The organism is Bacillus sp. FH, assembly GCF_052216825.1.
Taxonomy (GTDB): Bacteria; Bacillota; Bacilli; order Bacillales; family Bacillaceae_G; genus Bacillus_A; species Bacillus_A paranthracis.
In genome coordinates, this window is record NZ_JBQOUU010000001.1 from 1,095,060 (window position 1) to 1,210,402 (window position 115,343).

Here is a 115,343-nt window from a genome sequence, read left to right on the forward strand (position 1 = left end):
TTGCACTTCTTTTTCTTGAATCTCTTGTTTTACTGCTTTAACAAAGTTTTCTAACTTCGTTGTTTTTTCTTCCATATCAGTTAACTTACTCGTCCACTCTTCTAGTTCACGTTGACGTCCTAATAAAGATGATTTCGCCTGTTTTACCGCTCCACCCGTCATAGAACCGCCAGGGTTTACTACATCACCTTCGATTGTTACAATGCGATAACGGTATTGCAATTGTTTCGCCAACTCATTCGCTCCGCGTAAATCTTTTGCAACAATAACAGTACCTAATAAATTTGAAACTACATTTTCATATTTATTGTTATATTGCACGAGTTCTGCTGCCACACCTACAAACGATGGGTGCTGATTTACAATACGTAATTGCTCAAATGATAACGATCTACCTTTAATAACAGCTTGCGGTAAAAACGTTGCTCGTCCATGTTTATTTTGTTTTAAAAACGCAATTGCATTACGAGCATGTTCTTCTTTTTGTACAACTATATGCTGCATCGCTGCACCTAGAGCAATTTCCATTGCAATTTCATATTCTTTCGGTACCGTTAGCAGTTCTGCAACAGCACCCTCAATACCTTGCAACCTATTTTCTCTAGCTTTCAATACTTCACGTACCCCTTGATAGAAACCAGAGTAGTCCTCTTGCATCTCTTCTAGCATTTCTTTTCGAGAACGTGCCTGTTGTACAAATTGATATGCTTGATACAGTTTTGTTTCGTTTTCACTATACTGCGCCTTGCATTTCCCAAGTGCCGCTTCTGTCTTTTGTATATTCGAAAGGATTCCAGCTACTTTTTCTTTTACTTGTTCATAACTTTCCACAAGTTTTGTCTTTTTCGCTGTAATTTCCATACGCATTTCTACATATTTCGCATTTTCTTCATCAAGGCGTTCATTTTTTGAGTTTTGTTGTTTAGATTGTTCTTCAATCATAGATAACTCATTACGATGACTAGCTTGTTGATTTAAAAGTTCAATATAGTCACCTTTTAAATTCTCAATTTGCTCTTCTAAATTGTCAGCAAACGTTGCAAGTAATTGCTCATTATCATGCAATTTCGTCTCCAACTCTTTTACATGATTTACAAATTGCATCAATACTTCTGTACTCGATTCAATTTCACCATCATAACTTGTAGCTTTCTCTGTTAATTCAACAATTAACTGTTCGAGTTGTGCACAATGCGTCGTTGCATTTTGCTTTCTCTCTTTTAATAGCTCACGCTGTCCTTCTAACTTTTCTAGTTCTTTACTAGAAAGCAAAAGTACTTCTTGCAGGGAATCTACAGACTCATCTACTGCTTGTAATTGGCCTCGTAATTCCTCTAGCTCTTCTTCACCTTTTTGTAAATGCGTTGACATTTTCGCTTCTTCGTTTTTATTATGCCCAAACTGATTTCGAAGCGCTTCCCATTTCTCATGTAATTCTTCAATTTCATGTACAATAAGCGCCGCTTCTACTTTCTCTAATTCTTCTTTTTTCTCGAGATAATCCTTTGCAATAGAAGCTTGTCTTTCTAAAGGTTCTACTTGACTACTTAATTCGTGAATTATATCTTGTACACGATTTAAGTTTTCTTGTGTGTCTGCTAATTTACCTTCAGCTTTCTTTTTACGAAGTTTGTATTTCAGCACTCCCGCCGCTTCTTCAAATACACCACGACGTTCTTCTGATTTACTACTTAAAATTTCTTCAACTTTCCCCTGGCTAATAATCGAAAAAGCTTCTCTTCCCATACCAGAGTCCATAAATAAATCGATAATATCTTTCAACCTGCATGATTGTTTATTAATATAAAAATCACTATCACCAGAACGAGATACACGACGCGTTACACACACCTCATTATATTCAATCGGTAAACGTTGATCTTCATTATTTAAAGTTAATGTTACTTCAGCAACATTAACCGCTCTTCTCGTATCACTACCTGCAAAAATAATATCTTCCATCTTTGCACCACGTAATGATTTTGCCGATTGTTCACCAAGTACCCAACGAATGGCATCAGTAATATTACTTTTCCCGCTTCCATTAGGTCCTACTACAGACGTTACACCTGGGACAAAATCGACAGATACACGCTCAGCAAAAGACTTAAATCCTGCTATTTCTAATCTTTTTAAAAACACGAAAGGCCTTCCTCCTATTCTCCGTTGCTATAAATGTTGTTTATACAAAAACAAACGATTATACGGATTTCATTTCCTTACATTTATAAACGAAAGGAAAGTTTCATTCTATGCACAAGGAATCCCCCTCATTCAAAGGGGGATTCCTTATAGTTGTTCTTTTAACTTTTTCAACGCTTCTGCAGCAGCTTGTTGCTCTGCTTCTTTTTTCGACTTGCCACTACCAAGACCTAAGGCCACGTTATTTAACGTAACACGTGACACAAATTCTCGATTGTGAGCCGGTCCTTTTTCTTGCAAAATTTGATACTCAATATTGCCACTACCATCACGCTGAATCAACTCTTGTAATTGACTCTTATAATCCATCACATGAGAAAAAGCACCTTCATTAATTTTAGGGTATACAATTTCTTTTAAGAAGCCCCATACTGTTTCTAACCCTTGATCAAGATAAAGGGCACCAATAAACGCTTCAAAGACATCCGCTAATAAAGCTGGTCGTTCACGTCCGCCTGTCATTTCCTCACCTTTTCCTAATAAAACTAGGCTACCAAATGACAACTCGTTTGCAAAACGAACAAGAGATGGTTCACATACAATAGCTGCACGTAGTTTTGTTAACTCTCCTTCGCTCATTGTCGGATATTTTTGAAACAGATACTGCGATACAGTAAGTTCCAATACTGCATCTCCAAGAAATTCGAGACGCTCATTGTCTTCATGCGGTTTTTTTCGATGCTCATTCACATACGATGAATGCGTAAATGCTTGAATCAATAATTTTTCATCTGTAAACGTAATACCTATTTTTTCTTGAAATACTTTAAACGCTTCACGATATTTTGTTTCGTATTTTTTTTCTCTATATTTACGGTACGGCATAGGTCCCTCCAGATATAAGCCGAGAAGCCCCGCTAAAAAACGGGACTTCATTCAAGCATTATAGATGACTCTCTATGTAAGTCACAGCATCGCCAACAGTAGCAATCTTTTCAGCATCTTCATCAGAAATTTCCATTTCGAATTCGTCTTCTAATTGCATTACAAGTTCTACTACATCTAGGGAGTCTGCTCCTAAATCTTCCTTGAAGCTTGCAGCTGGTACTACTTCTGTTTCTTCTACTCCTAAACGATCAACGATAATTTTTGTTACACGCTCTAAAACATCTGCCATTCCATTCACCTCCCCTCAAATATTATATTAAATATTGTCCAAAAAAACTAGCTGAAATCGATTCTTTTATTACATTACCATACCGCCATCAACATTTAACGTTTGACCTGTAATATATTTGCTTTGATCAGAAGCAAAAAACGTTACAGCATTTGCGATATCTTGCGCTTCACCAAACTGAGCTGCAGGAATTAATTTTAACATTTCAGCTTTTATATTTTCATCTAATACGTCTGTCATATCTGTCGCAATAAATCCAGGAGCAATTGCATTTACAGTAATATTGCGGCTTGCTAACTCTTTTGCTGATGTTTTTGTTAATCCGATTACACCTGCTTTAGCAGCAACATAGTTTGCTTGTCCTGGGTTTCCCGTTACTCCGACAACAGAAGCGATATTTACAATACGTCCATGACGTTGACGCATCATATATCGAGATACTGCCTTTGTACATAAGAATACACCTTTTAGGTTTGTATTAATAACTGTATCCCATTCTTCTTCTTTCATACGCATTAATAAATTATCTTTTGTTACACCTGCATTATTTACAAGAATATCAACTTGTCCAAATACATCTACAGTTTGTTTCACCATATTTGTAACGTCTTCAGCATTTGCAACATCTGCTCTTACTGCAATTGCATCCGAACCTAATTTCTTTATTTCATCAACTACTTCATTTGCCTTTTGCTCGTTACCAGCATAATTTACTACAACATTTGCCCCTTGTTTTGCTAAATCAATCGCAATTGCGCGACCAATTCCACGTGAAGCACCCGTTACTAATGCTACTTTCCCTTTTAACATCAGTTTTCTCCTCTCAAATTCGAAATGGTATCTTGTAATGTCTCTTCATCGTATATCGCGTATGCTTTCACTGATGAATCAATTGACTTCATAAGTCCAGCAAGTACTTTCCCAGGTCCAATCTCAATAAATGTATCTACCCCTTGACTCACCATATATTCAATGGATGGATACCATAAGACAGGCGAATAGAGCTGCTCGATTAGCTTTTCTTGAATATGCGCACCACTTGTAATAACGTCTGCTGTTACATTTGCGATTACCGGAATATTCGTATCTTGAATTGTAATTTCATTTAAGACACTTTGGAATTTCTCCGCCGCTGGCTTCATAAGCGCAGAGTGGAACGGTCCACTTACTTTAAGCGGAATTGCTCTCTTTGCACCATGTTCTTTCGCTCTTTGAGAAGCAATCTCGACTCCTTGCTTTGTTCCAGAAATCACAATTTGCTTCGTACTATTCATATTAGCAATTTGTACTGCATACCCTTCACTTGTTACTTCTTCTGTAACTTGTTTCAGCATATGTGGATCAGCACCTAAAATAGCCGCCATTGCACCTTCTCCGCCAGGAACAGCTTCTTCCATATATTCCCCACGTTTCCTTACAGCATATACTGCATCCTCAAAAGTTAATGCACCTGCTGCTACAAGAGCGCTATACTCACCTAAACTATGCCCTGCGACAAAGTCTGGTGTAATATCATACTCTTTTAAAGCTGTCAAAATAGCAAAACTCGTTGTTAATAAAGCAGGTTGCGCATTTGTTGTTAACGTAAGCTTTTCCTGCGGCCCTTCAAAAATCACTTCTGAAAGTGAGTCTTGCAACACCTCATCTGCTTTTGCAAATACATTTGCAACCTCTTTATTATTCTCTGCTAACTGTTTACCCATTCCAACTGCCTGTGAACCTTGGCCCGGAAAAAGAAATGCTAGTTTTCCCATTTCAAATCCTCCTCTTATTGGAGTGGCTCTTTCTCCATTACGCTTGAAATAGTAGGAATAACTTCTTTCGCTACCATTTCTCTCGTTTGACGAATCGCACTAAATATTGATTGGTCATTGGAAGAACCGTGAGCCTTAATGACAGGAGCTTTCAATCCAAATAACGCGGCTCCTCCATACTCCGAATAATCCATTTTATCTTTTAATACCATAAGTTTTGGTTTTAATACCGCCGCTGCTAATTTGCTCGTAAACGAACTCATTAACTGCTCTTTTAACATAGAGAATAATGCAAGTGCTGTTCCTTCTAAAGATTTTAGCGCTACATTCCCTGTAAAACCGTCACATACAACAACATCTGCTACACCTTGTAACAAGTCTCTTGATTCAACGTTTCCAACAAAATTAATTGGCGCATCTTTAAGCATTGCAAAGACTTGTTTTGAAAGCTCGTTCCCTTTGCCATCCTCTGTTCCAACATTTAAAAGTCCAACGCGAGGATTTTTAATCCCTCTTACTTTCTCAGCGTATACAGATCCCATTACTGCATATTGATATAAATGAATTGGTTTTGCATCAACGTTTGCTCCAACATCTAACATAACAAAACCTTCTCCATCAACAGTTGGCATTGTAGGGGATAAAGCTGGTCGCTCAATTCCTTCCATTCGACCTACAACAAACAATCCGGCCGCCATTAAAGCACCTGTACTACCAGCTGATATACAAGCATCTGCTACACCGTCTTTCACTTGCTGCGCCGCAAGTACCATTGAAGCTTGTTTTTTTCGACGAACCGCTCTTACTGGTTCATCTGTCGATTCGATTTTTTCGTCTGTATGGAGTATAGTAATTCGCTCTTCACTCGTTAAGTATTGACGAATTTCCTCTTCTTTCCCTACTAACGTAATATGTAAATCAGAATATTCCTTAATAGCTTTCATTGCTCCTAGTACGACAGCCTTTGGAGCATGATCGCCGCCCATTGCATCTATTGCGATTTTCATAAGTTGTTACCTTCCTCACTATAATTACTAGATCGATACATTTCAAAAGTGCCTGTAAAAACAAGTTCTTCTCCAACGAAGCTACGCACTTTGACAACCGTCCGCCCTTTATCATTCTCTACATCTTCCACGCGCGCTTTTGCAACAACACGCTCTCCTAATTTTACAGGACGAATGTATCGAATGGTAGACTTTGCAGTTAAAGCTAATTCTTCATCAATAACCGCAACAGCTAGTGAGTTTGCTTGTGCAAACAAATGATGCCCACGGGCAATTTGATTTCTTTTAAATACGTGTTCTACCTTCACTTCAAAAATAGAAATCGCATGTCTATCTAATTCTATATCAATAATTTCTCCGACAACCTCTTCTAACGGTAAAGATTTCACATCTTCTTCATGTTGCTTTGTAGCTACATGTTTAATTCTTTCTCTTAATTCAGGAATAGATAATTCCATACGATCAAGACGTACAGTTTGTATACTCACTTGAAATTTCTCTGCTAAATCTTCATCCGTAATAAAAGGATTCGTTTCTATCGTTTGTTGTAATAATTCTTGTCTTTCTTTTTTACTTCTTCTTTTTTTCATACCGCACCATCCATTTTTATGACTAGGTACTAACAGTAGTATATAATCATTAAAAGTAGAATGCAACAAAAACTTTTGTTGCCTCCCTTTAATCGAGCTTCTCTCCCTGGAACACACCTGTCCCGTCAAGATACGTACGCAACGACGCATATTGATCATTATGCCAAAACGCTTCTGAATCTACTAGTAACGCCGCATCTTGTCTAGCTGTTTCTAGCGCCCGATAATCATGTACCATATCAGCAACCTTGAATTCTGGTAAACCACTTTGCTTACTCCCAAAGAAATCTCCAGGACCTCGTAATTCTAAATCTTTTTCTGACAATACAAATCCATCATTCGTTTCGGTCATAATACGCATTCGTTCTTTTCCCGTTTCCGATTTTGGATCCGCGATTAATAAACAATACGATTGTTCACTACCACGCCCAACACGGCCTCTTAGCTGATGAAGCTGTGATAAACCGAAACGCTCTGCATCATAAATAACCATTACAGTCGCATTCGGTACGTTCACACCCACCTCAACAACTGTTGTCGACACAAGAATTTGCACTTTATTTTCACTAAATTGCCCCATTATCTCTTCTTTTTCTTGAGATGATAATCTTCCATGCATTAATCCGACTTGACATTTCCCCTGATAATGATGAGTCAGCATACTATGTAAGTCGATTGCATTTTGTACATCAAGTTTCTCAGATTCTTCAATTAGAGGACAAATAACATATGCTTGTCTTCCTTTTTTTATCTCTTTCTCTACAAAACCGAGAACACGATCTAACATGTCATGTTTTGCCCAGTATGTTTCAATTACCTTTCTACCAGCCGGCATCTCATCGATTATAGAAACATCCATCTCTCCAAATGCAGTAATTGCTAACGTACGTGGAATTGGTGTTGCTGTCATAAATAATACATCTGGACTTTCACCTTTCTCACGTAAAACTCGTCGCTGCGCTACACCAAATCGATGTTGTTCATCAGTAATCACGAGACCTAACCTATGAAAAATAACTTCATCTTGAATTAAAGCATGCGTTCCAACAAGGATATCTATTTCTCCTTGTTCTAATTTTGCCAAAATCTCTCGGCGTTTCACACCTTTAACTGAACTTGTTAACAATTCAACCTTCATACCAAAGTGCGAGAACGTCTCTGCGAGCGATTGATAATGTTGTTCTGCTAAAATTTCTGTTGGAACCATTAAAGCACCTTGATAATGCGCTAATTTCGCTGCATAAAGACCAATTGCAGCGACCACCGTTTTACCAGAACCTACATCACCTTGCAACAGACGATTCATTCGATAAGGAGATGTCATATCTTTCATAATTTCATCTACAACTCGGCGTTGCGCACCAGTTAATGGAAACGGAAGTGCATCGATAAACTCTTGCAATTCTTCTGAAGGAATTTCTTTTTTCGTCCCTTTCGAATTTTCCCTCTCCATTTTTCGTAACGTTTGCATTTTTAACTGAAATAAGAAAAACTCCTCATATACAAAACGGCGACGCGCTTGCTTCAAATCTTCCTGACCTGTTGGAAAATGCAACGCCCGAAGCGCTTCATAACGCGGCAATAATTTATATCGACTTAGCAATCCATCAGGTAACACTTCAACTATAGAATCTCCATACTCTTTTAACGCTTGTGCAATAAAACGGCGCATCTGTTTTACTGTAAGTTTCCCTTTCACTGAGTACACAGGCTCTACTTCTTGTTGACGTACAACCGGTCCAAAATGAAGTTCTGATACCGCAATCGTTTGACGATGCTGATCCCATTTACCAGTAATCGTTACCGTTTCATCTAAATTTAACTTCTGCTTATAGTACGGCCTATTAAAACATACAGCTGTAATTAAATAACGACCTACGAGGACACGAACCGTAAGACGCGACTTCTTCTTCCCATAATATTGCAGTAAAGGAGCACTATGAACTTTTCCCTCTACTGTTACACGTTCATCATGCTTTACTTCAGCAAGATCTTTCATCGCATAGTCTTCATAACGGTACGGAAAATGTTCTAATAGATGAGAAACTGTATAAATTCCCATCTCGTGTAGTAATTCAGATGTTTCTCCTCCGATTCCCTTTACATCCGTAACAGGAACTTGTACAACTTCATTCAAGGTTCTCACGCTCCGTCACATTATTTTTTGATTCATTATCCATTAACATGATTGACATCTGTAATCGCTCTCTTTCACCCTATATATTCTATCATAGGCATTCTAAGAGAAACTACTCAAATCCCTCATAAACAACACGAAAGAAAAGAGCCTCACTATTAGCAGCAAGGCTCTTTTTTATCTTCAATATGCTAGCCTTTTGAATAAAAACTAGTAATAAACTTCATATTACTACTTATTATCCATTAGCAAGTAAGTAATCCATTTATTTTCAAAACGAATTTTTTCTTATTCTACAGAGAAGATGAAAGAATACACCGGTTGGTTTCCAGCATGTACTTCTACTTCTGCATCTTCAAAATTCTCTTCTACAAATTCAACTAATTCAGCTACCTCTTCATCAGTTGCATCTTCACCTTGTAGAATCGTTACGATTTCAGAATCTTCATCAATTAGTGCTTCTAGTAATTGCTTCGCAGCCCCTACTTTTTCAGCATTTGTTGATACGATTTTTCCATCTGCGATACACATGAAATCATCTTTTTGAATTGCCACACCATCAATTTCCGTATCACGTACAGCATACGTAATTTGACCTGTTTTCACATGAGATAAAGCTTCTTTCATGTTTTCTTCATTTTCCTCTAGCGTTCCAACTGGATTAAATGCTAACATTGCAGCCATACCTTGAGGAACTGTTTTTGAACGAACTACAATCACTTCTTGATCCACAACTGACGCTGCTTGTTCTGCTGCCATTACGATATTCCCGTTGTTCGGTAAAATAATGATTTTTTCAGCGTTTGCTTCTTCAATCGCCTTCACGATATCCTCAGTACTTGGATTCATCGTTTGGCCACCTTCGATAACTTTCGTCGCGCCAATGCTTTCAAATAAAGTTTTAATACCAGATCCCATAGCTACAGTTACGATACCGTACGGTTGTTTCTCTTTAGGCTGGCTAGTTGGCTCAGGCATCATGGCAGGCTCATCTAATAAAGCGGTATGCTGTTCACGCATATTCTCTACTTTAATCTTGATTAAACTACCGTAACGTTGTCCGTAGTTCATAGCGTCTCCAGGATGTTCTGCATGAATATGAACTTTTACAATTTCATCATCAGATACAACTAGTAGTGAATCACCATACACACTAATATCTTCACGGAATTTTTGTTCAGAGAAATTATGTTCTTTCACTTTATCAGCTTCTAATTTCACCATGAACTCCGTACAATATCCATACTTAATATCTTCTGTACTCAATTGGCTTTGTACACTACGGTGATGTTCTGCGCGCACCATTTCATTCATAGATGGTTGGGCAGGTGCATCAGAAGAAATCGTTTCTCCTTTTAAGTCAGCTAAAAACCCTTCGTAAACTACTACAAGACCTTTACCACCGCTATCTACAACGCCAACTTGTTTTAATACAGGTAATAAATCTGGCGTACGATTTAACGATGCATTTGCTTCTTTCACAACGTCTTCCATAAACAAAACAAAGTCGCGCTGTTTTTTCGCAACTGTTACTGCATATTTACCCGTTTCTCTTGCAACCGTTAAAATCGTTCCTTCAATCGGTTTCATAACCGCTTTGTAAGCCGCCTCTACTCCAGCTTCTAAAGCTGCAGCAAAATCAACTGTTGTTAATTCTTCTTTTTGTTCAATGGATTTCGAGAAACCACGGAACAACTGAGATAAAATAACTCCAGAGTTACCACGAGCTCCCATTAATAATCCTTTGGCTAAACTTACGCCGACTTTACCAGCATGTTGTGAAGGATTTGCTTTCACTTCACGTGCGCCTGAAGTCATAGATAAGTTCATGTTTGTACCGGTATCGCCATCTGGAACTGGAAATACGTTTAATGCATCAACAAGCTGAACATTATTCGTTAAATTATTCGCTCCTTGAATGATCATTTGTGATAAACGTTTTCCATCAATTTTTTGAATTGACACAGATTTTCCTCCTTAATGCACATTACAAGTTTATTACTTTAACTCCTTGTACGTAGATGTTTACAGAATCTACTGCTAGTCCTACAGTTTGATCTAATGTATATTTCACTTTCGTCTGCACGTTATGTGCTACTTCTGAAATTTTCGTACCATAGCTCACAATAATATACATATCAATATGTACTTCATCTTCATCTTTACGAACAATAACACCTCTAGTGAAATTTTCTTTTCGTAAAATGTCTGTTAATCCATCTTTTAACTGATTTTTTGATGCCATACCTACGATACCGTAGCAATCTACCGCGGCACCTCCAGCAATTGTTGCAATTACATCTGTACTAATATCAATTTGACCGTACTTCGTTTTAATTTCAATTGACATCTCGTTTTCCCCCTTCATAAATGGTGAAAGTGAGTTAGACTACTTTAGTTACTATCATATAATCTTTTTAAAGAAAATTCCATCGTTCTTTCTTTTTCACTCTCATATTTTATGTTGAAAACTACACTTTTTTATGATGAGCAAAATAGTCCATTGTTATTATACAACATGTATCACTATAATATGTCAAGCAATTTTTCTTGATTTCAACTTTTCTTCATTGACATATAGTGTCAAGTAATTTTTCTTGATTTCTTTTTTCTACAGTGTTGCATTCTCTTTTTAGTTGTGTTAAATTATAGTAGTGTTTTTAGCATCGCATAAAAGACTAACATTGAAAAATTACGTATGGTAAGGTATCAAGGGAGGGAAATATAAATGGCTCGTGTTTGTGCTATTACTGGAAGAAAAGCTCGTTCTGGTAACTCTCGTTCTCACGCAATGAACGCTACAAAACGTAAGTGGGGCGCTAACCTTCAAAAAGTTCGCGTACGCATCGACGGAAAAGTTCAACGTGTTTACGTTTCTGCTAGAGCATTAAAATCTGGCAAAATCGAACGTGTTTAATAATAAAAAAAAGAGCCGCTAGGCTCTTTTTTTACTATACCAATGGAAAAAGCACCGGTAATAGGTGCTTTTTTTAATCTTTTTTGAAGGTATTTAACATGGCACGAACAATTCCACCAAGAAATTTAGGTAACTTAATTGTATAAAATCTCATGGTTTCCCTCCTAATCCCCATTACTCCACTTGGTCACTATATGATGTAAGGAGCAAAATTGTTTCTTTAATCAGTGCTTCTTATCACCATTAATATGCCAGAAGTAAATGAAAAAGTACCTTTTTCCTCAACGAGTTCATTACTAATACAAAGTGTGGATCCCCACTCTATTTTTTTATTCGTTAGAGGATATTTAAAACCAAGTAATGTAATCCCTTCCACTATTTCAGTAACAGGCACAAAAGATACATAAGGGAAATTTTTATTTTCTTCAATTATATGTGTACCTACTCTTTTTACACTTATTTCATTTTGATTGTCTACAATACACATCTCTATTCCTACTTCTAATCCTTTTAAAAGCATTTGTATATTCGCTAAACCGTGATCAAGTCTTCCGCCAGTAGCACCAAAAATACGAATGAGTGCCGGCTTTTGTTCTAACGCCCAGTTAATCGCAATTTCTAAATCAGTTTGATCTTTTTCACGAGGAACAATATGTAAATCATTTGTTTGTTGCCCCATCCATGCTAATTCTTCTTCCGTAACCGAGTCATAATCTCCAAACGCAACAGCAGGAGTAATACCTCTTTTTAATAAACGATATACTCCTCTATCAACTGCCGCCCACACTACTTTCTCATTTTCATATGAAGAAAAATCTGCACAATATTCCGCGGGTCCTCCCGCTAAAATATGAATAATCATGTTTCCTTCCCCTTCTATTGTAAAAAGGCAATCTGCCATTCGGTAGATTGCCTTTTTATATATTTTTTCTCTACCCTTTATAAATAGTGAAAACTTACTACACTAGAAGATTCACTGGGATAAAGACTCGTTCATTCATTATCCACGAATGACACGAATTGCTTCACCGCGGTCTTTTTGATTGTATACTGCTGACCCAGCTACAAGTACATTTGCTCCTGCTTCTACACAAAGTCTTGCTGTTTCAGCGTTTACACCACCATCAACTTCAATTTCTACTTCTAGATTGCGCTCTTTAACCATTTCTGCAACTTGTTTAATTTTCGGTAATACAGAATGGATAAATTTCTGCCCACCAAATCCAGGGTTTACTGTCATAAGTAATACCATATCAATATCTTCTAATACATGCTCAATCACTGAAACTGGCGTATGCGGATTTAATACAACTCCTGCTTTAATGCCATGAGATTTAATTAACTGAATTGTACGATGCAAATGAGGGCACGCCTCTACATGAACAGTAATAATATCCGCTCCCGCTTTTGCGAAAGTCGGGATATAGTTATCAGGATTTTCAATCATTAAATGTACATCTAACGGTAACGATGTGATCGGACGAATTGCTTCTACAATTAATGGTCCAATCGTAATATTTGGTACGAAATGTCCATCCATTACATCGACGTGAATGTAATCCGCCCCGCCTTTTTCTACATCTTTAATCTCTTCCCCTAATTTTGAAAAATCTGCTGATAAGATCGATGGTGCAATTTTAATCATAACTAATACCTCGGCTTTCTCTCTCTAATTTCTTCTACAAATTGTTTGTAATTCTTATAACGATATTCTGTAATCTTCCCCTCTTCAACCGCAGCCTTCACAGCGCATTTCGGTTCAGAAAGATGTGTACACCCTCTAAATTTACAGTATTGGCTCGCTTCTTTCAACTCTGGAAAACAATATGTAAGATCTTCTACCTCTATATCTATGAAATCGAGTGAACTAAAACCAGGTGTATCTGCAACTAGTCCGCTTCCAATCGCAATTAATTCTACGTGTCTTGTCGTATGTTTCCCGCGTCCTAAATGTGAGGAAATATCATTCGTTTTCAGTTCTAATTCTGGACGTAAGACGTTAAGCATAGAAGATTTTCCAACACCAGATTGCCCCGCAACGACGGAAACACAACCTTCTAAGAATGGTTTTAAAATGTCAATACTTTCCGATGTATTTATAGAAGTAAATAATACATCATATCCCATCTCACGATAGTCATTTGCATAAGATTCAACAGTCTCTCTCATTTTTTCATCTACTAAATCCATCTTACTAATGCAAATAATCGGCTTAATGTTATGATATTCAATCAGCACTAAAAATCGATCTAACAGTCCCGGATTAAAATCTGGTTCTACTGCAGAAAATACGAGTATCGCTTGATCAACATTAGCAATAGGAGGCCTAACAAGTTCATTTTTTCGATCAAATACTTCAAGCACGTATCCTTCACTTGGATTATCAGCCTGAAAAACAACTTGGTCTCCTACCAATGGTGTAATTTTATTTTTTCTAAACACACCACGCCCGCGACATTGTGTAATCCCTTCTTCATGCTGCACATAATAAAATCCACTTAGAGCTTTTACAATTTTTCCTTCTGGCATATAATTCTCCTTTATTCTGTATAAAGTGAAGCTGTAATTCCTATTGAATGGATTATCATTCTTTAAATAAAGATTTCAAAACCCGTCATATATACAAGTTAATACGTTTAATCTACCATTAAATTTAAAATATTATTTATAACAGTATCACTTTTATAGCTTTTTGAACCATATATTTTTGCCTGTTATACGGTCCACTATATGTAGACAGCATAACAGGCAGGAGTAATACATTCCATTCCCTCTAGAAAGAAAATGGAATTCATTATTATTGAGTTGGATATGGTACTTCTTTGTCAATAATCGTTACACCATCTCGTACAATTTTATAGTGTCCTTTTGTACCTTCTTGAATTACAAATTCTAATGAAATAGTTGCCGACTCTGAAATTGTTCTAGTTTCAATTGGTCTATCCATTTTTTGTTGCATATCTTCTTTATAAATTTCTATCGTTTGCGGTTTTTTCTCACCTATTATAGAAGATTCATACGGAATAGAAATATTATCCACTTTCACTGTTTTCGTTACTTTCGGCTTAGGACCATCTGAAATAACAATCGTCACTTTATCTCCTTCTTTTAACGGCGTTCCTGGTTTTGGAGATTGCGAAATTACAAGTCCTTTATCAACAGTATCGGAATACTCTCGTTTTATATCTGGAGTTAGTTTCCTCTCATTCAAATAACCATTGACACTATTTTCAGTCCATCCTGAAAAGTCACCTGGTCTAATTTGATAAGGACCTTTACTTACCCAAATTTTCAGGTCTTGTTCCGCCTCTACTACCATTTGATCTGGCGTCGGAATTTGCTCAACGATTTCACCTTTTGGTCTATCATTTTCAATATAATTTATTGTAACTTGTTTATATTTTTCTTCTAATTCAGACCTTATGCTCTCAAAATCTTTCCCTGTAAGATCACTCATCTTACTTTTCTTTTTTCCACCTGATTGATAGATAGTAATTTTAGAGTTTTCTTTCACGACTCTTCCTGCCACAGGGTCTGTTTTTATGACATCACCAGTTTCAACATCATCTGTATATACAATATTAGGTTCCGTAACCTCAAAACCTTTTTCAACTAATGTATTTACTGCTGTCGTATATTTCATACCAGACACATCAGGGACTTTTACATCTTTTGGAATAAAGAATCCTGGAATAACAGTAAGCGCTAACGTTATTCCGATTGCTAAAAGTAAAAATATTGTAATTAAAATTTTGAGCCATTTATTACTTCGTTTTTTCTTCTTATTTAAATCCGTTTCTTCTTTTCTTGTCTGTTCATCCACTTTACTTCCTTTTAAAACAATTGTTTCATCAGTAACGTTTTCAAATAATTGTTCTTGTTGAATAATCGGAATCGCTTTTGTCGCTTCCATATCTTCCGGTATGTAAAATGGCTGCTCATTTATCCTCTCTGGATATAGCGCCGTTTCAATATCTCGTTTCATCGCATTGGCAGATTGATATCGATGAAACGGATCTTTCGCAGTTGCCTTTAATATAATATTTTCGACACTTTGCGGAATATTTTCATTCCATCTTTTTGGAGACGGAATTTCACTTTGTAAATGTTTTAAAGCTATAGCAACAGCAGATTCACCAGAAAACGGTTGTCTTCCTGTTAACAACTCAAACATAACAATCCCTAGGGAATAAATATCTGATTGTTTATTTGCTATCCCGCCACGTGCTTGTTCTGGTGATAAGTAATGCACCGAACCGAGTACTGAATTTGTATGTGTAATTGTTGTTGCACTTGTAGCTGTCGCAATTCCAAAATCTGTTACTTTTATTACTCCATCAGCTCGAATTAAAATATTGTGCGGTTTAATATCACGATGCACAATTTCAAAATGATGGGCGTGTGCCATGGCGGATGTTAACTGCTCCATAATATCAAGAGCTTCTCCTATCGATAACATCCCTCGCTCAATTATGTATTGCTTCAATGTTTGTCCTGGTACATACTCCATTACAAGATAATATATACCATCTTCTTCTCCGACATCATACATATTCACAATATTTGGATGCGACAACGTTGTAACAGACTGCGCTTCTCGATGGAAACGTTTAATAAACTCTTCGTTATTTGAATAGTCGAGTCGTAATATTTTTACCGCTACATCCCGGCCCAGTATATCATCATGAGCTAAATATACATTGGCCATTCCACCGCCACCAATCATTTTCAGCAGCTTATAACGGTCATTTAAGCGTTTTCCAATCAGCACGTTGCACTTCACCTACTTTCGTTTGTCGAACCCGCATAATCAATCAGAACAAGGGTAATATTATCTTCCCCACCACGATCATTCGCCAATTGAATGAGACGTTGCCCCTTAGTTTCTAGCTGTTCATTTAACTGTAAAATTTGTTGCATATCAGCAATAGAAACTTTGTTAGATAATCCATCAGAGCAAAGAAGTAACTGATCATCTTCCTCTAGCACCAACGTTTTAACATCTAATCCGACTTTCTCTTCTGTTCCTAATGCCCTTAATAAAACATTCTTTTTCGGGTGATATTCTGCGTCTTCTTTTGAAATTTCACCATGTCTCACAAGTTCATTTACAAGTGAGTGATCTTCCGTTACAAGCGAGATTTCTCCCTCTGATACCATATAACAACGACTATCCCCTATATGACCTATTGTCACAAAGCTCGGCGTACAAATTGCTATTATAAGTGTTGTTCCCATGCCATTACATTCTACATGTTGCTTAGAGTACTCATATATACGCTCATTAATAATCCCAACACTAGTATGTAACCACTCTTCTACTTTTTTTGGCTCATTCATATTATGCGTTTGCTTCCAATAATCATGGAATAATTGAATGGTCATCGAGCTAGCTACATCACCAGCTCGATGACCTCCCATTCCATCTGCTACTACCGCTAAAATATTTCCATCTAAATTATGAAAAACTCCTGCACTATCTTCATTATGTTGACGAACTTTTCCTTTATCTGATAGAAACACGGCTTTCATCTCGTCACCTCGTCTCTTCTTTGCGCTCCTTCGCACGCAACTGACCGCAGGCTGCATCAATATCATGACCTTGTTCACGGCGAATCGTTACATTTACTCCACGATCTTTTAACGTTTTTTCAAACAAGAAAATTTGTTCACGTGGCGTACGTACATAATCACGTTCAGGTACGTAGTTTACCGGAATTAAGTTCACATGACATTTTACACCTTTTAAGAGCGCAGCAAGTTCTTCAGCGTGCTCAACTTGGTCATTTTCTCCTCCAAATAGTCCATATTCAAAAGTAATACGACGCCCTGTTCTATTTACATAGTATTTAATAGCTTCCATCAAATCTGGTAGCTTATAAGCACGGTTAATCGGCATTAATTTTGAACGTAATTCTGAGTTTGGAGCATGCAGTGAAATCGCAAAATTAATTTGTAAGTCTTCTTCAGCGAACTTATAAATTTTCGGGATAATTCCACTTGTCGAAACTGTCATATGTCTCGCACCAATATGAAGTCCTTTTTCATGGTTAATGATGCGTAAGAATCCCATTAAATTATCGTAGTTATCAAATGGTTCTCCAATTCCCATAACGACAAGAGAACTTACACGTTCTTCTGATTCATCAAGTGCACGTTGCACTTCTACTACTTGCGCTACAATTTCTCCAGCTTCTAAGTTTCGCTTTAAACCGCCAAGCGTTGAAGCACAGAACGTACATCCAATACGACAACCTACTTGCGTTGTTACACAAATGGAATTTCCATATTCATGTCGCATTAATACCGTTTCAATAGAATATCCATCGTATAATTGGAATAAGAATTTAATTGTTCCATCCGAAGACGTTTGTTTTACTAACGTATTTAAAGTAGTAATATCAAAGGAATTCGACAATTTTTCACGCAATCCTTTAGAAAGGTTTGACATATCCTCATAATTTTTTACACGTTTTTTATATAACCAATCAAAAATTTGTCCAGCACGGAACTTTGGTTCTCCTTGCTCCTTTAACCAATCTTGCATTTCATGAAGTTGTAAAGAGTAAATTGATGGTTTTTTCGTTTCTAAATTTTTCTTTTGTTTTCTCACAGTCGTTTCCACGATGCTACACCTTCTTCCTTAAACAAGCAATATAAAAGCCATCTGTTGCAAAATAATGCGGTAAAATTTGTACTTGACCTTCATCAATATACGGACTTAACTTTTCTGGCATACGCTCTTTTATCGTAGTATCCCACTCAAACTCAGGATGCTCTTGTAAAAATCGTTCTATTACTTGTTCATTTTCTATTTTTTCAATTGTGCACGTACTATAAACAAGGCGACCACCTTGTTTTAATAACGGTGCGATTTTTTCTAGTATTGCAAGTTGGATCGTCGATAATCTTTCACTATCGCCTTTATCTTTACCTAACTTAATATCAGGCTTACGTCTAATTACACCAAATCCAGAACATGGGGCATCTACTAATATTTTATCAAACGTTTCATTTGCAAAATGTTCTTGCACTTTTCTAGCATCTAATGCCTTTGTTTCGACATTTCCTAGACCAAGTCGCTCTGCTTGTTGTTTAATTAAACGTACTTTGTGTGCATGTAAATCAAGGGACATGACTTGACCAGTTCCTTTTAATCGCTCTGCGATATGTGTTGTTTTTCCACCTGGAGCAGCACAACTATCAAGAACTACATCTCCCTCATCTGGTTCTAAGGCACGTGCTACCAGCATAGAACTTTCATCTTGAATAGAAAGAAAACCTTTTTTAAACGCATCTGTGTGCGCTACATTCCCTTTTTCAATTTGAATTGCATCATCTGATAAATCGCCACGCTTCGCTTCTATACCTTCACTAGCTAATAATGCAATTGCTTCTTCTACTGTTATTTTATCAACATTTACACGCGCTGTTGGTACAGGCGGTAACATGTTCACTTCACACATTTTCTCAGCAGTTTCTAAACCATATTCTGAAGTCCACTCTTGGACAAGCCAAATTGGATGACTTGTTGCAATTGCCAAACGTTCTACTGGATCTTTGATTTCATCTACAGAAGGTACACCTTCTCTTTGAATCGAACGTAATACACCGTTCACCATACCAGCAATTCCTTTATGCCCGCGACGCTTTGCAATCTCAACGGCTTCATGAATAGCCGCTCTTTCAGGCACTCGGTCTAAATAAATCATTTGATATAAAGATAAGCGAAGTAATACTCTTACCCACGCTTCAACTTTCTTTTTTAAAAAAGGCTGTAAATAATAATCTAATGTATCACGACGTTGGATTGTTCCATATACAATCTCAGTTAGTAAACCAATATCTTTTCTATCAATTGTACTTTTTTCAATTAGATTATTTAAAAGTAAGTTACTGTATGCACCACTTTTTTCTACTTGAATTAAACCATCAAGAGCTAATTCACGAACATTTTGTCTCATGCATTTTCTCCTAACTTTGTTCCAATTTCAGGTTTTGTTCCACGTAAAAATTGTGAACAGCTCATACGCTTTTTACCAGAAGGTTGCAATTCTGTAATTTTAACACCCGTTTCATTACCAGTTGCTACAACGAAACCATCTTCTTCGATCGCAACAATCGTACCTGCTTCAGCTGATTTCGTTACGGGGACTTTTTCTCCCCACCATACTTTAACAACTTGTCCTGCTAAAGTTGTATAAGCAACTGGCCATGGATTCAATCCGCGAATGTGATTGTATACTTCTTCACCTGTTTTTGTCCAATCAATTTTCTCTTGCTCACGTTTTATATTATATGCAAACGTTACTTCTTCCTCGTTTTGTTTAATTGGTTCTAACTTACCTTGAATTAGTAAAGGTACTGTTTTAGATAGAAGATGTGCCCCTGCTTCACTTAACTTATCAAATAACGAACCTGTCGTTTCACGCTCTTCAATTTCCACTTCTACTTGCGTTAAAATATCACCAGCATCCAATTTTTCTACCATATACATAATTGTAATACCTGTTTTTTCTTTCCCTTCCATAATTGCATAATGGATTGGTGCACCGCCACGAAGTTCAGGAAGTAAAGAAGCGTGGACGTTAATACATCCATACTTCGGTGCTTCTAAAATTTCATTTGGTACAATTTGACCGAACGCAGCTGTTACAATTAAATCTGGCTCTAATGCCAATACTTTTTCATATTCGTCTTTTTCACGAATTCTTAACGGCTGTAACACCGGAATACCATGCTTTTCTGCTTCCACTTTAACAGGTGTAGGTGTTAATACTTTTTTTCTGCCTACCGGACGATCTGGTTGCGTAACAACACCTATTACATCATAGCCATCTTCAATAAGACGACGAAGCACCGGCACTGAAAAGTCCGGTGTTCCCATAAATACTACTTTTATCATTTAAAAACCGCTCCTTTTAATACCTATTCTAATTCATTTTCCTCATAATATCTTGTCACTTTCGATGTAAATAACACACCGTGTAAATGATCGATTTCATGTTGAATTGCACGCGCTAAAAACCCTTCTGCTTCTAGTAAAAATACTTTGCCTCGACGATTTTGCGCACGCACTTTAATATAATCCGCACGTTCCACTTCACCATAAAGTCCCGGGAAGCTTAAACAGCCTTCGGGACCTACTTGTTCACCACGTTTTTCTAATATCGATGGATTGATTAACTCAATTTTCCCAGTATCATCACCGATATCAACTACCGCCACTTGCAAGCTTACCCCTACTTGAGGCGCAGCTAAACCGACTCCGTCCGCAATTAACATTGTTTCATGCATATCTTTCAACAATTTCACTAACTTTTTATCAAAGTTAATTACTCTTTCACACGGTGTTTCTAACACTTCATTTGGATGCTTTACTATTTCTAAAACTGCCATATTTCCCTCCGCTACATTAACATTGTTGGATTAAAATCAATTGAGATTTGTAGCTCTTTTTGCATTTCTGCTTGATAATGTTCATTTACCATTTTGAGCACGTTCTTTAAGTTTGGTTCCCGTTTGTATTTTATCATGCATTGATAACGATATCTATCTTTTATCCTTGGAATTGCTGAAGCAACCGGTCCTAACACCATCGTTTGCTGCGAACAGTGCGTCCGTAAATGACCGACAATTTTTTCCGTCACTTGTACTGCTTTTAATAATTCCGGATGAGATACCGTCACAAGTACAACATAGTAATAAGGTGGGTATTGTCTCGTTCGCCTCATTTGCATTTCTTGATCAAAAAACACATCATATTGTTGGTTCTTTGCTAACTCTATACTATAATGTTCTGGCGTATACGTTTGAATTATAACTTCCCCTGGCAATTCATGTCGGCCTGCTCGTCCACTTACTTGCGTCAATAACTGATAAGTCTTTTCACTCGCCCGGAAATCAGGTAAATGAAGCATCGTATCAGCAGTTAAAACACCAACAAGCGTTACTTTCGGAAAATCTAACCCTTTTGCAATCATTTGTGTTCCAAGTAATATATCTGCTTTTTCTTCCCCGAACGCCTTTAATAATTTCTCATGCATCCCTTTACGACTCGTCGTATCTACATCCATTCGAATGACTCGTGCCTCTGGAAATAGTTTTGTAATTTCTTCTTCTACCTTTTGCGTACCTGTACCAAAGAAACGAATGTATGTACTTTGACAAGCAGGACACGCAGTCGGCATATTTTCTTCGTAACTGCAATAATGACATTTTAAACGATGATTCATTTTATGATATGTCAGCGAGATATCACAATGCGGACATTGTACAACGTACCCGCAATCACGGCACATAACAAATGTAGAATGACCTCTTCTATTTAAAAAGAGCACCATTTGTTCTTTCTTTTCTAACCGATCTGCTATTTTTTCATGCAGTGCCTTTGAAAACATGGAGCGATTCCCGTCACGAAGTTCTTCACGCATATCAACAATCTCTACTGTCGGTAAAGCTTGTTCGTTCATACGTTTTTCCATCGTCAGTAATTCATACACACCTTTTTTCGCTCTTGCAAACGATTCAAGCGTCGGTGTTGCACTACCAAGAACGATAGGGCATTTATGATATTGTCCTCTCCACACAGCTACATCCCTTGCATGATACCTCGGATTATCTTCTTGCTTGTAGCTCGATTCATGTTCCTCATCAATGATAATAATCCCTAAATTTTCAAAAGGAGCAAATACAGCTGAACGTGCACCAACTACGACTTTCACTTCTTTTCTTAAAATCTTACGCCATTCATCATATTTTTCTCCAACAGACAGCGCACTATGAAGAACTGCAACTTGTGAGCCAAATCTACCTTTAAAACGATCTACCATCTGAGGCGTTAGTGCAATTTCAGGAACAAGTACAATAGCTTCTTTTCCTTTCTCGAGCACCGCTGCTATAGATTGTAAATATACTTCTGTTTTTCCGCTTCCTGTAACACCATATAGTAAAAATGGATTGTAAGTTTCATTTGTAATTGATGATAAAATCGGTGTAATAACTTGCTTTTGTTCCTCAGTAAGTGGGAATGGTTTCGTTTGTTCAAAATCGTCATCGTCATACGGATTTCGGTACACTTCCACATACTTTTCTGAGAGTAGTCCCTTTTTAACAAGTGCTTTAATTGGAGCATCTGTTATTTGTAACTCTTCTGTTATTACTTTCAACGGTACACTTTTATAATTTTCCACAAAATAATAGAGGACATCTTGTTGTTTTTTACTTTTCAGTTCAAATGCTGCTAATTCTAATTTATCTTCTGGCAACTCCGGTTGAACGACTCTTTGTTTCTTCTTTTGTACCTTATCTTTTACTTGATAAACGACTTCAATCGTGCCATGTTTAATTTCTTGTTGAATCGTGCGGTATAGCTGTGGCTGCGTCTCAATCGCTTCCCAATCTATCGCTTCTTTGTCCTGAAATAAAAACAGTAGTTCAGGTGCTACTTCTTCTTGTTTACGAAGTTGTAGACGTTTTTTATATGTTGCTTTTATCGCCGTTGGAAGCATAACTTGAAAAGCTGAAATCATATAACATAACGTTTCACTTGTAAGCCAATACCCTAGCTTTAACAACTCTTCATTTAAAACGGGTGTTACATCTAAAATTTCATGAATTGTCTTTAACTTCTTACTTTCTACTTCAACCGAATCTTTAATCCCAATAATAAAACCTTGCAATTTCCTTGGGCCAAACGGAACTACTACACGCATGCCTGTCTGGACAATATCTTCCCATTTTTTAGGAATAATATAATCAAATGGTCGATCTGTCTGACGTGCAGGTACATCAACAATTACACTTGCAAATTTCATAGACGATCATCTTCTAACATTATTTCAATTTGCTTTAATATTTCACGAGCAACCTCTTTCTTCGTTAAAAGTGGCAACTCTATAACTTCTCCATCTTTTCTATACATTGTTACAATGTTCGTATCTGTACCAAATCCAGCTCCTTGCGCCTTTACATCGTTTGCAACAATCATATTCGCATTTTTCTCACGTAATTTTTTCGTTGCATATTCCTCTACGTTTGTCGTTTCAGCCGCAAAACCGATAAGTAACTGTTTGTCTTTCATCTCACCTAACGTTTTTAAAATATCTACTGTTCTCTCAAGTTCAATTACAGCATCGCCATTTTTCTTTTTCATTTTATTATCATGAACATATTTCGGACGATAATCTGCAACCGCTGCTGTTTTAATGACAACATCTACGTCTTCATAATGTTGAATAACCGCCTCTAACATATCTTGTGCAGATTCCACTTGCACCGTAGTTACATGTAATGGTGGATGTAATGCTGTCGGTCCCGAAACGAGTATAACATCAGCGCCTAAGTTCGCTGCCACTTCCGCAATCGCGTATCCCATTTTTCCAGAAGAAAAATTAGTCATAAAACGGACTGGATCAATCTTTTCACGAGTTGGGCCAGCAGTTATTAATATTCTTTTTCCTTGTAGTGGTTTTTGCTCTGAAAAAGCCTCTTCTAACCGTGCAATAATCGCTTCAGGTTCTTCTAATCTTCCCTTCGCTACATAACCACACGCTAAAAAACCTTCTCCAGGCTCAATAAATGTATATCCTAACGTTTTTAACGTCATCATATTTTTTTGAACAATTTTATTTTCATACATATGCACATTCATAGCAGGTGCAATCCACACTGGGGCTGTAGTAGCTAACAAAGTAGTTGTAATCATATCATCTGCAATACCGTTAGCTAACTTTCCAATACAATTGGCTGTAGCAGGTGCAACAAGTACAACATCTGCCCAATCTGCTAAATCGATATGAGCAATAACAGCTGAGTCTTTCTCATCGAATGTATCCGTATATACATCATGGCGAGAAAGCGCCTGGAATGTAAGAGGTGTAACAAACTTCATTGCCGACTCACTCATCATTACTTTTACAATAGCACCAGATTGTGTCAATTTACTCGTTAACGCAGCCGCTTTAAAGACCGCAATGCCTCCTGTTACACATAAAAGTATCTTTTTCCCTTTTAGCATATGGCTCGTCCTCTTTCTTTTTCAAACTTATAATACTGAAACAAGATTATCAGCTCATCAGTATCAATATTTCTTCCCTACCGTAAAAAAATAACAACCTACTTGTAAATAGGTTGTTACCGTTACATAGAAAATTATAAAGTCTATGTTTTAAATTGTCGAAGACAAAGTCTTATTCAGTTACTTTATCTTCACTTGGTACGTAGCTTAACGCTTCCATATCGATTTCTTCTAATGCTTTACCTACACATTTATGAGAAACTGGTTTTTCTACAACACAGTTATTAGCAAGTTGCATTTCGCGCGCACGTTTTGCAGCCACTGTTACAAGTGTATATTTAGAATCGATTTTTGTTAATAATGAATCAATTGATGGATTTAACATAATTATAGACCCTCCGTCATTTCTTTATAATATTTTGCTACTCTTTCGCGGCGGCAATGTTCGCCAACCACAATTGCTTTAATTCTTTCACAAGCTAGTTCAACTTGGTCGTTTTCTACAACGTAGTCGTAAGCGTCCATCATATCAATTTCTTCTTTCGCTACCGTTAAACGATTTTCAATAACATCTTCAGTTTCTGTACCACGACCGACAATTCGGTTCTTTAGTTCAGATAAACTTGGAGGTGCTAAGAAAATAAATACACCTTCTGGGAAAGCTTTCTTAACTTGAATTGCTCCTTGCACTTCAATTTCTAAGAATACATCTTTTCCTTCTTGTAATGTTTTTTCAACATAGTCAATTGGTGTTCCGTAATAATTACCTACGAACTCAGCCCACTCAAGTAATTTTTCATTACGAATCATTTCCTCAAATTCTTCTCTCTCTTTAAAGAAATAATCCACACCATCCACTTCACCTTCACGTGGCTTACGTGTCGTTACTGAAATGGAGTACTGAAAACGTGTATCCTCATGACTAAACAGCTCTTTTCGAACCGTTCCTTTACCAACCCCAGAAGGTCCTGAAAGAACGATGAGCAATCCTCTTCTACTTCTCATAAATATGTAAAACCTACCCTTCCTCACTTAACTCTTCTTTATTATTCAAACGATGTGCAATCGTCTCTGGCTGAATTGGACTTAATACAACATGCCCATCATCCATAACAATAACCGCCCTTGTTTTTCTCCCATACGTAGCATCAAGCAAAGCATTATGTTCGCGTGCTTCCTGTACTGTTCGTTTAATAGGAGCTGACTCCGGACTTACAATAGCAATAATTCGATGAGCAGATACAATATTTCCGTATCCAATATTTAAAAACCGCATGGCCATAGTTTGCGCCTCCTAGTAAGTCTATCCGATTTCTCCACCACGTATAACTTTATATATTTTTTGAAAGCTACTCAATATTTTGTACTTGTTCACGAATTTTTTCAAGGTTATTTTTCATTTCTACAACATATTTTGAAATTGTTAAGTCATTTGCCTTAGAACCAATCGTATTAATTTCTCTATGCATCTCTTGCACGATGAAATCCATTTTCCTTCCAACAGGCTCTTCAATCTGCAGTGTTTCATGGAATTGTTCTAAATGACTTTGCAAACGAACTAACTCTTCGTGAATATCACAACGCTCAGCAAAAATTGCAACTTCTGTTAGCAATCTTTGTTCATCTAGATCTTGATTATGTAATTCCTTTAAGCGATTTTCTAATCGTTCACGATATTTTTGTGTAACAATTGGTGCATGCGGAATAATAGCATTTACACAATTATGAATCTCTTGTAAGCGATACGCTATATCTTTATGTAATCGTTCTCCTTCGCCATCTCTCATCGTTTTTAACATATGAGCAGCTTGGCGAACAGCCTCATATAAACTGTTCTCAAATTGTTCATTTACGTTTTCTACCTCTTCAATCGCTGTTACTTCTGGCATTGCCATTAATTGCTCGAGTGTAATAGAATCTTGTAATTGAAATTTTCCTTTTATATCTTCCATAATCGATTGGTACTGCTCAAGAAGCGACCAATTCACACTTAATTTTCTTTCAACAAGCCCTTCACCCGCTATACTAATAGACACTTCAATACGTCCACGGCGAACTTGCTGTGCAATTATTTTACGAATTTTGTCTTCAAATACCGTCATTTGCTTCGGTAGTCGAATACTCATCTCTAGAAAACGGTGGTTCACCGATTTCATTTCTACTGTAATTTGAAAAGTATCACTCTCTACTTTCGATCTTCCAAATCCTGTCATACTACAAATCATTTTTTATCACATCCAAGCCATGAAATAACTCAATGAAAAAGGTAATAGAGACAAGGCTCTACTACCTTCTGTAAATTATATCACATTTTCATATCATTGACTATTTCAAGTTTAATCCCTTCTTATATAATATTGGCTTTTCCTTCTTCCCCTTCTTCCCTGTTAATAAAGAGCCTACTAATAAGAAGGTCGGAATTGACGATAAACCTCCAATTAACAACCAATCTCTCGCTTGTATTGGCATCGTGCTAAAAATCGGTTGTAACGGTGGATAATATATAACGACTAGCATGAGTAGTAATGAAATGATAACCGCTCCTACTAAATACACATTTCCAAACGGATTGCGGTGGAAAACAGAATGCTCACTTCGGCAATCAAATACATGAATCAGCTGAGCAAGTACCAATGTTGCAAACGCTACAGTTTGTGCATATTTCAGTTCATTTGGATGTTGATTATACGCAATAATAAATGCTACTAGCGTCACTGCCCCAATTAGAAAGCCACGACTTATAATTTTCCAGGCAAGCCCTCTAGCAAATACCCCTTCTTTCGGATGACGCGGCGTTCTCTTCATCACGTCTCCCTCGGCCTTATCCAAACCTAACGCCATCGCCGGTAAACCGTCAGTAACTAAATTCACCCATAAAATTTGAATTGGAACCATCGGCAGCGGTAGTGCAAGTAACATGGCAAATAACATGACCAAAATTTCTCCAACGTTCGATGCTAATAAATAACGAATAAACTTACGTATGTTCTCGTATATATTTCTACCTTCTTTAATTGCTGATTTTATCGTAGCGAAATTATCGTCCAGCAATACGAGAGATGAAGCTTCTTTTGCAACATCTGTCCCTGTAATTCCCATCGCTATCCCAATATCCGCAGTTTTTATAGCTGGAGCATCGTTTACTCCATCACCTGTCATCGCCACTATATGTCCTTTATTTTGCAACGCCTTAACAATTTTTAATTTATGTTCTGGTGATACACGAGCAAATACATACGTATCTTCTACAACATTTTCTAATTCTTCTACATCCATAGTTGCGAGTTCTACCCCTTCAACAACGCGTCCACCTGGTGGTAAAATGCTTAATTGTTCTGCAATCGCCATTGCAGTCACTTTATGATCACCTGTAATCATCACTGTTCGAATACCAGCTTCTCTGCACTCTTTTACTGCCTGCTCTACTTCTGGTCTTGGCGGATCAATCATTCCTTGTATTCCAACTAACATAAAATCTTTTTCAACATCTCTTTCATGTTCAATTGAGTCTGTTACTTTTAAAGGCTTAAAAGCAACTGCAATTGTTCGAAGTGCTTGACTACCTAAGCTATGAATAGCCGCCTGTACTTCTTTTCTATACAACTCACTTAATGGTTGCTGCTTATCCCCCCATAAAATCGTTTGACTCATTTGCAGAAGGACATCTGGTGCTCCCTTCGTAACGACAAACTTTTTCCCCTCTCGATCTCGTACAATAACACTCATCATTTTTCGAGTTGAATCAAACGGAAATTCACGAATAATTTCAAATTTCCCTTTCAGCGCCTCACGCGTTATCCCCGCTTTCATTGCTGCAGCTACAAGCGCCCCCTCAGTTGGATCTCCATCTAATACATACGCCTTTTTCTTTTGAATAATATTTGCGTTATTACATAGCGAACCAAATGTAAGTAGTTGATAAAGTGATTTCGTCTTAGCTGGATTAATTTCTTTTTCACCTTTCATAAAAGAGCCATTAGGTTCATACCCTTGGCCTGTCACTTTCCACAATTCTCCACCTGACCACATATGTGTTACCATCATTTTGTTTTGCGTCATCGTTCCTGTTTTATCAGAGCATATGACAGAAGCACAGCCTAACGTTTCTACTGCTGGTAACTTCCTTACAATTGCTCTCTTTTTTATCATACGCTGTACACCAAGCGATAAAGCTACTGTAACGATTGCTGGTAACCCTTCTGGAATAGCAGCAACAGCTAGCGACACGCCAGCTAAAAACATATGATATACTTCATTCCCTTGATACACACCAGCTAACACGACAAGCGCTGTCAAAATAAGAGCCACAATAATTAATATTTTTCCAAGTTGCTCTAATCTTCTTTGCAATGGTGTTTCCATTTGCTCTGCATTTTGCAACATATTTGCAATTTGGCCCATCGCTGTATTCATACCCGTTGCTACAACGACTCCTGTTCCAGACCCTCGTGTAATCATCGTACCCATAAAAGCCATATTTTTTTGATCACCAATTGAAACATCTTGCCCTTGCAACGCTTCTACTTTCTTCTGCACTGGAACTGACTCTCCTGTTAAAGCTGATTCTTCAATATATAAACTCGACGCCTCAACAAGACGTACATCAGCTCCAATACGATCGCCACTAGAAAATTTAATAACATCACCTAAAACGAGTGCTTTAGACGGTGCCTTTACCCACTTTCCATTTCGCAGTACAGTTACTTGCGGGGCGGCTAGCTCTTTTAAAGCTTCCAATGACTTTTCAGCCTTTCTTTCTTGAAAAAATCCGAGAATACCATTGATAATAACAATTGCCACAATCGCAATAGAATCAATGTATTCCCCTAAAAAAGCCGAAACGATTGTTGCACCAAACAAAACAAGCACCATAAAATCTTTAAATTGCGCCAAAAATACCATTAGTGCAGAAGGCCTCTTTGCTTCATCTAGTTCATTTGTACCAAATTTTTTAATTCGCCCTTCTGCTTCTTTCTCTGTAAGTCCAACCTTCACATTCGTATTCGTTCTTTCTTCCACTTCATGTGCACGCATTCCATACCAGTTCATCCTGCTATCGACCTCCTGATTCCAGACATACTCTATTGAAAGCTTATTCAGCCTCGTCCAAAAAAATGCTATAATTAACTTTTAGTTAGAAAGGAGTGTTCATTTATGGCATTCGATGGATTATTTACAAGAGCGATTACACATGAAATTGCAAATTCTCTTTACACGGGAAGAATTTCAAAAATATATCAACCTTCAAAATACGAGATTTTATTACATATTCGAGCAAACGGAAAAAATCAAAAACTGATTCTTTCCGCTCATCCGACATATGCACGTTTACACTTAACAAATCAAAATTATGATTCACCTGCACTTCCGCCAATGTTCTGTATGCTTCTTCGTAAGCATTTAGAAGGTGGATTCATTGAAAAAATTGAACAAATTGATTTAGAGCGTATTATTCAAATTACCGTTCGTAGCAGAAATGAAATTGGTGATGAATCGCTAAAAACATTAGTAATTGAAATTATGGGACGACATAGTAACATCATTTTAGTAGACACAAAAACAAACAATATTTTAGATAGCTTAAAACACGTTTCCTTAGCAGTAAACCGACATCGAACTGTATACGCTGGAGCTGAATATATTGCACCACCAGCACAACATAAAATTAACCCACTTCAGATCGAAACAAATGATGAATTTATTAGACCGCTGGACTTTCTATCTGGAAACATGGATAAACAGCTAGTCGGAACCTTTACCGGAATATCACCGTTATTCGCAAAAGAAGTAGTGAAAAAAGCAGGTATGGTAAATGAAAAAGCATTAGCTGACGCATTTTTCTCCATACAAAAACCATTATTAACTCATACATATTCACCAACAATGACTACTTCAAATGGGAAAGAATTCTTTTATCTTTTCCCTCTTGCGCACTTAGCTGGAGAAGACAAGACATTCTCATCTGTTAGTGAATTGCTAGACCGTTTCTTTTTTGGAAAAGCAGAGCGTGACCGTGTAAAACAACAAGCTCATGATTTAGAGCGCTTTATGCAAAACGAAAAAAATAAAAATGAGAAAAAACTCATTAAACTAGAAAAAACATTACAAGATGCTGGAAAAGCAGATAAATATCAACTATTTGGAGAACTACTTACAGCCAATATGTACGCTTTGAAAAAAGGCGATAAAGATATTGAAGTCGTTAACTATTATGATGAAAATGGCGGAACTGTAAAGATCGCATTAGATCCTTTAAAAACGCCATCTGAAAATGCACAACGCTATTTCCAAAAGTACCAAAAAGCGAAAAATTCCGTTGTTGTTGTAGAAGAACAAATCGAAAAAACAAAGGAAGAAATTCTTTATTTTGATAGCTTACTTCAACAAATGGAAGCTGCTTCTTCAAAAGATATTGAAGAAATTCGTGAGGAATTAGCTGAAGAAGGTTATATGCGCAATCGTAAAACGAAAAACGGAAAGAAAAAGCCTACTAAACCAGTATTAGATAAATATGTAGCAAGTGATGGCACAGAGATTTTCGTCGGTAAAAACAATAAACAAAATGATTATTTAACAACGAAATTTGCCCGTCGTGATGAAATTTGGTTACATACGAAAGATATACCTGGTTCTCACGTTGTCATTCGTTCTTTAGAACCTGCTGAAGAAACTTTACTAGAAGCTGCCAAAATTGCTGCTTATTACAGTAAAGCAAAAGAGTCTAGTTCTGTACCTGTTGATTTCACCAAAATACGCCATGTGAAAAAACCGAGTGGTGCAAAACTTGGTTTTGTTACGTACGACAATCAGCAAACTGTTTATGTAACACCCGATGCTGATACTGTAATGAAATTAAAAGCTTAAATAAAAAAATGCGTTGCTTATAAGCAGCGCATTTTTTTATTCGTTCCAACTAGTTCATATACCCATTCACTAATTCATAACATCTTTCTTTTGTCATCTTGTATTTCTCTTCTGAAGCATCTATACGTCTCATCGTCCCGTTATTTGTATCAGTACCAATTGCTTTAACCTTACTTTCCTTTTCTTTAACCCACGCAATTTGTTTCGTTTTTAATGACTGAAATGCATCAGGGGACATCGTATTTTTTAATGTACTGTAAATTTCATTTAGTTTATTATCCCACAGTTCATAATTTCCTTCTATTTCATTTACTATGTCATTTGTTGACATGACATTTGTATGTTTTTCTTGGTTTTCTAGAGCCGCTAACTCATTTAAAGCTTTAGTTTTACCTACTGCTGACGAAGTTTCTTTTTTAGTCTGCTTCTCTTCTTTAGAAATAGCATGCGTACTCATGCTATTTTCCTTAATGTTTTCGTGTTCTTGACTATTATTTTCTTTCGTTTCTTTTTCCTGCTTTTGCTCATCTAAATCATATGTAATAACCGATGTTTTTGCATCTACAGCAATTAATCTAGCATTTTCTTTAAAAATATATTTTTTGTCACCACTGTTCTCCTCTTTAACAAAATCGACATTCTTAAAGCCTCGAATTTTCAGAAACTCACTAGCTTCTTCCTTCGTAAGTTTTAAATCTCTCGGTGTATGCGATGACCATTTATCCATTAACCATTTTCCATCTTTATAAACGAAAATAAATTCCCATATCTCTGCTTCATTTCCCATATCATTTGAAGGTATAATCGTTTCAATCGTTAAATTTTTATCTTTCTGTGTATACGTTAATCTCATTTCTGGTTCAATATTAATAGGGAATGGCAACATATCTGTCTCTCTAGATCTATTAAATGTTTCAAGCGAATTAGGAAGCTGGTTCTCTACAAATTTTTCTGTAACCAATCCCTTAACTCCTTTTTTCGCTGTCGCCAAATCTCCTGGATTATTTCGACTCCATCCATTTTCTTTTTCCATCTCACTAAATGCATTTGCTATTGCATCTACACTCTTTCTTACAATCTTTTTCGCTTCTTTTTCTGTCACTTCTGGGGCTTCATCAAGCTGTTCAATCGTTTCATTTGCTTGAACTTTGATTTCACTTTTTTCACACCCTGTTACAACTAGCATACTAGCAGCGAAGCAAAATGACATGACTTTACTTAATTTCTTCATATACTCACATTCCTTATTCCTATTTATTCGTTACGCACCTTTATCTACAAGAAAACATAACGACCTCTTATTATACCAATTATCACCATTTATTTATACAAAAAATATAATATTAGAATTGAAAGATTATAATATGCAAGTTTACATTACTGTATAAATTTTTGACATCCTCATTTTATATTTGTCTAGTTTTTTTGACACAAAACTCCCGCTTCTCTTTTATTGTCAATAAGTATATTGGCACAAGTTTTGCTTTATTAAATATAAAAAGGAGGCATTAAAATGAATATAAGAATAACTAATATCCAAAAACAACTACATAAGTACGGAATTGACGGGTTACTTATTACAAAAAAAGAAAACCGCCAATATGCAACAGGCTTTACAGGTAGTGCTGGCGCCGTCTTAATCTCTGCCGATCAAGCTGTTTTTATAACAGATTTCCGCTATGTAGATCAAGCAAAATCACAAATAAAAGATGCTGAAATTATTATGCATAAAGGAAATTTAAAGGAAGAAGTTGCAAATCAAGTGTCAAAATTAAACATTCAAAAACTCGGAATTGAAGAAAACAACATGACATTGCAACAATATAAAAACTTGCAAAAGTACGTACAGGCGGAAATGATTCAAGTTTGCGAAATTATCGAAAATATTCGTATCATTAAAGACACGCCTGAAATAGAAATAATGAAAATTGCAGCTAATATTGCGGACGAAGCATTTCACCACATTCTTACGTTTCTAAAACCAGGAATAAGTGAAAATACTGTACGAGATGAATTAGAGTTTTTCATGCGAAAAAAAGGTGCTGCATCTTCATCATTTCAAATTATTGTAGCTTCTGGTGTTCGTTCTTCCCTTCCACATGGAGTTGCATCAAATAAAATAATTGAACGAGGCGACATCGTTACATTAGATTTCGGTGCACTTTACGACGGATATTGTTCCGATATAACACGTACTGTAGTAATCGGGGAACCATCAGAAGAATTCAAAAAGATATACAATATTGTACTTGAAGCATTAAAACGCGGGACTGAAGCGATTAAACCTGGAGAAACTGCAAAACGTATCGATGATATAACGAGAAACTACATTACTGAGCATGGATACGGTCAATATTTTGGACATTCTACTGGTCATGGTCTTGGATTAGAAATTCATGAACCTCTCCGCCTATCCCAAGAAAGTAAGGCTACTTTAGAAGAGGGTATGGTCGTTACAGTTGAACCAGGTATTTACATACCGAACTGGGGCGGTTGTAGAATTGAAGATGATATTGTCATTACAAAAGACGGATATGAAGTTATTACAAAATCAAATAGAGAACTAATTGTAATCCCTTGTTAATATTTTGAAATTTCCAACAGGATTTTTTCTCTGCACATAGAATTCCTTCTCTGGAGTATTCGTTTCAAGAGGGGGAATTGTAATTGAACTTTGTAATCGATAAAATAGATGGTTTACATCCTGAATTTTCCAAACTAGTTTCCATGATGAATTACGCTCGCTATACAACAATGCAAGCGGTGGAAGATTTAACAATGGAAGAACTTGATTATTTATATAATGAGGAAGCAAATTCAATCGGCATGCTATTATATCACATGGCTGCTGTTGAATTTTACTACCAGATTCATACTTTTGAAGACCGCGAACCAACGGAGGCCGAACTAGAAAGATGGTTACCTGGCCTCGAGTTAGAAGCTCTTGGACGTGAGGAAATAAAAGGAAACTCTATAGAATTTTATATTGATACATTACAAGAAGTACGTTCCAAAACAATTGAAACATTCCAATCGTTACCTGATGAATGGCTGTTTAAAACGACAGACTTTTGGTATGACAAACAAGCAAATAACTATTTTAAGTGGTTTCACGTATTTGAAGATGAAATCAATCATCGCGGACAAATTCGTTTAATTAAGAAGATGCAAAAAGCTCATTCAATAAAGTAAGAAAGTGCCACCAGATAAGGTGGCACTTTCTTCTATTATTCATTAACGAATAGCTTTTCATTTACTGTTTTAGTGACTACCGCTACCAACATTAAAATGCAAATTAAATATAGCAATTTCGTAATAAATAACCACCCTTGAAACATTACAATTCCATCTATTATCTCATTTCCCTTCAGTAACAAAAACGGAATCGTACTAATTATCATGACAAACTCAATACTGAATACAATTTTCTTTTTTCGGCTATATGCTTTCCACTCATCCCAGCGATACATAGGAGCAAAAATCAATACTCCTATACATAATATAACTGGTACCCATTCACTTTTTAAAAATTGCCCTGAAATAACTGATAATAGTAAACAAACGAGCACACCATAATAACCTATTTTCTCTCTCATTCGTACTCCCCCATTCTACTTCTCCTTTAATATGTAACTTGCTATGCTTATAACAATTCTTAGAAAAATAACTACTACAATTACAATATAAAGACTTTTTGCAGACGACATCCATTCTTGAAAAATAGACATTTTCTTCATTTGTTTCTGACCCTCTATTAAAATAACTCCTACGAATAATGAACAAACAACGATGATACCTATCATAATTCCAATACTTTTCTTGCTATATTGTTTCATATCATCCCAGTTATATAAAAGTATAAGTACAAACCTAAAAACAGGTATAATACTGATCCATTCATTGCTTGTAAACAAATTTAAAATGATTAATAGACTACAAGAGAGAATAAAGCCCCAAAACCCAATTATTTTGCGCATAAGCCTCCTTTAATTCCATTTTTAGGATTAATTGTATTTTAACATCCATTTTTTAACCTTGCCACTACGGTACATGAAATTTTGGTTTTTCGGTTTCCTATACTCACATACTTTCCCTACTTTCATACAATAAACTACACGAATGCCTAAAGGATGTGAATGTTATGGGAGTTGAATTAACGCTATTACACGCTCTCTATGTTATTTGTTTACTCACCATTATTACCTTTTTTATTTTCCGAAAGGATACGACGATTATTTGTATCGTTTTCATCTTTTTATTAGCATTAACTGCTACAAGTTCTATCCCTCTTGCCGTTAGCGGCATTTTTCAAAGTTTTATTTACGCTATTACTGAGCTATTACCAACTATATTAATCATTTCCATTATCGTATCCATGAGCAATTTACTCGTTCATACTGGCATAAATGATACAATGATTTCACCATTTACAAAGATGATTCGTACCCCTACCCTCGCCTACTGGATTATCGGTCTTTTGATGATGACAATTTCTTTCTTCTTTTGGCCTTCTCCAGCTGTTGCCTTAATGGGAGCTATTTTATTACCGGTTGCTGTACGTGTCGGCCTTCCGCCAATTGGAGTGGCAATTGCTATGAACTTATTCGGTCATGGGATTGCTTTATCCGGCGACTTCGTTATACAAGGCGCACCAAAATTAACCGCAGACGCTGCTGGTCTTCCTGTTTCTAGCGTTGTTTCTGCAAGTGTTCCACTCGTTATCGTTATGGGCATTGTGACAACTTCCGTCGCTTTTTTCTTCTTACGAAAAGAATTTCATACAGGCTTATCTATACAAGAGTCTATTTCATCAACTGCGTCTTCTAAAACACTCACTTCATTATCTACTCGGACAAAAAAATGGCTCGCTATTTGTATTCCGATCGTATATGCCATCGATATCCTTTGCATGATTCAATTTAAACTACAAGGAAGCGACGCAACTGCACTTATCGGCGGAACAACTGTTATTATGATTATCATCATTTCTCTCATCGCCTACAAAGGTAATGGACTGAATAAAACGACCGATTACTTTATAGAAGGGCTCCAATTTGGCTTTAAAATTTTCGGACCAGTTATTCCTATCGCTGCACTCTTTTATTTAGGAGATAGTGGCTTTTTGAAAATTATCGGGGACTATTTACCAAAAGGTTCACACGGAATCATTAACGACTTAGGCATCGCTTTATCTCAAACTGTTCCTTTAAATCAATATGTATCGGCAGGGACATTAACTATCGTTGGTGTCATTACCGGCTTAGATGGATCAGGTTTTTCAGGTATATCACTTGCTGGTTCCATTGCCAATCTTTTCGGAACAGCACTTGGCCATGGAACAGCTACATTAACAGCACTCGGGCAAATTGCAGCTATATGGACCGGGGGCGGGACGTTAATTCCTTGGGCACTTATTCCTGCCGCTGCGATTTGTAAAGTCGATCCATTTGAACTTGCACGTCGAAACTTTTTACCAGTTATGATTGGCTTAATTGTCACCACGATCGTTGCGATGTTTATTCTATAGCGTAAGCAAGTGTTCTCTTGCTTACGTTTTTTGCTTGTAAAATTCATCATGAATGATCAGTTTTCAAGAGGGATTCGTTATTACTTAGCGAAATTATATTAGGAGAGTAATCATTTCAAAACGTTTATAAGAAACAGATTACTGCAATTAGAAAAGGGGACATACCTATGAATGAATTGATTTTCGTCTTATTAATTTGTCCGTTATTTATCTTTATCGTATCTGTTATTGGAACACGCAAAACGAAAACGTATTACGTAATGCCGATTGTAACGTTTGCTAGTTTTTTAATAATAGGTGTTATCGCCTTTACTCCAAAATTTTTCTTTTGGGTTGGCATGTACAGCATCTTCTCATTTATTGTTTCTTATATGACGCTATTGTTTGTGAAAGGATATGAGGTTGCTGAAAACGCTAAATAGTTGTTAGCAAGGAGACAGGAATATGATTTTCTTTGATATTGATGGAACTTTACATGAAGTTTTAACAATAATATAAAAAAACGACTGCGTTCCCCCGCAGTCGTCTTTTTTCGTGTTACGCTGTGATCCAAGCTTCGTTAGCTGGATTTTTACGCCACTCTTGTAATTTTTTCGTTTCAGCTTGTCCGATCATACCTTTTTCTGCTGCAACTTCAGTTAATGCACTGTAATCACTTAAAGAATATGATGCTACGTTCGCTGCTTCTAACTTTTCTTTTCCTGCTTCTAGCTCGTATGTGAAGATTGATACGATTCCTAATACTTCACAGCCAGCTTCGCGAAGTGCTTCTACACATGTAATTGCACTGCCGCCAGTTGAAATTAAGTCTTCTACTACTACAACTTTTTGACCTTTTTCAGCTTTTCCTTCGATTTGATTCCCTTTACCGTGACCTTTTGCTTTACTACGTACGTAGCACATTGGTAAATCCATACGATCACTTACCCATGCAGCGTGCGCAATACCAGCAGTTGCTGTTCCTGCAATAACTTCTACAGTTGGGAAGTGCTCTTTAATTAACTCTTCTAATCCAGCTGCAATCGCTTGACGTACTTTCGGATAAGATAAAGTTAAACGGTTATCACAATAAATTGGTGATTTCATACCTGAAGACCATGTGAATGGATCATTCGGTTGTAAAAATACTGCTCCAATTTCTAATAAATGCGATGCGATTTCTTTTTTCATACTGTTACACCTTCCCACTGTTGTTTTACTGTTTTATACGCTTCAAGCGGATTTTCTGCTTTTGTAATACTACGTCCAACTACGATATAGCTTGAGCCAAGTTCCCTCGCACGTTTCGGTGTTGCTACGCGCACCTGGTCATTTACATCATCGCTTGCAAGACGAATCCCCGGTGTTACTGTTACAAATTCATTTCCGCATACTTCACGTAATTTTGGAACTTCGAGCGTTGAACAAACAACGCCATCCAGTCCACTTTCTTTCGTTAATTTTGCATAATGAGCAACCGCTTCTTCTAACGTTTTCTCAATGCCGATCTCTTTTTTCATCATAGCTTCCGAAGTGCTTGTTAGTTGTGTAACTGCAATACAAATCGGTCTCTCTTTTCCTTCTTGCTTACCTTCCTCTAATCCCTCAATTGCAGCTTTCATCATGCTGCTTCCCCCAGCAGCATGAACATTTACCATATCAACATCTAGACTAGCTAGGCTACGCATAGCGCTTTTTACCGTATTTGGAATATCATGAAGTTTTAAATCTAGAAAGATCTTATGCCCTTTTTCTTTTAAGTACGTAATAATCGCAGGGCCTTCTTTGTAAAATAACTCCATACCAACTTTGACAAATAACTCTTCCCCTTCAAAGTGGCGCAAGAATTGTTCTACATCTTGTTTCCCCGGAAAATCTAGTGCAACGATTAACGACTGTGACATGTTTGCTTCCAGCTCCTTCCTTGACATTCCGAAATGTGATCAAATCCTAATTCATCTAGTAATGCTGGTAACTCTTCAATAATTGTCGGACATACGAACGGATCGATAAAGTTCGCTGTACCTACTGCAACTGCGCTTGCGCCAGCGTAGAAGAATTCAATTACATCTTCCGCTGTTTCAATACCACCCATTCCGATAATTGGAATGTTAACCGCTTGGCTTACTTCATGTACCATACGAATTGCTACTGGCTTAATCGCAGGACCTGATAATCCGCCTGTACGGTTTGCTAAAATTGGTTTAGCTGTTTTTAAATCTAGACGCATACCAAGCAATGTATTAATCATCGTTAAACCATCTGCACCTGCATTTTCAATCGCTTTTGCAATTTCCACAATGTTTGCCACGTTCGGTGACAACTTCACATATACAGGTACTTCAGAAACCTCTTTTACTCGCTTCGTTAAATCAGCAGCAATTTCAGGATTTGTACCAAAGGCGATACCACCTGTTTTTACGTTTGGACAAGAAATATTTAATTCCAGTGCATGGACATTAGGCGCTTTAGAAATTTCCTTTGCAACCGCTACGTAATCCTCAGCTTGTGAACCTGCAACGTTTGCAATGATTGGAAGGTCAAATTGTTCTAACCATGGTAATTCAGAATTCATTACTTTTTCTAATCCTGGGTTTTGAAGTCCGATTGCATTTAACATGCCACCCGGTGTTTCAGCAACACGAGGCGTAGGATTTCCATAGCGTGGTTGTTCTGTCGTCGCTTTGATCATGATTGATCCTAGTACACTTAAATCGTAAAACTGTGCATATTCACGACCAAATCCAAAGCATCCAGATGCCGGTATAATTGGATTTTTTAATGATAATCCTGGTAATTCAACTTGCAATCTGTTCATAGTACAACCTCCCCGATTGGAAATACTGGTCCGTCGCTACACACCTTCTTGTAAGAATGTCCACTTGGATCTTCTTGTAAGTGGCATACACATGCGAAACAAGCTCCAATACCACAGCCCATACGTTCTTCTAATGAAATATAGGCTTTTTTCTCTTTGTAACGTCCTTCTAATGCACGAAGCATCGCTAACGGACCACATGAATAAAGAATATCAAAGTCAATTCCGTAATGATCAATTACATCTGTGACAAATCCTTTTGTACCGTGTGTACCGTCTACTGTCGCAACGTACGTATCACCAAGTTCTGCAAATTTTTCTTCATAGAAAACAACATCTTTCGTTTGAAAACCTAAGATGTGAATTACGCGTACACCTTTTGCAACGAGGCGCTGTGATAATTCATAAAGTGGTGGTACACCAATCCCCCCACCTACTAGTAAAGCTGTTTGACCAGCTTCTGCTTCTTCTACAGGAAAACCGTGCCCTAATGGTCCTAGTACGTCTACCATTTCACCTTGTTTTTTAGTTGCTAATGTTTTTGTTCCTTGTCCTTCCGCACGATATAGCATTGTAAATTCGTTCTTCTCTTGATCTATATTACAAATACTAATTGGGCGGCGCAGAAGGGGCGCAATGCCCTCTGCTACCTTAATGTGTACAAACTGCCCTGGTTCGTTCATTTGCTGTACTAAAGTTCCTTGAAGCACTAATTCGTAAATGTTCTTTGCGATTTCTTTTTGATTAACGACGATCATATTTTGCTTTTGCATCATGCATGTACCACCTCGTGACGCTTTGTTTGCGTAATTTCTTTCATTGAATGAGCTGAGAATGTCATAGATTCTAATACTCGTAAGATTGCTCTCGTTGTATCAAGTGATGTTAAGCAAGCTACACCATTTTCTACTGATTCACGGCGAATGCGGAAACCATCACGCGCTGGTTGTTTGCCTTTTGTTAATGTATTGATTACAAACTGTGCTTTTCCTTGGCGGATAATATCTAGTAAGTTGTAGTCTTCAGAATCAATTTTGTTTACAACTTGTACTGGGATATTTTGCTCTGTTAACGATTTTGCTGTTCCAGCTGTTGCTAATAAGTTATAGCCGATTTCATGGAAACGTTTTGCAATTTCCATCGCCTCTTCTTTATCTTTATCCGCTACAGTAATGATTACTGATCCGTGCGTTGGGATGTTAATTCCAGAAGCAACTAAACCTTTGTATAATGCTTTTTCAAGCGTTAAATCTTTACCCATTACTTCCCCTGTTGATTTCATTTCAGGTCCTAATGTTGTATCCACTGAGCGTAATTTCGCGAATGAGAATACCGGAGCTTTTACATACACTTCTTTCTCTTCTGGGTGATAGCCCGTTCCGTATCCTTGCTCTACTAGGTCTTGCCCTAGAATAACTTTCGTTGCAACGTTTGCCATTGGTACACCTGTAATTTTACTTAAGAATGGTACTGTACGGCTCGCACGTGGATTTACTTCAATTACGTACACTTGATCTTCGAATACGACAAACTGGATATTTAGTAATCCAACAATGTTTAATCCTTTTCCAAGTGCAATTGTATGTTCAATAATTTGTTCTTTTAATTTTTCAGATAAGCTTTGTGGTGGATATACTCCAATTGAGTCACCAGAGTGAACTCCAGCGCGTTCAATATGTTCCATAATACCTGGAATGAATACATTCTCACCGTCTGAAATTGCATCTACTTCAATTTCTTTACCAACCATGTAACGGTCGATTAATACTGGGTGATCTGCGTGAACTTTAACTGCATTTTTCATGTAGTGCAGTAGTTCTTCTTGACGATATACGATTTCCATCGCACGTCCACCTAGTACGTAAGATGGTCTTACTAATACTGGGTAACCAATTTCTTCTGCGATTGCTACCGCTTGCTCTACAGTCGTTGCTGTTTTACCAACTGGTTGTGGGATACCAAGTTTTGTTAAAGCAGCTTCGAATTTATCACGATCTTCTGCACGGTCTAAGTCTTCAAGTGATGTTCCTAAAATCTTCACACCATGTTCTTCTAATTTTGCCGCTAAGTTAATTGCTGTTTGTCCACCGAACTGAACGATAACACCTTCTGGTTTTTCTAAATCGATGATGTGCATTACATCTTCAATCGTTAATGGTTCAAAGTATAATTTGTCAGAAATACTGAAGTCTGTTGAAACAGTTTCTGGGTTATTGTTAATGATAATTGCTTCATATCCAGCTTCTTTAATTGCCCATACTGAGTGAACTGTTGCATAGTCAAACTCAACACCTTGACCAATGCGGATTGGACCAGATCCTAGAACTACTACACTCTTACGATCTGTTACAATTGATTCGTTCTCATCAGCGTATGTGCTGTAGTAATACGGTGTTGCAGATTCAAACTCTGCCGCACAAGTATCTACCATTTTGAATACCGGCGTCATATTATTTTCTTTACGCATATCGTAAATTTCGCGCTCCGTTTTGTTCCAAGCTGCTGCAATGTAGTGATCGCTGAAGCCCATTTCTTTTGCAGTTTGTAGTACTTCCATATTTCCTACATTCGCTTTTACTTCGCGTTCCATATTTACGATATTTTCAACTTTTTGTAAGAAGAAGAAGTCCATTTCACACCATTCGTTAATCTCTTCTTTCGTTACACCTTGACGAATTGCTTCTGCTACGATAAACAGTCGCTCATCATCTGCTTTAATAATGCGTTTTTTCATTGTTTCTTTATCAAGTTCTTTTAAGTGGTCTAATTCTAAGTGATAAATACCAAGTTCTAAAGAACGAACCGCTTTTAATAATGATTCTTCTAAGTTACGTCCGATTGACATAACCTCACCAGTTGCTTTCATTTGCGTTCCAAGTGTTCTGTTCGCTGATTCAAACTTATCAAATGGCCAGCGTGGAATTTTTGAAACAACATAGTCTAATGCTGGCTCGAAGCAAGCGTAAGTTTTTTGTGTTACCGGGTTTACGATTTCATCTAACGTTAAGCCGACTGCAATTTTCGCTGCTAATTTCGCAATTGGATATCCAGTTGCTTTAGACGCTAGTGCAGATGAACGACTTACACGTGGATTTACTTCGATTACATAGTATTGGAAGCTATATGGATCTAGTGCAAGCTGAACGTTACATCCACCTTCAATTCCTAGTGCACGAATAATTCGTAATGACGTGTTACGTAACATTTGGTATTCACGGTCGCTTAGCGTTTGGCTCGGTGCTACAACGATAGAATCACCTGTATGAACACCAACTGGATCGATGTTTTCCATGTTACATACTACAATCGCGTTATCATTTGAATCACGCATTACTTCATATTCAATTTCTTTACAGCCAGCAATACTTTTCTCTAATAAACATTGTGTTACTGGGCTATGTTTTAAACCACTTGTTACGATTTCAATTAACTCTTCTTCGTTATGACAAATTCCGCCGCCCGTTCCGCCTAATGTGAATGCTGGACGAACGATTACTGGATAACCAATTTCGTTTACAAAGCCATATGCTTCATCAAGGTTATGAATAATTTCACTTGGTGGTGTTGGTTCATTTAAATCTTGCATTAATGTACGGAATAAATCACGATCTTCCGCTTGCTCGATTGCTGATAATTTTGTTCCTAAAATTTCAACTCCGCACTCTTCAAGTACGCCTGATTTTGCAAGTTCAACAGCCATGTTTAAACCTGTTTGACCGCCTAATGTTGGTAAGATTGCATCTGGACGTTCTTTACGAATGATTCGGCTTACGAATTCTAATGTTAAAGGCTCAATGTATACTTTATCTGCAGTTGCAGTATCTGTCATAATTGTCGCTGGGTTAGAGTTAACAAGGATTACTTTGTAACCTTCCTCTTTAAGAGATTGACAAGCTTGTGTTCCAGAGTAGTCAAACTCCGCTGCTTGCCCAATTACAATTGGTCCTGATCCGATTACTAAAATTGTGTTAATGTCTAGGCGTTTTGGCATAACTCTTCCCCTTCTTTCTTGAAGTTTTCAATCATTGTTAAGAAATCTTCGAATAAATCATTTGCATCTTCTGGTCCTGCTGAAGCTTCTGGATGGTATTGAACTGTAAATGCTGGGAACTTCTTATGACGAAGACCTTCTACTGTTCCATCATTTAAAGCAACATGTGTAATTTCAAGTTCTGTATTTTCAACTGATTCTTCTTCTACTGCGTAACCATGGTTTTGAGATGTAATTGCTACTTTTCCAGTTGCAAGATTTTTTACTGGATGGTTTAAACCACGGTGACCGAATTTTAACTTACTTGTATTCGCACCAGATGCTAAAGCAAATAGTTGGTGTCCTAGGCAAATTCCGAATAAAGGAACTTTACCGATAATGTCTTTTAACATTTCAATTGCTTCTGGTACATCTTTTGGATCCCCAGGTCCGTTACTTAACATAATTCCATCTGGGCTAAGGCGTAAAATTTCTTCAGCTGTCGTGTTGTAAGGAACTACAATTACATCACAATCACGTTTATTTAATTCTCTTAAAATACCATGTTTCATACCGAAGTCTACTAATACAACACGATGTCCGCGGCCTGGGCTTGGGTATGGATCTTTCGTTGATACGCGTTTTACATGGTCTGTAAATACTGTCGCTTTTAATTGACTTACGATGTATTCTACATCTGCATCCATGTTACAAAGGCGTCCGCGTAATGTACCGTATTGACGAATTTTTCTCGTTAATTTTCTCGTATCAATTCCTGCTAATCCTGGAATGTTTCTTTCTTTTAAGTAGTCATTTAACGAAATTTCATTACGGAAGTTTGATGGGTGATCACAAATTTCGTTTACGATTAAACCATTTACAGATGGGTGAATCGATTCAAAATCGTCACGGTTGATGCCGTAGTTTCCGATTAATGGGTACGTGAATGTTACAATTTGACCGCAATATGATGGATCAGATAATGTTTCTTGATATCCAGTCATTCCTGTTGTAAATACAACCTCACCTGACTTTTCGATTTCTCCTCCGAAACCTGTTCCAATTAATACTGTTCCATCTTCTAAGATAAGTTGTCTTTTCATACTAATGCACTCTCCTTTTGCCATGCGATCTTACCACCAACGATTGTCATTACCGGCCATCCTTGGCATTTCCAACCTGCGAATGGTGTATTTTTTCCTTTTGATAAGAATGTTGTTGGATCAATCTCTTCTTCTTGTTCTAAATCAATGATTGTAATATCAGCTGTTCTACCTTCTTTCAGGCGACCTGCTTCTAAGCCGAATGTATCAGCTGGCTTTTCTGTTAAGAATTGAATTAACTGTTCTAGTGTAATAATTCCTTTTTTCACAAGGTTTGTGTATAGAAGTGGGAATGCTGTTTCAAAACCAGTAATTCCGAACGGTGCTCTTTCAATTCCTTGCGCTTTCTCTTCCGCTGTATGCGGTGCATGATCAGTTGCAATCATATCGATTGTTCCATCTAATAAACCTTCAATTAATGCTGCATGATCCTCTTTTCCACGAAGCGGTGGGTTCATTTTAAAGTTAGGGTCAGCTGATGGGATATCATCTTCACATAACACTAAGTGATGGGGTGTTACTTCTGCTGTTACTTTAATTCCAGCGCGTTTCGCATCACGTATTACACGTACAGATCCTTTCGTACTTACATGACATACGTGATAGTGACAATCTGCCGCTTCAGCAAGCAGTATATCCCTTGCAATATGTACAGATTCACATACTGATGGGATACCGTTTAATCCGTGTTTCTCAGAAAACTTCCCTTCATGTACACAACCTTTATTAATAAGAGTATTCTCTTCACAGTGCGCAACTACTGCCATATTCAGTTTTGCTGCACGCTTCATAGCAGCTAACATCATGCTAGCATCTTGTACGCCTACACCGTCATCAGTGAAAGCAAATGCTCCAAGCTCTTTTAATGTTTCGAAATCTGTCATTTCAGAACCCGCTTGACGTACTGTAATTGCTCCATATGGTAATACGTTAACATGTGCTTTTTCTTTAATACGATTTTGTAAGTCTTCCATATGTTCTCTGCAATCTGGTACTGGGCGTGTATTTGGCATTGCGCAAATTGTTGTGAATCCACCTTTTGCCGCTGCTAGCGTACCTGTTTCAATTGTTTCTTTATGTTCACCACCTGGTTCACGAAGGTGTACGTGTACATCTACTAATCCAGGTGCGATTAACTTTCCGTTCACATCGATTACTTCAGCATTATCTGCCGTAATATTTTCTGCTACCTTAGCGATTTTACCGTCTTGTACGAGAAGATCCGTTGCTACGATTTTTCCTTCTTCATTCATATAACGACCATTTTTAAACAAATAATTCATGTTTCATTCCTCCTAATACATTTGGTAAGGCGCGTTTTAGTACAGCCATTCTTACGTAAACTCCATTTTCCATTTGTTTAAATATGCGTGAACGCTCACACTCAACAAGTTCACTTGCAATTTCAACATCTCGGTTTACAGGAGCTGGATGCATAATAATGCTTCCTTCTTTCATACGCTTTTCTCTTTCTACTGTTAATCCGTGTTTCTCATGATACTCTTTCATAATGTCTGTTTCATAATGATCATGACGCTCATGTTGTACACGAAGTAGCATCATTACATCCACTTCCGGAACAAGCTCATCTAATGGTTTGTATGTTCCAAATGTGTTGTCTTCATCTTTCCACTCTTCTGGACTTGCAAAGTAAATTGTTGCACCTAGCTTCGTTAATGCTTCTGCATTAGAACGTGCTACTCGGCTATGACGAACATCTCCTACTATCGCAATCTTCAAACCTTCAAATCTTCCAAACTCTTGTTTAATTGTAAGAAGGTCGAGTAGGCACTGCGTTGGGTGGTTTCCACATCCATCTCCAGCGTTTAAGATCGGGATATTCACCTGATCTTTTAGTTCATCGAAGTAGCGATCTTGCTCATGGCGGATGACCACTGCTTTTGTTCCGATTGATTCTAGTGTTCTTATCGTATCGTATAAAGTTTCTCCTTTTTGTACGCTAGATGCATCCGCTGAAAAGTTTAAAACATCAAGTCCTAATCTCTTCTCAGCAACTTCAAAGCTAAATCTCGTTCTCGTACTATTCTCAAAGAACAAGTTTGCAACAAAAGTTTGCTCTGTCGTTTTGCTCTCTTTTCCATTCGCAAAATCTTCTGCGTCTTTTAGGATTTCTGAAATTTCTACTTCCGATAATTCACTCATCGTTAACAAATGGCTCATCGTCATCCCTCATCTTTCTGATTTTTATGTTACCACTTTTGTATTTTTATAACAACCTTTGCATAAAAATACCCTAGTCATGTGAGACTAGGGTGCAAGAAAGAAGCCACCCTTTCCGGTCTCACAGGACTGAATTAAAAGGTTATTATTATGAAGCAATCTGCTTAGATTGTTTTATTTGTTTCGTTTCCGGTAGTAGTAGATTTAACAGTACACCTACAATTGCTGCTAGTGCCATTCCTTCTACTTGGAATGATTCTCCTACGTGAAGTACCGCTCCACCAATACCGATTACTAGTATTACTGATGCAATCATTAAGTTTCGTTTGTCACTTAAATCTGTTTTATCGTCTACCATCATGCGTAATCCGCTTGATGCGATTACACCGAATAGTAAGATTGATACACCACCCATAACTGGTGTGGGGATCGAATGAATCAGTGCAGAAATCTTACCGATAAATCCGAACATGATTGCGAATACCGCTGAACCGATGAATAAGTATACACTGTACGCTCTTGTAATTGCTAGCACACCGATGTTTTCACCATACGTTGTATTCGGTGGTCCACCGATTAGTGATGCGATTAATGTGGCTACTCCATCACCGAAGATTGAACGGTGTAAACCTGGTTTTTTAATTAAATCTCTTTTAATAACATTTCCTAATACAATTTGATGTCCGATATGTTCTGAAATTGTTACTAGTGCAACTGGTACCATCAAGAGTACAATCTTCCATGAAAACTCTGGTGTGTATGTTACAAATGGTACTGTGAAATCTGGTACAACAAACCATTTTGCCTCAGCTACCGGCTTTAAGTCTACTAACCCTTGGAAGTAAGCGAAGATATATCCGCCGATAATGCCAAGTAACACTGGTATGATACTGAAAAATCCTCTTCCGAATATTGAGCATATAATTGTAATTGCTAATGTTACTAATGCTACTGAAAAGTGTGTAAAGCTATATTTGCCATCCGCACCATTCATCGCCATGTTAACTGCTGTATGTGCTAAAGCTAGCCCGATTACCATTACTACTGGACCAACTACGATTGGTGGTAGTAATTTCATAATCCACTCTGATCCTGATTTCTTAATTCCGAGTGAGATTAAGATGTATACAAGTCCTGCTAGCAAACCACCAAGCATTGCTGCTCCAGGTCCCCCTGCCGTTTTCGCTGTTATAATCGGTGCGATAAAGGCGAATGATGACCCAAGATAGGCAGGTACTTGACCTTTCGTTATAAGAAGAAACGCTAACGTTCCTAATCCACTTGATATTAATGCTACTGACGGATTCAATCCTGTTAAAAACGGAACAAGCACTGTTGATCCAAACATCGCGAACAAATGTTGTATACTTAAAAATAACCATTTTCCCGGTTTCGGTACTTCATTAACGTCTAACACTGGCTTTTGTTCCATTGTTACATCCTCCTTCAGTTTAAATCTTTGCAATAAAAAAACTCTTTGTGCCTGTGCACAAAGAGTCCTACACTTTCGTATGCCAAATTTGACATATGAAAGCCAAGACCCTTTGGCAGCCTCACAGGACTACATTTAAAAGGGCTTTACTTATCGTATATGCTTACTCGATCTTGTTGATCTGTCTCTTGCAAATCAACTTCGATACGCTCTTCACTTGATGTTGGAATGTTCTTTCCTACATAATCAGCGCGAATTGGTAGTTCACGATGACCTCTATCAACAAGAACCGCTAGTTGGATTTGTGATGGTCTACCTAAATCCATAAGAGCATCCATTGCTGCTCGAACAGTTCTGCCTGTATATAATACATCATCCACAAGGATAACTTTTTTCTTCGTAATATCTACAGGGATATCAGAACCTTTTACAAGTGGTTCTTTATTTTTCGATTGTAGCGTTAAATCATCACGGTATAACGTAATGTCTAGCTCTCCAACCTCTATTTCTTTTCCTTCAATTTGACCAATTCGTTCTGCCAAACGTTGTGCAATAAAAATTCCACGAGTTTTAATTCCGACAAGAACACAATTATCGACACCTTTATTTCGTTCCACGATTTCATGACTAATTCGTGTTAAAGCGCGGCGAATCATTTGGTCATCTAAAACGACAGCTTTCTCTTGCATGCTCTACACCTCCAAGCTTTTTTCTTGCGTGAGAGTAATGGTATAAAAAAAGTCCTCTCAGCGTGTGCGAGAGGACTTTTGAAAAAGGGTATAGCATACCCTATGTATTTCAAACCGTTACCTTCTCAACCTCACGGGGCTGTGTTAAAGGATCATTATTTAACTGTTGTCAGTATCTCAGTTTTCTTATGATTTGTCAATACTATTTTCGCAAAATATTTAATGCTTCTTCAAACACTTTTGGAATCGGTGCCTCAAACTGAATATATTCACCAGTACGAGGATGATCAAAGCCTAAAATACCTGCATGAAGTGCTTGTCCGTTCATATCTAATGTTTTCTTTGGTCCATACTTTGGATCTCCTGCAAGTGGATAGCCAATATATTTCATATGAACACGAATTTGATGTGTACGCCCTGTTTCTAAGCGACATTCTACAAGTGTGAAATCTTTGAATCGCTCTAACACTTGGAAATGCGTAACAGCATGCTTACCATTTTCATCAACCGTCATACTTTGGCGTTCTTTCTTATCACGAGCAATCGGAGCATCAATCGTTCCCTTATCGTGCGGAATAACACCGTGTACAATCGCTTTGTAACGTCTCGTTACTGTTTTTGCTACAAGTTGATTTACAAGTGATTCGTGTGCCATATCATTTTTAGCAACCATTAATAGACCAGACGTATCTTTATCAATACGATGTACGATACCCGGACGCATCACACCATTAATGCCTGATAAGTCTGTACAATGGTGCATAAGACCGTTCACAAGTGTACCACTTGTATGACCTGGTGCTGGATGCACAACCATACCACGCGGCTTATTAACAACAAGTACATCTGCATCTTCATAATAAATTTCTAAATTCATATCTTCTGGCTGAATATCTAACTCTTCTGGCTCAGGAATCGTCACTGTAATTTCATCATTTTCTCTAACTTTATAATTCCCTTTTACAGCTTTTCCATTAACTGTAACAACGTCATCTTTAATCCATTGTTGCACTTGTGTACGTGACCATTCATTATTTATTCCTGCAACGAATTTATCAATTCGCTCATTTTTTTGTTCTTCTGCAACTGTTACTTGTACTACTTCACTCATTCAATTACTCCTTCGTTTTCTTGCCTTCTAATAATGTTTGAATAATAATTAATACAACACCAATACATAATGCTGAATCAGCGATATTGAATACTGGATAGTTGTACGAGAAAATATACACGTGAATGAAATCCACTACTTCTTGTCTAAATACACGATCAATAAAATTACCAATTGCTCCGCCTAAAATTAGACCTAATGAAATTCCTAGAAGCTTGTCTGTTTTTGCATATTTTTTCATATAAAATACGATAAATGCTACAAAAACGACTGTAATAATGTAGAAAAACCACATTTTATTTTCTAAAATGCCCCAAGCAGCTCCTCTATTTCGATGTGATGTTATGTATAATACATTATTGATAATCGGAATACTCGTACCTAATTCCATGTTCTTTACAATTAGCCATTTCGATATTTGATCGATGGCAATGACAAATAACGCTATTACATAATATATCATTTTCATTTCCCCCACAAAGACAGTGTACCTCAAAATTTTAGCATAGCTGCAACCTTTTCACAATGAACCTTTATAGAAGAATAAAATAAATTAAAAAAAGGTAATATAATATCGTTGTGCACATTCATACATTTACTTTTTCATAGAAAAATTCATGAATGGTACGTGCAGTCGGCATCGTTTTCATTTGTTTTACCGACATTACTCTCCCTGTGTCTTCACAAATACCATACATATCTATTTCCATTTTAAATAATGCACGTTCTACATCTTTTAAATCCTCTTTTATATCATGTAATAAAAGTTTTTTCTTTATCTCTTCCTTAATTTCATACCCAAGCTCTTCGCTAAACTCTGTATTATATTTGTACATAACCTCTTTAGCTAACCTCTCTTGTAACTCTTTTCGCATCAATTGCAATTCTTCTTTGATTTCCATATACATTTCATTCACGTGTACATTCCTCCCAGTTGCAATGTACGATTAGTGTGTCCGAAATTTATATGCTTACCTCTCACACATTTTTCCTTCATAGGAAAGAGAGTGAAAGTTATTTCAATATACTATTAACCAAAAAAATGACTGCACTTTACGTGCAGTCACCCCTTATTATTTTACATAATTTTCTTTAACAACCGTTGCACAACGCTCACATAATGTTTCATGTTCAGCATCTTTACCAATTGTTTCTGAAACTACCCAACAACGTTCACATGTTTCACCAGTTGCTTGAACAACAACAACCGCTGTATGTTCATACTTCGGTGCATCTGCTGGCGCTTCTTCCATCATGCCACCAAGTTTGTACTCAGAAACGATGAATAATTGCTTTAAGTCTTCGTTAATAGACTCTAACATAGCTTTCATTTCTGCAGTTGGATATAGCGTAATGCTTGCATTTAATGACTTACCGATTACCTTTTCATTACGAGCTACTTCTAACGCTTTTAATACGTCATCACGCAATGTCATAAATGCATCCCATTTTGTTTTTAATGCTTCTGCACCATCTAATTGTACAGCTTCTGGCATATCAGTTAATTGTACACTTTCTTCTGTTACACCTGGAATGTATGGCCATACTTCATCAGCTGTATGCGGTAAGATTGGTGTTACAAGTTTCGTCAATGCAACAAGAACATCATATAATACAGTTTGAATTGCACGACGATCTTCATGGTTCGCACCTTCAATGTATAAAATGTCTTTTGCAAAGTCTAAGTAGAATGAACTTAAATCAATTGTACAGAAGTTATGAATTGCATGATATACAGCAGCGAAGTCGTATGTCTCATATGCTTCTTTTACTTTTGTAATTAAGTCATTTAATTTCACTAACATGTAACGATCTACTTCACGAAGTTCAGCTACAGCTACTGTATTTTCACTTGGCTTAAAGTCGTCTAAGTTTCCTAATAAGAAACGGAATGTGTTACGGATTTTACGATACACTTCTGCTACTTGTTTTAAAATATCATCCGAAATACGTACATCAGATTGATAGTCAACAGAAGATACCCATAATCGTAAAATATCTCCCCCTAATTGATCCATAATTTTCTTCGGTACGACGATGTTTCCAATCGACTTACTCATTTTACGTCCTTCACCATCTAATACGAAACCGTGGCTTAGTACGCCTTTATATGGCGCTTTTCCTGTTACAGCAACTGCTGTCGATAATGAAGAGTTAAACCAACCACGATATTGGTCAGATCCTTCTAAATATAAATCTGCTGGACGTTGTAAGTCATTGCGCTCTTCTAATACCGCTTGGTGAGAAGAACCCGAGTCGAACCATACATCCATGATGTCTGTTTCTTTACGGAATTCACCATTTGGGCTACCTGGATGTGTAAATCCTTCTGGTAATAGATCTTTCGCTTCACGCTCAAACCATACGTTAGAACCGTGTTCACGGAATAAATCAGCTACATGGTTAATTGTTTCATCCGTAATGATTGGATCACCATTCTCAGCATAGAATACAGGAATTGGCACACCCCATGCACGTTGACGAGAAATACACCAGTCACCACGGTCACGAACCATGTTATGAAGACGAGTTTCGCCCCATGCTGGTACCCATTTTGTTTCCGCAACAGCTTCTAATAACTCTTTACGGAATGCTTCAATAGATGCAAACCACTGTGCTGTCGCACGGAAAATAATAGGTTTTTTCGTTCTCCAATCATGTGGATATGAATGCGTAATGAATGTTAGCTTCAGTAATGCGCCTACTTCTTCTAATTTTTCTGTAATTGGCTTGTTAGCTTTATCATAGAATAAGCCTTCAAATCCAGGTGCTTCCTCTGTTAATACACCTTTATCATCAACTGGGCAAAGTACTTCTAAGCCATACTTTTTACCAACAATAAAGTCATCTTCCCCGTGTCCTGGTGCTGTATGAACACAACCTGTACCTGCATCTGTTGTTACGTGATCTCCTAGCATAACTAATGAATCACGATCGTAGAATGGATGCTTTGCAACTGTATACTCAAGCTCGCTACCTTTTACTGTTTTCACAACTTCAGCGTTTTCCCACTCTAACGTTTTTGCAACTGTCTCAAATAGTTCAGAAGCAATAATATATTTTTCACCATTTACTTTTACAATAGCGTATTCAAGTTCTGGGTGAACAGAAATACCTAAGTTTGCAGGCAACGTCCAAGGCGTTGTTGTCCAGATAATGTATTTCTCATCACCTTCTAATACGTTCTTTCCATCTTTTACAGGAAATGCTACGTAAATAGATGCTGATTTCTTATCTTGGTATTCAATTTCAGCTTCTGCTAAAGCTGATTCACTCGTTGGTGACCAATAAACTGGTTTTTGTCCTTTATAGATATAACCTTTTTTCGCCATATCACCAAACACTTTAATTTGTTGTGCTTCATATGCTGGCTCTAAAGTAATGTATGGGTTATCCCAATCAGCACGTACACCTAAACGCTTAAATTGCTCACGCTGACGTTCTACTTGTTCATATGCATACTCTGCACATAACTTACGGAACTCAGCAACTGTCATTTCTTTACGCTTCACACCTTTATTTGTTAAAGCTTGTTCAATTGGTAAACCGTGTGTATCCCAACCTGGGACATATGGTGCACAGAAACCAGTCATTGATTTATAACGAACGATAAAGTCTTTTAATACTTTATTTAATGCATGTCCCATATGAATGTCACCATTCGCATATGGAGGTCCATCATGCAGTACAAATAAAGGACGACCTTTCGTATGTTCTTGTACCTTTTCATAAATATTCATTTCCGCCCACTTTTCTTGCATTGCAGGCTCACGTTTTGGTAAATTCCCACGCATCGGGAACTCTGTTTTTGGCATTAGTAATGTATTTTTGTACTCCATGCTCAATTCCTCCTTACATGTATAAAAGAAAGACCTAAAAAACGGAATAAAAAGAGACTTTCTCATCCCAAAAAGGGACGAGAAAGTCTCCCGCGGTACCACCCTAGTAGATTCTATACGTATGTATACAATCCTCTTTATATTCTTAACGCGAATATACGCCTACGCTTACTCTATTTGTTCAGCGCGGAACTCCAGGGTGATATTCCCATTATCTCCTTATCCTGAGCTTACACCATCCTCAGTTCGCTATATAAGGTATGAAAAAGGTACTTATCCCTATCTTCGTTTTTCTTAATAAATATGTTGTTTAAAATTATATGTAATAATGAGAAAAACGTCAAGCTTACACTGTTTCTTCTTTTTTCAACAGCTCGTCTACTTCGTCTTCTAACTCAATTAGTTTATCCCAATCATCGTTGTTTAACATTTCAAGCTGTGTTTCTAATAACATACGGAAACGAGTGCGGAATACTTTCGCTTGTTTCTTTAGCTCTTCAATATCAAAAGCAACTTTTCTTGATTTTACTAAAGCTTCGTTAATAATACGGTCTGCATTCTTTTCAGCTTCACGTACAATTAATTTCGCTTCTTTTTGGGCATTACGTTTTACTTCTTCCGCTGCTTCTTGTGCAACAACGATAGATTTGTTTAACGTATCTTCAATATTAGAGAAATGATCTAACTTCCCTTCTAATTGCGCAACTTGTTCTTCTAAAGCTTTTTTCTCACGAATGACTAATTCATAATCTTTGATAATTTGATCAAGAAACTCATTTACTTGATCCTCATCATAGCCACGGAATCCGCGACCAAATTCTTTGTTATGAATATCTAATGGTGTTAACGGCACAACGCCACCTCCAAGTAGTTATCTAAATTTCCTCTTTCAATTATATCTTTTCTTCGACAAAATAGGAGGATTTCCTTCTAAAAAACCAATCATTTTAGTATACCATACAAAATTCTCCATTTGTCGCGCTTTGTTCTACCTTCTACAGAAAACAATTTACTGCGTCCATATCCTCTCACTGAAAAAACATCTCCTGGATAACATTCATAAGAGGTTTGCTTCACTGTTTTCCAATTCACTTTTACTAAACCATTTTTTATGAAAGGTTGTACTTTTTGCCTAGATATATGTAACATTTCAGCTAACATAACATCTAAACGAAGTGAAGAAACCGTTCCGGATTTCTCCCCCCACGTTTCTTGTATCTGTAGAATTTTTTCCCCTTGCACTGGTGATAAGGAGACTTTCACTTTTCCTATAGATTGTAAGTTCATCTCAATATAAGATACAACTTCTTTCGCGACTACAATTTGGGCACGATCTTCTTGAAGCAAAATATCACCACATTTTTCTCTCGTTAAACCGAGAGACATAAATGTACCTAATATTTGCCTATGCTCTAGCGTATAAAACTTGGAAGGATAGTCAATTTCCAATACTTCTACTTGAAATTCCTCTTCATTTATTACTAGATAGTCCGGATAAATGAGTGCTCTTTTGCGCTCTGCTTGAGACGTTGCACCATCAAATTGTACAGCAACATCCCCTTGGCCTATTACCATAGTAACAATTTGTTGTTGCCTTGGATCAAGGAAATCTGTTAATTTCACTTGATGGTACTCCGCTGCTCGCTTCCACTCTAACACTTTATCCACAAAGACCACTTCATCAGGTCTAAAATGCTCGTAGATGCTCATACATATAACCTCTTACTATAAGAAATAGCCGAATAAACTTATTAAACCATTTGTCGCAAGTCTTAAAGCAAAGATCGCAACGAGTGGCGAAATATCAATCATACCAAGCGGCGGAATAAATCTGCGAAATGGTTCTAAATATGGTTCACAAATACGCGCAAGAAACTCTCCGAAAGTTGATTCCTTTGCACCTGGGAACCATGATAGGAGAATGTAAATAATAAGTGCCCACGAGTAAATCTCGATAGCATAAACTAAAAGTCTTAAAACGGTTTCCATGGCGTATTACCACCTCTTTATATTTGTGTCTTCTTCTTCACCGAATAACTCTGAAATTGCACCAACAATATCTACATTTTCAGGCGTACACATAAATGTTTTCGGTCCTATTTTTTGAATGTCCCCGCCTATAGCGTATACAGTACCACTTAAAAAGTCAACGATACGTACAGCTTGATCCGTAGACATTCGTTGTAAATTAATTACAACAGCTCGTCTACCTTTTAAATGGTCCGCAATTCCTTGCGCTTCCGAATATGTGCGTGGTTCTAGTAAAACAACTTTTGAGGATTGCTTCGCTGTTTCAATGCTCACAACATTTTGTTTCGTTTGCGCTTTTGGAAACGTAACATCTTGTTGTTCTGGCGGATCTTGCTGCTTCTTCATGTCCGTTTGCTCCTTTTCATAACTATATTGAGCTGCTTCTTTTTCTTCAGGTGTATCAAAAAAGAAGTATTTTACTTTTGACCAACTCATAATAAGATTCTCCTTCCTTTTACGCTTTTCCTACTAAAATCGTCCCCAAACGAATGTATGTAGCACCTTCTTCAATTGCAATCGTGTAATCATTAGACATTCCCATTGATAATTCTTTACATGGCGCATGTAATAATTCTAACTCCTGCACCTCTGTTTGTAGCATACGTAATGTCTTAAAACAGCGTCTAATTTCTTCCTCTTCTTCTGTAAACGGAGCCATTGTCATTAGTCCAACCACTTCAATCTTATCCAATTCTTGCAAACTTTGAATAAAAGAAACGGTTTCTTCTATTGCCAATCCTTGCTTTGATTCTTCAGATGATGTTTTCACTTGAATAAAACATTTCACTTTCTTATCCGCACGTTTTTGAATTTCTTTTGCAAGTGAAAGACGATCTAATGAATGTAAATAATCGATTTCATTAATGATTTCTTTTACTTTTCTCGTTTGTAATGATCCAATAAAATGCCAATTCACTTTTGAACCGAAATGTTCATACTTCTGTAAGAAACCTTCATTTCTATTTTCACCTAAATCGATAATTCCTGCTTCAATTACTTCGTTTGTTTTTTCAATTCCTACCGTTTTTGTAACTGCAACGAGTTTAATATCTTGCAAAGAACGTCCCGCTCGCGCGCAAGATTGTTTAATTGCTTCGTTTACAGTTGTTAAATTTGTTTGTACTGTCACTTGCTTTCATCCTCCTTAAAACCTATGAAACTCAACATTCTCCCTGTCTTACCTTGATCACGACGGTGAGAGAAAAACAGTTGTTCTTCACAGCTTGTACAAAGAGATGACATTACAATATTCTCTTCTTTTATGCCTGCTTGTACACATAATATACGATTAATTTCTTTTAAATCAATTGCGTACTGTCCGTCAGAAACTTTTTTATAAGGAACAGAACCGTTTACTACTTGCTCTGCTGCTGTTAACACTCGATCATCAACAACATAACAACAAGATCCAATTGCTGGTCCAATCGCAACATGAATTTCATCACTCGAAATCCCTTCTGCATTCCATTTTTGAATCATTTCTTTTGCAATCTCTTTTACAGTCCCTTTCCATCCAGCATGCGCAAGTCCTATCATACCATGTGATGGTGCATAAAAATAGAGTGGAACACAATCAGCATAACAAGATGTTAAAAGAACATCATTATTAGTCGTATAAATGCCATCTGTTTTTGAAATGCCGTCTTCATATGAATAAACGCCACTTCCTTTTTCCTGTTGTCCTACTTTTTCAACATGATGATCATGAACTTGTTCAGAGCAAATCCAGTTTTCTAATGGTTTTTGTAACTTATTTGCTAAAATGCGTCTATTTTCATGAACGTTCTCGGCAATATCATTCACATGTAATCCTAAATTCATTGCATGAAAGGAGCCCGTACTTACCCCACCATCTTTTGTCGTAAATCCAGCAGTAATGTTTCCAAGTTCTTTCCACGCTTCTAAATACAGTATACCGTCCACATATTTAAATGGTTCTCTCATAACAGCGGCTCCTTTTAATTAAAATAACATAAAAAAGCATGGTACTTCCTGTCTATTTTACCATACTTTTATTTTTTCATAATCCTAACAGAAAAAAAAGAGGAATTTGTAATATTCTTTATGAAATTGTCGGTGTTTGTATTGATTCTGTTACAGAATTAACAGGATTTACTCTAACAAGTATGACATCTTCCCCAATTTTCACAATTTCTTTCCAAGGAATTACAATTTCTACGTCTTTCCCAAAAATCCCAAACATACGTGCCTGTTTAGAAATAATAATAGAATCGATCTTCCCTGTGTTCATATCAATTTCAATATCACCAATATTACCCAGCCTTTTTCCGTCTGAAACATTTATTATATCTTTCATCTGCAATTCCGAAATTTGTATCACTTTCATCCTCTCCCTTATATATGACGAATCGAAAAAACATTGTTTCTCAAATGAACAGGAAGCAACCTCTTACCAACTTCATATTATTTTCATTATATGAACACAGCTACCCTACTATGAGCGCAAACAAACTATATGACATATAAAAAGGTTTCACCATAAATGGTGAAACCTTATCCTTGAATTGTCTTATTCATTTGTTTAATAGCTGATTTCTCTAAACGTGACACTTGTGCTTGAGAAATCCCAATTTCTTCTGCAACTTCCATTTGTGTTTTCCCTTGGAAGAAACGTTTGCGAATAATCATTTTCTCACGATCATTTAAACGCTTCATTCCTTCTTTTAGTGCTAGCTCTTCAACCCACTGCTCGTCCTTTTGTTTTTCATCACTTAACTGATCCATAACAAAGATAGGATCTCCCCCATCGTTATAAATCGGCTCAAATAATGAAACTGGATCTTGAATTGCATCTAAAGCAAAAACGATTTCTTCATGAGTCACTTCAAGCACTTTTGCAATATCCATTGCTGTTGGTTCTTTTGAATTTTCTGCAATCAACTTTTCTCTTACTTGTAACGCTTTATACGCAATATCTCGTAATGAACGAGATACGCGAATCGGATTGTTATCACGCAAATATCTGCGTATTTCCCCAATAATCATCGGCACAGCATACGTTGAAAATTTTACATTTTGGCCTAAATCAAAATTATCAATGGATTTCATAAGTCCGATGCAACCAACTTGAAATAAATCGTCAACATATTCTCCTCTGTTATTAAATCTTTGGATGACGCTCAGTACAAGACGTAAGTTTCCATTCACTAATTTCTCTCTTGCGCTTATCTCTCCACTTTGCATTTCACGAAATAATTTACGCATTTCATCATTTTTTAGTACGGGAAGTTTAGCTGTATCAACACCGCAAATTTCTACTTTGTTTCTCGTCAAAGTGTTCCCTCCTATCGGGAGTTGCTGTACAGTGTAAAGTATTTCCTTTGAAGGAGATTTTATGCATGCGGTTTTCTCTTCATTTTTCATTTTCGTTGTCCTCCCTCATACAACGAAAGAGAATAAGACCAGCCTACATAACGGCTGGTCTTATTCTTTACACCATTTTATTAAATTCTTTTCGTAATCTTTTTATGATTCTTTTTTCTAAACGCGAAATGTATGACTGTGAAATCCCAAGCATATCCGCTACATCTTTTTGCGTCTTTTCCTCTCCTCCAGCAAGCCCAAACCGAAGTTCCATAATTTGTTTTTCACGATCATTTAATTGATGTAATGCTTTCATTAGAAGATGACGATCAACCGTAGCTTCTAAATCTTTTGTAATAATATCATCGTCTGTCCCTAATACATCTGATAATAAAAGTTCATTCCCGTCCCAATCGATGTTAAGCGGTTCATCAAAAGAAACTTCTGAACGATTTTTATTATTCCGGCGCAAATGCATTAAAATTTCATTTTCTATACAACGTGATGCATATGTTGCTAATTTTATTTTCTTTTCTGGATTAAATGTATTTACCGCTTTAATAAGCCCAATTGTTCCAATGCTAATTAAATCTTCAATATTTATCCCTGTATTTTCAAACTTTCTTGCTATATATACAACTAGCCGTAAATTGCGTTCAATCAGTAACGACCTTGCTGCCTGATCTCCTTTTGGCAATTTATTCAAAAGAACTTCCTCTTCTTCTTTCGTTAACGGTGGTGGTAACGCTTCACTTCCACCAATGTAATAAATTTCATCGGTCTTAATTCCTAATTTCAACAATACTTTATACCAAAGGTATACTAAATAAAATTTTAATTTCATCATATTATCCCGCCTCCCATTATTAAGCAATTACCATTTTTTGCGAAATTAACATTTTCGGATGCACAATACATTGATACTCTCCATTGGTTGACAACTGTTGTGTATTTAATCCAATCAATACTTTATTGACGACAATAGAACTACCTTCATGATAAATTTGTACACTTTCTGGCTTAATTGCCCATAAAAATTGATTCTCTACTCCTACTGCTCGGAAAGGAATTAAGCGTAATTTTGTCGCCCACCCAGAATCATTTTCTGGTATTTGAGGAATCTGTGTTTTGGAATAAATTTGTTCTGTTAACCAAGCTGGTAAACAATGTTCTAACGATGAAATATGCATAATCATAACAGGTGTTTTCGTTAACGGGTCGTAAAGTTGATTCCCACTATCAATTAAACCTGCGAGTTCTAGTTCCTCTTCAGCTAATTGAATTTTCAATTTCACAATTTGATCATAGTGTATTTTTGTAACCTCTACGCTTTCAATACGCTTTTTAGAAAAATAATAAATGACTGGAAAACCAAAAATAACGAACAACCAACTAATTGGGTCACCATAAGAAATTGATTGAGATTGAACCAACCCATTTACCATTTCATTCGTTTGCAAAAAGAAATGAGTGCCCATTAATCCTCCGCCAACCATAAAGGTTACAAAGTAAAAAGTAAAAACAGTTTGTGCATAATTTCTAAATGTTGTAAACCCAAATGCTGTATACACAATAAGTAACGAGTACAGTAGTTTCATAATCGGATGTGTCATCATAGAAGCAAAAGGAGTAAAGGCAAAAATAACAATGGTTGAACCTATCAATGCCCCTAACACAAGCCTCCATCTTTTGATCTTCTTTTTTAACACGGTAGCCGTTAATAAAAGTAAAAGAAAATCAATGCAGGCGTTTAACAACCAAACAACGTCGGCGTAAACAACCAAACAATTCACCTCTTTTTTTAAGTTGAGACTAGTATAATGCATATCCAATAGGAAAGTGTGTCAATTTGCGGAGGTGTTTTTTTGTTATTTTGTGCTTTCTAGACATAATCTGTCGGTAAAAAATAAAAGTATATGTTTCATAGAATGCTATATACTTTTTACTTACATATAAAGTGAAACTTTAATCACCACGCACCAATCATGTTATCCGGCAAATAGCGAAATAGATTAAAATATATAAAATAAAAAAAGACCTGCTTAGGCAGATCTTTTCCCCGTATAAAACAAAAAAGGAGCATAAATGCTCCTTTTCTTTTATCGTCTACGACGATTACGTAAAAATGCTGGAATATCGATATCATCTGAATCTGAATGACGCTCATGTACAACTGGCTCTTCACGCTTCATTTCACGTTTTACTTCACGTTGTTTTGGTGGTTGAGCTACTGGCTGTTGCTGTTGTTGCGTGTGATTCACATTCGGACGGATAATTGGTTTTGGTGGTTGAGTTGCAATTGTATCATCAAAACCAGTTGCAATTACAGTTACAACGATATCATCTTTTAATCCTTCATTAATAACCGAACCGAAGATCATATTTACTTCTGGATCTGAAGCTGAAGCTACAATATCTGCCGCTTCTTGTACTTCATATAAGCTTAAGTTAGCTCCACCAGTAATATTCATGATAACACCTTGAGCTCCATCAATAGATGTTTCTAATAATGGACTAGAAATCGCTTTTTTCGCAGCTTCAGCAGCACGATTTTCTCCATTACCAGAACCAATACCCATTAAAGCAGAACCTCTATTAGACATAATTGTTTTTACGTCTGCGAAGTCTAAGTTAATTAAACCTGGTGTTGCAATTAAATCAGAAATACCTTGAACACCTTGACGTAATACGTTATCCGCTTCACGGAATGCCTCTAACATTGGCGTGTTTTTATCAACAATCTCTAATAAGCGATCGTTTGGAATTACAATAAGTGTATCTACATTTTCTTTAAATGCTGCAATACCAGATGCCGCTTGTGTTGCACGCTTACGTCCTTCAAATGTAAATGGACGTGTTACAACACCAACTGTTAATGCACCTAATTCTTTTGCCACTTGAGCAACAACTGGCGCTGCACCAGTTCCAGTTCCGCCGCCCATACCAGCAGTTACGAATACCATATCAGCACCACGAAGTGCTTCTTGGATCTGTTCTTTACTTTCTTCTGCAGCTTTTTTCCCTACTTCAGGGTTTGCACCTGCACCAAGTCCACGTGTTAATTTTCCACCAATTTGCATTTTTGTTTCAGCTTTTGATAGATTTAATGCTTGTGCATCAGTATTCACAGCGATAAAGTCTACACCTTGTACACCGTGTTCAATCATACGGTTTACAGCATTGTTTCCGCCACCGCCGACACCGATAACTTTTATATTCGCTAATTGATCTTGAGTAGTATCAAACTCTAACATGTCGAAATCCCCCTAGAACCTCATTTTTCGTGTCCAATTTTAATCCCATAAATAACGGAATACACGTTTTACTTTTGACATCATACGGTCATCATTTTGATTATTATTGTTTTGATTACGAGTTTTTTGTTTCGCAGGTTGCTGTTGTACCGGCGCTGGAGCTTGTGCTGGTACTGGTTCAAAATGCTCTTGCTTTTCCTGTACATTTTTCCCACGTAATTTAGCTTTTTGATAAGAATGTTTAATTAATCCTACTCCACTTGTATATTGTGGCTCACGCACACCAATATAATCAGGAGTTGCTATACGAACATTTTCATGTAAAATATCATATGCAAGATCAAGGACACCTGGCATAGAAGCAATTCCACCAGTTAGTACATAACCAGAAGCTACTTGCTTTACTCCTAACTTACGCACTTCATCTTGAACAAACATTAAAATTTCCTCTACACGAGCCTCTATTATATCCGATAATTCCAACTGAGAATATTGTTCTGTTTGATCGCTTCCCATAATAGGAACCGTAAACATCTCTTCTTCAGATGCTGTATCATAAAAAGCATGTCCATATTTCAACTTAATTTGATCTGCATTTTCTGTTGAAGTTTTCAACCCAATTGCAATATCCTTCGTTATATGGTCTCCACCTAATGGTAATACGCTCGTCGCTTGTAACTCTCCATCTTTAAAAATAGATAAAGTTGTAGATCCTCCGCCCATATCAACAAGGGCTACTCCTCTATTTTTTTCATCCGAAGATATAGCAACTGTTGCAGCCGCTAAAGGTTGAAGACAAATATCAACAATTTCAAGACCTGCTTTTTCTACACAACGAAGTAGGTTATGTAGTAAAGTTCTCGAGCCTGTAATAAGTGTACCTTCCATTTCTAATCTTACACCGATCATCCCGCGTGGATCGTTAATCTCGTCAAGACCGTCTACAATGAACTGTCGAGGTACCACATCAATAAACTCACGTTCTGGAGCAATTGACACAACTTGTGCTGCATCTAGAACGCGTAAGACATCTTCATTCCCGATTTCACGATCTTCATTTGAAACAGCGACTACTCCGTGACAAGGAAGTAGTTGTACCTGGTTTGCATTGACACCTACTACAACTTGCTCAATGTGGATTCCCACCATGCGCTCAGCTTGTTCAATTGCTTTTTTAATTGATCGAACAGTCTCGTCTATATCAACTATCGATCCCTTCTTTAAACCATTTGATTTTACATTTCCAACACCAATAATGTTTAAGCTGTCATTAACCATTTCACCAATGATGACTTTAACATTGGATGTACCGATGTCAAGACTAACATATATTTCATTGCTGTTCATTCTTTGGCACCTCCTTCTTTATTTATACCATACAACTCAATATATGGAACAACAATCGCAACTTTACTATTTATAAGAAAAATATTCAACGTCTTTATACGTTTCCCTTTTTTAACCCTATATTTTTCTTATTTTTATTTAACATTCATTTAAGAATATCGCAGTAAACTGTGAATAACTGCTTATCTTGAAATAATTCCATTTCAAGTGTAAAGATTACCGCCAAGTATAAGTCTACACTAAGATGTACTCATAGAAAAGTGAAACTTGTACCAATCCTAGTATGAATCTAAGAATTTTTACATCTTTTTCATCAAATGAACCATTCTTGTAAACTCCTATGCACCAAGCAGAACATTCGTTTCGTTTTTTTCTACAATAACGTAGTGAAAACTATCATTCTATTCTTTTTTTTCTTCTGCTCCTAATTCTTTCGTATACGCCCCTACTTCTAAATCAATTAATACCTTTTTACCTGGCTCAATTGTTTTTAAGATAAGTGGATAAGCTTCCATACGTTTTGCGAAATTTTGAATCGTAGTGCTCACTTCATACCCTTCATTCATATATAAAGTAAGGTGGTCTTCATTCGCATTCGTCGGTGAATAACGAATTTCAGAAATAGACCTTAAAATAGTTGGGGTTAATTTTTCAAGCTCAGCAATTAACTCCTTCATTTTTTCCTCTTTAAAAGGTTCAAAAATTGGCGCTGCAACAGGAAGTTTTCCGTTCGGGAGTACATCAAGTGTTTTCCCGTTCTCTAATAACGGTTGTAATTTCCCATCTTTGTTTATATAACCAATCGTTAAATATTCTTCAATATGAACGTCAATTTTATTTGGAAAACGTTTCTTTACATTTACTGCTTTAATTTCTTTTCGTTTCGTTAAGTTTTCTTCTGCTTTATGTGCTGTCACTCGGAAATAACTTGTATCATATGTCACACCTGATTCCTTCATCACTTGTTCATCTGTCATATAATGATTTCCAAACACGCTTATCTTTTTTATATTGCTAAGTGGAGACCGAAAATAAATTAAAAAGAGAACTAATAGAAATAAAATTGATATGTATAAAATCAACCGATGATTAACATTTTTCTTCTTTTTTTTCTGTTGATTTTTTAACTTTGGTACACGATCCTGTAGTTTAATTACTTTACTATTTTTCATGTACGATCCCCCTACGTAACATAAAGAACGGCATGTTCCTCATGCCGTTCTTATCTTCTTATTATAACATAAATGATAATGAGCGGAACGAATAACCGTTATCTTCCAATGATTTCTACTTCTGTATGCATTTCTACGCCAAATCCATCCTTAATTGTTTGTTTTATTAATGCAATTAAAGATAAGACATCTTGCGCGCTGGCTCCCCCAGTATTAATAATAAAATTCCCATGCATTTCAGAAATTTGAGCTCCACCTATTTGATAACCACGAAGCCCCGCCTTTTCTATTAAATCTCCTGCAAAGTATGGAGTTGGATTCCGAAACACACTTCCTGCGCACGGATGATTCCATGGCTGTGTTTCACGACGGTAATCTTTATTCTTTTGCATAACACTTACAATTCTCTCACGCTCACCTATTTGTAATTGAAACTCAGCCTCCAAAACAATACCAGGACGTTTCGTTTGCAATACAGATGTACGATAGGAAAACTCCATTTCTCCATGCGTTAACCAGTCAATTGTTCCGTCTTCAAACAAAATAAGAGCTTTTGATAATATGTTTGATATATCCGAATTATGTGCTCCTGCATTCATATACACTGCACCGCCAACACTTCCTGGAATACCACTTGCGAACTCCAGACCGGCTAACCCTTGCCGACTAAGTAAAGTTGATAATTTAATTAGGGGATACCCACCACCAACTCTTACTCTATGTTTTTCGACTTCTAAGTGGTCTAATCCTTCTCCTAAACGAATAACGACACCTTCTATACCTAGATCAGATACAAGAAGGTTCGAACCGCGACCAATTACAGTCCACTTTGTTTTATATTTCTTTACTAACTGCAACGTTTTTTCAATACCGGCAACATGCTTTGGCACAATTAAAATATCAGCTGGTCCACCTATTTTCATAGTTGTATAACGTGCTAACGGTTCATCCACTAACACACGACCAACATTTGCTTCTATAAGCTCATTTACTAATTGCTCCATAAACAATCTCCCCCATACTAAGCATCCTTATTACAGTAGTATGCAGGGCGTTCACCTAACGTTATTTTTTTACAAGCTTATTCATTACTTCATACAACTTATTTGCTGCATCTGGAATACCTAATTGCCCAGCAGCAAGCTTCATATTTTGTAATGTTTGTGCATCTAATAAAATCTCGTCAATATCACGAATAAGTGTTTCAGCTGTTAAATCTTTTTCAAGCAACATTTTTGCTGCTCCTTTATCGACAACAGAACGTGCATTTTTTTCCTGATGGTTATTTGTTACATAAGGACTCGGAATTAACACACTTGGCTTACCTAACGCTGTTAATTCTGCAAGTGTTGTTGCTCCAGCTCTTGAGACAACAAGGTCTACACCTGTAAGTACTTCTGGCATATTATGAATGAAAGGTTTAATAATAACATTATTCGGGTTCCCTTTTTGCTTCACTGCGTCCATCACTTTGTCGTAATGAACTTCACCTGTTACATACAATATTTCGTAACTTTTATTTCCAAACTGTTCAATTGCCTCTACGAAAGCATCGTTAATTGGTCTAGCCCCACGGCTGCCACCAAAAATAAGCACGGATTTTTTAGGAAGAGATAAACCTACTGAACGTTTTCCTTTCATTCCATTTTGATCCATTACTTCTGACGCTCGTGGGTTTCCTGTCATGACCACTTTTGACTGCGGAAAATGTTCTGCAGCCGCTTCAAAACAAACTGCAACTTTATCAACATAGCGGCTTAAAAATTTATTCGTTACACCAGGTACACTATTTTGTTCATGTACAATAGTTGGAATACCTAATTTTGCCGCAGCATATACAACAGGTCCACATACATATCCACCTGTTCCAATTACAATATCTGGATTAAAACGACGAATATATCGTTTACTATCTTGTACACCTTTTAGAAAACGCATCACCGTTTTCACGTTATCTAACGATATTTTACGCTTAAATCCACTTATAACAATAGATTGAAACGGTATACCTGCTTTGGGCACGATTGTGCTCTCTAATCCATTCTCCGTACCAATATATAAAAACCTTGCTTCCGGATTTAATTTTTTTATTTCTCTTATTAAAGCAAGAGCCGGATAAATATGACCTCCAGTGCCCCCACCACTTACTAATACACGCACTACTAACTCCTCCGCTTCTCTTTTTCTTATTACAGTCGTATTTATTTCTATATACATATTGTTTCTTCGTACACATACGAAAAACCCTGTCTTATAAAACAGGGTTTAGTAGCGAGAATGGCGACTTATATTTAATAATACACCTACTGCCATTAACATTAATGTCAAACTTGATCCACCATAACTTAAAAACGGCAAAGTAATACCCGTAACAGGCATCAATCCTGTTACAACACCAACATTAATCATTACTTGAATCGCAATCATCGCCACAATACCTACTGCTAAAAACGTACCATATAAATCTGGCGCTCCTAAAGCTATACGAATCCCACGCCATAATAATAGACTAAATAATAATAACACAAATGAACCACCAATAAAACCTAATTCCTCGGATAAGATTGCAAATATAAAGTCTGTTTGCGGTTCAGGTAAATAAAGAAACTTTTGTCTACTTTGTCCAAGTCCAAGCCCGAATAATCCACCTGGTCCAATTGCGAGTAACGATTGAATAATTTGAAATCCACTTCCAAGCGGATCTGACCACGGGTCTAAATATGATGTAATACGTTTCATCCGATACGGTGCTGATGCAATTAGCCCTACAAATCCTGCTACACCAAGCAAACCAAACATTGCAAAGTGAAAGACTCTTGCTCCTGAGATAAATATCATAATGATACATGTCCCAACCATTACCGTCCCTGTACCAAGGTCGGGCTGTAACATAATCATTCCGAAAGCAAGAAATACAAAACCTAAAGCTGGTAGTAAACCACGTTTAAAAGAGGTAATTAATTTTTGTCGTTCCGCTAAAAATTTCGCTAAGAAAATAATCATCGCAAACTTCATAAATTCGGACGGTTGAATGGAAAATGCCCCGATTCCAATCCAACTTCGCGCTCCTCCTCGAACAAGACCTACTCCAGGAATAAGAACGAGAATAAGAAGAATGAAGCAAACTAGCAAAATTACTTTTGAATACGTACGCCACACCCAATAATCAATTTTCATAATAAAAAACATAGCCACTACACCAAGACCTGCGAATAGCAATTGCCTTTTTGCAAAAAAGAATGAGTCCCCCATTTTATAAGAGGCCCAAACCGCACTCGCACTATAAACCATAATCATTCCGATTGTTAACAACGCAAGTGTAACGATGATGAGAATAAAATCAGGCGTTTTCTTCATTACCCATAAACACCACCTCTTTAGGCAGAAACTTTTGCCCTATGTAACAAAACATCAGTAGGTGTTAGCCTACTGATGTTTTGATTTACTTTATATAAGTTTATGCACAGCTTGTATAAAAATGTCTCCTCTTTCTTCAAATGTTTTAAATTGATCCCAGCTTGCACATGCTGGAGAAAGAAGAATTACATCGCCATCTGTAGAATGAGCATAAGCTTTCACTACAGCTTCATCTAAAGTATCGACACTTTCAATTGTATCTAATCCCGCTTTTTCTGCAGCTCTTACTAATTTTGGAGCTGTTTGTCCAAATGTTACAATCGCTTTAACATTTTTGAAATACGGAATTAAATCATCGAATTCATTTCCACGATCTAGCCCACCTGCTAATAACACAGTCGGTTGTGTAAACGCAGATAAAGCTTTCTCTGTCGCTAACATATTCGTTGCTTTTGAGTCATTATAAAACTTACGGTTGTTTATAGTTGTTACGTATTCTAAACGATGTTTTACACCTGTAAAACGTTTTAAAACTGCCGTAATCGCTTCATTAGAAACACCCAATAATTTTGAGATACTCATCGCTGCTAAAATATTTTCTAAATTATGTTGACCAGGTAAAACGATATCGCCTACTTCAACAACTTTTTCACCTTTAAAATAAAGAGCATTATCTTTTATACACGCACCATCTTCAATTTCTTTCGTTGTTGAGAACAGTACTTTTTGACCTTTACTATAAGCAGATAAAGCCATCACATCTGCATCATCTGCATTTATTACACTATAATCATTTTCTGTTTGGTTTTTAAAAATATTCGCTTTTGCTAAACCATATTCTTTCTTCGTCCCATGATAATCTAAGTGGGCCTCAAATAAATTTAAAAACGCAGCAATTTTAGGTTGGAACAATTCTACTCCCATCAATTGGAACGATGAAAGTTCTGTAACTACAACTTCATTTTCTTTCGCATCCTGTGCAACTTCACACGCTACAGTTCCAATGTTCCCTGCAATTACGGGATGCTTTTGTCCTTCTTTTAGCATTTCAAATGTAAGCATTGTCGTCGTCGTTTTACCGTTAGACCCCGTAATCCCAACAAATGGTGCTTCTGAAATACGATATGCTAATTCAACTTCCGTAACAATTGGAATTTGCTTTTCTTTCGCAGCAACTAATATTGGATTAGAATACGGGATTCCTGGATTTTTTACTACAAGAGAAATATTTCTCTCTAATAATTCTAAAGGATGACCACCGCATACAACGTCCATTCCTTTTGCTTGTAATTCTGCAGCAAGTACATTCTCTGCTAAAGGCTTTCCGTCATTTACAATAACATTTGCCCCTAACTTTTGTAACAATGTAGCTGCTGCATAACCACTTTTTGCAATGCCTAATACAAGAATATTTTTATTTTGAAATTCAGTTACAGTTTTCAATTACATCCACACCCCGATATAAATTCCTAACACAGCTAATAAAAATCCTACAGACCAAAACGTCACAACGACACGCCACTCTGACCAACCACATAATTCATAATGATGGTGTAGTGGACTCATTTTAAAGACACGTTTTCCTGTTGTTTTAAATGAAATGACCTGAATAATAACCGATAAAGTTTCCATTACGAATACTCCGCCAATGATTACAAGTAGCAATTCTTGTTTTAATAAAATTGCTACAGCTGCAATGGCTCCACCTAAAGCTAATGAACCTGTATCTCCCATAAACACTTTTGCTGGATTCGCATTGAATACTAAAAATCCAAGTACAGCTCCTACAACTGCCATACAGAATATCGCTACTCCAAATTGCTCTTGTGCCACAGCAATAATACTAAATGCTCCAAATGCAATAGCAGCAGTTCCTGATAATAAACCATCTAAACCGTCAGTTAAGTTAACTGCATTTGATCCACCAATAAGCATAAATAGTACAAGTACAAAATACGCCCAACCTAATTCAAACTTAACATCCGTTCCCGGAATCATGATGTATGTGTGGAACGCTTGCCCTTTTCCAATTAAAAAGAACGCAATAGCAATAACAAGCTGACCTACTAATTTTTGTTTTGATGTTAAACCAAGATTTCTCTTCTTAACTACCTTTATGTAGTCATCTAAAAATCCAATCAATCCGTAACCAAATGTCACTAATAGTAATAACGATACCTCTGCACCTAAATAATTAAACTTAATCGCCATAATAAGTGAAGTTACCATCATAGATACGTATATGACGATACCACCCATTGTCGGTGTCCCTGATTTTTTTTGATGTGATTTTGGTCCCTCATCACGAATACTCTGTCCGAACTTTAATTTTCTTAAAAATGGAATAAACAATGGCGAAAGGGCAACAGAAATTAAGAATGCTACCCCAGCCGTTACTAATAAACCTTGCTCAAGCACATGTAGTCCTCCTCTCACGTTGTTACTCTTCGTTGTTTAAACGCTCTGTAATTGCTTCTTTAGCGATTTCACGATCATCAAAATGATGAACATCTTTACCAATAATTTGATATGTTTCATGACCCTTACCAGCAATAATGATAATATCTTCAGCTTTTGCGTTAGCAATTGCATGGTATATCGCTTCTTTTCTATCAATAATTACTTCATAATTATTTCCATTTGCACCATGTACCATATCATCTAAAATAGCTCCTGGCTCTTCACTTCTTGGATTATCTGAAGTGTAAATGGCGTGAGTTGCATATCGTGTTGCAACACTTGCCATGATTGGTCTCTTCGTTCTATCTCTATCACCGCCACAACCGACGATGCAATATACGTCACCTTTTGCAAACTGTTTTGCTGTTTTTAATACATTTTCTAAGCTATCTGGTGTATGTGCATAATCAACAATAACTGTATAATTTTGTCCACCATCAACTACTTCAAAACGTCCTGGAACTCCAGCTAGTTCCTTTATTACATCAATGATTGTTTCTAAACTTACACCAGAAACAAGTCCTGCCGCTGTCGCAGCTAGTACGTTATATACATTAAATTTCCCAATTAATTTCATCGTAACATTTACACTCTCATACGGTGTTACAAGCGTAAATGTAGTTCCACCACTTGTCATAACGATATCTTTTGCCATAACATCACTTGTTGTATCAATTCCATACGTTACAACAGTTGCTGCAGTACTTCTCATATATTCCGCTGTTACAGCATCATCGTTATTCAATACCGCGTATTTTTCACGATTATGATTATAACTATTGCCAAGTTGCGCAAATAGCAACCCTTTTGCATGTTTATATTCTTCCATCGTTTTATGATAGTCTAAATGATCTTGTGTTAAATTTGTAAACACTGCGACATCGTAATCACATCCGTGTACACGGCCAAGATCTAAAGCATGTGATGAAACTTCCATTACTGTGCTATCCACACCGTGTTCAACCATTTTTGCAAACGTCTGTTGAAGTGTTAGTGCATCTGGTGTTGTATTTTTCACCTCAAATGTTTCATCACCGATTTTCATATTAATCGTTCCAATTAGCCCGGTTTTATGACCATGTGCGCGCATAATCTCATCCATAATATGCGATGTTGTTGTCTTTCCATTTGTACCTGTAATACCGATTAAATGTAACTTGTGTGTTGGTTGACCATAAAAATAATCAGCTAAAACCGCTAACGAACGAAAAGTATTTTTCACAAGTACAACTGGAACGTCAACATCAATTGGTCTTTCCGCAACAATAGCAGCCGCTCCTTGTGCCGCTGCTTGCTTAGCAAAATCATGGCTATCAACCGTATATCCTTTCATACATACAAATAAGCTTCCTTCTTTCACTTTACGTGAATCAGCTTCTATAGATGTGATTTCTGGATTTTCTTTTGGAACAACTGGAAAATCATGCAAACATGATACAAGTGTATGCAACTTCATTTCACTAAACCCTCTCTACATTGTGTATTTATCTCTTTTATTAATAAGCAACACGTTACCTCCTAATTATGTAAAATAGGAGGTAAGTGCTACTGTGTCTAATAAATAGACCTATTTATAACCGAGACTCTTGCGGTCTCAAATTAAGTAACTCTTCTATAAAGAACTCACTTCCACCAATTGTACCATAAAACGTACTAGGTTACCTTTAATTCCCGAAGTAAATTCTAATTTTTGAGCCTTCTTTCACTTTAGCTCCTGCTTCTGGGGACTGTTTAATGACTTTCTCTCCATCTCCGCTTATATCAAGCTTCAAATCAACGAGTTGCGTCTGTAAGTCTTTCTTTTTCATACCAATTAAATTTGGAACTTCCACAGTTGGTGTATCGCCCCATTTATATTCTCTCTCAACTTGTTCTTTTCTCGGTTTCACTCCCATAACAGGAAGTGCATCCCGCAGAATATTCCCAACAATTGGAGCTGCTACTACTCCACCAAATTGCGTTACACCTTTCGGATTATCAACAGCAACATATACAACAATTTCCGGATCATCTGCTGGAGCAAAACCGATAAAAGATACGATATAATTATTCTCTAAATATTTACCATCTTTCACTTTTTGGGCTGTACCTGTTTTTCCGCCTACACGATACCCATCAATAAAAGCACCTTTACCAGATCCCTTTGCTACAACATTCTCTAATGCATACCGAACTTTTTCTGAAGTTTCCTTGGAAATAACTTTTCTTTTTTCCACAGGTGTCTTTTTACTTACAACTTGATTGTTTTTCGGATCAATAAATTCTTTAGCTATATACGGTTGATACAATGTTCCACCATTTACAGCTGCTGCTACCGCCGCCACTTGTTGAATTGGCGTAACAGAAACACCTTGACCGAATGAAGTTGTTGCTTGCTCGACTGGACCGACTTTGTCTAAATTAAATAAAATCCCACTACCTTCACCTTGCAGGTCAATTCCGGTTTTTTGTCCAAAGCCAAAATTACGAATGTATTTAAACAATCGATCTTTACCAAGACGATCACCCAGCTCAATAAATCCTGGGTTACAAGAGTTTTGAACTACTTCTAAAAACGTTTGGCTACCATGGCCTCCTGCTTTCCAGCATTTCAATCTTGCTCCACCAACTTCAGCTGCTCCATCATCATAAAACGTATCTTTCTCTAAGTCTACTAAATTTTCATTCAAAGCTGCGGCTAACGTAATGATTTTAAATGTTGAACCAGGTTCATACGTACTCCATACTGGTAAATTTCTATTGTACACTTCTGGAGAAACACTTTGAAAATCTGCCGGATCAAAACTCGGCCGACTCGACATACCTAAAATTTCACCATTTTTCGGATTCATCGCAATCGCAATCATACCATCTGGATTATATGTCGACTCTGCGATATTCATTTCTCTTTCCATAATTCTATTAATACGTGCATCAATTGTTAAGCCTAAATTCAAACCAGCTTCTGGTTTTTTGAAATCATCGCCAACATTAGGCATCCTTTGCCCTTTTGCATCTGCAAAAAAGCGCACATGACCTTCATCACCATTCAGTTCTTTATCATAATATTTTTCTAGTCCCATAAGACCTTGGTTATCACTACCTGCAAACCCTAATACGTGTGATAAAAAGTTGCCAAATGGATAGTACCGGATAGAGTCCTCTGCGATATAAACACCTTTCAAACTTAATCCTCTTACCTCTTTCGCCTTATCATGTGATATTTTCCTTCCGCCTTTATCTAACCTTACAATTGATTCTTTTTTTGTAATCCTCTTATAAATCTCATCTTTTTCCACACCTAATACTGCAGCTAACTTCTCTGCAGTCTCTGCTGGTTTTTCAATTTGCCTCGGTACAACAAAGACAGTTGGAGCACTTTTATTCGTGGCAAGTTCCACACCATTTCGGTCTAAAATTTTTCCACGTTCAGGTTCAAAAGTAATATTACGACTCCATGAATCTTTCGCACGATCCGTTAACATATTCCCAAGAAAAAATTGCACATATCCAAGACGAATATCGATGATAGTGAAAATAAGTATACCTGATATGAGTATAAAAATAAGTCGTTTTCTAACTGTTACATTTGATACACGCATATTGGAACAAGCCTCCCTTACGCCTAGCTTGTTCCAATATATGCTTGTACTTATTTAATTAGAACTTCTTCTCTTTTACCATTACGGCTTTTCTGCTTCTTGTTGTGGTTCAAGTGGCGGTACAAGTGTTACACCTAACTCTGTACCAGGTTGCAACAATGTTCCTTCTGGTACACTTTGTTCGGTTACGTATCCTGTACCAGTAGGTTTTAGATTAAGCTTTAATGTTTTTGCTAAATTCATAACATCACGAAGTGCCCAGCCTTGTATATTTGGCATTGTAGGTTTATCTCCCACTAAGAAGACTCGGTCACCCTTCAATGTTTGTTCAGTTGCTTTCGGTACTTGATGTTGTACTTTCCCTTCACCTAATACGATTGGGCGAAGTTTTGCTTTATCAATGGCTTTTTTCGCTTCTTCCATCGTTTTTCCCGTTACATCTGGAACAGCAGTTTGCTGCTCTTTCACATATTTCTTCGGATCTTTCACTTCATTAGGCTTAATCTTTAAATACTCTAAACTATTCTTCGTTACATATTTAAAAATATCAGCTAAAGGTTGTGCGCCGCTCTCATCATCTTTCAATTTCGGCTTTTTAACAGCTACATACACAACAAGTTGCGGATTGTCCATAGGTGCCATACCTAAGAATGAGAATATATAATTCTCTCTTCCCGTCATATAGCCTCCTTTTCCATCCGGAATTTGCGCTGTTCCTGTTTTACCACCAACTGAATAGCCATCGACTTTATAAGCAGTTCCTGTTCCTTTCGGCGATGTAACAACGCGTTCTAATAACTGTCTTACTTGCGCTGCTGTCTCTTTTGTAACAGGTTTTCCCACTTCTTCTGGTTTATGTTCTAATTTTACTTCCTCTGTTATCGGATCTACAATTTTATCAATTGTATAAGGTTTCATCATTTTCCCATCGTTCGCAATAGCAGTTGCAGCCTGTACAAGCTGAATTGGTGTTACAGTAGAACCTTGTCCAAAAGCTGTTGTTACTTGCTGTATTTGCTGATCGAATACAATGGTATTTGAACCTTCACCAGGTAAATCAATATTCGTTTTTTCATCTAATCCGAAAGCATGAATATACTTTCGGAAACGGTCTGGACCAAGTTTTTGATCCCCTAAAATAGCAAACGCTACATTGGAAGAACGCTCTACCCCTTCATCAAATGTGATAGATCCCCATCCAGCGCCGCCGTTATGATCTTTTATTTTTCGGTTTCCGACTTGATATGTACCAGACTGATAATAATCTTGTCCCTTATACACACCTTCATTAATAGCTGCTGCTAGCGTGAAAATTTTCATTGTTGATCCAGGTTCAAATGCATTTGCAATTGCGTCATTGAAAAAATATTTAATTTGACGATCATTTGGATCATAACTAGGTTTAGTAGACATCGCTAATATTTTCCCTGTTTTTGGATCCGCAACGATTCCTATTAAGCTTTCTGGTTCATAATGTTTACTCGCTTCTTTCATTGCGTCTTCTAAATAACTTTGAATACGCTGGTCAAGCGTTAAATATACATTTTCTCCATTTTTAGGTGCCTTTACATTCACTTTCCCGCCATCAAGAGATACGCCTCTACGATCGCCTGTATAAGCTACTTCTCCGTTAGAAGCACTTAAATATTTATCTAAGCTTTGTTCTAAACCAAAATAACCTACTGAGGTTCCTTTATCATTTGGTTTTGCATGTCCTATGACGTAAGATGCAAAATCACCGTTTGGATACACTCTTGCATTTTCAGTAATAAAAGATATACCTGGCAATTTCAATGCTTCGATTTGTTCCTTCTGTTCTTTTGTCAAATCTTTACCTAGCGTTCCAAATTCGACCTGACTTTTATCCTTTTTGTTTAACGTAGCTAAAATCTTCTCTTCATCTTTTCCGAGTACTCCTGCAATTTTCTTTGCAGTATCCTCTTTATTCTCAACCGGCTTCGCACCTTTTAATTCTGCTACAAGTTTATAAGAGTTTGCATCTTGTGCTAATACATGGCCGTTTTGATCATAAATCGTCCCGCGATTTGCTTCGAGAATTCCTGTTTTACTATGTTTTTGCTGAGCGAGTTTATCCAAATCCTGATTATGCACTGTTCCTGTCGCTTGTATGTAAAAAAATCGGGCTAATAACAGCAAAAAGAGCAGGAGGAATAAAATCATAAAATACCCTGCTCCCTTATTGGTATGAAATTTAGTCATATTTCTCTTCATTTTCCCTTCACACCTATTGCCTTATTTGAGGCCTTTCACATTATTCGCATTAATTTCTAGCCCGTGTTTTTTTGCAACTTCAGCGATTCGTTCATAACGACTTAACTTCTCTACTTCAGCCTGTAACTCTTGATTTTCTTTTTGCTGCTGTACAATTTTTTGTTCTATTGTCGCAGCTTCTACATTAACTTGATAAAGGCCTGCTTTATTTCCAATAAACGCTACACAGGCATACAATAAAAAGCCAATAAACGCTACATACAACAGTTTTTCGATTCTTGTAATCTTCGCTTTAGCTTTTGGTTGAACCATCTGCTGTGGGGGCGTTTGAATCTGAACCTCTTCTTGCGCTTGTTGCTTGTACTTTACAGCTAAGTTACTCATACCTCTCTCCCCTTTTTATCGTTTTTCAGCGATTCTCAATTTCGCAGAACGCGCTCGATTATTTTCTTCTAACTCTATATCAGAAGGTAAAATCGGTTTTCTTGTAATAAGCTTTAATTTCGGCTTAAATTCATCAGGAATAATTGGTAATCCTGGTGGCAATTGTGGCGTTGTACTATTTCGCTTAAACGTCGTTTTACAAATACGGTCTTCTAAAGAATGGAATGTTATAACGCTAACTCTTCCGCCTGGCTTAACCATCTCAATTGCAGATTCCAACGCTTCTTCAAATACTTTCAATTCATCATTTACCGCAATACGGATCGCTTGGAACACTCGCTTCGCAGGATGTCCACCCGTTCTACGAGCAGGAGTCTGGAATACCCTCTTTAATTAGTTCTACTAATTCCCCTGTCGTTTCAATAGCTTTATTCTCACGATACGCTTCAATTTTTCTTGCTATTTGTTTTGAAAATTTCTCTTCGCCATACTGGAAGAAAATTCTTACAAGTTGTTCATATGACCAACTATTTACAACATCATAGGCTGTTAATGGGGCATCTTGATCCATTCGCATATCTAACGGTGCATCATGATGGTAACTAAAGCCACGCTCTGGTGTATCTAATTGCGGGGATGAAACACCTAAATCAAATAAAATACCGTCTACTTCTGTTATACCTAATTCCTGTAGTTTTTCAGATAGGTAACGGAAATTACTCCTTACTGTTATGAACTGCTCACCGTATGAAGAGAATTTTTCTTTCGCATTTTGAATTGCTATCTCATCTTGATCAAACGCGATTAATCTTCCGCCTTCAGTTAATTGGGATAATAAATAAGAACTATGTCCTCCTCCCCCCAGTGTACAATCTACATATGTACCACCTGGCTTTATATCTAAGCCATCTACTGTTTCCTTCAAAAGCACTGTTACGTGATTAAACATTGTTGCACCTACTCTTTTTCCAATTAATTATGTTGAATGTATCTCCTCCTCTAAACGCATATTTCACGACTAGAGAACGAAATACTATGAAAGAACGACTCATTTAACTTGCCTACAAAGGCAGCATACTATACAAATCGCCATTTTCTTTTATTATATACTAAATTTTATCATCTTTTGCGGGAATTTAAATAAAAAACTGTCGAAAAAGATAATAATACGTTTACATTTTGTGCTATTTTGTCATATATTTAAGTATCCTGCATAATTACGATATTAGCTCTTTTAAAATTAATAATTCAGAAAAATTTCACTTCACAGTAAATTCAACGGAATAAAAATAAAATCCTGCTCCTAAGAGCAAGATTCTATAGTTTTATAACGTGATGTTTTCCATTCCAAGAGAACGGTTTTTCCATTACACGATCAACGAAATCTAAACCGAACTGATTTAAATAGTAACATACATTCCACACACGCTCTTGTGGCGCTCCCAATGGGCGTAGTGCAAATTGTATACGACGGAATTTATTTAGTTCCACTTCATGTTTTTTCTCAACATTTCTTTTCAACATTCTTTCCAACAGTTCAATTTGTTCATTAATTTTGAATTCGTTTTTCCCTGCAAACGAACTTAATCCAGGATCTATTTTCTTCACAAACTGTTGTAATGACTTATGAATATCAATTATTTCTTTTTTCGCCTCTACAAATCGTTCATCTATCGGTTCCTCTATTTGATTAGATAGCCAGTTTTCACGCAACTTATCTACGTTATTCAAAAACGGGTCACTCTCTTGCAATTGTAAATCGTGTAAATCTGTCGCTATATCCCTCTCAATATAAGTAATTGTAATACGAGGAACGACAGGAGGCATTCGGAAGCCGATAGTATGGAAGACTTGTTGTAATTCACTCCAGTAAGCTAATTCCCCTGGACCTCCAATAAACGCCAACGTAGGAAATACATACTCTTGCATAAGAGGGCGCGTTACAACATTATTACTAAAGCGCTCTGGGCTTCTTTCCATCTCTTCAATCAATTCCTCATATGAAAAGGAATACGTCCCATCTTTCCCAACAAACTTCCCTTGATTGTCTTCAAGCAACACTCGCTCATTATCAATTTCCATAAATATATGTACTGCATTAGACTTTGTTTCAATAATTGGCTTATATCCTAATTCTTTAATTACTTCCTGTTGGTTATGAAGCCCCTCTTGCACTTCTTTATACTTACTTACAATTTGTTTAAAAAACGGCACTTCTAATTTTCTTAATTCAGGATGATGCGAATCGACAAGAATTAAACCAGAATTCATGAACATTTTCATAATAAGGTGACCAAAGAAATCTACATACGTATTCGATTTCCGTAAAGAATCATCAATAAATCGCAGTACATCCTTTGTAAAATTCGTTTCAGGGTATGTTTTAAAAATTTCTTCAATCCACTTTCTACAGTCTTCCAAAGAAAGCTCAGACTCTGAAGCACTCGCCTTTTTCGGATTACGATCATGAAAAATGGTCTTTTTTATTTTTTTATTCTTCGTTACAAAAGTATGATTAATTTCATCCATATCATGGTCTTCACCAGCAATCCAGAAAACAGGAACAACTTTAACGCCTAAACTTTCTTCCTTTTCCTTCGCAAGCTGTAAAACTGAAATAATTTTATGAATCGTATAAAGTGGCCCAGTTAATAACCCAGCTTGTTGTCCAGCTATAACAACATATGTATCTTCATCTTCAAGCGCTTTTACATTTTGAATTGTAGCTTCTCCCGCTTGTAATTTTGTATTATATTCTAATAAATGCGCTACTAAATCTTGGCGGAAAAACTCCCTCTCACGCAAATCTTGTACACGCTGTTTAAAAGCATCTTCTGTTAACATATAATCAAAACACGACTGTATCTCTTTTTTACCGTTCATATAGTCCGCTACAACACCTTGTTGCGGAACAGAGATTTCTTTTATCTCCATATAATTCTTCCTTTCGTATCCTGTTCTCTCACCAATCCACATTGTAGTCAATGTTTCACGTAAAAGCAAAGAATTACACTTATACTTTTACTTCTAACCCTTTTATTGCATCGAACAAAAATTGAAGTGTCGGAACGGATCGTTGCTGTTTCTTAGCTTCTTCTAATACATATCCAACAATCGCACCAATCTCTGTTTGTCTATTCGCCCTTACATCTGCCAGCATAGATGATGTATTATGAGATGTTCTTTCACATACATGACGTACCATTTCCCATACCATTTCTTTTTCTTCTTTAACGAGAAAAACGACTTCCTTGAATACTTGCTCCATCATCTGATAAAAAAACGGGTTCGTGATCAATTCTCCGTTCTTGACCTGTAATAATGCCGTCAATGGATTGATACATACATTCACTACTAATTTTTTGTGCATAACATCCTTCCAATTATCTTCTATTCGAATTGGAAAATGCGGAAAAGGAAAGCAATTAAATATTTTTTCAAAATGTATAGACCGACCGCGCACGATTCCAAACTTCGTTACACCTATCCCTGTATGATAAACGGTATGTCTTTCTTCTTTTTTCGCACCATGCTCTACAATTCCAACTGCAATATTTTCATTCTCTATTTTCTGCATAGCATGAAGGTGTGACATTCCGTTTTGCAAAAAGACTACTGAGGATTTCCCTCGCACAAAAGGTAGTATGTCAGTTATATGATATTGCTTAACAGCAATAAATATATAATCTAGCTGCTGGTCTAGCATGCTTTCTATTGGTAATACTGGCGGGAATACCGTTTCACGTTTCCCCTCCCTAATACAAGTTACACCCGTTATATTTAATTCGTCAGCCTGCTTAGCTGTCCTTGTAAACAACGTAACATCTTGATTACTTTTTTGTAAATAAAATGTATACAATAGACCAATAGCTCCTGGTCCCACAACTCCAATTTTCATTTTCACACAAGGAACTCATTTGAACACGATACATAAGTCCCTTTTTCCCCTCCTCTTTTATTCCGCGAACCCCCGATTCATACGGAATCATAATTAACTAAAGATGATCAAATGCCACCTCTTCTTTCAATATGTATATACTACTTATTACTATACTTCTACTCTTAGTTTAGCAAATCCTCAAAAAAATAATAAAAGAAATACACTATCATCTTCATAAAAATAAAAAAATGAGTTATAATATTATTATAAATATTTTCACTTTTCTGCATTCAATGAGACAAAAAGGATGTGATGTTATGGGATTCCCAAAAGTTGAGCGCTTGCTCATCAATTATAAAACATTAGACGAGTTTAAAAAATTTAAAGGCTGCGGAGCTCAAGAACTATCCATGTTAGAAGAATTACAAGCAAACATTATTGAAAACAATAGTGAATCTCCATTTTACGGTATTTATTACGGTGGATCACTCATTGCACGTATGAGTCTATACATGAAAAGGAACGGCGGGGAACCATTCGAAATTACAGGTACTTACCTAGAACTTTATAAACTTGAAGTATTACCAACTTTCCAAAAACAAGGATTCGGAGAAATGCTTGTAAATTATGCGAAGGGACTGCAGTTCCCAATTAAAACGATCGCACGTATCCATTCAGCTGGTTTTTGGGATAAATTAAATTTCCAACCTGTGTCAGTACCTGATGGTGATTTTTACGTTTGGCACCCAGAAACAAATTTGAATGCGGTTACAAATGAAGAGTCTGCATAAGAAATAAAAAAACAGCTACATAGCAGCTGTTTTTTTATTTCTTTAACTTCTCTAATTTCCCATTCGAACGAGCGCTATTTCTTTCCGCTACCATTACACTTCTTTTTTGATCGATATAATCAAGCAATGTTCTATATTCTTCCTCATATACTGATAATCGCTCCAACAGGCTCTCCTTCTCTGTTTGTAACGATTCAATTTGCTGTTGCAACACCACTAAAGAGTTTTCATCTTTATAATTTTGCAAGAAATCAATAACATCATTCAATGTAATTGACGTAGGTTCTAATACCTTCGTCTCTTTCACTTCATAATTTTCCACTTTACGCAGTTGCTTCGCTTCTTCAATACGTTCTTTGTATTGCTTTCTAACGTAAGAATTCCATCTAAAGCCACATGCTGCTGGTGTACGAGATAAATGTCTTCCCACTTCTTTAAAGGCAGATAATTGCGTTCCACCTTCTCGAATATGCCGGAGTACTACTTCTGCCAGAAGCAAATCTTCATCATCAGTCCAAGCATCTTGTCTTGTTGTCGCCATCTCTCTAGTCCTCCCTATGCATTTTTTATTAAACATATGCAGTTACTAGAAAAGATAGAATACAACAAATGAAGAATAAGACAAAAAAAAATAAACGTAGAAGATATCTTCTACGTTTATTTTCCCGCAATTACTTGCTGATTACTTCTTTACCTTTGTAAGTACCGCATGCTTTACATACACGGTGAGCTAATTTCGCTTCACCACAGCTTGGGCACTCTACCATACCAGGTACTGATAATTTGAAATGCGTACGACGCTTTCTTTTTACTGTTTTAGAAGTTCTTCTAAAAGGTACAGCCATTCTTCCCACCTCCTTAAAAGAAATAGTTATTTTCATATGAAGGCCTGAACCAGTCTTCCGATTATTTGTCAAAAAACTTTGCAAGTCCTGCCAATCTTGGATCAACAGGCTTTTCTTTGTCTTCTTCCGAAATCACTTGCCAGTCTTGACCTTGCGTCGGTGCTCCACCAGAAACATCATCACTGAAAATTTGCATTGGAATCTCCAAAAGTATATTTTCCTTGATTACGGGCAGTAAGTCAAGTACTTCTCCTTCTAAACAATGAATTTCAGCTTCAGTTTCAAATTCTTCTTGTGAAGTTTGGAACACCTCAGTTGTTTTAATGTCAAATGGTAATGTCACATCTACTAAAGAGCGAGAACATGGTAAAACCATGCTTCCAGTTATATGTAGATGGAACGTAAACTTACCGGAGCCAAAATCAACTCTTCCTGTTACGTGAACAGGATTAATTTCACGAATATCTTTCTCGACCTCTTTTAGCTCACTTACATCTACCATCTCATCCAATGTCAATCCTTTATTTCTCAATTTATTCAATTGATGGATGGACCATTTCATATCATATCACCTCAAGGCAACAAACAAAATTATAGCTAGCCATTTTATATTTGTCAATGTTTTTTCTTTACACTATAATGAAGTCATCATAGTAAATAATATATAGAGTATCACGTTTTTCAAAAAGATGCTACATCGAAAGGAGAGATTACCATAAAAGCCAGTGGTATTGTTGTTGAATATAACCCTTTTCATAACGGTCATGCTTATCATGTGCAACAAACAAAAAAGTTAACACACTCTGATATTACAATCGCTGTTATGAGTGGCCCTTTTTTACAACGTGGTGAGCCAGCACTCGTATCCAAATGGTATCGTACCAAAATGGCCTTAGCATGCGGTGTAGACCTTGTTGTAGATCTTCCTTATGCCTTTTCAACGCAAAAGGCCGAAACCTTTGCAAATGGCGCTATTTCTATATTAAACGCCCTACACGTTTCTGAAATTTGTTTCGGCAGTGAAGATGGACAAATCGAAAATTTTTATAACACCATCTCTGTGCAGAAAAATGAAGAAGAGACTTTTAATCGTCTTGTAAAGCAATTTATGAACGCAGGTAATAGTTACGCAAAAGCTACATCTGAAGCTTTCCTACACATTTTATCTTCTGAAAAAAATATAGACATGTCACAACCAAATAACATTTTAGGCTTCCAATACATAAAAGCAATTCTAATGCAAAATAGTTCTATGCAAGCACAAACGATAAAAAGATTCGCATCTCATTATCATGATGAAACATTTAACGACCAACATATTGCAAGCGCAACAAGTATTCGCAAACAACTTTTTAGTGAAAATAGTTCCTTTACAGAAATTGAGCCTTTCATCCCAAAAGCGACTGCTTCTCTTTTAGCGAGTTATAAACAAAACTACGGGACATTACATAATTGGGAACAATACTTTTCATTTTTTAAATACAAACTTATGACAATGTCTCCAGAAGACTTACGACATATATATGAAATTGAGGAAGGTTTAGAGCATCGTATTTTATCAAAAATACAAACCAGTTCCTCCTTCCATTCATTCATGGAAGCGTTAAAAACGAAACGTTATACGTGGACTAGATTACAAAGAGCTTGTACACATATTTTAACAAATACAACAAAAGAAGAAATACATTGCGCAAATATAGAGCAACATGCACCATACATTCGTCTATTAGGCATGTCACAAAAAGGACAAACGTACCTTTCAAAAAACAAGAAAAAAATAGAGCTTCCAATCCTTACCCATACAAAAACATTTGACCATCCTACTTTACACATAGATCGAAAAGCCAATTCTGTATATTTCTCCATCATACAAGAACCATTACGAACACAACTACTAAAACAAGATGCAACACATCACCCAATTCGTTACGATGAAACAACTGCAAAATTCCTATAAAAAAATCTCTCTGAAAAAGAGAGATTTTTTTATTTATTGCCCATTTTTTCCAAATACATTAATGCATCATCCAACGTATCAACTGGCACAACTTTCATTTTCGTTTTAATATCTTTCGCAGCCTCAAGTGCATCTTTATAATTCGATTTCTCTGCACCTTTTTCATTTGGTGCAAAGAACACTTCAGCACCAGCATCACTTGCAGCAACCACTTTTTGCTGAATACCGCCAATCGGGCCAACTTCTCCCTTTTCATTGATCGTCCCTGTTCCAGCTATTTCATGCCCTCTTGTTAAATCATCTTCCACCAGTTGATTATATATTTCTAATGTAAACATTAGGCCTGCCGATGGTCCGCCTATTTCATGAGAGTCAATTTTCACTTTCGGATCTACCACTAATTCTCTTTCCGTAACGATAGAAACACCTATACCAACACGTCCATTTCCATTCGGAATAGTCTTTACATTTAAATTTTCTTTTAACTGTTTCCCATCCCTCTTGTACTCAATATTTACTGTATCTCCTTCTTTTTTCCCTGTCATATATTCAATAAATTGTTCTGTCTTTTCAAATGTTTTTCCGTCGACGGCAATGATAACATCTCCAAGTTTAAGCTTTCCTTCTGAAGGCATCCCTTTCGCTACACCAGCAACCAACACACCTTTATTTTCAAAAGAAACAGTACGATTTGCACGTTTATAAGCATTATAAATCGCTGCATTTTGCGAATCTTTCATCGCATAATTTTGGCGAAATTGATATTCTTCATCACTTTCACCTTTTTGCAATATTTCTTCCGCTTTTGAAATATGTGTATATTTATTAAACTGTGCCGCTATTAAATTCACTACATTTGCCGGTCCCATTGAAACCGTAACAAGCATAAAATCACCTGATTCTTTTGTTCCCCCTTCAACTTGAACGTAAGGCTCTAATTTGGCAGCCATTCCTGGTTTCGTTACATAATACGGCAGGCGTACATAAACAAGTAACATTGCCAATATAACCCCTATTAAAATTGCATATATAAACCGAAAACGCTTAAACATTATGTTTCTCCTTCCACTGCTCAATTAATAAATGAATATTTGCAACATGCTTTTCCGCTTCTACCTCTCCAACTCGAATAATGTCTTCAATGTTTGTAAAAGCCCGGGAACTAAATTGTTCTACAGCTGGTCGCATCATTAAATCAGATGCAATTTGCCGATTTATCACAAGCTCATGTTGCATAATTTCAATACTCTGCATAATTACATCATAAATAGACGTAACCTCTCCATTTACTTTAATCGGGGATACATCAACAGCAATGACAATATCGGCACCTAACTCTTTCACAACCGATACTGGGATGCGATCAATTACTCCGCCATCTACCAATAATCGTCCATCTATTTTCTCTGGCACAAACACTCCAGGTACAGAAATACTTGCTCTCACCGCCTCTGCAACTGGACCACTTGTAAAAACTACTTTTTCCCCCTTTAAGATATCAGTAGCCACAACAGCCGTCGGGATATCTAATTCTTCTAAATTTTTATTATATGTAAACATTTTAATCATATCTTTGACACGTTTTCCAGAAATAAATCCCATTTTCGGAACCGTAAAATCTAAATAATATTTCCTCTTAAAAACATTTGCCAGTTTATACAGTCTTTCAACGTTTGAACTAGCCGCATAAAATGTACCTACTAAAGCCCCCATACTACTTCCTGCAATCATATGAATCGGTATATCATTTTCCCTTAAAACCTTTATAACACCAATATGAGCAAAACCTTTTGCGCCCCCAGATCCAAGAGCTAAGCCAATTTTCGGTTCTTTCACTTTTCTCACCCTTTAATTTTTTTCGTTCCTTTTTCATACTTATGGTCTAAATTCACTACGTATCCACGTATACTGAAATGAACGTTTTTTGGGACAAAGGGGGATTTACTTACATGTATGAAAAATGGAAAACGGCTTTCCTTACCATATCAACACTTTTTTTAACCTTTTCTCTTGTACTCCACCCCCAAGCTGCTTTACAAGCTTCCATTCGAGGGTTAAATATATGGTGGGAAGTTGTATTCCCTTCACTTTTACCGTTTTTCATCATTGCCGAACTTCTCATTAGTATTGGTGTTGTAAAATTTATAGGCGTTATATTAGAACCACTTATGCGACCACTTTTCCGCGTTCCAGGAATAGGCGGATTTGTTTGGGCAATGGGAATGGCTTCAGGCTTTCCCGCTGGCGCCAAATTAAGCGCTAGACTGCGCAAAAGCAATCAGCTAACACAAATTGAAGCAGAGCGCCTCGTATCTTTTACAAACTCATCCAATCCACTTTTTATTTTTGGCGCTGTTTCTATCGGTTTTTTCAATAATCCGAAATTAGGAATCGTATTAGCTGCTGCACATTATGTAAGTAATTTTGCTGTCGGGTTACTGATGCGTTTTTATGGCAATAACAACAGTTCCACGCATGATAAACATGTTACTAAAAAACACCCTTTTCAAAACCCTTTTTCAATTCTACACGAGACACGTATGCAAGAAAAAAGACCAATAGGAAAATTACTTGGGGACGCTATCGTTTCTTCTATTCAAACGCTACTTATGATTGGTGGATTTATTATTTTATTCTCTGTTTTAAATAAAATGATTACTGTATTTCATATTACAGCAGCCCTTTCTTTTATTATGCAACATATTTTATCATTCTTCCAACTAACTACTGAATTTAGTATCCCAATATTATCTGGCATGTTTGAAATGACACTTGGAAGCCAAATGATTAGTCAAATAACTGAAACACCCCTCCTGCAGCAAGCTATGGTAACAAGCTTTATTTTAGCATTTAGCGGCCTTTCTATTCAGGCACAAGTCGCTAGCATATTAGCTGAAACAGACATTAGATTTAAGCCCTATTTTTTCGCACGAATTATCCAAAGTATTCTTGCCCCTATTTTTACTTTTATATTTTGGAAACCATTTTATGAAAAAGTAAGCTCTTTCTCACCTATGCAAAAAGATATCCCTGTCTTTTTATCGAATCATTCTTCTATTCTGCATGAATTTTGGACATCTTTTATACACTACGGACCGATATTTACATTATTTTGCTTATATGTATATGTCATCTTATTATTTTTTCGGAGCAACAAAGAAAAACCCCGTTCACTTTAACGGGGTTTGAAACTTTTCTTTTAAAGCACGTTCTACAACAGGAGGTACAAGATCTACTACACTTCCTCCATATCTCGCAACTTCTTTCACAATGCTCGAGCTTAAAAATGAGTATTGATTGTTTGTCATAATAAAAAAGGTTTCAATGTTTTCATCTAACTTTCGATTCATAGAAGTAATTTGCATCTCATATTCAAAATCAGAAACTGCGCGTAATCCACGTAAAATCGCGTTCGCATTACGCATTTTTGCATACTCAACTAATAGTCCACTATGTGAATCTACTTTGACATTAGGAATATCCTTTGTTGCTTCTCGAATTAAATCTAAACGCTCTTCCACTGAAAAGAACGGTTTTTTTGACGAGTTGTTTAAAACTACTACGTATACCTCGTCAAATACTTTTGCTCCCCTTTTAATAATATCCAGATGCCCAAGGGTAATTGGATCAAAACTTCCCGAAGAAATAGCTATACTTGTCATTCCGTCCCCTCACCTTCATACTTATAAATCGATATCGCTGTAATGCCATAATTTTCAGCTCGCACTTTTACAAGTCTTCCTATAGCCTCAGGTAAAACTACATCATTACCATGCTCCGCCATAATTAAACCATCGTTATGTAGCAATCCATGTTGATCCATTACACTAATTAAAGATACAATTTTTTGATCTTTATATGGAGGATCAATTAATATAAGATCAAATGATATTTCACGTTTTATAAGTGCTTTTATCGCACGTTCTGCATCATTCCGATATACTTCAGCTTGTTCCTGTATTCTACAACTTTCTAAATTTTGATGGATTACCTTTATCGCTTTATTGTCTCGATCAACAAAAATCGCTTTATCAATCCCTCTACTTATAGCTTCGATTCCAAGACCACCGCTACCACCAAATAAATCAAGAGCGACACCCCCATCAAAATAAGGGCCTATCATATTAAAAATGGATTCTTTTACTTTATCAGTCGTTGGACGTGTTGTATTACCTGGCACCGCTTTAAGTGGGTGTCCTTTACATTTTCCTGAAACTACTCTCATCTGTTGTCACTACCTTTATTTCAATCTATAGAGCAATTATAGAAAGCCCTTCTCCATTCGGTAACCGCTACCAAACTTTACGATTCCATTCATCTTCCAACGAAGACTAGAAGAACTTAGCTTAAAATAACCGCTCTGCATTTTTATGTATTCATCTCACCATTCGCTAACACGAACTATTCGTTTCACTTTATCTTTTTTATCCTATCATAAAATAAAAAAAAGAAAAATAAAAAGCCCAACATAAAATTTAATTTCATCATGTATATCTTCATTTAGATTGGACATAAATAACTATAACAACATCACCTTCGATGTTGTTGCCAACCGCGGAGAAGACTTACGTTTCCCCATAAGTTCTTCCTCCGGTTTCTCCTCTCCCTTTGCCTTCTTACTAGTACATGCTAGTATAAGAAGGGCCCTGCTTTGCAGGGTTTTTTTTCTTTGTCTACTTTTCATTTAAAAAGTGAGATGGTACAGTAAAAGAAAGAGGAGGAAAAGATATGATTCAACGCTTTATAGAACTCGGAGAGGGCTACTCTGATTTATATGAATTACTTGAAATTGCCAAAGCAAATCAAGAACGTATAACACATATGTTACAATTTGAAACAATTAAAAACGAAAAAAAAGTGTGCTCACTTGTTGTAATATTAAAACCAACTACTACTGGTGATTTCCAACCATTATACATATGTCGTGAAGGCATTCCTGTACTTGAAAATAAAAAAAGTAAACGCGTCATTTTATTTGAAGAAACGGCAGAACAACTTGGAAAAAAAGTGACTACCTTTACGGTAAAACCATCCACAACTTTCCCAGAAAAAGAACTGTTTTTCAATCATTTAATTGGTATTTTACGAATGAATAATTTTATTCCTCCAATGAAATAATGTGTTATTTCAAATAAAAAATCCCCTGTTAAAATTAGCAGGGGATTTTTTCTATTAGCTATAATCGTATTCTTTTGCCCGATCAGGACGTGAATTTTCAAATTCCGTTTTTAAATACGGGCGGTACGACTGTTCTATCTTTTTCACAAAAGGAAGTTTGTTCAACTTTTGCATCATATGCTCAATTTGTTCCATATCACAATATACTACTGCATATTTTAAACGTTTTGATATGTAATGTATGTTACCATATTTTCTTAAAATCTTGGCATGTTTCAATGAATGTAAATAAACAATCATACTTTGTCGTTGCCCGAACATAATCTTCTCCATCTTCTCCTTTTAAAAACATATATTTTATATTTTATGAAAACCAATCAGAAATTTATGACATTACAGGACAAACTCTGTATACGTTTTCTTCTACCTTCTAAAAAACGGGGTGATTTACCCCGTTTTTTTACAACCGCAACCTCCGCCGGTACCACAACCGCCACCACAGCCACCAGCATCAAAAAATGGATTTCCTGTTGGAACTTTGATGGAAGAGGACACCTCAGAACCGATTGCTACACTAACTTCATCTAACAACTTTTGTAAAGCCGTTTCTACTCGTTTAAAAGCTGCAATCTTATCATGTAAATCTACAGAACGCTTCAATTCCCTCATTTTCGTCGAAACGAAAGTATAGTCAGGATGATATTTACCGAAACGTTGCACTTCCTCATATCGTTCTTTCATCGCTGTAAATTGCTGAATTAACGTCTGAACTTCCATATCTTCATGCAAGTCTTTATAACATTTACGGTAATCTTCTGCTATATCTGAACAGATGATCGCTTTTGCAAGCTGCTCTGCCTTATCTAATATTAATACGCTTTCTAGCGTCGCTACAATCATGAGAGACACCTCCGAGTATTTATCATACCACATTTAGAATAGAACTACTAATTGAAGTGTCTCACTAAACAGAAAGATATCATTCTAACTATTTTTTAATAATTTCAGTACACATTTATACATTAATATGTTCCGCGATGTTGTATTTAACAACATCCCACTTCCCACTATTTTCATTCACATAACTAATACATGCGTTTTTTAACGGTGTTTTAAACGAAATATCTTCCGGAGCAATTGCATGTAAAATTGCTTTTATCGCATGAGAATGGGCTACAATAATAATACGTTTGCCAGAATGAGTTTCTGCAACATCTTTTACCGCAGCAAAACAACGAGCTACAATTTCTTCATCTTGCTCCATACCTTCTACTTTACCTTCTGCAATTAATTCCCTAACAGTCGCAACTGGCTTCCCAGAAGCTTCACCAAAATTACGTTCAACAAATCGCTCATCTAATAAAATTGATTGTAATCCAGTTGCCTCTGCAATTTCCTTAGCTGTTTCTTGCGCTCTAATTAATGGGCTACTTATAATTATATCCCATGCCTCCGCTTGCAAAGCAGCTGCACTTTGACTCGCTTGCTTCTTCCCCACTTCATTAAGCGGAATATCTTCACGTCCCTGAATAATCTCTTGAAAATTCCAATCAGTTTGTCCATGTCGTACTAAACAAATTTCCGTCATGCTCATGCTGCAACTCCTTTTTAAATAATCCGCTTCTATTGTATCAAAAGTTCTGCATGACGGACATAGTTTTCCCTTCCAATTATGTTGCATTTTGCTGCTTCATATACTGAAACATATCAATCATAATGGAAGCAACTGCCAATTGATTTTGAAATTTCTCAACTTTATCTGGTATCGTTTTTTTGAAATGTTGCATAGCTGCTAACTCAAATGCCTCTTTTTCTTCAGGGTTTCGCGTTAGTTTTCTATACCAGTAAGGTTGCTCCCTAATATAGCGAGATAAATCCTCATCAGCCTTTATAAACTCCATAATTTCTGCTCTCATCCGCTTTCCTCCTAATCCTTCTGAAAGAAAAATGGATTATTTTCGGAAGTACTCTCTTCTTGCTGCGTGCGTTTTCCTTGAAATTGTTGAAAAACTTGTTGCACACTCCCAATAGCACTCGTCACATTGGCTAAATGATGTTGCATTTGTTCCACGTCTAACTTTTTAAAGAAAGAAAGCATTTGTCCCATCACATCAGCAGTTTTTTCCTCTTCAGTTCGAGTATCCTTTTCTTTTCCATTTTCTTTTTTCTTTTCTTTTACCGAAGAAAAAGCAGGCGCTCCATCCGGTCTAAAAGTTGCCCATATTGGATCTTCTTCACCAAGTAAGTACCATTCCTCATAAAACTGTTGCCAAGTTTTATGACCACTTCGAACTTCATGAAGCATTTTAGGGTGATGGTTTACAAACTCTTTAAACTGTTGAACCGATGGATGTAACGGTCCTTTTGTTGTCGGCATAATCCTCACCTCTTCATGTATATCTACTATATAATAAGAAAAAAAAGGCGCATGGTTCGCCTATTTTTAGACGATTCATGCACCTTTTTATCCTACTATTTGCATAGGGGAAGATTCCCATCCACAATTTACAGTTTCATTTTATTTCCGAATAAAGTTTTGTGTATAAAACTTATCGTATACGCCAACACCTAATCCTGTAAATTGTTCATTCAATAAATTTTTTCGATGTCCCTCACTATTTAACCAACCTTGCAATGCCGCAACCCCATCACTATGTTGCGCCGCTATGTTCTCACCGGCAAGTTGAAATCCTACTTTCCCGCGCTGTAAACGATCTCCTAACGTACCTAATGTAGGTGAATCGTGTGAAAAGTAATTATTATCCTTCATATCTTTACTATGACCGATTGCCACCTCTGCCGTTTGTTGGTCCCACGCTAATAACGGTAAATTATGACGACTTCGAATAATATTTGTTAAATCAAAAATTTGTTGCATATTCCCATTCTCTATTTGTTTCATTTTATCTGGAGTTAATGGTTGTTCTGCTAATAATTCACCCGAATAAACGAGCTGATACGGTCTTTGACGCAATAACGTTTCGTCATCCATATAACGAACACCGACAAGCTCATGCGTAAAATGATCAAAATATAATTGTGCCCAACCATCTTCTACTGGTACTAATGGTTGTTCCATCACTTCGGTATCAGATAACTCAAATTGATAACTATTCTTTCCTCTTTTTAACGAAATCTCATGAGAAAGTGGATTCTTTTTATACACATCTTCATACTTTTCATTTATATAATAAGGTGGCACCTTAACTTGCTCACCAGCGACATACGCCGTTACAATTTTACGTTCAGCAACCCCAAATTGAACATACTGAGCTAAATCTTGATTGTATACCCACCATTCATATCCGTAAGCAGATGGTTCTATTCGAGAAGGTTCGCCCCATTTTGCTAATAAATTTTCAGAGTCCCCACCAATCATATTTAAAACCGTATCAGAAGAGTCTTCATTTACTTGTTTTTTCTTTTTCACAATTTTATTTTCTTGCTTTGATTGAGATGGGGTTAATATATATTGTGAAACGAGTAATTTCCCGTATAAATCAACAGCTAAAATTAAAATTGTAATCATTACGATACGCAATAATTTCTTCAATCGATATACCTCCTGCAAAAAACATAAAATTGAGATATACACAAATCCTTTTCTTTCCTTTTTTTGTGTGTACCGTACTCTTTTCACTATATCATATTTTCGCAAAAAAAGTCTGGATTATCCCTTTTCTCTCAATATGAATTGCGCTTTCTTATTATTCATACTATTATAAAAATAATGGTGTAACATTAAAAAAGGAGGTATTTTATGCAATTTACAAATACGAAATTTAATGGGGCAGTCGTTGATTTAACACTATTAACAGAGATTATGGAAAAGAACCATTTTGTACTTGCTGGACAGTGGGATTATGAACGAGTTACATACGATTATAAATTCGAAATATTAAACGATGTTTATTATTTACGTGTACAAGGTTTAGCTGTTGAAGGTGACATTGGCAGCAGACATGCTGAAATAAAGCTACTCTCTCCCTTATTAGGTAAACATTATTATCCTCACGGCGTTGAATATGGTGATGGTGAAACTTTCCCAACGAATGTAATTCAAAAAAGCGAACAACTCCTACAAAATATCGAAAAAGAGTTAAAAGAATTCCAAATCATTGAGTAAATAGAACAAGCGCATCAATATGATGCGCTTGTTCTATTTATCTTACTTAAGAATGAATCGTCTTTTTGACTGGATATCCATAAATAGTTCCATCCTTTACTTTAATCTCATCTTCCCAAGGAACCTTATATTTACCTTCAGCTAAATCTTTTACAAACGTATATGGGTTTTCTTTCACCCCACCAGGAGTCGCTACATATCCCCTTGAACCTAGATTATATATATTATTTTCGAGACCCCATCCTAATCTAGCTTGATCTGCTAGCTCTGGATATACTTCAGCAGTAACAATCTCCCAAGGATTTCGGTGTCCCTGCACTAAAGTAGTCCCATCAAAATTACATACTTGTCCTTCACCAAAATAATAAAATACACCATCATAACCGGCTAAGTTCACCGACAATGTATACATTAAATTTTGCCATGCATTCGAACGATTAGTTAACATCCATTGTTCACTAACTTGTGTGCTATATCCAGAAATACGAATCAAGACATTTGCACCTTTATAAGCTGCTTCACGAGCTACTTCAGGAAACATACCATCATGACAAATACAAACAGCTAATTTACTTCCTCCTGGCCCATCACAAACAGGTAAACCTAAATCTCCAGCCTTCCAAGGTTCAACTGGCACCCAAGGATTCAGCTTACGATACTTCAAAATCATTTCACCTTGTGGATCAATAATTATTGCTGTATTATACGGTTCTCCACCATCAGGATTTCTTTCCATTATAGAAAAAACACCATATACTTCAGACTCTTTACATGCCTCAGCAAACAAGTCTGTTTCTGGCCCAGGGACCGTACATAAAAACTCTTCTGTAGTCCATTTTTTTGTATTAAGCCCTTGCGTACTATATTCTGGAAATACTATCAATTCCAATCCAGGATACCCTGCTTTAGTTGAATGAATTGTTTTTATGATCTGTTTAATTTGTTTATCAATGTCTGCACGTGACTCTACTACCGGTACTGGATATTGTATTAATGCTGCTAAAAAACCACTAATTGGCTTTACCATACTTCCACTACTACCCATTTAAATTCCCCCTTAAAATAGTCCTTGTTTTATTAAAGATAACAATATAAATTTGTAACTCTCTAAAAAACTTGTACTACACATGGAATTATTATGCATTAAAGCTAGTAGTAAATCTTATATCCACTTTTAGTACATGCCTACACTAACTTAACATAAATAATTAGAAAATTCAATCTATTAAAGTTTAGTAAAACTAAAAAAGTGTATGGAAACCCATACACTTTTTTACTTCGTTTGTAAATACGGCGGCAATTGTTGTAACTGCTCTTTATCCTTTTCACGCTCTCGACGCGCCCATCGAAAGAACACATAACCAATAATTGTACCGTACACTATTTCCTGGACAATTTTCATAATGATGCCGCCTGTTTGTTGGTCTTGTACGATCGGCATCCAGTGTAAAAATTCTGGTCCAGTTATATTTAAATCAGATAAAGTTCCCGCCGGTACACATAGTTCCATCGCCTTCATCCAAGCAACCGGATCCGTATACGTTGCAAACAACGGCGCCGTTGCAAAAATAATTAACGCACAAGCTGGCGTTAATAATATACCGTTAGCAAACATATAACCAAGTTTCTTTATATCACTTAACGTTTGATATTCTGGTAATGGATTTAGCATCGGCCACCACATCATGATTGCCGTAAAGAACAATATAGCGAGACAGATAGGATGAGCAATTTGACTTTGTTTTACTGCATCAAAAACAACTGGTAAATGATAAAAAGAAAACAGGCCATTAAATACAAACAATGCAATAAGTGGCTTAGCAAATATCTTTAATATAATTTGAACGAACTTAAAAGAAGTAATATAACGATATAACCAAACTGGTATACCAAGCAACAACAAAGGCGGAACGGCAATATACATAACTGCCATTTCAAACATATGTGCACTAAATATAATATGACCAATTAAATCAATAGGCCCTCCCTTTACAAAATACAAAAGAACAATTCCAGTCGTAAAATAAAAAACTTGCTTCTTACTTACCTTTGCCGCATGTTCAAATCGCATTCTATACGGCCCAATAATTAAAAAATATCCAATGAGGATCGAAAGCATAAATAATAAAAAGATTGGACTCCATAGCGCTTGAAAACCAAATATCCACAAGTTACTCATTTTCACACCTACCTTCTTAAGGTTATCCGTTCACATAATATGAAGAGGGAGCTGTGTCAACACAAGCTCCCTTATTCTTCACTTTTCAAATCCACACAATTGTCATAAAAGCTAAAATTGTAATTAATCCGATCAACAGACCAGAATAAAGAAAGAAACTTGCCGCTTCATGTCCTTTATGACTCATATGCATAAAATAATACAATTGAAAAATTACTTGTACCACCGCTAATAGTAAAATAAATGGTACTGAAAAAGTCGGACTAAAAGTTTTCGGATATGCTACCGCTGCAAATGCAACTAATGTTAAAAAAATCATTAATGCAAATGTAATAACTTGATGCTTCATTTCCTCCGCACTTTTTCTTTTCCGATAAACAAGATCAACTTTAGGATTATTCGTTTGCTTTATCGCCATTGTTTATCCCACCATTCCCATTAAATATACTACAGTGAAAATAAACACCCAAACTACGTCAATAAAGTGCCAATAAATCGATGCAACATAAAACTTCGGTGCATTGTATAAATTTAGACCTCTCTTCGCATTCCTAAAGATTAATGTTAAAATCCAACACAATCCAAACAATACGTGGAGTCCATGTGTACCAACAAGAGCATAAAACGCGGAACCAAATGCGCTACTTCTCATAGTATGCTTAAATTCATGCGTATAATGATAAAACTCATATATCTCAAATCCTAAAAACCCTAAACCTAGCAGCACTGTTACTAGTAGCCAAAGTTGCATTTTCTTAAAATTAAAGTTTTTCATATGATACATCGCATATACGCTCGTTAAGCTACTCGTTAATAAAAGCATCGTCATAATGAAAACGAGTGGCATTTGGAACATCTCTTGAGATGTTGGTCCGCCATTTGTAGAATTCTTTAATGCTAAATATGTGCCAAATAAGGAAGCGAACAATACTGTTTCGCCTCCAAGAAATAACCAAAAACCGACAAACTTATTTTTCCCCTCAAGGGTTGCTTTTTCAGGCTCTGCTGGAAATGTTTCATTCGTTAATTTTTCATCTACATGCATTACGCCTTGCCCCCCTTATCTTCTAAATCTTCTTTATGAATATGATATCCATGATCATCAATTACTGAACGTAGGAACATTGTACCAAACGTAATAATTAAACCGATAATTGCTACTAATAACCAAAACTTATCTTTTCCACCCTGCATATACATTGCACCGAATGCCGCTATAAACAATCCTAAAGAAATGATAAATGGTGAAAATGATGGATTTGGCATATGAATATCACCCACTGGTTCCGCCGCTGTCATCTCTTTATTCCCTTCACGTTTTTCAATCCAAAACGGATCTAACCCGCGAACAAATGGTAATTGTTTAAAGTTATATTCTGGTGTAGGTGCTGGCATTGTCCATTCTAATGTACGTCCATCCCACGGATCACGACCAGCCTTTTCTTTTGATACTGTTGTTTTAATTACATTGAATAGAAGAACAATCGTTCCAAGAGCCATAAATACCGCTCCAATAGAACTAATCATATTGCCCATTTCCAACCCTTGACCTTCAAGATATGTGTAGTAACGACGTGGCATACCAATTAAGCCAAGGAAATGCTGAATGAAGAACGTTAAATGGAAACCGATAAAGAATAACCAAAATGTTATCTTTCCTAACGTTTCATTCAATACTTTATTAAACATCAGCGGCCAATAATAATGGGCTCCTGCAAGTAAACCAAATACAACACCACCGACAATTACATAATGAAAGTGAGCTACTACGAAATAGTTATCATGAAATTGATAATCAGCTGGTGCAGATGCTAGCATAACACCTGTAACTCCTCCCATTACGAATGATGGAATGAAGGCTACTGCCCACATCATCGGTGTCGTAAAACGAATACTTCCGCCCCACATTGTAAAGAGCCAGTTGAATATTTTAATACCGGTCGGAACGGCAATCGCCATTGTTGCAACTGAGAAAATAGCATTTGCAACTGGACCAAGCCCAACAGTAAACATATGATGCGCCCATACCATAAACCCTAAAAATCCAATTAATACTGTCGCAAACACCATCGACGAATAACCAAATAATCGTTTTTTCGAAAACGTCGCGAAGATTTCTGAGAATATTCCGAAAGCTGGGAGTATAAGAATGTATACTTCTGGATGACCGAAAATCCAGAATAAGTGCTCCCATATAATTGTATTCCCGCCCAGTGCTGGATTAAAGAAACTTGTTCCAAATAAGCGGTCTAACATTAAAAGTCCTAATCCTACAGTTAACGGCGGAAAAGCAAATAATATTAATGAAGATGTTACAAATGTCGTCCACGTAAACATCGGCATACGCATATACGTCATCCCTGGCGCACGCATATTAATAATGGTTACAAGGAAATTAATACCTCCAATTAATGTACCTATACCGGAGATTTGCAAGCCAAGCACATAAAAATCAACACCATGGCCTTTAGAGGCTAAAGCTAAAGATGCATAAGATGTCCATCCTGCATCAGGCGCTCCACCTAAAAACCAACTTAAATTTAAAAATACTCCACCAAAGAAAAATAACCAAAATCCGAGTGAATTCAAAAACGGGAACGCTACATCACGTGCACCAATTTGAAGTGGTACAGCGGCGTTCATAAATGCAAACACGAGTGGCATAGCTGCGAGGAAAATCATTGTTGTACCGTGCATAGTTAATACTTGATTATAAGCATCCCCAACAAGAAAAGCGTTGTTAGGAATCGCTAATTGAAGGCGAATAAATAGAGCTTCTATTCCGCCTATTATAAAAAACAATCCACCTGCAATTAAATAGAGAATGGCAATCTTTTTATGGTCTACTGTCGTTAAATAATCCCATATGACAGCACCCATCCCCTGTTTTTTTGCTACAGAACTCACGTTTTCAACCTCCCCTTCGCGAATAATCCCTCTTTACTTTTCAACTTTTAACGTTTGTAAGTATGCATTTAATGCATCAATTTGATCGTCTGTTAAGTTGCCATATTTACCAGTCATTTTATTTCCTGGTTTCATATTTTCAGGATCTTTCAGCCATTTTTTTAAGTTTTCTTCATTGTTTTCAGCAATGCCGGCAACTGTATCGCGATCCGCAAAGTTTGCTAAGTTTGGTGCGATACGAGCGGAAGGTGGTCTACTATCATTAGATCCAACTGCGTGACAACCAATACAGCTTTTATTAAATATTTCTTGGCCTTCTTGCGCCTTTGTTGAAGCTACTTCTTTCTTCCCATCAATTTTCTTCATATCAGCAAGCCACTTTTTGTACTCGCTTTCATCTAAAGCTTTCACTTTGAATTGCATTAAAGAATGTGATGGGCCGCAAAATTCTGTACAAAAACCATTATAAGTGCCCGATTTATCTGCCTTTAACCACATTTTGTTCACATTATCTGTATTTGTATCCATTTTCCCAGCTAAAGATGGAACCCAAAACGAATGTTTAATATCGGCACCCTTCAAATTCAAATACACTTTCTTACCTGTGGGGATGACTAAATCTTGAGAAGTTACTATCTTTTCTGATTTATAAGAAAATTCCCACCAATAAAGATTCGCTGTTACATCAACAACGATAGTATCTTTATCAATATTCTTTTTCTCCATCGCACTTACATCAGCAAGTTTGAATGTATATGTAACCGTCGGAACAGCTAAGATTAGCAAAAGAATAATCGGAATAACTGTCCATATAATTTCTAGTTTGTGATTCCCTTCAACTTGCTCCGGAATATAATCTTCCTGACCTTTCTTTTGTCGGAAACGCACAATTACATATAAGAAAATAATAGTAACTACTAGTACTACTCCTACCATGATCGCACTTGCTAGTAAGAGCAGATCATATTGCATTTTTGCTACTTCTCCTTGCGGAATTAAAGTAGATTGAAAGGCTTTACCGCATCCCCCTAACAGTAAAGCCAGCAGTGAAACGAACGAAAGCAGTCGCCACTGTTTCTTCATACAAACAACCCCCACTTTCCTTGTGAATTAGATTGTACTTTATAGTTAAGTAAAGTAAATCTCAACGTAAAGAAATCCAATTATGTCGTTGTCTTAGAAGAATGTAACTACAATCATTGATACAAATAAGATTGTTAAATAATTTAGGGAATAAACAAACATTTGCACAGACCATTTGATGTCATCTTTCTTACGGAAGCCATAAAAACCTAAAACGATCCATCCGATGTTAAGCAGTGTTGCAATTACCATAAATGTTATCCCTAGTCCACTCATATAAAATGGTAGTGGTAATAAACATACTGTCCAAATCATAATTTGGCGTTTCGTAATTTCAAATCCATGAACTACAGGAAGCATTGGAATTCCTGCGTTTCGATATTCATCAACACGTTTCATTGCTAATGCAAGGAAATGTGGGATTTGCCAAATAAACATAATTAAAAATAACATCCAAGCAATTGGATGGCCTAAAGATGGATCGATTGCTGCCCATCCAATTAAAGGTGGAACTGCACCAGATATACTACCTACAACAGTATTTAGTGTATACTTTCTCTTTGTCCATAAACTATATAGAACAACATATGTGAAAGCACCAATAAATCCCATTAAGACTGCCATTGGTGTTGTTAATAATAAAAATACAAAACCAAGAAGTAATATAACTAGTCCAAATGTAAGTGCAAATCCTGGTTTATACTTTCCAGTAACCGTTGGACGGGTCTTTGTTCTTTCCATTAATGGATCGATGTCTCGATCAATGTAGTTGTTTAAACAACATACCCCTGCCATAACTAATCCAGAACCAACGATTGTAAAGAATAACTTATCCAGATTGTCCATTACACTTAATCCATTAAAGTGTAATGCCAACCAAAATCCTGTAAATACAGTAAGTGTATTTGAGTTTACAATCCCCATTTTAACGAGCGCTTTTAAATCTTGTAACCGAGTTGTTTCCGGTACGCTTGTAACAGCAGACTCATCATGCAGCTCACTTGTTGCATGGTTCATCACTTTAACCCCCTCTTAAAACTTTCGTCTTTCTTTTTGCGCCTATTTCAAATTGAAATATTTCGCTTCTATATAGCAATATTATTACAGTAGAAACATTGTTAACCCATTCTACTACTAATCTACGCCCATACTCCAATATATTAAATCATATTTCCCGAACATTTTGTGAAGAAAACATGAACTTTTTGTGTCGAACATAAAAAACTTAATTGTTACTTATCCATATCATAACATGATGTTACCTTCTATAATAAACTTTTTTGTCATATTTAACACGTATTCTTCCCATTTCTTTTCAAAATAGCCTATTTTTCACCTAAAAATTTCCTTATAAACCTTATTTCCACACCCGTTTTCTCTTCCCTGTCTTCCCCCTCCATTTCTTTGCTATTTTATTATTTTTTATATATCATAGGAACTAGCGCGTTTTATTCTATACATAATGGAATGAAAATATTTCGCAATAACTTCATAGCAGAAAGATGGTGAAAGAGATTGCAACGCTTTATTAAATGGTTAGCAGTCATTACGAGTCTTGATTTATTAATAGTTTTATTAGGAGGCGCCTTAGTTACAAAAACAGGCTCTGGCCAAGGATGCGGTAAATCATGGCCACTTTGTAACGGTGAATTTGTTCCATCTAATTTATCAATGGAAACTATTATTGAACTAAGTCATCGCCTTACATCAGGATCAGCAGGAATTCTTGTCACTCTCCTTTGTATTTTGTCCTGGAAATATTATAAACATGTGCGCGAAACAAAAACGTTAGCAATTTTATCCTTCGTATTTTTAGTTGCACAAGCATTAATGGGAGCCGCAGCGGTTGTTTGGGGGCAAATGCCAGCTGTACTTGCTATCCATTTCGGTATTTCCTTAATTTCATTTGCTTCTGTCATTTTATTAACGTGTCTTATCTTTGAAATTGACCAAAAATTCGATGCACGTTCACTTATTATGGACAAAAAAATGAAATTTCATATTTATGGTGTAACAATTTACAGTTATATTGTCGTCTACACAGGGGCTTTAGTACGTCACGAACGAGCTAGCTTAGCCTGTCCAGACTTTCCTTTATGCAGCAAAAATAGACCTATGCCAACTCAATTACATGAATGGGTTCAAATGGGACATAGAGTTGCAGCGATGTTAATTTTCGCTTGGATACTATACGCGATGATTCTCGCTATCCGCCATTACAAACAGCAGCCTGTCGTATACTGGGGATGGATCATCTCATTTATCCTTGTTACACTTCAAGCTATCGTAGGAATTTTAGTCGTATTTACAAATGCTAGTTTATCAATGGCATTATTACATTCCCTATTCATTTCTTGCTTGTTTGCTGTACTATGCTATTTAGTTATGTTAGGTACAAGAAGTAAAGTGAATGCAAAAGAAGCTGCATCAATTTCTAAACAAACAAAATAAATGAAAATACCTTGCCCGAATTGGCAAGGTATTTTTTATTTTAGTGATCTAATTCAATGAGTAAGTCACCCGTTTGAATTGCATCTCCATCGTTAACATATACTTTTTTCACTTTACCATTAAACGGCGCTTGAACTGTCGTTTCCATTTTCATCGCTTCTGTAATTGCCATAGAATCGCCTTTTTTCACTTCATCGCCTTCTTTTACAACTACTTTAATAACCGTTCCTGGCATTGTTGCGCTAATGTGGTTTGGATTTTCACGGTTTCCTTTCACACGTTGTGCAACTGTCGCTTTCACACTTTCGTCTTTCACAACAATCTCACGTGGTTGACCATTAAACTCCAAGTAAAGCACACGATTTCCATCCGGCTGAGGCTCTCCAATTGATACTAGTTTAACCATCAATGTTTTACCTTGTTCAATTTCCACATCGATTTCTTCACCAAGTCTCATACCATAGAAGAATGTCGGTGTATCGAGCACAGATACATTTCCATAAATCTCAGCAACTTTTTCGTAATCCATAAATACTTTTGGATATAATGCATATGCAACTACATCAAACATCGTCACTTCGCGTCCAAGTTTATGGAATAGCTCTTCTTTTAACGCGTCGAAATCTACTGGTTCTAATAATTCACCTGGTCTTACTGTTAATGGTTCTTTCCCTTTTAAAATAATTTCTTGTAACTTTTTCGGGAAACCACCATATGGTTGTCCTAAATCTCCAGAGAACATTTCAACAACAGATCCTGGGAAGTCCATAGAATGTCCACGCTCTAAAACATCTTGTTCTGTTAAGTGATTTTGAACCATGAATAATGCCATATCACCAACAACTTTAGATGATGGTGTTACTTTAACAATATCACCAAACATGTCATTCACACGGCGGTACATTACTTTCACTTCATCGAAACGATCGCCTAAGCCAACCGCTTTCGCTTGTTGTTGTAAATTACTATACTGTCCGCCTGGCATTTCGTGCATATATACCTCTGTATGAGGAGCATTCATACCACTTTCAAACGGTGCGTAGTATTTACGTACATCTTCCCAGTAATGAGATAATTTTTCTAATGAATCTATATTAACATCTGGCTGTCTTTCGTTTCCACCTAACGCATAGTATAGCGTGTTCGCACTTGGTTGTGACGTTTGACCAGCCATAGAACTTACTGCTACATCGACAATGTCAACACCTGCTTCAATTGCCTTCGTATACGTTAATATACCATTTCCACTCGTATCGTGTGTGTGCAGGTGAATCGGAATCGATACCGTCTCTTTTAATGCTGAAACTAAATCATATGCTGCATTTGGTTTTAGTAAGCCCGCCATATCTTTAATACCTAAAATGTGAGCTCCTGATGCTTCTAATTCTTTTGCTAAATTTTTATAGTAATTTAAATCATATTTACTACGCAGTGGATCATGAATATCCCCTGTGTAACACATCGTTGCTTCTGCAATTTTACCAGTATCTCGTACAGCATCAATCGCAACTCTCATACCTTCTACCCAGTTTAAGCTATCAAAAATACGGAACACATCAATTCCAGCTTGGGCAGAACACTCCACAAACTTTTGAATTAAATTATCCGGATAGTTTTTGTAACCAACCGCGTTTGAAGAACGAAGTAACATTTGGAATAAAACATTTGGCATTTTTTCACGAAGATCTAGTAATCGTTCCCACGGATCTTCTTTTAAGAAACGATATGCAACATCAAACGTTGCACCGCCCCACATTTCTGCTGAGAATAAGTTCGGTAACATTCTCGCTGTCGGCTCTGCAATTTGGTGTAAATCTTTTGTGCGAATACGCGTTGCAAGTAATGACTGATGCGCATCACGGAACGTTGTATCCGTTAAAAGTACACGTTTTTGATCTTGTACCCATTTTACTAATCCGTCTGCCCCACGCTCATCCAAAATTTGTTTCGTTCCATTTTGGATTGGCTCTGAGTGTAATACATTCGGTATACGAGCATCTGGGAAAATTGGTTTCTCTTTTTCCCTACCCCCGGGAAGCCATTTACTGTTACTGTCCCGATGTAATTTAACATTTTCGTTCCGCGGTCTTTACGTTTCGGGAACAAGAATAGTTCAGGTGACGCATCAATAAATGAAGTGTCATATTCCCCTGATAAGAAGTTTTTATGTTTTACTACATTCTCTAGGAATGGAATATTCGTTTTAATACCACGGATACGGAATTCTTTTAAGTTACGTTCCATTTTTGCAGCAGCTTGTTCAAAAGTAAGCGCCCATGTTGTAACTTTTACGAGTAAAGAATCATAGTACGGTGTAATAACAGCACCTTGGAAACTATTACCTGTATCAAGACGAACCCCAAATCCACCACCTGATCGATATGCCATAATTTTTCCTGTATCCGGCATGAAATTATTTAGTGGATCCTCAGTCGTTACACGAGATTGTATTGCAAATCCATGTACAACAACTTCCTCTTGCTTTGGAACACCTACCATTTTACTATGTAATGCATGTCCATCAGCTATTAAAATTTGTGATTGAACAATATCGACTCCTGTAATCATTTCTGTAATTGTATGTTCTACTTGAACACGCGGATTCACTTCAATGAAATAGAAATTATCATCTTTTACAAGAAATTCAACTGTTCCTGCGTTTAAATAATTTACATTTTTCGTTAACTTTACAGCAGCATCACAAATACGCTGACGCAAATCATCTGAAAGCGACACACTAGGTGCAATTTCTACTACTTTTTGATGACGACGTTGTACAGAACAGTCTCGCTCGTATAAATGAACAACATTGCCCTCTTCATCTGCTAAAATTTGAACTTCTATATGTTTAGGTTTTTCAACGAATTTTTCTACGTATACTTCATCATTACCAAAGGCTGCTTTTGCTTCTGACTTTGCTCGATTATACGATTCTCTTAATTCTTCACTAGTACGTACAATACGCATACCACGACCGCCACCGCCAAGGGAAGCTTTAATAATAATCGGGTAATCATACTTTTCAGCAAATTTTTCGACTTCTTCTAATGAATCTACTGGCCCATCACTACCAGGAATAACTGGAATTTGTGCTAGCTGCGCTTGTGTTCTTGCTTTCACTTTATCTCCAAACATATCTAAATGCTTACTTTTTGGACCGATAAAGATAATCCCTTCTTCTTCACAACGTTTTGCGAATTGAATATTTTCTGACAAGAAACCATATCCAGGGTGAATTGCATCTACATGATTACTTTTCGCAATCTCAATAATGCCCTCAATATCTAGATAAGCATCAATTGGCTTTTTTCCTTCCCCAACTAAATAGGATTCATCGGCTTTATAACGATGATAAGAACCACTATCCTCTTTAGAATAGATTGCAACTGTTTTTAATCCCAGTTCCGAACAAGCTCGAAACACACGAATTGCAATCTCTCCACGGTTAGCTACCAATACTTTTTGAATACGTTGCAGCTTTGTCATGATTTTCCCCCTCTACTTTCCTACCACTCTAGAGATAAAATATATACACACCATAAAGAGCGTGAAGTTCTTCACTTTCCACATTATATTATACTTAGAAAGCTTCACTTTATTTTTATCCATCATACCTTATTTTTTAACAAATGATAAGTTTTCTGAGCAATTTGTCTCACAAAAATAGTATAGCATACCTCTTCCTTTTCTAACAACTTAATTGTATATCACTTTTTATTAATGTGATATACAATTTACCTGAAAGATAAATTAATACATCATATTTAAAACTACTTAAAAATAAAAAACACATCATGCTCTAAAGCACAATGTGTTTTATTTTACAACTACAAGATGTGGTCCACCTTGTTCTCTTTCTTTAACTGTCTCGTTCTGTTGCTTCTCTTGTCGTTTTACATGACTAGCAATATTGAGTAATATCCCCATCGCGAGTAGATTAGCTAATAAGGAACTCCCGCCATAACTAACAAACGGTAAAGGAACTCCTGTAAGTGGTATTAATCCAGACATACCACCAACATTAACAAATGTTTGGACTCCAAACAAACTTGCAATTCCGATAGCTATTAAACTTCCAAATGGATCTTTACACTTTTGTGCAACTCTAAAGGCCCGAATAATTATAAGTAATAAACAGATTAAAATAATAGCCACACCTATAAAACCAAGTTCTTCAGATATAATTGCCATTATAAAATCCGTTTGTGGTTCTGGTAAGTAACCATACTTTTGTACACTATTTCCTAATCCTCTACCATTTAGCCCTCCCGAAGCAATTCCAATAAACGAATTTATTAATTGAAATCCATCCTTTTGCGGATCGCTAAATGGATCAAGAAAAACAGAAAACCGTGCTTTTTGGTACTGACTTAATTTATAACTCCCAAGAAAATACAACGCCGGAGCCCATACTATAGATGTTAACAAGAATCTCTTTATCCATAAATTTACATTAACTCCTGAACAAAGAAACATAATTCCTACTGTTCCCGCAATTAACATATCGGTACCTAAGTCATTTTGCTTTAAAATTAAAAACATGATTAAACCAACACCTAAAAGTACTGGTCCTGATCCTTTAAAAACAGACGTATTCGTTTCTTGCCTTTTCGCAAAGAAATGGGCCAATACGAGAATAACTGTTATCTTAACAAATTCCGCAGGCTGTATTCCAAATATCCATCCATTTGCACCATTTACCGCTTTAGCAAAGAAGGCAGCTGCTGCTAATAATGCTACACTAATTCCATAACTCCCCAATAAAAAGATTCGTTTTCTCCACACTTTATATGGGATAATAACAAGAATTATTAATACTATTGTCCCAGCAGCTAAAGTAATTAATTGTCTTTTAAAAAAGAAATTTGCTGGTTTATCAAACCTCGAAATCGCAACAATGGAACTAGAACTATATACCATTATAACTCCCAGCACACATAAGATAACAAGAGGAAGTAATAATGAATAATCCATTGATTTCCATACTCTTTTCATTTCATTTCCTCTCTCTGTTTCAATTTAATTATTGTTGTATTCCATATGTACATTGATTCTTCCTGCTTTATTATACAAATAAAAAGCTCAAACTTTTTCAGTTTGAGCCCCCTTATTTGAACCCGTTATTGTTGTTTGTTTGTAAATGCTTCATGAAGTGCAGATAACTCACGTTCAAGCTCTCCTAACATTGCTTTCCCTTGTTCTTCTGCAATAAGACCAAGGCGAACTGCAAAATCGACTTCGCGGGATAGTCCAAACATTTGTGTGTCTAACACTTCTTCATATAATGGACATTGCGGCATTGTAAGATGGTCCATTTGCACCTTAATAAGTCTTAAAATCTTCTCCGCATCCGCTTGTAGAAGGGCTAGTGCCTTTTCCTGATGATTTGATACTGTCTCAGACGCCAAATTGATTCCCTCCGTTTCCGTCCTACTCTCTCCTATCTATTAATATTAGCGATAGTTTTAATAAATTGCAATAGAAACATTTTTTGTGACAATAGTGTCTAATACTATTATACTGAAAAGTGGGAGTATAACACAAATGGGGGAACAACAATGAGCGAAATTTTATTTATTAATGGAAAAGTTCGTTTTCCAATCACTATCGATCCAACCGTTTGGATCTTTGATGATCGAAAAGTAGATTTGACAACTTACTTTGATGAAACGAGAGAAAACACTTCAGAACTAGAAGCTTATTTAAAAAACACTTCGGAACATTGGGATCGCGAAATCCGTGATGGTGCTGCTTTCCCGCCGATACAACAAAGTGTAAAGAAATTTAAAAAAGAACAGCTAATTACTGGAACGTTCGGTATACCATTTCAACCTTTTCTTGCTAATGCCGAAATTTCAGATGACGCTACGCAAGTCGAGATCGAAACAGTAGATGATACAATAACGCTTCCATTAGAAACTGTCAAACATGCTATTCTTGGTTTTTCAAAAGAAGGAAAACCATTAAAAGAAGATGGACCTGTTCATTTATATTACAATGATGGATCTAATAGACAAAATCCAATCCGTAACATCCGCAAATTTACAATTATTTAAAGAAAAGGAGTGAGCTTTTGCTCACTCCTTTTTATAGTAAATCTGCGGCTAGTTGAGCTAAATTAGATCGCTCCCCTTTAACAAACTTTACATGACCACTAATACGTTGCTCTTTAAACTTCTCTACAACGTATGTTAAACCGTTATTATATTCATCCAAATACGGATGATCAATTTGCTGAGGATCTCCCATTAATACGATTTTACTTTTTTCTCCTACCCTCGTTAGTATCGTTTTCACTTCATGCTTCGTTAAATTTTGTGCTTCGTCAATTATAATGAATTGATCTGGAATACTTCTCCCGCGTATATACGTAAGAGCTTCTACTTCTATCGAACCCATTCCAGCTAAAATAGCATCTAACTCTCCTGGTTTTTTCGTATTAAATAAATACTCTAGATTATCAAAAATCGGTTGCATCCACGGTCTTAACTTTTCTTCTTTTTCTCCCGGTAAATAACCGATATCTTTCCCAACTGGAACAATTGGCCGTGCAACGAGTAGTTTTTTATATAACCCTAAATCTTCCGTTTGCATGAGCCCCGAAGCTAAAGCTAGTAATGTCTTTCCTGTACCAGCTTTCCCTGTTAGCGTAACTAGTGGAATATCTTCACGAAGCAACAATTCTAATCCCATAATTTGCTGCACATTTCGTGGTCGTATTCCCCATACTTGTTCATTTGGAAAAATAAGTTTCTTTACCTTCTTACCTAAATGATCCACAATGCCTAGTGCTGAACTAGATCCACCTAACGCATCTTTCATTACTACAAACTGATTTGGATAAAAAGGATGATTTGCAATTTCGGATAAAGGCAATTCGCCTTTTTCATAAAAATAATCCAATTGTTCTTTTGATATATATCCTTCTAAAAATCCTGAATATATATTTTCCACTTCAATAACCCGATCACTTAAATAATCTTCCGCCTTTAAACCTATTGCATCTGCTTTTACCCTTACGAGCACGTCTTTACTTACTAAAATAACAGACTTCCCGTCCTCTTTTTCTTGTTCTTCTAAAGATAGATTTTTTGCTACAGCTAAAATTCGATTATCATTTGTTTTTTCTACAAAAATATCTTGTAGTTGGACAAACGAACGATGATTTAATTCAATACGAAATGTACCGCCGTTTTCTAGCGGAATACTTTCATGCAGTTTTCCTATTTCACGAAATTTGTCTATTAACTTAGATACATAACGAGCGTTTCGTCCTACTTCATCCATATAACGTTTTTTCGAATCAACCTCTTCTAATACAACTGCTGGAATCACTACTTCATTGGTTTCAAATGAAAAAATAGATAAAGGATCCTGCAAAAGTACATTCGTATCTAACACATAAATTTTATCCAACCTGTTACCCCCTGACTCCACTTTTAAATTTGTAGAACAAGGGTTTCATCCATAAAATATGGACGAACCATTGTTATAATTATATGTACCGTATAAACGAGGTAGAATCGAAATTTATAGCCATTAAACCTTTTATTTATTTTTTATTCATTTCTATTCAATATATTACTTTTAATTATAATTATTAACATAAAATCACAATAAGCGATTACAAAAGTTAATAACTGACTTTCTTATTTATCACATTTATAATTCTTTCATTCCTGCTAACACTTGGTTATCGAGCTTTTTAGCTGCACGAAGATCATACGTTTTTTCATATGTTGGCTCAATTGCAAGTTTTGCACCATAAAACATAACATCACGTACTTCTTGTACATTTACTTCTATTACAGTTAATTTTAGAGGAATGCCTTCCATTCTATCAGTCAAAATTTCACCTGCACCACTTATGGAAAATACGGATTCATTCGCCATTATAGTCAATACCACTCCAGTACTATGTCTTATATTTTCCACAATACGTGAACGTTGATCTACTGCAAATCGAATACTAGTTTTACTCACTGCATACACCCAAGAAATAGCACTTACGTTAGGCACTTGTTTTTCAAAATCTGTTGTTGCTACCATAACAATACACTCTTTACGTAACGTTTGTACTAAATCATCTGTTAATGTGGGCTCTACTACATTCGCCATATTTCCACCTCCAAATATACTTCATATATCCTTATCATAACCTATTTTTTGAATTGCGAAAATATTATTTTTTCCCACTATTATTCAAAAACATTACACTTCCATGATATACTTATACTGATAGAATTCGTATTGAGGTGACGAAATGAGAGTCAAATGTATGATTTGTGATAAAAAAGATATGTTAGATGATGAAAATCCTATGGCAAAAAAGCTGCGTAATCGCCCTATTCATACATATATGTGCATGGAATGTTCGGAACGAATTGCTGAACGTACGATGGAACGTCATGCAAGTGGTAATTTCCGATTATATCGTGATAAAAAAGTCGAAGACGATTGGTAAAATATAAATAAGTCCTTTATCAATATGATAAAGGACTTATTTATATTTTTCAGGTTCGCGATTCATTTGATCCAAAAAACAATCAATAGCTTCTAATGGAAACCTTGCAGATTTTCTTTCTCCATTTATTTCATATGTAACTAAATACATTTCCTCGTTCTTCTTAACTTCCACATTTCTCAATTTATGTTCTTCATATATCATATTTTGAAATAACAAATACGTTTCTTTTGCAGCACGATCATCCGGACGTGCTTCGGCAACTGTTTTAATTGTTAACCAATTATATAACGCATCTTGTACGGAACGCATAAAACTCCCCCTCATCCTGCTTTTTGTTGTCTTGCTTGACGTAATCGCAACCTATAAATCCCAAGTACAATTGCTGCTACAACAAGCCCCTCTCCAACAGGTAAAAAAACTGCAAAGAAAGTTAATACTGTACACCCAATCGCTAACGATATATATATCACTATATTTTTTATTATAGATAGTTTTCTTGCAAAACCTAAATTATACACAAGTGCACTTAATATAATAATGACGCCATACAGTAACCACATCCCTAGCTCTGGATTTTCATCGACTTTACATAACTTCGCAAAAAACGACATTCTTTCTAACACCATTTATCCCCCTTCCTCATAAATCAAACCATTTTTCTTTATGTACTTAATACAAGAGTAACCTGTGAAAAAAATACTGTCCACAAAAAGAGTAAATATTCTAAAAAATAAACATAAAAAAACAGCTACCTTAATTAAAGGTAGCTGTTTTACTATTTTACGCTTCTACAGATTTCTTTTTCTTAGCAGCTCTTTCACGTTCGCTCTTATCAAGAATCTTTTTACGTAAACGAATTGATTCTGGAGTTACTTCACAGAACTCGTCATCGTTTAAGTACTCTAATGATTCTTCTAAAGTCATTAAGCGTGGTTTTTTCATTGTTGAAGTTTGATCTTTCGTCGCAGAACGAATGTTAGTTTGTTGTTTCATTTTCACAACGTTAACTGTTAAGTCATTCTCACGAGTGTGTTCTCCGACAATCATACCAGCATATACTTCTGTACCTGGTTCAACGAAGATTACACCACGATCTTCAACTTGCATAATACCGTATTGTGATGCTTTTCCTGTTTCAAGTGAAACTAGAACACCTTGACGACGTCCACCAACTTGTCCAGCGTGTACTGGTTGGTAGCAATCGAATGTATGGTTTAAAATACCGTAACCACGAGTTAATGTTAAGAATTCTGTTGTGTAACCAATTAAACCACGTGCTGGAACCATGAAAGTAAGGCGAACTTGACCGTTTCCGTTATTCACCATATCTAACATTTCACCTTTACGAGCACCCATAGATTCCATAATAGAACCAGTGTATTCTTCAGGTACATCGATTTGTACACGCTCTACAGGCTCACATCTTACGCCATCAACTTCTTTAATAATTACTTCTGGCTTAGATACTTGTAGTTCATAACCTTCACGACGCATGTTTTCAATTAAGATAGATAAATGTAGTTCCCCACGTCCAGATACGATCCATGCATCAGGAGACTCTGTATTATCTACACGTAAACTTACATCTGTTTCTAATTGTGAACGAAGACGCTCTTCGATTTTACGAGATGTAATGTATTTACCTTCACGACCTGCAAATGGACTGTTATTTACAAGGAACGTCATTTGTAGTGTTGGCTCATCAATACGTAATAATGGTAACGCATCTTGATGTTCAACTGGACATACTGTTTCACCAACGTTAATGTCTTCCATACCAGAAACAGCTACTAAGTCTCCAGCTTTTGCTTCTTCAATTTCTTGACGTTTTAATCCCATGTAACCAAATAATTTTGTTACGCGGAATTGTTTTACGCTTCCGTCTACTTTCATTAAAGCAACTTGTTGTCCAACCTTCATTGTACCGCGGAATACGCGTCCAACTCCAATACGTCCAACATAGTCGTTGTAATCAAGAAGTGCTACTTGGAATTGAAGTGGCTCTTCGCTGTTATCAATTGGTGCAGGAATATGTTCAATAATTGTATCAAATAATGATTTCATATTCTCTTCTTGATTTGCTGGGTTTGAATCTAAGCTTGCTGTTCCGTTCATTGCTGATGCAAATACAACTGGGAACTCTAATTGATCTTCGTTTGCACCAAGTTCGATGAATAAGTCGATTACTTCATCAACTACTTCATCAGGGCGAGCGAAGTCACGGTCAATTTTATTTACTACTACGATTGGAGTTAAGTTTTGCTCAAGAGCTTTCTTTAAAACAAATCGTGTTTGTGGCATACAACCTTCATATGCATCAACAACAAGTAAAACACCATCAACCATTTTCATAATACGTTCTACTTCTCCACCGAAGTCAGCGTGACCTGGTGTATCTAAAATGTTAATTCTTTTATCTTCATAGTGAATCGCAGTATTTTTCGCTAAAATTGTAATACCGCGCTCTCTTTCTAGATCATTTGAATCCATTGCGCGCTCTTCAACGTGTTCGTTCGCACGGAAAGTCCCCGCTTGACGTAATAACTGGTCAACAAGTGTTGTTTTACCATGGTCAACGTGGGCAATAATTGCTATATTACGTAAATCTTGTCGTTTTTTCAACATGTCCAACTCCTAATGTCTTTTTAATCCTTCTCTATTATAAGAGCGAAGGGGATACAATAGCAATTAAAATAAAATCAAGAATGAAAATATAGTTGTATTCTTACTTTTGTGAAAGTAAAATGAGATTGGAGGGTGAAGAAATGGAACACATTCAATATCGCTTTTTATTAACTGCAATTATCGGTGTTATTTTCTTAATTGGTATCGGCATTATGATTGCTGAAAATAGTCCAATCGGTATTATTATTTGCATTATCGGCACATTTGTTACAGTTGGATACGGTTTTGTAACAAAAAGAAAAATGCGTAAATCGCAATAACGTCAAAAAGTAAGAAGCCTGTATACAGCCTCTTACTTTTTTTGTTACTTGGATATAAAGTGAAACTTTAATCAGTGGTTTTTTTCTTCATCCCCCACTGATTATCAGCCCTCACCAATCGGGATAAACGATAACACTTCTTCATACACCCCTGGCTTCGCAACTAATACGCTACTCTTCTCTACGATAGAAAGTGGCGCTCCGGAGAATGTTGTTACCTTGCCTCCAACTTCCTCTACAATTATCTGTCCCCCGCCAAAGTCCCATGGTGATAATCTAGGTGTTACATATGCATCGATTCTTCCAGTTGCAACGTATACCATCTCTAATGCTGCACAGCCATATGATCTCGTGCCTCTTGCTTTCTTAACAAGTGCCATCATACTTTCCATATTAAGCAATGGATTGTCGGTAAGCCATATCGCATTTAAAGCTACAATACCTTGCTCTACAGTACCTTTTTCTAATAAAGGTATCGGTACTTCATTACAAAATGCTCCAGCCCCTTTTAACGCATGATATAATTCATCATGAACTGGATCATAAATAAGTCCAATCTTTCCGATACCGTTCTCATAAATTCCAATTGAAATTGCAAAATTTCTTTTTTGGTGAACAAAGTTCATCGTGCCGTCAATTGGATCAATTAACCAAACAACCCCGTCAGAAGAAGTTACCTCGTCTCCATAGCCCTCTTCACCTAAAATATGATGATGTGGGAATGTTTCTTTAATTTTCCCAATTAAAAACTGTTCTATTTCTCGGTCCATATTTGTTACTAAATCAGCTGCATTTGATTTTGTTTCTATAATAAGTGCTTTTTTCATTGATGCCATTAAATGCTCTCCCGCATCCCGAATCCACTGTTTGGCGTGTGCATCGATGTCTTTCCATACTTCTTGCATGTTTAAACACTCCGATCTATACTGTTCACAGAAAAAACGAACCCTTTATAAGGTTCGCACCAACTAATTTTTTATACATATACTATTATTACGCTTCTAAACGAATCATTTCAAGTCTTAACACTTCTAACTTTTGTACACACTCTTCTTTTTTCTGTTTATCATCTTCCATCATCGCATCATATAAAGTTGCTAATTCATAATCTAGCTCCAAACGTAGCACCGGTATTCTCTTTTCAGCATCTGTTCTCTTTAACGCATTAATCACCTGTCTCATATTATTTGCCTCCTC

112 protein-coding genes, 2 pseudogenes and 1 other annotated feature (1 of these 115 only partly in view) are annotated in these 115,343 nt (G+C 36.5%); of the genes and pseudogenes, 15 read left to right on the top strand and 99 right to left on the bottom strand.

The features are described 5' to 3' along the window. The 10 genes from smc to ACTT1L_RS05790 form a co-directional block, all read right to left on the bottom strand. Positions 1-2,142: the 5' portion of a chromosome segregation protein SMC gene (gene smc, locus ACTT1L_RS05745; protein ID WP_000479000.1), read on the bottom strand. Its footprint begins 1,428 nt before the window's first position; only the first 2,142 of its 3,570 coding nucleotides appear in the window; the start codon lies at positions 2,140-2,142; its stop codon lies off the left edge, out of view. A 147-nt stretch (positions 2,143-2,289) separates the two neighbouring features. Next, complete coding sequence (rncS, locus tag ACTT1L_RS05750) at positions 2,290-3,027, bottom strand: ribonuclease III (RefSeq protein WP_001146876.1); 738 nt, start codon at positions 3,025-3,027, stop codon at positions 2,290-2,292. A gap of 58 nt (positions 3,028-3,085) precedes the next feature. Further along, positions 3,086-3,319: an acyl carrier protein gene (acpP, locus tag ACTT1L_RS05755; RefSeq protein WP_000786062.1), complete on the bottom strand. Its 234-nt coding sequence runs from the start codon at positions 3,317-3,319 to the stop codon at positions 3,086-3,088. A 69-nt stretch (positions 3,320-3,388) separates the two neighbouring features. After that, positions 3,389-4,129 (bottom strand): 3-oxoacyl-[acyl-carrier-protein] reductase, encoded by a 741-nt coding sequence (fabG, locus tag ACTT1L_RS05760; protein ID WP_000911784.1) that lies wholly within the window; start codon positions 4,127-4,129, stop codon positions 3,389-3,391. After that, on the bottom strand, positions 4,129-5,073 hold the full coding sequence (gene fabD / locus ACTT1L_RS05765; RefSeq protein WP_000516951.1) for an ACP S-malonyltransferase: 945 nt from the start codon (positions 5,071-5,073) through the stop codon (positions 4,129-4,131). The genes fabG and fabD overlap by 1 nt, the downstream gene beginning before the upstream one ends. Positions 5,074-5,087: 14 nt before the next feature. After that, on the bottom strand, positions 5,088-6,080 hold the full coding sequence (gene plsX, locus ACTT1L_RS05770) for a phosphate acyltransferase PlsX (RefSeq protein WP_000684108.1): 993 nt from the start codon (positions 6,078-6,080) through the stop codon (positions 5,088-5,090). Then, a complete protein-coding gene (fapR, locus tag ACTT1L_RS05775; protein WP_000747352.1) occupies positions 6,077-6,670 on the bottom strand; it encodes a transcription factor FapR in 594 nt (197 codons plus the stop codon). Before fapR ends, plsX begins: the two co-directional genes overlap by 4 nt. Positions 6,671-6,758: 88 nt before the next feature. Then, positions 6,759-8,807 (bottom strand): ATP-dependent DNA helicase RecG, encoded by a 2,049-nt coding sequence (gene recG / locus ACTT1L_RS05780; protein WP_001006882.1) that lies wholly within the window; start codon positions 8,805-8,807, stop codon positions 6,759-6,761. Positions 8,808-9,095: 288 nt separating this feature from the next. Continuing rightward, on the bottom strand, positions 9,096-10,772 hold the full coding sequence (locus tag ACTT1L_RS05785; RefSeq protein ID WP_000027110.1) for a DAK2 domain-containing protein: 1,677 nt from the start codon (positions 10,770-10,772) through the stop codon (positions 9,096-9,098). A gap of 22 nt (positions 10,773-10,794) precedes the next feature. Beyond that, a complete protein-coding gene (locus ACTT1L_RS05790; RefSeq protein ID WP_000021109.1) occupies positions 10,795-11,157 on the bottom strand; it encodes an Asp23/Gls24 family envelope stress response protein in 363 nt (120 codons plus the stop codon). Positions 11,158-11,535: 378 nt separating this feature from the next. Between ACTT1L_RS05790 and rpmB the strand changes: the two genes are divergently transcribed. Beyond that, the gene (gene rpmB / locus ACTT1L_RS05795) at positions 11,536-11,724 is read left to right on the top strand and encodes a 50S ribosomal protein L28 (RefSeq protein WP_000124776.1); all 189 of its coding nucleotides are present in this window, start codon (positions 11,536-11,538) and stop codon (positions 11,722-11,724) included. A 73-nt stretch (positions 11,725-11,797) separates the two neighbouring features. Here rpmB and spoVM read toward each other — a convergent pair whose 3' ends face one another. The 17 genes from spoVM to ACTT1L_RS05880 all read right to left on the bottom strand — a co-directional run bounded on the left by spoVM (position 11,798) and on the right by ACTT1L_RS05880 (position 29,791). Continuing rightward, complete coding sequence (gene spoVM / locus ACTT1L_RS05800) at positions 11,798-11,878, bottom strand: stage V sporulation protein SpoVM (RefSeq protein ID WP_001213599.1); 81 nt, start codon at positions 11,876-11,878, stop codon at positions 11,798-11,800. 66 nt (positions 11,879-11,944) lie between these two features. Then, complete coding sequence (locus ACTT1L_RS05805) at positions 11,945-12,625, bottom strand: thiamine diphosphokinase (protein WP_001998094.1); 681 nt, start codon at positions 12,623-12,625, stop codon at positions 11,945-11,947. Positions 12,626-12,724: 99 nt separating this feature from the next. Then, entirely contained in the window at positions 12,725-13,369 is a 645-nt protein-coding gene (gene rpe / locus ACTT1L_RS05810; RefSeq protein ID WP_000589966.1) for a ribulose-phosphate 3-epimerase, read from the bottom strand. Between the two features lie 2 nt (positions 13,370-13,371). Beyond that, positions 13,372-14,253 carry a ribosome small subunit-dependent GTPase A gene (rsgA, locus tag ACTT1L_RS05815; protein WP_001113936.1) on the bottom strand — a complete coding sequence of 294 codons (882 nt, stop codon included), beginning with the start codon at positions 14,251-14,253 and terminating at the stop codon, positions 13,372-13,374. Between the two features lie 268 nt (positions 14,254-14,521). Next, the gene (gene prkC / locus ACTT1L_RS05820) at positions 14,522-16,495 is read right to left on the bottom strand and encodes a serine/threonine protein kinase PrkC (RefSeq protein ID WP_000904769.1); all 1,974 of its coding nucleotides are present in this window, start codon (positions 16,493-16,495) and stop codon (positions 14,522-14,524) included. Positions 16,496-16,503: 8 nt separating this feature from the next. Next, positions 16,504-17,256, bottom strand: coding sequence for a Stp1/IreP family PP2C-type Ser/Thr phosphatase (locus ACTT1L_RS05825; RefSeq protein ID WP_000648697.1), 753 nt, complete (start codon positions 17,254-17,256; stop codon positions 16,504-16,506). A gap of 4 nt (positions 17,257-17,260) precedes the next feature. Continuing rightward, positions 17,261-18,349 carry a 23S rRNA (adenine(2503)-C(2))-methyltransferase RlmN gene (gene rlmN, locus ACTT1L_RS05830; RefSeq protein WP_000450543.1) on the bottom strand — a complete coding sequence of 363 codons (1,089 nt, stop codon included), beginning with the start codon at positions 18,347-18,349 and terminating at the stop codon, positions 17,261-17,263. A 4-nt stretch (positions 18,350-18,353) separates the two neighbouring features. Next, a complete protein-coding gene (gene rsmB, locus ACTT1L_RS05835) occupies positions 18,354-19,688 on the bottom strand; it encodes a 16S rRNA (cytosine(967)-C(5))-methyltransferase RsmB (protein WP_001249672.1) in 1,335 nt (444 codons plus the stop codon). After that, positions 19,685-20,629, bottom strand: coding sequence for a methionyl-tRNA formyltransferase (gene fmt, locus ACTT1L_RS05840; protein WP_000598790.1), 945 nt, complete (start codon positions 20,627-20,629; stop codon positions 19,685-19,687). Before fmt ends, rsmB begins: the two co-directional genes overlap by 4 nt. A 23-nt stretch (positions 20,630-20,652) precedes the next feature. After that, positions 20,653-21,123: a peptide deformylase gene (gene def, locus ACTT1L_RS05845; RefSeq protein WP_000279468.1), complete on the bottom strand. Its 471-nt coding sequence runs from the start codon at positions 21,121-21,123 to the stop codon at positions 20,653-20,655. An 11-nt stretch (positions 21,124-21,134) separates the two neighbouring features. Further along, positions 21,135-23,540 carry a primosomal protein N' gene (gene priA / locus ACTT1L_RS05850; protein WP_000666727.1) on the bottom strand — a complete coding sequence of 802 codons (2,406 nt, stop codon included), beginning with the start codon at positions 23,538-23,540 and terminating at the stop codon, positions 21,135-21,137. Next, positions 23,537-24,742 carry a bifunctional phosphopantothenoylcysteine decarboxylase/phosphopantothenate--cysteine ligase CoaBC gene (gene coaBC, locus ACTT1L_RS05855; protein WP_000911757.1) on the bottom strand — a complete coding sequence of 402 codons (1,206 nt, stop codon included), beginning with the start codon at positions 24,740-24,742 and terminating at the stop codon, positions 23,537-23,539. Before coaBC ends, priA begins: the two co-directional genes overlap by 4 nt. Positions 24,743-24,914: 172 nt before the next feature. Then, positions 24,915-25,127 carry a DNA-directed RNA polymerase subunit omega gene (rpoZ, locus tag ACTT1L_RS05860; protein ID WP_000933970.1) on the bottom strand — a complete coding sequence of 71 codons (213 nt, stop codon included), beginning with the start codon at positions 25,125-25,127 and terminating at the stop codon, positions 24,915-24,917. 2 nt (positions 25,128-25,129) lie between these two features. Further along, positions 25,130-25,747 carry a guanylate kinase gene (gene gmk, locus ACTT1L_RS05865; protein ID WP_001257738.1) on the bottom strand — a complete coding sequence of 206 codons (618 nt, stop codon included), beginning with the start codon at positions 25,745-25,747 and terminating at the stop codon, positions 25,130-25,132. A gap of 13 nt (positions 25,748-25,760) precedes the next feature. After that, entirely contained in the window at positions 25,761-26,024 is a 264-nt protein-coding gene (gene remA, locus ACTT1L_RS05870; RefSeq protein WP_001251458.1) for an extracellular matrix/biofilm regulator RemA, read from the bottom strand. A 67-nt stretch (positions 26,025-26,091) separates the two neighbouring features. Further along, positions 26,092-26,967, bottom strand: a complete 876-nt coding sequence (locus ACTT1L_RS05875; protein ID WP_071741801.1) for a YicC/YloC family endoribonuclease — start codon at positions 26,965-26,967, stop codon at positions 26,092-26,094. Between the two features lie 100 nt (positions 26,968-27,067). Next, entirely contained in the window at positions 27,068-29,791 is a 2,724-nt protein-coding gene (locus ACTT1L_RS05880) for a calcium-translocating P-type ATPase, SERCA-type (RefSeq protein ID WP_001104746.1), read from the bottom strand. Positions 29,792-29,896: 105 nt separating this feature from the next. On the opposite strand from ACTT1L_RS05880, the gene ACTT1L_RS05885 reads away from it, so the two are divergent. Beyond that, the gene (locus ACTT1L_RS05885; RefSeq protein WP_000863254.1) at positions 29,897-31,606 is read left to right on the top strand and encodes an Rqc2 family fibronectin-binding protein; all 1,710 of its coding nucleotides are present in this window, start codon (positions 29,897-29,899) and stop codon (positions 31,604-31,606) included. A gap of 49 nt (positions 31,607-31,655) precedes the next feature. On the opposite strand, the gene ACTT1L_RS05890 is transcribed toward ACTT1L_RS05885, so the two are convergent. Then, a complete protein-coding gene (locus tag ACTT1L_RS05890; RefSeq protein WP_071741802.1) occupies positions 31,656-32,837 on the bottom strand; it encodes a lysozyme inhibitor LprI family protein in 1,182 nt (393 codons plus the stop codon). Between the two features lie 282 nt (positions 32,838-33,119). Between ACTT1L_RS05890 and ACTT1L_RS05895 the strand changes: the two genes are divergently transcribed. Beyond that, complete coding sequence (locus ACTT1L_RS05895) at positions 33,120-34,190, top strand: M24 family metallopeptidase (RefSeq protein ID WP_071741803.1); 1,071 nt, start codon at positions 33,120-33,122, stop codon at positions 34,188-34,190. An 83-nt stretch (positions 34,191-34,273) separates the two neighbouring features. Continuing rightward, the gene (locus tag ACTT1L_RS05900) at positions 34,274-34,798 is read left to right on the top strand and encodes a DinB family protein (RefSeq protein WP_001012018.1); all 525 of its coding nucleotides are present in this window, start codon (positions 34,274-34,276) and stop codon (positions 34,796-34,798) included. A gap of 35 nt (positions 34,799-34,833) precedes the next feature. Here ACTT1L_RS05900 and ACTT1L_RS05905 read toward each other — a convergent pair whose 3' ends face one another. Together ACTT1L_RS05905 and ACTT1L_RS05910 are read right to left on the bottom strand one after the other, a co-directional pair. After that, positions 34,834-35,202, bottom strand: a complete 369-nt coding sequence (locus tag ACTT1L_RS05905; protein WP_001208265.1) for a YoqO family protein — start codon at positions 35,200-35,202, stop codon at positions 34,834-34,836. A 15-nt stretch (positions 35,203-35,217) separates the two neighbouring features. Beyond that, complete coding sequence (locus ACTT1L_RS05910; RefSeq protein WP_071741804.1) at positions 35,218-35,583, bottom strand: YoqO family protein; 366 nt, start codon at positions 35,581-35,583, stop codon at positions 35,218-35,220. A gap of 164 nt (positions 35,584-35,747) precedes the next feature. Between ACTT1L_RS05910 and ACTT1L_RS05915 the strand changes: the two genes are divergently transcribed. Together ACTT1L_RS05915 and ACTT1L_RS05920 are read left to right on the top strand one after the other, a co-directional pair. Further along, positions 35,748-37,133, top strand: a complete 1,386-nt coding sequence (locus ACTT1L_RS05915; RefSeq protein WP_071741805.1) for a hypothetical protein — start codon at positions 35,748-35,750, stop codon at positions 37,131-37,133. A 167-nt stretch (positions 37,134-37,300) separates the two neighbouring features. Beyond that, a complete protein-coding gene (locus tag ACTT1L_RS05920) occupies positions 37,301-37,555 on the top strand; it encodes a YbeF family protein (protein ID WP_001003915.1) in 255 nt (84 codons plus the stop codon). A 115-nt stretch (positions 37,556-37,670) separates the two neighbouring features. On the opposite strand, the gene pyrE is transcribed toward ACTT1L_RS05920, so the two are convergent. From pyrE to panE, 39 genes and pseudogenes are all read right to left on the bottom strand, one after another. Next, positions 37,671-38,303 (bottom strand): orotate phosphoribosyltransferase, encoded by a 633-nt coding sequence (gene pyrE / locus ACTT1L_RS05925; protein WP_000711449.1) that lies wholly within the window; start codon positions 38,301-38,303, stop codon positions 37,671-37,673. Further along, positions 38,300-39,016, bottom strand: coding sequence for an orotidine-5'-phosphate decarboxylase (gene pyrF, locus ACTT1L_RS05930; RefSeq protein ID WP_000083496.1), 717 nt, complete (start codon positions 39,014-39,016; stop codon positions 38,300-38,302). Before pyrF ends, pyrE begins: the two co-directional genes overlap by 4 nt. Further along, the gene (gene pyrD, locus ACTT1L_RS05935) at positions 39,001-39,930 is read right to left on the bottom strand and encodes a dihydroorotate oxidase B catalytic subunit (RefSeq protein ID WP_001081057.1); all 930 of its coding nucleotides are present in this window, start codon (positions 39,928-39,930) and stop codon (positions 39,001-39,003) included. Before pyrD ends, pyrF begins: the two co-directional genes overlap by 16 nt. Next, entirely contained in the window at positions 39,927-40,706 is a 780-nt protein-coding gene (gene pyrK, locus ACTT1L_RS05940; protein WP_071741806.1) for a dihydroorotate oxidase B electron transfer subunit, read from the bottom strand. Before pyrK ends, pyrD begins: the two co-directional genes overlap by 4 nt. Beyond that, complete coding sequence (gene carB / locus ACTT1L_RS05945; protein WP_001126106.1) at positions 40,703-43,921, bottom strand: carbamoyl-phosphate synthase large subunit; 3,219 nt, start codon at positions 43,919-43,921, stop codon at positions 40,703-40,705. The genes pyrK and carB overlap by 4 nt, the downstream gene beginning before the upstream one ends. Beyond that, positions 43,906-45,003: a carbamoyl phosphate synthase small subunit gene (locus ACTT1L_RS05950; RefSeq protein WP_000828682.1), complete on the bottom strand. Its 1,098-nt coding sequence runs from the start codon at positions 45,001-45,003 to the stop codon at positions 43,906-43,908. The genes carB and ACTT1L_RS05950 overlap by 16 nt, the downstream gene beginning before the upstream one ends. Further along, the gene (gene pyrC, locus ACTT1L_RS05955; protein WP_001108374.1) at positions 45,000-46,286 is read right to left on the bottom strand and encodes a dihydroorotase; all 1,287 of its coding nucleotides are present in this window, start codon (positions 46,284-46,286) and stop codon (positions 45,000-45,002) included. The genes ACTT1L_RS05950 and pyrC overlap by 4 nt, the downstream gene beginning before the upstream one ends. Further along, positions 46,270-47,184 (bottom strand): aspartate carbamoyltransferase, encoded by a 915-nt coding sequence (gene pyrB / locus ACTT1L_RS05960; protein WP_000018849.1) that lies wholly within the window; start codon positions 47,182-47,184, stop codon positions 46,270-46,272. The genes pyrC and pyrB overlap by 17 nt, the downstream gene beginning before the upstream one ends. A 148-nt stretch (positions 47,185-47,332) precedes the next feature. Further along, a complete protein-coding gene (gene uraA / locus ACTT1L_RS05965) occupies positions 47,333-48,616 on the bottom strand; it encodes a uracil permease (protein WP_000435929.1) in 1,284 nt (427 codons plus the stop codon). Between the two features lie 146 nt (positions 48,617-48,762). Further along, complete coding sequence (gene pyrR, locus ACTT1L_RS05970; RefSeq protein ID WP_001156487.1) at positions 48,763-49,305, bottom strand: bifunctional pyrimidine operon transcriptional regulator/uracil phosphoribosyltransferase; 543 nt, start codon at positions 49,303-49,305, stop codon at positions 48,763-48,765. A gap of 202 nt (positions 49,306-49,507) precedes the next feature. Beyond that, positions 49,508-50,416 carry an RluA family pseudouridine synthase gene (locus ACTT1L_RS05975; protein WP_071741807.1) on the bottom strand — a complete coding sequence of 303 codons (909 nt, stop codon included), beginning with the start codon at positions 50,414-50,416 and terminating at the stop codon, positions 49,508-49,510. Positions 50,417-50,420: 4 nt separating this feature from the next. Continuing rightward, positions 50,421-50,879, bottom strand: coding sequence for a lipoprotein signal peptidase LspA (lspA, locus tag ACTT1L_RS05980; protein WP_442821828.1), 459 nt, complete (start codon positions 50,877-50,879; stop codon positions 50,421-50,423). 124 nt (positions 50,880-51,003) lie between these two features. After that, a complete protein-coding gene (locus ACTT1L_RS05985) occupies positions 51,004-51,333 on the bottom strand; it encodes a molecular chaperone DnaK (RefSeq protein WP_001004664.1) in 330 nt (109 codons plus the stop codon). Between the two features lie 156 nt (positions 51,334-51,489). After that, complete coding sequence (ileS2, locus tag ACTT1L_RS05990; protein WP_000455935.1) at positions 51,490-54,255, bottom strand: isoleucine--tRNA ligase; 2,766 nt, start codon at positions 54,253-54,255, stop codon at positions 51,490-51,492. Between the two features lie 70 nt (positions 54,256-54,325). Next, positions 54,326-54,550, bottom strand: a binding site (T-box leader). Between the two features lie 51 nt (positions 54,551-54,601). Beyond that, on the bottom strand, positions 54,602-55,108 hold the full coding sequence (gene divIVA / locus ACTT1L_RS05995) for a septum site-determining protein DivIVA (protein ID WP_001131612.1): 507 nt from the start codon (positions 55,106-55,108) through the stop codon (positions 54,602-54,604). An 89-nt stretch (positions 55,109-55,197) separates the two neighbouring features. Further along, on the bottom strand, positions 55,198-55,965 hold the full coding sequence (locus tag ACTT1L_RS06000) for an RNA-binding protein (RefSeq protein ID WP_442821829.1): 768 nt from the start codon (positions 55,963-55,965) through the stop codon (positions 55,198-55,200). Positions 55,966-55,980: 15 nt separating this feature from the next. Continuing rightward, complete coding sequence (locus tag ACTT1L_RS06005; RefSeq protein WP_000450920.1) at positions 55,981-56,244, bottom strand: YggT family protein; 264 nt, start codon at positions 56,242-56,244, stop codon at positions 55,981-55,983. Between the two features lie 6 nt (positions 56,245-56,250). After that, positions 56,251-56,721, bottom strand: coding sequence for a cell division protein SepF (locus ACTT1L_RS06010; protein WP_000119138.1), 471 nt, complete (start codon positions 56,719-56,721; stop codon positions 56,251-56,253). Between the two features lie 19 nt (positions 56,722-56,740). Then, positions 56,741-57,415 (bottom strand): YggS family pyridoxal phosphate-dependent enzyme, encoded by a 675-nt coding sequence (locus tag ACTT1L_RS06015; protein WP_000218169.1) that lies wholly within the window; start codon positions 57,413-57,415, stop codon positions 56,741-56,743. Beyond that, complete coding sequence (gene pgeF, locus ACTT1L_RS06020; RefSeq protein WP_001209002.1) at positions 57,412-58,230, bottom strand: peptidoglycan editing factor PgeF; 819 nt, start codon at positions 58,228-58,230, stop codon at positions 57,412-57,414. Before pgeF ends, ACTT1L_RS06015 begins: the two co-directional genes overlap by 4 nt. A gap of 118 nt (positions 58,231-58,348) precedes the next feature. Further along, positions 58,349-58,633 (bottom strand): YlmC/YmxH family sporulation protein, encoded by a 285-nt coding sequence (locus ACTT1L_RS06025; RefSeq protein WP_001998116.1) that lies wholly within the window; start codon positions 58,631-58,633, stop codon positions 58,349-58,351. Positions 58,634-58,800: 167 nt separating this feature from the next. Then, positions 58,801-59,580 (bottom strand): RNA polymerase sporulation sigma factor SigG, encoded by a 780-nt coding sequence (sigG, locus tag ACTT1L_RS06030; protein WP_000197753.1) that lies wholly within the window; start codon positions 59,578-59,580, stop codon positions 58,801-58,803. A gap of 157 nt (positions 59,581-59,737) precedes the next feature. Next, a complete protein-coding gene (gene sigE / locus ACTT1L_RS06035; protein WP_000976948.1) occupies positions 59,738-60,457 on the bottom strand; it encodes an RNA polymerase sporulation sigma factor SigE in 720 nt (239 codons plus the stop codon). A 19-nt stretch (positions 60,458-60,476) separates the two neighbouring features. Next, the gene (gene spoIIGA, locus ACTT1L_RS06040) at positions 60,477-61,394 is read right to left on the bottom strand and encodes a sigma-E processing peptidase SpoIIGA (protein ID WP_000261994.1); all 918 of its coding nucleotides are present in this window, start codon (positions 61,392-61,394) and stop codon (positions 60,477-60,479) included. Positions 61,395-61,709: 315 nt separating this feature from the next. After that, positions 61,710-62,864 carry a cell division protein FtsZ gene (gene ftsZ, locus ACTT1L_RS06045; RefSeq protein WP_000888991.1) on the bottom strand — a complete coding sequence of 385 codons (1,155 nt, stop codon included), beginning with the start codon at positions 62,862-62,864 and terminating at the stop codon, positions 61,710-61,712. 39 nt (positions 62,865-62,903) lie between these two features. Next, entirely contained in the window at positions 62,904-64,211 is a 1,308-nt protein-coding gene (ftsA, locus tag ACTT1L_RS06050; protein ID WP_001087555.1) for a cell division protein FtsA, read from the bottom strand. A 401-nt stretch (positions 64,212-64,612) separates the two neighbouring features. After that, positions 64,613-65,383: a cell division protein DivIB gene (gene divIB, locus ACTT1L_RS06055; protein WP_000798222.1), complete on the bottom strand. Its 771-nt coding sequence runs from the start codon at positions 65,381-65,383 to the stop codon at positions 64,613-64,615. 98 nt (positions 65,384-65,481) lie between these two features. Continuing rightward, positions 65,482-66,387, bottom strand: a complete 906-nt coding sequence (murB, locus tag ACTT1L_RS06060) for a UDP-N-acetylmuramate dehydrogenase (RefSeq protein ID WP_000437042.1) — start codon at positions 66,385-66,387, stop codon at positions 65,482-65,484. 61 nt (positions 66,388-66,448) lie between these two features. Next, positions 66,449-67,543, bottom strand: coding sequence for an undecaprenyldiphospho-muramoylpentapeptide beta-N-acetylglucosaminyltransferase (gene murG / locus ACTT1L_RS06065; RefSeq protein WP_001265415.1), 1,095 nt, complete (start codon positions 67,541-67,543; stop codon positions 66,449-66,451). A gap of 105 nt (positions 67,544-67,648) precedes the next feature. Continuing rightward, complete coding sequence (spoVE, locus tag ACTT1L_RS06070; protein ID WP_000753510.1) at positions 67,649-68,740, bottom strand: stage V sporulation protein E; 1,092 nt, start codon at positions 68,738-68,740, stop codon at positions 67,649-67,651. A gap of 90 nt (positions 68,741-68,830) precedes the next feature. Beyond that, positions 68,831-70,183, bottom strand: a complete 1,353-nt coding sequence (murD, locus tag ACTT1L_RS06075) for a UDP-N-acetylmuramoyl-L-alanine--D-glutamate ligase (RefSeq protein ID WP_000860124.1) — start codon at positions 70,181-70,183, stop codon at positions 68,831-68,833. Then, a complete protein-coding gene (mraY, locus tag ACTT1L_RS06080; protein ID WP_063675631.1) occupies positions 70,184-71,158 on the bottom strand; it encodes a phospho-N-acetylmuramoyl-pentapeptide-transferase in 975 nt (324 codons plus the stop codon). A 22-nt stretch (positions 71,159-71,180) separates the two neighbouring features. Further along, positions 71,181-72,656: a UDP-N-acetylmuramoyl-L-alanyl-D-glutamate--2,6-diaminopimelate ligase gene (murE, locus tag ACTT1L_RS06085; RefSeq protein WP_000766300.1), complete on the bottom strand. Its 1,476-nt coding sequence runs from the start codon at positions 72,654-72,656 to the stop codon at positions 71,181-71,183. A 208-nt stretch (positions 72,657-72,864) separates the two neighbouring features. After that, positions 72,865-74,781 carry a stage V sporulation protein D gene (locus tag ACTT1L_RS06090; RefSeq protein WP_001266227.1) on the bottom strand — a complete coding sequence of 639 codons (1,917 nt, stop codon included), beginning with the start codon at positions 74,779-74,781 and terminating at the stop codon, positions 72,865-72,867. 81 nt (positions 74,782-74,862) lie between these two features. Continuing rightward, positions 74,863-77,013, bottom strand: a complete 2,151-nt coding sequence (locus tag ACTT1L_RS06095; protein WP_084638309.1) for a penicillin-binding protein — start codon at positions 77,011-77,013, stop codon at positions 74,863-74,865. Positions 77,014-77,034: 21 nt separating this feature from the next. Continuing rightward, positions 77,035-77,397, bottom strand: coding sequence for a cell division protein FtsL (gene ftsL / locus ACTT1L_RS06100; RefSeq protein WP_000067081.1), 363 nt, complete (start codon positions 77,395-77,397; stop codon positions 77,035-77,037). Positions 77,398-77,412: 15 nt separating this feature from the next. Beyond that, positions 77,413-78,346 (bottom strand): annotated as a pseudogene (gene rsmH / locus ACTT1L_RS06105) (16S rRNA (cytosine(1402)-N(4))-methyltransferase RsmH). Between the two features lie 368 nt (positions 78,347-78,714). Next, positions 78,715-80,331, bottom strand: a complete 1,617-nt coding sequence (gene bshC / locus ACTT1L_RS06110) for a bacillithiol biosynthesis cysteine-adding enzyme BshC (protein WP_000403052.1) — start codon at positions 80,329-80,331, stop codon at positions 78,715-78,717. 79 nt (positions 80,332-80,410) lie between these two features. Further along, positions 80,411-81,301: a 2-dehydropantoate 2-reductase gene (gene panE / locus ACTT1L_RS06115; protein WP_000782392.1), complete on the bottom strand. Its 891-nt coding sequence runs from the start codon at positions 81,299-81,301 to the stop codon at positions 80,411-80,413. A 293-nt stretch (positions 81,302-81,594) separates the two neighbouring features. On the opposite strand from panE, the gene ACTT1L_RS06120 reads away from it, so the two are divergent. Continuing rightward, complete coding sequence (locus ACTT1L_RS06120) at positions 81,595-82,068, top strand: N-acetyltransferase (protein ID WP_000506707.1); 474 nt, start codon at positions 81,595-81,597, stop codon at positions 82,066-82,068. A gap of 34 nt (positions 82,069-82,102) precedes the next feature. Here the strand turns inward: ACTT1L_RS06120 and ACTT1L_RS06125 are convergent, their stop codons facing one another. From ACTT1L_RS06125 to ACTT1L_RS06135, 3 genes are all read right to left on the bottom strand, one after another. Further along, positions 82,103-82,609 (bottom strand): RsfA family transcriptional regulator, encoded by a 507-nt coding sequence (locus tag ACTT1L_RS06125; protein WP_000246478.1) that lies wholly within the window; start codon positions 82,607-82,609, stop codon positions 82,103-82,105. Positions 82,610-82,739: 130 nt separating this feature from the next. Then, positions 82,740-82,913 (bottom strand): 50S ribosomal protein L32, encoded by a 174-nt coding sequence (gene rpmF, locus ACTT1L_RS06130; protein ID WP_001984764.1) that lies wholly within the window; start codon positions 82,911-82,913, stop codon positions 82,740-82,742. 61 nt (positions 82,914-82,974) lie between these two features. Further along, positions 82,975-83,475, bottom strand: a complete 501-nt coding sequence (locus ACTT1L_RS06135) for a YceD family protein (protein ID WP_000872145.1) — start codon at positions 83,473-83,475, stop codon at positions 82,975-82,977. 153 nt (positions 83,476-83,628) lie between these two features. On the opposite strand from ACTT1L_RS06135, the gene ACTT1L_RS06140 reads away from it, so the two are divergent. Continuing rightward, positions 83,629-84,870 carry a nucleotidyltransferase gene (locus ACTT1L_RS06140; RefSeq protein ID WP_169823862.1) on the top strand — a complete coding sequence of 414 codons (1,242 nt, stop codon included), beginning with the start codon at positions 83,629-83,631 and terminating at the stop codon, positions 84,868-84,870. Between the two features lie 29 nt (positions 84,871-84,899). On the opposite strand, the gene ACTT1L_RS06145 is transcribed toward ACTT1L_RS06140, so the two are convergent. Together ACTT1L_RS06145 and ACTT1L_RS06150 are read right to left on the bottom strand one after the other, a co-directional pair. Beyond that, positions 84,900-85,922, bottom strand: a complete 1,023-nt coding sequence (locus ACTT1L_RS06145) for a SepM family pheromone-processing serine protease (RefSeq protein WP_000476307.1) — start codon at positions 85,920-85,922, stop codon at positions 84,900-84,902. Continuing rightward, positions 85,915-86,706, bottom strand: a complete 792-nt coding sequence (locus ACTT1L_RS06150) for a patatin-like phospholipase family protein (RefSeq protein ID WP_000662598.1) — start codon at positions 86,704-86,706, stop codon at positions 85,915-85,917. The genes ACTT1L_RS06145 and ACTT1L_RS06150 overlap by 8 nt, the downstream gene beginning before the upstream one ends. A 113-nt stretch (positions 86,707-86,819) precedes the next feature. Here ACTT1L_RS06150 and ylbJ point away from each other — a divergent pair, with 113 nt between their 5' ends. Further along, a complete protein-coding gene (gene ylbJ / locus ACTT1L_RS06155; RefSeq protein WP_000273104.1) occupies positions 86,820-88,049 on the top strand; it encodes a sporulation integral membrane protein YlbJ in 1,230 nt (409 codons plus the stop codon). On the opposite strand, the gene coaD is transcribed toward ylbJ, so the two are convergent. Continuing rightward, a complete protein-coding gene (gene coaD, locus ACTT1L_RS06160; RefSeq protein WP_000200598.1) occupies positions 88,041-88,532 on the bottom strand; it encodes a pantetheine-phosphate adenylyltransferase in 492 nt (163 codons plus the stop codon). The genes ylbJ and coaD overlap by 9 nt on opposite strands. Beyond that, a complete protein-coding gene (gene rsmD, locus ACTT1L_RS06165) occupies positions 88,529-89,095 on the bottom strand; it encodes a 16S rRNA (guanine(966)-N(2))-methyltransferase RsmD (RefSeq protein WP_001266987.1) in 567 nt (188 codons plus the stop codon). Before rsmD ends, coaD begins: the two co-directional genes overlap by 4 nt. A gap of 503 nt (positions 89,096-89,598) precedes the next feature. Here rsmD and ACTT1L_RS06170 point away from each other — a divergent pair. Continuing rightward, the gene (locus ACTT1L_RS06170; protein ID WP_000616011.1) at positions 89,599-89,988 is read left to right on the top strand and encodes a DUF7147 family protein; all 390 of its coding nucleotides are present in this window, start codon (positions 89,599-89,601) and stop codon (positions 89,986-89,988) included. Between the two features lie 54 nt (positions 89,989-90,042). Here ACTT1L_RS06170 and ACTT1L_RS06175 read toward each other — a convergent pair whose 3' ends face one another. The 6 genes from ACTT1L_RS06175 to ACTT1L_RS06200 all read right to left on the bottom strand — a co-directional run bounded on the left by ACTT1L_RS06175 (position 90,043) and on the right by ACTT1L_RS06200 (position 93,541). Further along, the gene (locus ACTT1L_RS06175; protein ID WP_002080814.1) at positions 90,043-90,309 is read right to left on the bottom strand and encodes a YlbG family protein; all 267 of its coding nucleotides are present in this window, start codon (positions 90,307-90,309) and stop codon (positions 90,043-90,045) included. Positions 90,310-90,435: 126 nt separating this feature from the next. Beyond that, a complete protein-coding gene (locus ACTT1L_RS06180) occupies positions 90,436-90,888 on the bottom strand; it encodes a YlbF family regulator (protein ID WP_000634351.1) in 453 nt (150 codons plus the stop codon). Positions 90,889-91,003: 115 nt separating this feature from the next. Next, on the bottom strand, positions 91,004-91,576 hold the full coding sequence (locus ACTT1L_RS06185) for a histidine phosphatase family protein (protein WP_001998138.1): 573 nt from the start codon (positions 91,574-91,576) through the stop codon (positions 91,004-91,006). Positions 91,577-91,658: 82 nt separating this feature from the next. Beyond that, positions 91,659-91,904, bottom strand: a complete 246-nt coding sequence (locus ACTT1L_RS06190; protein WP_001200990.1) for a YlbE-like family protein — start codon at positions 91,902-91,904, stop codon at positions 91,659-91,661. Between the two features lie 11 nt (positions 91,905-91,915). Then, positions 91,916-92,365 carry a YlbD family protein gene (locus ACTT1L_RS06195; protein ID WP_001143326.1) on the bottom strand — a complete coding sequence of 150 codons (450 nt, stop codon included), beginning with the start codon at positions 92,363-92,365 and terminating at the stop codon, positions 91,916-91,918. Between the two features lie 141 nt (positions 92,366-92,506). Beyond that, on the bottom strand, positions 92,507-93,541 hold the full coding sequence (locus ACTT1L_RS06200; protein WP_000735391.1) for a CAP domain-containing protein: 1,035 nt from the start codon (positions 93,539-93,541) through the stop codon (positions 92,507-92,509). Positions 93,542-93,748: 207 nt separating this feature from the next. Between ACTT1L_RS06200 and ACTT1L_RS06205 the strand changes: the two genes are divergently transcribed. After that, positions 93,749-94,114: a YugN family protein gene (locus ACTT1L_RS06205; protein WP_001160941.1), complete on the top strand. Its 366-nt coding sequence runs from the start codon at positions 93,749-93,751 to the stop codon at positions 94,112-94,114. 46 nt (positions 94,115-94,160) lie between these two features. On the opposite strand, the gene ACTT1L_RS06210 is transcribed toward ACTT1L_RS06205, so the two are convergent. From ACTT1L_RS06210 to ctaB, 7 genes are all read right to left on the bottom strand, one after another. Next, positions 94,161-95,159, bottom strand: coding sequence for a formamidase (locus ACTT1L_RS06210; protein WP_000535781.1), 999 nt, complete (start codon positions 95,157-95,159; stop codon positions 94,161-94,163). Positions 95,160-95,387: 228 nt separating this feature from the next. Then, complete coding sequence (gene ctaG, locus ACTT1L_RS06215; RefSeq protein WP_442821830.1) at positions 95,388-96,293, bottom strand: cytochrome c oxidase assembly factor CtaG; 906 nt, start codon at positions 96,291-96,293, stop codon at positions 95,388-95,390. An 85-nt stretch (positions 96,294-96,378) separates the two neighbouring features. Continuing rightward, positions 96,379-96,711 carry a cytochrome c oxidase subunit IVB gene (gene ctaF / locus ACTT1L_RS06220; RefSeq protein WP_000985699.1) on the bottom strand — a complete coding sequence of 111 codons (333 nt, stop codon included), beginning with the start codon at positions 96,709-96,711 and terminating at the stop codon, positions 96,379-96,381. A 3-nt stretch (positions 96,712-96,714) separates the two neighbouring features. Further along, on the bottom strand, positions 96,715-97,338 hold the full coding sequence (ctaE, locus tag ACTT1L_RS06225; RefSeq protein WP_000557861.1) for a cytochrome c oxidase subunit III: 624 nt from the start codon (positions 97,336-97,338) through the stop codon (positions 96,715-96,717). Beyond that, on the bottom strand, positions 97,338-99,173 hold the full coding sequence (gene ctaD / locus ACTT1L_RS06230; protein WP_011040617.1) for a cytochrome c oxidase subunit I: 1,836 nt from the start codon (positions 99,171-99,173) through the stop codon (positions 97,338-97,340). Before ctaD ends, ctaE begins: the two co-directional genes overlap by 1 nt. Positions 99,174-99,233: 60 nt before the next feature. Beyond that, complete coding sequence (gene coxB, locus ACTT1L_RS06235) at positions 99,234-100,283, bottom strand: cytochrome c oxidase subunit II (protein WP_000745271.1); 1,050 nt, start codon at positions 100,281-100,283, stop codon at positions 99,234-99,236. 93 nt (positions 100,284-100,376) lie between these two features. Next, positions 100,377-101,300 carry a protoheme IX farnesyltransferase gene (ctaB, locus tag ACTT1L_RS06240; protein WP_001015058.1) on the bottom strand — a complete coding sequence of 308 codons (924 nt, stop codon included), beginning with the start codon at positions 101,298-101,300 and terminating at the stop codon, positions 100,377-100,379. 498 nt (positions 101,301-101,798) lie between these two features. Between ctaB and ctaA the strand changes: the two genes are divergently transcribed. After that, on the top strand, positions 101,799-102,734 hold the full coding sequence (ctaA, locus tag ACTT1L_RS06245) for a heme A synthase (protein ID WP_001188736.1): 936 nt from the start codon (positions 101,799-101,801) through the stop codon (positions 102,732-102,734). Positions 102,735-102,774: 40 nt separating this feature from the next. On the opposite strand, the pseudogene pyc reads toward ctaA, so the two are convergent. From pyc to ACTT1L_RS06260, 3 genes and pseudogenes are all read right to left on the bottom strand, one after another. After that, positions 102,775-106,220, bottom strand: a pseudogene (gene pyc, locus ACTT1L_RS06250) (pyruvate carboxylase). Between the two features lie 330 nt (positions 106,221-106,550). Further along, complete coding sequence (locus tag ACTT1L_RS06255) at positions 106,551-107,729, bottom strand: FtsW/RodA/SpoVE family cell cycle protein (protein ID WP_000832767.1); 1,179 nt, start codon at positions 107,727-107,729, stop codon at positions 106,551-106,553. A 125-nt stretch (positions 107,730-107,854) separates the two neighbouring features. After that, complete coding sequence (locus ACTT1L_RS06260; RefSeq protein ID WP_000135695.1) at positions 107,855-108,142, bottom strand: YlaN family protein; 288 nt, start codon at positions 108,140-108,142, stop codon at positions 107,855-107,857. Positions 108,143-108,292: 150 nt separating this feature from the next. Between ACTT1L_RS06260 and ACTT1L_RS06265 the strand changes: the two genes are divergently transcribed. Further along, positions 108,293-108,790, top strand: a complete 498-nt coding sequence (locus ACTT1L_RS06265; RefSeq protein ID WP_001289788.1) for a hypothetical protein — start codon at positions 108,293-108,295, stop codon at positions 108,788-108,790. Positions 108,791-108,821: 31 nt separating this feature from the next. On the opposite strand, the gene ACTT1L_RS06270 is transcribed toward ACTT1L_RS06265, so the two are convergent. After that, positions 108,822-110,150 (bottom strand): PhoH family protein, encoded by a 1,329-nt coding sequence (locus ACTT1L_RS06270; protein ID WP_000358084.1) that lies wholly within the window; start codon positions 110,148-110,150, stop codon positions 108,822-108,824. A gap of 246 nt (positions 110,151-110,396) precedes the next feature. Beyond that, positions 110,397-110,852, bottom strand: coding sequence for a pyridoxamine 5'-phosphate oxidase family protein (locus ACTT1L_RS06275; protein ID WP_000024588.1), 456 nt, complete (start codon positions 110,850-110,852; stop codon positions 110,397-110,399). A gap of 145 nt (positions 110,853-110,997) precedes the next feature. On the opposite strand from ACTT1L_RS06275, the gene ACTT1L_RS06280 reads away from it, so the two are divergent. Continuing rightward, positions 110,998-111,198, top strand: a complete 201-nt coding sequence (locus ACTT1L_RS06280) for a YlaI family protein (RefSeq protein ID WP_001995040.1) — start codon at positions 110,998-111,000, stop codon at positions 111,196-111,198. 36 nt (positions 111,199-111,234) lie between these two features. Here the strand turns inward: ACTT1L_RS06280 and ACTT1L_RS06285 are convergent, their stop codons facing one another. From ACTT1L_RS06285 to typA, 3 genes are all read right to left on the bottom strand, one after another. Beyond that, a complete protein-coding gene (locus ACTT1L_RS06285) occupies positions 111,235-111,510 on the bottom strand; it encodes a hypothetical protein (protein WP_071741811.1) in 276 nt (91 codons plus the stop codon). A gap of 11 nt (positions 111,511-111,521) precedes the next feature. Next, complete coding sequence (locus ACTT1L_RS06290; protein ID WP_000893666.1) at positions 111,522-111,824, bottom strand: YlaH-like family protein; 303 nt, start codon at positions 111,822-111,824, stop codon at positions 111,522-111,524. A 157-nt stretch (positions 111,825-111,981) separates the two neighbouring features. Continuing rightward, a complete protein-coding gene (typA, locus tag ACTT1L_RS06295; protein ID WP_000914763.1) occupies positions 111,982-113,826 on the bottom strand; it encodes a translational GTPase TypA in 1,845 nt (614 codons plus the stop codon). A gap of 140 nt (positions 113,827-113,966) precedes the next feature. Here typA and ACTT1L_RS06300 point away from each other — a divergent pair, with 140 nt between their 5' ends. Beyond that, positions 113,967-114,146, top strand: coding sequence for a DUF5325 family protein (locus ACTT1L_RS06300; protein WP_000400127.1), 180 nt, complete (start codon positions 113,967-113,969; stop codon positions 114,144-114,146). Between the two features lie 104 nt (positions 114,147-114,250). Here ACTT1L_RS06300 and ACTT1L_RS06305 read toward each other — a convergent pair whose 3' ends face one another. Further along, positions 114,251-115,051: an inositol monophosphatase family protein gene (locus tag ACTT1L_RS06305; RefSeq protein WP_001158692.1), complete on the bottom strand. Its 801-nt coding sequence runs from the start codon at positions 115,049-115,051 to the stop codon at positions 114,251-114,253. Positions 115,052-115,139: 88 nt separating this feature from the next. After that, a complete protein-coding gene (locus ACTT1L_RS06310) occupies positions 115,140-115,328 on the bottom strand; it encodes a hypothetical protein (protein ID WP_001250164.1) in 189 nt (62 codons plus the stop codon). Positions 115,329-115,343 lie beyond the last annotated feature (15 nt).

Coding starts and splice junctions, on each gene's coding strand:
- rncS (WP_001146876.1), bottom strand. CDS start 3,027: ATGCCGTACCGTAAATATAGAGAAAAAAAATACGAAACAAAATATCGT.
- acpP (WP_000786062.1), bottom strand. CDS start 3,319: ATGGCAGATGTTTTAGAGCGTGTAACAAAAATTATCGTTGATCGTTTA.
- fabG (WP_000911784.1), bottom strand. CDS start 4,129: ATGTTAAAAGGGAAAGTAGCATTAGTAACGGGTGCTTCACGTGGAATT.
- fabD (WP_000516951.1), bottom strand. CDS start 5,073: ATGGGAAAACTAGCATTTCTTTTTCCGGGCCAAGGTTCACAGGCAGTT.
- plsX (WP_000684108.1), bottom strand. CDS start 6,080: ATGAAAATCGCAATAGATGCAATGGGCGGCGATCATGCTCCAAAGGCT.
- fapR (WP_000747352.1), bottom strand. CDS start 6,670: ATGAAAAAAAGAAGAAGTAAAAAAGAAAGACAAGAATTATTACAACAA.
- ACTT1L_RS05790 (WP_000021109.1), bottom strand. CDS start 11,157: ATGTCAATTGAAATTAAAACGAAGTACGGTCAAATTGATATTAGTACA.
- rpmB (WP_000124776.1), top strand. CDS start 11,536: ATGGCTCGTGTTTGTGCTATTACTGGAAGAAAAGCTCGTTCTGGTAAC.
- spoVM (WP_001213599.1), bottom strand. CDS start 11,878: ATGAGATTTTATACAATTAAGTTACCTAAATTTCTTGGTGGAATTGTT.
- ACTT1L_RS05805 (WP_001998094.1), bottom strand. CDS start 12,625: ATGGCAGATTGCCTTTTTACAATAGAAGGGGAAGGAAACATGATTATT.
- rpe (WP_000589966.1), bottom strand. CDS start 13,369: ATGATTAAAATTGCACCATCGATCTTATCAGCAGATTTTTCAAAATTA.
- rsgA (WP_001113936.1), bottom strand. CDS start 14,253: ATGCCAGAAGGAAAAATTGTAAAAGCTCTAAGTGGATTTTATTATGTG.
- ACTT1L_RS05825 (WP_000648697.1), bottom strand. CDS start 17,256: ATGAAAGCCGTGTTTCTATCAGATAAAGGAAAAGTTCGTCAACATAAT.
- rsmB (WP_001249672.1), bottom strand. CDS start 19,688: ATGAGACAAAATGTTCGTGAATTAGCTCTTGATGGTTTAATTCAAGTA.
- fmt (WP_000598790.1), bottom strand. CDS start 20,629: ATGATAAAAGTAGTATTTATGGGAACACCGGACTTTTCAGTGCCGGTG.
- def (WP_000279468.1), bottom strand. CDS start 21,123: ATGGCAGTTTTAGAAATAGTAAAGCATCCAAATGAAGTGTTAGAAACA.
- priA (WP_000666727.1), bottom strand. CDS start 23,540: ATGAAATTTGCAAGTGTAATTGTTGATGTACCTGCACGTCAGACAGAT.
- coaBC (WP_000911757.1), bottom strand. CDS start 24,742: ATGCTAAAAGGGAAAAAGATACTTTTATGTGTAACAGGAGGCATTGCG.
- rpoZ (WP_000933970.1), bottom strand. CDS start 25,127: ATGTTAAATCCATCAATTGATTCATTATTAACAAAAATCGATTCTAAA.
- gmk (WP_001257738.1), bottom strand. CDS start 25,747: ATGAGAAGTAGAAGAGGATTGCTCATCGTTCTTTCAGGACCTTCTGGG.
- remA (WP_001251458.1), bottom strand. CDS start 26,024: ATGGCCATGCGGTTTTTAAATATTGGATACGGAAATATTGTATCTGCT.
- ACTT1L_RS05875 (WP_071741801.1), bottom strand. CDS start 26,967: ATGATTTGTAGTATGACAGGATTTGGAAGATCGAAAGTAGAGAGTGAT.
- ACTT1L_RS05880 (WP_001104746.1), bottom strand. CDS start 29,791: ATGAACTGGTATGGAATGCGTGCACATGAAGTGGAAGAAAGAACGAAT.
- ACTT1L_RS05885 (WP_000863254.1), top strand. CDS start 29,897: ATGGCATTCGATGGATTATTTACAAGAGCGATTACACATGAAATTGCA.
- ACTT1L_RS05890 (WP_071741802.1), bottom strand. CDS start 32,837: ATGAAGAAATTAAGTAAAGTCATGTCATTTTGCTTCGCTGCTAGTATG.
- ACTT1L_RS05895 (WP_071741803.1), top strand. CDS start 33,120: ATGAATATAAGAATAACTAATATCCAAAAACAACTACATAAGTACGGA.
- ACTT1L_RS05905 (WP_001208265.1), bottom strand. CDS start 35,202: ATGAGAGAGAAAATAGGTTATTATGGTGTGCTCGTTTGTTTACTATTA.
- ACTT1L_RS05910 (WP_071741804.1), bottom strand. CDS start 35,583: ATGCGCAAAATAATTGGGTTTTGGGGCTTTATTCTCTCTTGTAGTCTA.
- ACTT1L_RS05915 (WP_071741805.1), top strand. CDS start 35,748: ATGGGAGTTGAATTAACGCTATTACACGCTCTCTATGTTATTTGTTTA.
- ACTT1L_RS05920 (WP_001003915.1), top strand. CDS start 37,301: ATGAATGAATTGATTTTCGTCTTATTAATTTGTCCGTTATTTATCTTT.
- pyrE (WP_000711449.1), bottom strand. CDS start 38,303: ATGAAAAAAGAAATCGCATCGCATTTATTAGAAATTGGAGCAGTATTT.
- pyrF (WP_000083496.1), bottom strand. CDS start 39,016: ATGTCACAGTCGTTAATCGTTGCACTAGATTTTCCGGGGAAACAAGAT.
- pyrD (WP_001081057.1), bottom strand. CDS start 39,930: ATGAACAGATTGCAAGTTGAATTACCAGGATTATCATTAAAAAATCCA.
- pyrK (WP_071741806.1), bottom strand. CDS start 40,706: ATGATGCAAAAGCAAAATATGATCGTCGTTAATCAAAAAGAAATCGCA.
- carB (WP_001126106.1), bottom strand. CDS start 43,921: ATGCCAAAACGCCTAGACATTAACACAATTTTAGTAATCGGATCAGGA.
- ACTT1L_RS05950 (WP_000828682.1), bottom strand. CDS start 45,003: ATGAAAAGACAACTTATCTTAGAAGATGGAACAGTATTAATTGGAACA.
- pyrC (WP_001108374.1), bottom strand. CDS start 46,286: ATGAATTATTTGTTTAAAAATGGTCGTTATATGAATGAAGAAGGAAAA.
- pyrB (WP_000018849.1), bottom strand. CDS start 47,184: ATGAGCCATTTGTTAACGATGAGTGAATTATCGGAAGTAGAAATTTCA.
- uraA (WP_000435929.1), bottom strand. CDS start 48,616: ATGGAACAAAAGCCAGTGTTAGACGTTAATGAAGTACCGAAACCGGGA.
- pyrR (WP_001156487.1), bottom strand. CDS start 49,305: ATGCAAGAGAAAGCTGTCGTTTTAGATGACCAAATGATTCGCCGCGCT.
- ACTT1L_RS05975 (WP_071741807.1), bottom strand. CDS start 50,416: ATGAGTGAAGTAGTACAAGTAACAGTTGCAGAAGAACAAAAAAATGAG.
- lspA (WP_442821828.1), bottom strand. CDS start 50,879: ATGATATATTATGTAATAGCGTTATTTGTCATTGCCATCGATCAAATA.
- ileS2 (WP_000455935.1), bottom strand. CDS start 54,255: ATGGAGTACAAAAATACATTACTAATGCCAAAAACAGAGTTCCCGATG.
- ACTT1L_RS06000 (WP_442821829.1), bottom strand. CDS start 55,965: ATGAGCATCTACGAGCATTTTAGACCTGATGAAGTGGTCTTTGTGGAT.
- ACTT1L_RS06005 (WP_000450920.1), bottom strand. CDS start 56,244: ATGGAAACCGTTTTAAGACTTTTAGTTTATGCTATCGAGATTTACTCG.
- ACTT1L_RS06010 (WP_000119138.1), bottom strand. CDS start 56,721: ATGAGTTGGTCAAAAGTAAAATACTTCTTTTTTGATACACCTGAAGAA.
- pgeF (WP_001209002.1), bottom strand. CDS start 58,230: ATGAGAGAACCATTTAAATATGTGGACGGTATACTGTATTTAGAAGCG.
- ACTT1L_RS06025 (WP_001998116.1), bottom strand. CDS start 58,633: ATGAAAGTGATACAAATTTCGGAATTGCAGATGAAAGATATAATAAAT.
- sigE (WP_000976948.1), bottom strand. CDS start 60,457: ATGATGAAATTAAAATTTTATTTAGTATACCTTTGGTATAAAGTATTG.
- ftsZ (WP_000888991.1), bottom strand. CDS start 62,864: ATGTTAGAGTTTGATACTACTCAAGATCAATTAGCGAATATAAAAGTT.
- ftsA (WP_001087555.1), bottom strand. CDS start 64,211: ATGAACAGCAATGAAATATATGTTAGTCTTGACATCGGTACATCCAAT.
- divIB (WP_000798222.1), bottom strand. CDS start 65,383: ATGAAAAATAGTAAAGTAATTAAACTACAGGATCGTGTACCAAAGTTA.
- murB (WP_000437042.1), bottom strand. CDS start 66,387: ATGGAGCAATTAGTAAATGAGCTTATAGAAGCAAATGTTGGTCGTGTG.
- spoVE (WP_000753510.1), bottom strand. CDS start 68,740: ATGAAGAAAACGCCTGATTTTATTCTCATCATCGTTACACTTGCGTTG.
- murE (WP_000766300.1), bottom strand. CDS start 72,656: ATGAAGTTGCATACACTTGTATCATGTTTGCATGATTTTCCAGTTGTT.
- ACTT1L_RS06090 (WP_001266227.1), bottom strand. CDS start 74,781: ATGCGTGTATCAAATGTAACAGTTAGAAAACGACTTATTTTTATACTC.
- ACTT1L_RS06095 (WP_084638309.1), bottom strand. CDS start 77,013: ATGAAGAGAAATATGACTAAATTTCATACCAATAAGGGAGCAGGGTAT.
- ftsL (WP_000067081.1), bottom strand. CDS start 77,397: ATGAGTAACTTAGCTGTAAAGTACAAGCAACAAGCGCAAGAAGAGGTT.
- bshC (WP_000403052.1), bottom strand. CDS start 80,331: ATGGAGATAAAAGAAATCTCTGTTCCGCAACAAGGTGTTGTAGCGGAC.
- ACTT1L_RS06120 (WP_000506707.1), top strand. CDS start 81,595: ATGGGATTCCCAAAAGTTGAGCGCTTGCTCATCAATTATAAAACATTA.
- ACTT1L_RS06125 (WP_000246478.1), bottom strand. CDS start 82,609: ATGGCGACAACAAGACAAGATGCTTGGACTGATGATGAAGATTTGCTT.
- rpmF (WP_001984764.1), bottom strand. CDS start 82,913: ATGGCTGTACCTTTTAGAAGAACTTCTAAAACAGTAAAAAGAAAGCGT.
- ACTT1L_RS06135 (WP_000872145.1), bottom strand. CDS start 83,475: ATGAAATGGTCCATCCATCAATTGAATAAATTGAGAAATAAAGGATTG.
- ACTT1L_RS06145 (WP_000476307.1), bottom strand. CDS start 85,922: ATGTTTAAGCGTTTTCGGTTTATATATGCAATTTTAATAGGGGTTATA.
- ylbJ (WP_000273104.1), top strand. CDS start 86,820: ATGTATGAAAAATGGAAAACGGCTTTCCTTACCATATCAACACTTTTT.
- coaD (WP_000200598.1), bottom strand. CDS start 88,532: ATGACAAGTATAGCTATTTCTTCGGGAAGTTTTGATCCAATTACCCTT.
- rsmD (WP_001266987.1), bottom strand. CDS start 89,095: ATGAGAGTAGTTTCAGGAAAATGTAAAGGACACCCACTTAAAGCGGTG.
- ACTT1L_RS06170 (WP_000616011.1), top strand. CDS start 89,599: ATGATTCAACGCTTTATAGAACTCGGAGAGGGCTACTCTGATTTATAT.
- ACTT1L_RS06175 (WP_002080814.1), bottom strand. CDS start 90,309: ATGTTCGGGCAACGACAAAGTATGATTGTTTATTTACATTCATTGAAA.
- ACTT1L_RS06180 (WP_000634351.1), bottom strand. CDS start 90,888: ATGATTGTAGCGACGCTAGAAAGCGTATTAATATTAGATAAGGCAGAG.
- ACTT1L_RS06185 (WP_001998138.1), bottom strand. CDS start 91,576: ATGACGGAAATTTGTTTAGTACGACATGGACAAACTGATTGGAATTTT.
- ACTT1L_RS06190 (WP_001200990.1), bottom strand. CDS start 91,904: ATGAGAGCAGAAATTATGGAGTTTATAAAGGCTGATGAGGATTTATCT.
- ACTT1L_RS06195 (WP_001143326.1), bottom strand. CDS start 92,365: ATGCCGACAACAAAAGGACCGTTACATCCATCGGTTCAACAGTTTAAA.
- ACTT1L_RS06205 (WP_001160941.1), top strand. CDS start 93,749: ATGCAATTTACAAATACGAAATTTAATGGGGCAGTCGTTGATTTAACA.
- ACTT1L_RS06210 (WP_000535781.1), bottom strand. CDS start 95,159: ATGGGTAGTAGTGGAAGTATGGTAAAGCCAATTAGTGGTTTTTTAGCA.
- ctaG (WP_442821830.1), bottom strand. CDS start 96,293: ATGAGTAACTTGTGGATATTTGGTTTTCAAGCGCTATGGAGTCCAATC.
- ctaF (WP_000985699.1), bottom strand. CDS start 96,711: ATGGCGATAAAGCAAACGAATAATCCTAAAGTTGATCTTGTTTATCGG.
- ctaE (WP_000557861.1), bottom strand. CDS start 97,338: ATGCATGTAGATGAAAAATTAACGAATGAAACATTTCCAGCAGAGCCT.
- ctaD (WP_011040617.1), bottom strand. CDS start 99,173: ATGGGTGCTGTCATATGGGATTATTTAACGACAGTAGACCATAAAAAG.
- coxB (WP_000745271.1), bottom strand. CDS start 100,283: ATGAAGAAACAGTGGCGACTGCTTTCGTTCGTTTCACTGCTGGCTTTA.
- ctaB (WP_001015058.1), bottom strand. CDS start 101,300: ATGAACCATGCAACAAGTGAGCTGCATGATGAGTCTGCTGTTACAAGC.
- ACTT1L_RS06255 (WP_000832767.1), bottom strand. CDS start 107,729: ATGAAAAGAGTATGGAAATCAATGGATTATTCATTATTACTTCCTCTT.
- ACTT1L_RS06265 (WP_001289788.1), top strand. CDS start 108,293: ATGAGCGAAATTTTATTTATTAATGGAAAAGTTCGTTTTCCAATCACT.
- ACTT1L_RS06275 (WP_000024588.1), bottom strand. CDS start 110,852: ATGGCGAATGTAGTAGAGCCCACATTAACAGATGATTTAGTACAAACG.
- ACTT1L_RS06280 (WP_001995040.1), top strand. CDS start 110,998: ATGAGAGTCAAATGTATGATTTGTGATAAAAAAGATATGTTAGATGAT.
- ACTT1L_RS06285 (WP_071741811.1), bottom strand. CDS start 111,510: ATGCGTTCCGTACAAGATGCGTTATATAATTGGTTAACAATTAAAACA.
- typA (WP_000914763.1), bottom strand. CDS start 113,826: ATGTTGAAAAAACGACAAGATTTACGTAATATAGCAATTATTGCCCAC.
- ACTT1L_RS06300 (WP_000400127.1), top strand. CDS start 113,967: ATGGAACACATTCAATATCGCTTTTTATTAACTGCAATTATCGGTGTT.
- ACTT1L_RS06305 (WP_001158692.1), bottom strand. CDS start 115,051: ATGCAAGAAGTATGGAAAGACATCGATGCACACGCCAAACAGTGGATT.
- ACTT1L_RS06310 (WP_001250164.1), bottom strand. CDS start 115,328: ATGAGACAGGTGATTAATGCGTTAAAGAGAACAGATGCTGAAAAGAGA.